The 115,343-nt window shown below is 69.9% G+C and carries 93 protein-coding genes and 2 pseudogenes (1 of these 95 running past the window's edge); 53 read left to right on the top strand and 42 right to left on the bottom strand.

The annotated features are described in order from the left end of the window. Positions 1-839, top strand: the 3' end of a protein-coding gene (locus ACTWQA_RS00475; RefSeq protein ID WP_443157322.1) for an amino acid transporter. The gene continues 1,138 nt to the left of window position 1, outside the view; 839 of the gene's 1,977 nt are visible here — the last part of the coding sequence; its start codon lies beyond the left edge, outside the window; it ends in the stop codon at positions 837-839. A gap of 60 nt (positions 840-899) precedes the next feature. Here the strand turns inward: ACTWQA_RS00475 and ACTWQA_RS00470 are convergent, their stop codons facing one another. Continuing rightward, positions 900-1,790 (bottom strand): intradiol ring-cleavage dioxygenase, encoded by an 891-nt coding sequence (locus tag ACTWQA_RS00470; protein WP_443157321.1) that lies wholly within the window; start codon positions 1,788-1,790, stop codon positions 900-902. 325 nt (positions 1,791-2,115) lie between these two features. On the opposite strand from ACTWQA_RS00470, the gene ACTWQA_RS00465 reads away from it, so the two are divergent. Both ACTWQA_RS00465 and ACTWQA_RS00460 read left to right on the top strand, forming a co-directional pair. Beyond that, complete coding sequence (locus ACTWQA_RS00465) at positions 2,116-3,504, top strand: glycoside hydrolase family 43 protein (RefSeq protein ID WP_443157320.1); 1,389 nt, start codon at positions 2,116-2,118, stop codon at positions 3,502-3,504. Next, positions 3,501-6,740, top strand: a complete 3,240-nt coding sequence (locus tag ACTWQA_RS00460; RefSeq protein WP_443157319.1) for a discoidin domain-containing protein — start codon at positions 3,501-3,503, stop codon at positions 6,738-6,740. The genes ACTWQA_RS00465 and ACTWQA_RS00460 overlap by 4 nt, the downstream gene beginning before the upstream one ends. Before the next feature lie 105 nt (positions 6,741-6,845). Here the strand turns inward: ACTWQA_RS00460 and ACTWQA_RS00455 are convergent, their stop codons facing one another. Beyond that, positions 6,846-7,232: a RidA family protein gene (locus ACTWQA_RS00455; protein WP_443157318.1), complete on the bottom strand. Its 387-nt coding sequence runs from the start codon at positions 7,230-7,232 to the stop codon at positions 6,846-6,848. Positions 7,233-7,293: 61 nt separating this feature from the next. After that, entirely contained in the window at positions 7,294-9,549 is a 2,256-nt protein-coding gene (locus ACTWQA_RS00450) for a pectinesterase family protein (RefSeq protein ID WP_443157317.1), read from the bottom strand. Between the two features lie 221 nt (positions 9,550-9,770). Here ACTWQA_RS00450 and ACTWQA_RS00445 point away from each other — a divergent pair, with 221 nt between their 5' ends. Next, positions 9,771-12,686 (top strand): endo-1,4-beta-xylanase, encoded by a 2,916-nt coding sequence (locus ACTWQA_RS00445; protein ID WP_443157316.1) that lies wholly within the window; start codon positions 9,771-9,773, stop codon positions 12,684-12,686. A gap of 7 nt (positions 12,687-12,693) precedes the next feature. Here ACTWQA_RS00445 and ACTWQA_RS00440 read toward each other — a convergent pair whose 3' ends face one another. After that, on the bottom strand, positions 12,694-13,263 hold the full coding sequence (locus tag ACTWQA_RS00440; RefSeq protein WP_443157315.1) for a TetR/AcrR family transcriptional regulator: 570 nt from the start codon (positions 13,261-13,263) through the stop codon (positions 12,694-12,696). 86 nt (positions 13,264-13,349) lie between these two features. Here ACTWQA_RS00440 and ACTWQA_RS00435 point away from each other — a divergent pair, with 86 nt between their 5' ends. The 4 genes from ACTWQA_RS00435 (at position 13,350) to ACTWQA_RS00420 (ending at position 15,431) form a co-directional block, all read left to right on the top strand. After that, complete coding sequence (locus tag ACTWQA_RS00435) at positions 13,350-13,508, top strand: hypothetical protein (protein ID WP_443157314.1); 159 nt, start codon at positions 13,350-13,352, stop codon at positions 13,506-13,508. Continuing rightward, entirely contained in the window at positions 13,501-14,505 is a 1,005-nt protein-coding gene (locus tag ACTWQA_RS00430; protein ID WP_443157313.1) for a zinc-dependent alcohol dehydrogenase family protein, read from the top strand. Before ACTWQA_RS00435 ends, ACTWQA_RS00430 begins: the two co-directional genes overlap by 8 nt. An 87-nt stretch (positions 14,506-14,592) precedes the next feature. After that, positions 14,593-15,009, top strand: coding sequence for a prevent-host-death protein (locus ACTWQA_RS00425; protein WP_443157312.1), 417 nt, complete (start codon positions 14,593-14,595; stop codon positions 15,007-15,009). Beyond that, positions 15,006-15,431 carry a cytotoxic translational repressor of toxin-antitoxin stability system gene (locus ACTWQA_RS00420; RefSeq protein WP_443157311.1) on the top strand — a complete coding sequence of 142 codons (426 nt, stop codon included), beginning with the start codon at positions 15,006-15,008 and terminating at the stop codon, positions 15,429-15,431. The genes ACTWQA_RS00425 and ACTWQA_RS00420 overlap by 4 nt, the downstream gene beginning before the upstream one ends. 50 nt (positions 15,432-15,481) lie before the next feature. On the opposite strand, the gene ACTWQA_RS00415 is transcribed toward ACTWQA_RS00420, so the two are convergent. Further along, the gene (locus tag ACTWQA_RS00415; RefSeq protein WP_443157310.1) at positions 15,482-16,555 is read right to left on the bottom strand and encodes a LacI family DNA-binding transcriptional regulator; all 1,074 of its coding nucleotides are present in this window, start codon (positions 16,553-16,555) and stop codon (positions 15,482-15,484) included. Between the two features lie 415 nt (positions 16,556-16,970). Here ACTWQA_RS00415 and ACTWQA_RS00410 point away from each other — a divergent pair, with 415 nt between their 5' ends. After that, positions 16,971-18,479, top strand: a complete 1,509-nt coding sequence (locus ACTWQA_RS00410) for a glycoside hydrolase family 43 protein (protein WP_443157309.1) — start codon at positions 16,971-16,973, stop codon at positions 18,477-18,479. Between the two features lie 11 nt (positions 18,480-18,490). On the opposite strand, the gene ACTWQA_RS00405 is transcribed toward ACTWQA_RS00410, so the two are convergent. Beyond that, positions 18,491-22,939, bottom strand: coding sequence for a caspase, EACC1-associated type (locus tag ACTWQA_RS00405; protein ID WP_443157308.1), 4,449 nt, complete (start codon positions 22,937-22,939; stop codon positions 18,491-18,493). Between the two features lie 155 nt (positions 22,940-23,094). Beyond that, positions 23,095-24,342: a C39 family peptidase gene (locus tag ACTWQA_RS00400; RefSeq protein ID WP_443157307.1), complete on the bottom strand. Its 1,248-nt coding sequence runs from the start codon at positions 24,340-24,342 to the stop codon at positions 23,095-23,097. A gap of 187 nt (positions 24,343-24,529) precedes the next feature. On the opposite strand from ACTWQA_RS00400, the gene ACTWQA_RS00395 reads away from it, so the two are divergent. After that, entirely contained in the window at positions 24,530-25,210 is a 681-nt protein-coding gene (locus tag ACTWQA_RS00395) for an adenylate kinase family protein (protein ID WP_443157306.1), read from the top strand. A gap of 253 nt (positions 25,211-25,463) precedes the next feature. Here the strand turns inward: ACTWQA_RS00395 and ACTWQA_RS00390 are convergent, their stop codons facing one another. Beyond that, positions 25,464-26,603, bottom strand: coding sequence for an acyl-CoA dehydrogenase family protein (locus ACTWQA_RS00390; protein ID WP_443157305.1), 1,140 nt, complete (start codon positions 26,601-26,603; stop codon positions 25,464-25,466). After that, the gene (locus ACTWQA_RS00385; RefSeq protein WP_443157304.1) at positions 26,600-29,989 is read right to left on the bottom strand and encodes an indolepyruvate ferredoxin oxidoreductase family protein; all 3,390 of its coding nucleotides are present in this window, start codon (positions 29,987-29,989) and stop codon (positions 26,600-26,602) included. The genes ACTWQA_RS00390 and ACTWQA_RS00385 overlap by 4 nt, the downstream gene beginning before the upstream one ends. A gap of 159 nt (positions 29,990-30,148) precedes the next feature. Between ACTWQA_RS00385 and ACTWQA_RS00380 the strand changes: the two genes are divergently transcribed. Then, positions 30,149-30,607, top strand: a complete 459-nt coding sequence (locus ACTWQA_RS00380) for an Lrp/AsnC family transcriptional regulator (protein ID WP_443157303.1) — start codon at positions 30,149-30,151, stop codon at positions 30,605-30,607. Here ACTWQA_RS00380 and ACTWQA_RS00375 read toward each other — a convergent pair whose 3' ends face one another. Continuing rightward, complete coding sequence (locus ACTWQA_RS00375) at positions 30,608-31,726, bottom strand: hypothetical protein (protein ID WP_443157302.1); 1,119 nt, start codon at positions 31,724-31,726, stop codon at positions 30,608-30,610. Positions 31,727-31,902: 176 nt separating this feature from the next. On the opposite strand from ACTWQA_RS00375, the gene ACTWQA_RS00370 reads away from it, so the two are divergent. After that, entirely contained in the window at positions 31,903-32,667 is a 765-nt protein-coding gene (locus tag ACTWQA_RS00370; protein WP_443157301.1) for a class I SAM-dependent methyltransferase, read from the top strand. Here the strand turns inward: ACTWQA_RS00370 and ACTWQA_RS00365 are convergent. Then, complete coding sequence (locus ACTWQA_RS00365; RefSeq protein ID WP_443157300.1) at positions 32,607-32,834, bottom strand: hypothetical protein; 228 nt, start codon at positions 32,832-32,834, stop codon at positions 32,607-32,609. The two genes, ACTWQA_RS00370 and ACTWQA_RS00365, sit on opposite strands and share 61 nt — an antisense overlap. Before the next feature lie 286 nt (positions 32,835-33,120). On the opposite strand from ACTWQA_RS00365, the gene ACTWQA_RS00360 reads away from it, so the two are divergent. The 5 genes from ACTWQA_RS00360 to ACTWQA_RS00340 all read left to right on the top strand — a co-directional run bounded on the left by ACTWQA_RS00360 (position 33,121) and on the right by ACTWQA_RS00340 (position 40,497). Continuing rightward, positions 33,121-33,993: a helix-turn-helix domain-containing protein gene (locus ACTWQA_RS00360; protein WP_443157299.1), complete on the top strand. Its 873-nt coding sequence runs from the start codon at positions 33,121-33,123 to the stop codon at positions 33,991-33,993. A gap of 33 nt (positions 33,994-34,026) precedes the next feature. Then, positions 34,027-34,230 (top strand): DUF397 domain-containing protein, encoded by a 204-nt coding sequence (locus ACTWQA_RS00355; protein ID WP_443157298.1) that lies wholly within the window; start codon positions 34,027-34,029, stop codon positions 34,228-34,230. Between the two features lie 261 nt (positions 34,231-34,491). Then, positions 34,492-35,124 carry an MBL fold metallo-hydrolase gene (locus tag ACTWQA_RS00350; RefSeq protein ID WP_443157297.1) on the top strand — a complete coding sequence of 211 codons (633 nt, stop codon included), beginning with the start codon at positions 34,492-34,494 and terminating at the stop codon, positions 35,122-35,124. 88 nt (positions 35,125-35,212) lie between these two features. Then, positions 35,213-36,100: a universal stress protein gene (locus ACTWQA_RS00345; RefSeq protein WP_443157296.1), complete on the top strand. Its 888-nt coding sequence runs from the start codon at positions 35,213-35,215 to the stop codon at positions 36,098-36,100. A gap of 131 nt (positions 36,101-36,231) precedes the next feature. Beyond that, positions 36,232-40,497 (top strand): HAD-IC family P-type ATPase, encoded by a 4,266-nt coding sequence (locus ACTWQA_RS00340; protein ID WP_443157295.1) that lies wholly within the window; start codon positions 36,232-36,234, stop codon positions 40,495-40,497. 3 nt (positions 40,498-40,500) lie between these two features. Here ACTWQA_RS00340 and ACTWQA_RS00335 read toward each other — a convergent pair whose 3' ends face one another. The 5 genes from ACTWQA_RS00335 to ACTWQA_RS00315 are packed head-to-tail and all read right to left on the bottom strand — an operon-like array spanning position 40,501 to position 44,966. Beyond that, positions 40,501-41,478, bottom strand: coding sequence for a branched-chain amino acid ABC transporter permease (locus ACTWQA_RS00335; RefSeq protein WP_443157294.1), 978 nt, complete (start codon positions 41,476-41,478; stop codon positions 40,501-40,503). Further along, positions 41,475-42,335 carry a branched-chain amino acid ABC transporter permease gene (locus ACTWQA_RS00330; protein ID WP_443157293.1) on the bottom strand — a complete coding sequence of 287 codons (861 nt, stop codon included), beginning with the start codon at positions 42,333-42,335 and terminating at the stop codon, positions 41,475-41,477. Before ACTWQA_RS00330 ends, ACTWQA_RS00335 begins: the two co-directional genes overlap by 4 nt. Further along, positions 42,332-42,991, bottom strand: a complete 660-nt coding sequence (locus ACTWQA_RS00325; RefSeq protein WP_305920753.1) for an ABC transporter ATP-binding protein — start codon at positions 42,989-42,991, stop codon at positions 42,332-42,334. The genes ACTWQA_RS00330 and ACTWQA_RS00325 overlap by 4 nt, the downstream gene beginning before the upstream one ends. A gap of 28 nt (positions 42,992-43,019) precedes the next feature. Next, positions 43,020-43,775, bottom strand: coding sequence for an ABC transporter ATP-binding protein (locus ACTWQA_RS00320; RefSeq protein WP_443157292.1), 756 nt, complete (start codon positions 43,773-43,775; stop codon positions 43,020-43,022). 3 nt (positions 43,776-43,778) lie between these two features. After that, on the bottom strand, positions 43,779-44,966 hold the full coding sequence (locus ACTWQA_RS00315; protein ID WP_443157291.1) for an ABC transporter substrate-binding protein: 1,188 nt from the start codon (positions 44,964-44,966) through the stop codon (positions 43,779-43,781). Positions 44,967-45,070: 104 nt separating this feature from the next. On the opposite strand from ACTWQA_RS00315, the gene ACTWQA_RS00310 reads away from it, so the two are divergent. From ACTWQA_RS00310 to ACTWQA_RS00300, 3 genes are read left to right on the top strand one after another with little or no spacing between them, the layout of a single operon-like run. Further along, complete coding sequence (locus tag ACTWQA_RS00310) at positions 45,071-45,853, top strand: PaaX family transcriptional regulator (protein ID WP_443157290.1); 783 nt, start codon at positions 45,071-45,073, stop codon at positions 45,851-45,853. Positions 45,854-45,896: 43 nt separating this feature from the next. Further along, a complete protein-coding gene (locus ACTWQA_RS00305; protein ID WP_443157289.1) occupies positions 45,897-47,366 on the top strand; it encodes an acyl-CoA synthetase in 1,470 nt (489 codons plus the stop codon). A 6-nt stretch (positions 47,367-47,372) separates the two neighbouring features. Beyond that, positions 47,373-48,473, top strand: coding sequence for a 5-methyltetrahydropteroyltriglutamate--homocysteine S-methyltransferase (locus ACTWQA_RS00300; protein WP_327584212.1), 1,101 nt, complete (start codon positions 47,373-47,375; stop codon positions 48,471-48,473). Positions 48,474-48,526: 53 nt separating this feature from the next. Here ACTWQA_RS00300 and ACTWQA_RS00295 read toward each other — a convergent pair whose 3' ends face one another. The 12 genes and pseudogenes from ACTWQA_RS00295 to ACTWQA_RS00240 form a co-directional block, all read right to left on the bottom strand. Next, positions 48,527-49,861, bottom strand: coding sequence for a glycoside hydrolase family 30 protein (locus tag ACTWQA_RS00295; protein ID WP_443157288.1), 1,335 nt, complete (start codon positions 49,859-49,861; stop codon positions 48,527-48,529). 136 nt (positions 49,862-49,997) lie between these two features. Beyond that, entirely contained in the window at positions 49,998-50,561 is a 564-nt protein-coding gene (locus ACTWQA_RS00290) for a hypothetical protein (protein WP_443157287.1), read from the bottom strand. Positions 50,562-50,640: 79 nt separating this feature from the next. Beyond that, complete coding sequence (locus tag ACTWQA_RS00285; protein WP_443157286.1) at positions 50,641-51,900, bottom strand: lamin tail domain-containing protein; 1,260 nt, start codon at positions 51,898-51,900, stop codon at positions 50,641-50,643. A gap of 70 nt (positions 51,901-51,970) precedes the next feature. Next, the gene (locus ACTWQA_RS00280) at positions 51,971-52,606 is read right to left on the bottom strand and encodes a GOLPH3/VPS74 family protein (protein ID WP_443157285.1); all 636 of its coding nucleotides are present in this window, start codon (positions 52,604-52,606) and stop codon (positions 51,971-51,973) included. A gap of 22 nt (positions 52,607-52,628) precedes the next feature. Then, on the bottom strand, positions 52,629-54,014 hold the full coding sequence (locus ACTWQA_RS00275; RefSeq protein ID WP_443157284.1) for an APC family permease: 1,386 nt from the start codon (positions 54,012-54,014) through the stop codon (positions 52,629-52,631). 204 nt (positions 54,015-54,218) lie between these two features. Next, positions 54,219-54,956: a TetR/AcrR family transcriptional regulator gene (locus ACTWQA_RS00270; RefSeq protein WP_443157638.1), complete on the bottom strand. Its 738-nt coding sequence runs from the start codon at positions 54,954-54,956 to the stop codon at positions 54,219-54,221. Positions 54,957-55,374: 418 nt separating this feature from the next. Beyond that, positions 55,375-55,788: pseudogene (locus ACTWQA_RS00265) on the bottom strand (multicopper oxidase domain-containing protein); the annotation flags it as partial. Between the two features lie 132 nt (positions 55,789-55,920). Next, a complete protein-coding gene (locus tag ACTWQA_RS00260; protein WP_443157283.1) occupies positions 55,921-57,123 on the bottom strand; it encodes a cytochrome P450 in 1,203 nt (400 codons plus the stop codon). Positions 57,124-57,143: 20 nt separating this feature from the next. Next, complete coding sequence (locus ACTWQA_RS00255) at positions 57,144-57,605, bottom strand: GbsR/MarR family transcriptional regulator (RefSeq protein WP_327584202.1); 462 nt, start codon at positions 57,603-57,605, stop codon at positions 57,144-57,146. A gap of 65 nt (positions 57,606-57,670) precedes the next feature. Next, positions 57,671-59,227, bottom strand: coding sequence for a hypothetical protein (locus ACTWQA_RS00250; protein WP_443157282.1), 1,557 nt, complete (start codon positions 59,225-59,227; stop codon positions 57,671-57,673). A gap of 22 nt (positions 59,228-59,249) precedes the next feature. Next, complete coding sequence (locus ACTWQA_RS00245) at positions 59,250-60,878, bottom strand: hypothetical protein (RefSeq protein WP_443157281.1); 1,629 nt, start codon at positions 60,876-60,878, stop codon at positions 59,250-59,252. 5 nt (positions 60,879-60,883) lie between these two features. Further along, positions 60,884-63,253 (bottom strand): glycosyl hydrolase 2 galactose-binding domain-containing protein, encoded by a 2,370-nt coding sequence (locus tag ACTWQA_RS00240; RefSeq protein ID WP_443157280.1) that lies wholly within the window; start codon positions 63,251-63,253, stop codon positions 60,884-60,886. A 200-nt stretch (positions 63,254-63,453) separates the two neighbouring features. Here ACTWQA_RS00240 and ACTWQA_RS00235 point away from each other — a divergent pair, with 200 nt between their 5' ends. The 4 genes from ACTWQA_RS00235 to ACTWQA_RS00220 are packed head-to-tail and all read left to right on the top strand — an operon-like array spanning position 63,454 to position 67,667. Next, the gene (locus ACTWQA_RS00235; protein WP_443157279.1) at positions 63,454-64,818 is read left to right on the top strand and encodes an ABC transporter substrate-binding protein; all 1,365 of its coding nucleotides are present in this window, start codon (positions 63,454-63,456) and stop codon (positions 64,816-64,818) included. After that, the gene (locus ACTWQA_RS00230; RefSeq protein WP_443157278.1) at positions 64,815-65,744 is read left to right on the top strand and encodes a carbohydrate ABC transporter permease; all 930 of its coding nucleotides are present in this window, start codon (positions 64,815-64,817) and stop codon (positions 65,742-65,744) included. Before ACTWQA_RS00235 ends, ACTWQA_RS00230 begins: the two co-directional genes overlap by 4 nt. Continuing rightward, positions 65,741-66,610: a carbohydrate ABC transporter permease gene (locus ACTWQA_RS00225; RefSeq protein ID WP_305920732.1), complete on the top strand. Its 870-nt coding sequence runs from the start codon at positions 65,741-65,743 to the stop codon at positions 66,608-66,610. Before ACTWQA_RS00230 ends, ACTWQA_RS00225 begins: the two co-directional genes overlap by 4 nt. A 43-nt stretch (positions 66,611-66,653) precedes the next feature. After that, positions 66,654-67,667, top strand: a complete 1,014-nt coding sequence (locus tag ACTWQA_RS00220; protein WP_443157277.1) for a LacI family DNA-binding transcriptional regulator — start codon at positions 66,654-66,656, stop codon at positions 67,665-67,667. On the opposite strand, the gene ACTWQA_RS00215 is transcribed toward ACTWQA_RS00220, so the two are convergent. From ACTWQA_RS00215 to ACTWQA_RS00205, 3 genes are read right to left on the bottom strand one after another with little or no spacing between them, the layout of a single operon-like run. Continuing rightward, positions 67,660-68,457, bottom strand: a complete 798-nt coding sequence (locus ACTWQA_RS00215; protein WP_443157276.1) for an SDR family NAD(P)-dependent oxidoreductase — start codon at positions 68,455-68,457, stop codon at positions 67,660-67,662. The two genes, ACTWQA_RS00220 and ACTWQA_RS00215, sit on opposite strands and share 8 nt — an antisense overlap. Positions 68,458-68,462: 5 nt before the next feature. Next, positions 68,463-69,332 (bottom strand): dihydrodipicolinate synthase family protein, encoded by an 870-nt coding sequence (locus ACTWQA_RS00210; RefSeq protein ID WP_443157275.1) that lies wholly within the window; start codon positions 69,330-69,332, stop codon positions 68,463-68,465. Continuing rightward, positions 69,333-70,430 carry a mandelate racemase/muconate lactonizing enzyme family protein gene (locus ACTWQA_RS00205; protein WP_443157274.1) on the bottom strand — a complete coding sequence of 366 codons (1,098 nt, stop codon included), beginning with the start codon at positions 70,428-70,430 and terminating at the stop codon, positions 69,333-69,335. 113 nt (positions 70,431-70,543) lie between these two features. On the opposite strand from ACTWQA_RS00205, the gene ACTWQA_RS00200 reads away from it, so the two are divergent. The 14 genes from ACTWQA_RS00200 (at position 70,544) to ACTWQA_RS00135 (ending at position 84,320) form a co-directional block, all read left to right on the top strand. Further along, on the top strand, positions 70,544-71,335 hold the full coding sequence (locus ACTWQA_RS00200) for an IclR family transcriptional regulator (RefSeq protein ID WP_443157273.1): 792 nt from the start codon (positions 70,544-70,546) through the stop codon (positions 71,333-71,335). Continuing rightward, positions 71,332-72,186: a carbohydrate ABC transporter permease gene (locus ACTWQA_RS00195; RefSeq protein ID WP_443157272.1), complete on the top strand. Its 855-nt coding sequence runs from the start codon at positions 71,332-71,334 to the stop codon at positions 72,184-72,186. The genes ACTWQA_RS00200 and ACTWQA_RS00195 overlap by 4 nt, the downstream gene beginning before the upstream one ends. Next, complete coding sequence (locus ACTWQA_RS00190) at positions 72,183-73,076, top strand: carbohydrate ABC transporter permease (RefSeq protein WP_443157271.1); 894 nt, start codon at positions 72,183-72,185, stop codon at positions 73,074-73,076. Before ACTWQA_RS00195 ends, ACTWQA_RS00190 begins: the two co-directional genes overlap by 4 nt. 21 nt (positions 73,077-73,097) lie before the next feature. Further along, on the top strand, positions 73,098-74,387 hold the full coding sequence (locus tag ACTWQA_RS00185) for an ABC transporter substrate-binding protein (RefSeq protein ID WP_443157270.1): 1,290 nt from the start codon (positions 73,098-73,100) through the stop codon (positions 74,385-74,387). Between the two features lie 91 nt (positions 74,388-74,478). Further along, on the top strand, positions 74,479-75,645 hold the full coding sequence (locus ACTWQA_RS00180) for a family 16 glycosylhydrolase (RefSeq protein WP_443157269.1): 1,167 nt from the start codon (positions 74,479-74,481) through the stop codon (positions 75,643-75,645). A gap of 284 nt (positions 75,646-75,929) precedes the next feature. Beyond that, complete coding sequence (locus ACTWQA_RS00175; RefSeq protein ID WP_443157268.1) at positions 75,930-76,451, top strand: GNAT family N-acetyltransferase; 522 nt, start codon at positions 75,930-75,932, stop codon at positions 76,449-76,451. Positions 76,452-76,631: 180 nt separating this feature from the next. Continuing rightward, positions 76,632-77,270, top strand: coding sequence for a hypothetical protein (locus tag ACTWQA_RS00170; protein WP_443157267.1), 639 nt, complete (start codon positions 76,632-76,634; stop codon positions 77,268-77,270). A 192-nt stretch (positions 77,271-77,462) separates the two neighbouring features. After that, positions 77,463-78,323, top strand: a complete 861-nt coding sequence (locus tag ACTWQA_RS00165; protein WP_443157266.1) for a hypothetical protein — start codon at positions 77,463-77,465, stop codon at positions 78,321-78,323. 284 nt (positions 78,324-78,607) lie between these two features. After that, complete coding sequence (locus ACTWQA_RS00160) at positions 78,608-78,808, top strand: 2-oxo acid dehydrogenase subunit E2 (protein ID WP_443157265.1); 201 nt, start codon at positions 78,608-78,610, stop codon at positions 78,806-78,808. Between the two features lie 198 nt (positions 78,809-79,006). Next, entirely contained in the window at positions 79,007-79,987 is a 981-nt protein-coding gene (locus tag ACTWQA_RS00155; protein ID WP_443157264.1) for a LacI family DNA-binding transcriptional regulator, read from the top strand. Positions 79,988-80,001: 14 nt separating this feature from the next. Further along, positions 80,002-81,270, top strand: a complete 1,269-nt coding sequence (locus tag ACTWQA_RS00150; protein WP_443157263.1) for a sugar ABC transporter substrate-binding protein — start codon at positions 80,002-80,004, stop codon at positions 81,268-81,270. Beyond that, positions 81,267-82,139, top strand: coding sequence for a carbohydrate ABC transporter permease (locus ACTWQA_RS00145; RefSeq protein WP_305920712.1), 873 nt, complete (start codon positions 81,267-81,269; stop codon positions 82,137-82,139). The genes ACTWQA_RS00150 and ACTWQA_RS00145 overlap by 4 nt, the downstream gene beginning before the upstream one ends. Then, positions 82,139-82,945, top strand: coding sequence for a carbohydrate ABC transporter permease (locus tag ACTWQA_RS00140; protein WP_443157262.1), 807 nt, complete (start codon positions 82,139-82,141; stop codon positions 82,943-82,945). Before ACTWQA_RS00145 ends, ACTWQA_RS00140 begins: the two co-directional genes overlap by 1 nt. A 16-nt stretch (positions 82,946-82,961) precedes the next feature. Then, a complete protein-coding gene (locus tag ACTWQA_RS00135) occupies positions 82,962-84,320 on the top strand; it encodes a sulfatase-like hydrolase/transferase (protein WP_443157261.1) in 1,359 nt (452 codons plus the stop codon). A 73-nt stretch (positions 84,321-84,393) separates the two neighbouring features. On the opposite strand, the gene ACTWQA_RS00130 is transcribed toward ACTWQA_RS00135, so the two are convergent. Next, entirely contained in the window at positions 84,394-85,023 is a 630-nt protein-coding gene (locus ACTWQA_RS00130) for a Uma2 family endonuclease (protein WP_443157260.1), read from the bottom strand. A 364-nt stretch (positions 85,024-85,387) separates the two neighbouring features. Here ACTWQA_RS00130 and ACTWQA_RS00125 point away from each other — a divergent pair, with 364 nt between their 5' ends. Beyond that, on the top strand, positions 85,388-86,236 hold the full coding sequence (locus ACTWQA_RS00125) for an aldo/keto reductase (protein ID WP_443157259.1): 849 nt from the start codon (positions 85,388-85,390) through the stop codon (positions 86,234-86,236). Between the two features lie 52 nt (positions 86,237-86,288). Here ACTWQA_RS00125 and ACTWQA_RS00120 read toward each other — a convergent pair whose 3' ends face one another. From ACTWQA_RS00120 to ACTWQA_RS00110, 3 genes are all read right to left on the bottom strand, one after another. Next, the gene (locus tag ACTWQA_RS00120; protein ID WP_443157258.1) at positions 86,289-87,944 is read right to left on the bottom strand and encodes a glycosyl hydrolase family 18 protein; all 1,656 of its coding nucleotides are present in this window, start codon (positions 87,942-87,944) and stop codon (positions 86,289-86,291) included. Between the two features lie 123 nt (positions 87,945-88,067). Then, a complete protein-coding gene (locus ACTWQA_RS00115) occupies positions 88,068-88,796 on the bottom strand; it encodes an aspartate/glutamate racemase family protein (protein WP_443157257.1) in 729 nt (242 codons plus the stop codon). After that, entirely contained in the window at positions 88,793-90,280 is a 1,488-nt protein-coding gene (locus ACTWQA_RS00110; protein ID WP_443157256.1) for an NCS1 family nucleobase:cation symporter-1, read from the bottom strand. Before ACTWQA_RS00110 ends, ACTWQA_RS00115 begins: the two co-directional genes overlap by 4 nt. A 133-nt stretch (positions 90,281-90,413) precedes the next feature. Here ACTWQA_RS00110 and ACTWQA_RS00105 point away from each other — a divergent pair, with 133 nt between their 5' ends. The 7 genes from ACTWQA_RS00105 to ACTWQA_RS00075 all read left to right on the top strand — a co-directional run bounded on the left by ACTWQA_RS00105 (position 90,414) and on the right by ACTWQA_RS00075 (position 98,862). Beyond that, positions 90,414-91,013, top strand: coding sequence for a helix-turn-helix domain-containing protein (locus ACTWQA_RS00105; RefSeq protein WP_443157255.1), 600 nt, complete (start codon positions 90,414-90,416; stop codon positions 91,011-91,013). A gap of 111 nt (positions 91,014-91,124) precedes the next feature. Further along, positions 91,125-91,421 carry a luciferase domain-containing protein gene (locus ACTWQA_RS00100; protein WP_443157254.1) on the top strand — a complete coding sequence of 99 codons (297 nt, stop codon included), beginning with the start codon at positions 91,125-91,127 and terminating at the stop codon, positions 91,419-91,421. Between the two features lie 293 nt (positions 91,422-91,714). Beyond that, positions 91,715-92,206 carry a hypothetical protein gene (locus tag ACTWQA_RS00095; RefSeq protein ID WP_443157253.1) on the top strand — a complete coding sequence of 164 codons (492 nt, stop codon included), beginning with the start codon at positions 91,715-91,717 and terminating at the stop codon, positions 92,204-92,206. 40 nt (positions 92,207-92,246) lie between these two features. Beyond that, positions 92,247-93,635: a hypothetical protein gene (locus ACTWQA_RS00090; RefSeq protein WP_443157252.1), complete on the top strand. Its 1,389-nt coding sequence runs from the start codon at positions 92,247-92,249 to the stop codon at positions 93,633-93,635. A gap of 80 nt (positions 93,636-93,715) precedes the next feature. Beyond that, positions 93,716-94,990 (top strand): VWA domain-containing protein, encoded by a 1,275-nt coding sequence (locus tag ACTWQA_RS00085; RefSeq protein WP_443157637.1) that lies wholly within the window; start codon positions 93,716-93,718, stop codon positions 94,988-94,990. A 12-nt stretch (positions 94,991-95,002) separates the two neighbouring features. Then, a complete protein-coding gene (locus ACTWQA_RS00080) occupies positions 95,003-96,118 on the top strand; it encodes an ATP-binding protein (protein ID WP_443157251.1) in 1,116 nt (371 codons plus the stop codon). Continuing rightward, positions 96,115-98,862, top strand: a complete 2,748-nt coding sequence (locus ACTWQA_RS00075; RefSeq protein ID WP_443157250.1) for a hypothetical protein — start codon at positions 96,115-96,117, stop codon at positions 98,860-98,862. The genes ACTWQA_RS00080 and ACTWQA_RS00075 overlap by 4 nt, the downstream gene beginning before the upstream one ends. 100 nt (positions 98,863-98,962) lie before the next feature. On the opposite strand, the gene ACTWQA_RS00070 is transcribed toward ACTWQA_RS00075, so the two are convergent. Further along, the gene (locus ACTWQA_RS00070; RefSeq protein ID WP_443157249.1) at positions 98,963-99,358 is read right to left on the bottom strand and encodes a RidA family protein; all 396 of its coding nucleotides are present in this window, start codon (positions 99,356-99,358) and stop codon (positions 98,963-98,965) included. 207 nt (positions 99,359-99,565) lie between these two features. Here ACTWQA_RS00070 and ACTWQA_RS00065 point away from each other — a divergent pair, with 207 nt between their 5' ends. Genes ACTWQA_RS00065 through ACTWQA_RS00055 form a run of 3 tightly spaced genes read left to right on the top strand, consistent with a single transcriptional unit; the run spans position 99,566 to position 103,145 of the window. Further along, the gene (locus ACTWQA_RS00065; protein ID WP_443157248.1) at positions 99,566-101,389 is read left to right on the top strand and encodes a serine/threonine-protein kinase; all 1,824 of its coding nucleotides are present in this window, start codon (positions 99,566-99,568) and stop codon (positions 101,387-101,389) included. 44 nt (positions 101,390-101,433) lie between these two features. Further along, a complete protein-coding gene (locus ACTWQA_RS00060) occupies positions 101,434-102,114 on the top strand; it encodes a histidine phosphatase family protein (protein ID WP_443157247.1) in 681 nt (226 codons plus the stop codon). 2 nt (positions 102,115-102,116) lie between these two features. After that, entirely contained in the window at positions 102,117-103,145 is a 1,029-nt protein-coding gene (locus ACTWQA_RS00055) for a Vgb family protein (protein ID WP_443157246.1), read from the top strand. A gap of 8 nt (positions 103,146-103,153) precedes the next feature. On the opposite strand, the gene ACTWQA_RS00050 is transcribed toward ACTWQA_RS00055, so the two are convergent. Then, a complete protein-coding gene (locus ACTWQA_RS00050) occupies positions 103,154-103,978 on the bottom strand; it encodes a polysaccharide deacetylase family protein (RefSeq protein ID WP_443157245.1) in 825 nt (274 codons plus the stop codon). Positions 103,979-104,382: 404 nt separating this feature from the next. Between ACTWQA_RS00050 and ACTWQA_RS00045 the strand changes: the two genes are divergently transcribed. Further along, the gene (locus ACTWQA_RS00045) at positions 104,383-104,979 is read left to right on the top strand and encodes a hypothetical protein (protein WP_443157244.1); all 597 of its coding nucleotides are present in this window, start codon (positions 104,383-104,385) and stop codon (positions 104,977-104,979) included. A 54-nt stretch (positions 104,980-105,033) separates the two neighbouring features. Here the strand turns inward: ACTWQA_RS00045 and iscB are convergent, their stop codons facing one another. Continuing rightward, positions 105,034-106,335, bottom strand: a complete 1,302-nt coding sequence (gene iscB, locus ACTWQA_RS00040; protein ID WP_443157243.1) for an RNA-guided endonuclease IscB — start codon at positions 106,333-106,335, stop codon at positions 105,034-105,036. Positions 106,336-107,071: 736 nt separating this feature from the next. On the opposite strand from iscB, the gene ACTWQA_RS00035 reads away from it, so the two are divergent. Then, positions 107,072-107,311 (top strand): hypothetical protein, encoded by a 240-nt coding sequence (locus tag ACTWQA_RS00035; protein ID WP_443157242.1) that lies wholly within the window; start codon positions 107,072-107,074, stop codon positions 107,309-107,311. 68 nt (positions 107,312-107,379) lie between these two features. Then, positions 107,380-108,870, top strand: a complete 1,491-nt coding sequence (gene qcrB / locus ACTWQA_RS00030) for a cytochrome bc1 complex cytochrome b subunit (protein ID WP_443157241.1) — start codon at positions 107,380-107,382, stop codon at positions 108,868-108,870. 70 nt (positions 108,871-108,940) lie between these two features. Here qcrB and ACTWQA_RS00025 read toward each other — a convergent pair whose 3' ends face one another. Beyond that, complete coding sequence (locus ACTWQA_RS00025) at positions 108,941-110,746, bottom strand: glucodextranase DOMON-like domain-containing protein (protein ID WP_443157636.1); 1,806 nt, start codon at positions 110,744-110,746, stop codon at positions 108,941-108,943. Next, the gene (locus tag ACTWQA_RS00020) at positions 110,730-112,205 is read right to left on the bottom strand and encodes a hypothetical protein (protein WP_443157240.1); all 1,476 of its coding nucleotides are present in this window, start codon (positions 112,203-112,205) and stop codon (positions 110,730-110,732) included. Before ACTWQA_RS00020 ends, ACTWQA_RS00025 begins: the two co-directional genes overlap by 17 nt. 126 nt (positions 112,206-112,331) lie before the next feature. Between ACTWQA_RS00020 and ACTWQA_RS00015 the strand changes: the two genes are divergently transcribed. Next, the gene (locus ACTWQA_RS00015; RefSeq protein ID WP_443157239.1) at positions 112,332-113,507 is read left to right on the top strand and encodes an Ig-like domain-containing protein; all 1,176 of its coding nucleotides are present in this window, start codon (positions 112,332-112,334) and stop codon (positions 113,505-113,507) included. A 35-nt stretch (positions 113,508-113,542) separates the two neighbouring features. On the opposite strand, the pseudogene ACTWQA_RS00010 reads toward ACTWQA_RS00015, so the two are convergent. Then, positions 113,543-113,917, bottom strand: a pseudogene (locus tag ACTWQA_RS00010) (response regulator transcription factor); the annotation flags it as partial. 108 nt (positions 113,918-114,025) lie between these two features. After that, positions 114,026-115,165 carry an RNA-guided endonuclease InsQ/TnpB family protein gene (locus ACTWQA_RS00005; RefSeq protein WP_443157635.1) on the bottom strand — a complete coding sequence of 380 codons (1,140 nt, stop codon included), beginning with the start codon at positions 115,163-115,165 and terminating at the stop codon, positions 114,026-114,028. Positions 115,166-115,343: the final 178 nt, after the last annotated feature.

The following is a 115,343-nucleotide window of genomic DNA, read 5'->3' as shown; positions in this document are numbered from 1 at the left end:
AGTGGGGGCGTGCGGTGCGGCCCGTGGTGCTGGTCTACACCGTGATCTGCATCGTGCTCACCATCGCGTTCGACGCGGACGTGGACGCGCAGGCGGGCGCGTACGCCACGGGCATCCTGGCCATGATGGTGTCCGGCGCGGTGGCGGTGACGATCTCCGCCATCCGCAAACGGCAGCGGGCCGCCATCGCCGGCTTCACCGTGCTCACCCTGGTGTTGCTGTACGCCCTGGCGGAGAACATCAGGGAGAAGCCCGACGGCATCGCCATCTCCGGGATGTTCATCCTCGGCATCGTCGTGATCTCGCTGATCTCACGCGTGTCGCGCACGACGGAGCTGCGGGCCGACCGCATCGAGTTCGATGAGGCCGCCCGGCGGTTCATCACCGACTCCCTCTCCTACGACGGGGCGCTCAACCTCATCGCCAACCGCCGCCAGAGCGGTGACAAGGCCGAGTACGACGCCAAGGAGGCGGAGCAGCGCGGGCTCAACCCGGTGCCCGGGCGGGCCGACGTGCTCTTCCTGGAGATCGGCGTCATCGACCCGTCCGACTTCAGCGACGTGCTGCGCGTGCGCGGAGCCCAGGTGGACGGGCACCGCGTGCTGCGCGCGGAGAGCCCGGCCGTGCCCAATGCCATCGCGGCGATCCTGCTCACCCTCAGGGACGCCACCGGTGTGCGGCCGCACTGCTACTTCGAGTGGTCCGAGGGCTCGCCGGTGATGCACCTGCTGCGCTACCTGATTCTGGGACGCGGGGACACGCCTCCGGTCGTACGCGAGATCATCCGCCAGCGCGAGCCTGACCCCACCCGCCGCCCAGGCATCCACGTGGGCGGTTAGCCGGCCGCCAGTCTTACGGGCTCAGCGGGGTGAGCGCCGGCCAGACTTACGGGATAGCTCTTAGGAGCCGTCCTTGTCGGAGTCGGCGGCGAAGACGATGGCGCCGAGGTAGCCGTCGTCCTCCTTGGTGACCTTCATGAGCATGCTGTCGTCGTAGATGTTGTCGTTGTCGTTGAACGTGTCGCGCCCCGTGTGCTCCGAGTACGGCGACATCGCCATGACGGCGCTGTTGAGGTTCTCGTCGAACATCATCTGCGTGGTCAGCACCCGCTCGCTGCTGAAGTGCACCATGGCGTGGATGTGGATCGTCCGCCCCCGGTACCAGCCCGGCCAGATGGTCGTGAACTCCACGATGCCGTCGCTGTTGGTGACCTGCGCGCCGCGCAGGTATCGCTTGTCGTCGGTGGGCGTCAGGTCGGCCGTGTCGCCCTCGCCGCCCCCACCGGCCGCCGGGCCGCCGCTGGGCGGGGCGCCGGTGGGCGCGCCGCTCGGGGGAGTGCCGTTCGGCTGGTTCCCGCCGCCCCCACCGGTGGACTGCGCCTCCGCGCCGGAGTAGAGACCGGCCGCGTCACAGTGCCAGATCTCCACCACCGCGTTCGGCAGCGGCTTGCAGGTCTCGCTGTCCTGCACCTTGATGGCGACCCGCAGCCGCACGCCCTGCTTGTCCTCGCGGATGTCGCTGCGGATCTTGTCCGCGTCGAAGTAGTAGGGGCCCTGCGTCGTGGTCTGGGTCAGCTTGCAGGTGCTCGCCTCGCTGAAAAGTGAGGTCAGGTCGTTGGTGGTGGTGGCCTCCGGCGTCACGATTGCCCCCGTGGAGGTGGTGACGGCCGTCGCCGTTCCCGTGCCGGCGTCGCTGCCGCACGCGGCGAGCAGGCCGCCCAGCCCGAGCGAGCTGATGCCGGTGATCAGCCGCCGTCTGCTGACCCGCTGACCTTCGTGATCGTGTCCCACTGTCGTCCCTCTCCGCTGATCCGATGGTGCGGACCTCAAGGTAGAAGGCGTGCCCTTGATGACTTCTGTGGGAAAGATGAAGCTTTGATGAGTTCGGGTCCACTCATCGAAACCCTTTTCGGTGATATGAAACTGTGACCAAGCGCTCGTTAGCTGATCAGCGGCCATGAGCCGGAAAAAGACCAGCTCAGCACGGATGCACACAGTTGCAGTCGCCGATTGACAGCCCCTATCGACCCGTTCTACGTTCCCGAAAACCTTTTAGGTTCGCTACGTCGTTCCGGGTCAGTGATGTTAGCGCTAACACACTAAGGGGCACACTCTCATGACACGACGATGGGCGGCGGTCCTCGCCGCGGCACTCCTGGTCATCCTCGGCATCCCGCATCCCGCGCTCGCCGGCGCGCCGATCACCACCGCGATCTACACGGCCGACCCGGCCGCGCTGGTCGTCGGCGACACCCTGTACGTCTACACCGGCCACGACGAGGCCCCGAGCGGCGGCACGAACTTCGTCATGCGCGACTGGCACGTCTTCAGCTCCACCGACGCCACCACCTTCACCGACCAGGGCGCCAAGCTGTCGATCTCCAGCTTCCCGTGGGCGGGCGCCGACGCCTGGGCGGGCGAGGTCGAGCGCGGTGCCGACGGCAAGTACTACTGGTACGTCTCCATCAACGGCAACGGCCCCGGCTGGATGAACATCGGCGTGGCCGTCGGCGACACTCCGACCGGCCCGTTCCGTGACGCCATCGGCGGCCCGCTGGTCAGCGACAGCACCCCCAACTCCTCGCCGCTCAATATCGACCCGACCGTCTTCAGAGACGATGACGGCCAGGTCTACATGTACTGGGGCTCCTACTACGGCCTGCGCGCCGCCCGACTCAACGCCAACATGACATCGATCAACGGCTCTGTGGTCACCCCGAGCGGCGTGTCGAACTTCTGGGAGGCGCCCTGGATGTTCAAGCGCAACGGCGTCTACTACCTCGCCTACGCGGCCAACGACTCCGGCTGCTCACAGCCGAACTACGCCTGCATCCGCTACGCCACCGCCGGCAACCCGATGGGCCCGTGGACCCACCGCGGCGTCGTGCTCGACCAGGTCAGCTCGACCACGAACCACCCGGCGATCATCGAGTACAAGGGCCAGTGGTACATGGTCTACCACAACGCCGCCGCCCCGGGCGGGGGCAACTTCCGCCGCTCGGTGACGATCGACAAGCTCTTCTTCAACGCCGACGGCACCATGCAGAAGGTCGTCCAGACCGGCGGTCCCACCACACCGGGCAACCTGGCGGCGAGCGCCACCCCGTCCACCTCCTACGTCTCGCCGTGGGAGACGCTCGGCGCGATCAACGACGGCTACACCCCCGCCAACTCGGCCGACCACAGCCACGGCGCCTACGGCAACTGGAACCACCAGGGCACCGAGTGGATCGAGTACACCTGGCCCACCCCGCAGACGATCTCCAGATCCGAGGTGTACTGGTTCGACGACAACCTCGGCATCGACCTGCCCGCCTCGTGCCAGGTGCAGTACTGGAACGGCAGCGCCTACGTCAACGTGCCCGGCGCGTCCGGCTGCGGTGTAGCGGCCAACACCTTCAACGCCACGACCTTCACCCCGGTCAGCACGACGCGGCTGCGGTTGAACATCACCTCGAGGTCCGGTTACTCCACCGGCGTGCTCGAATGGAGGGCTTTCTCATGAGGCGCGCCCTGTTAGCCCTGCTGCTGATCGCCGGGTTGGTCGTCGCCGGTCCGCCGGCCGTGGCCGACCAGACCATCGGCTTCCCCACCTTCGGCGGCCCGGCCGTCCCCGCCCCGCCCGGCTCGTACACGACCGGCAACATGATGCAGGCCATCTACGACGCCGAGAGCTCCGGCACCGACTTCTGGATGGACCGGCTGCTGGCCCGTCCCGGCAACGACCCGGCCGGCACCTGGCTCATGACGCGCGGGCGGGCGCTGTTCATGAAGACCCACACGCCCGGCACGCTCGGCTTCGCCGGGCAGGCGGCGTACTGGGAGAGCATCAACAACAACAACGCCTTCACCGTCGCCGTCACCCCCGGCACCTTCACCGAGCAGGTGAGCTCGCGCTGGCAGGCGCCCAGCCACTGGAAGAGCCGGCACACCAGCGGCTCGATCACGATCAACCAGACCAAGTTCATCACCGACAACAACGTGGCCGTCGCCAACCTGGCCATCACGAACGGCGGCTCCGCCTCGACGACGCTGCAGGTCAGGGCCACCTCGCCGTACGCCACGTCCGGCAGTGGCAGTGAGCTGACCGGCCAGGTCAACGCCTACAACAACCTCACCACGATCTTCCCCAGGCTCACCGGCGACGGGTTCACCGTCTCCAGCGGCGGGCTGAACAGGTCCGTCACCGTCGCCGCCGGCGCCACCGTGACCGTCAAGGTCGTCATGGGCTTCGTCACCAATGAGATCGCGGCCTCCCGCACCGAGTACGACGCCTACGCCGGCTACACGCCCGCCACGGCGTTCGCCACCCACGTGCGCGCGTACAACCGGTGGTGGGCCGAGAACGTGCCCTACATCGACGTGCCCGAGCCCGGGATCAAGAAGAACATCTACTACCGCTGGTGGCTGATGCGCTACAACCACCTCGACGCGGACATCCCCGGCCAGACCTTCCAGTTCCCCACGTCGATGGAGGGTGTGCTGGGCTACAACAACGCGATCGCGCTGACCCAGCCCATGCACATCGACGACCTCAAATACCTGCGCAACCCGATCTACTCCTATGGTGACTGGCTGAGCGTCGGCCAGACCTCCAAGAACGGCCGCTTCCTGGACAACCCCGGCGACCCGGAGAACTGGTCCAACAGCTACACGCAGTACATCGGCGAAGCCGCCTGGAAGAGCTACCAGATCCACGGTGGCCAGCCCGCCATCGCCGCCAACCTGGCCCGCTACGCCGAGCAGGACGTCAAGGGCCAGCTGTCGTTCTACGACACCGACAACAACAAGCTCATCGAGTACGACTGGGGCGCCCTGACCGGCAACGACGCCGACGCCGTGTCCTTCCACTGGAAGCCGGGCCGCATGGACCGCGCCGAGGCCGCCTACCAGTACAGCGGTGCGCTGGCCGCGGCGCAGGCGTACGAGGCGATCGGCAACACCGCCAAGGCGACCGAGATGCGCACGCTCGCCACCCAGATCCAGAACGCCATCGTCAACGTGCTCTGGAACCCGAGCAGGCAGCTGTTCGAGCACCGGCTGAAGTCCACCAACGAGTACGTGCCGTGGAAGGAGATCAACAACTACTACCCGTTCGCCGTCGGCGCGATCCCCAACACCGCCACCTACAAGCAGGCCCTGCGCCTCTTCGACGATCCGGCGCAGTATCCGATCTTCCCCTTCTACACCGCCAACCAGGCCGACAAGGCGGCCTCGGGCACCGGCAGCAACAACTTCTCCACGATCAACTCCACCGTGCAGTTCCGCCTGCTCTCCTCGGTGCTGCGGAACTACTCCAACGAGTGGATCGACACGACCTGGTACAAGAAGCTGCTCTACTGGAACGCCTGGGCCCAATACGTCAACGGCAACACCCAGTGGCCGGACGCCAACGAGTTCTGGGCCGACTGGAACGGCTCCTCGATCACCTACCGCTCCTGGATCCACCACAACATCCTGGGCAGCAGCAACTGGACGGTCATCGAGGACGTCGCCGGGCTGCGGCCGCGTAACGACGCCAAGGTCGAGCTCTCGCCGATCAACATCGGCTGGACCCACTTCACCGTCAACAACCTGCGTTACCGCAACGCCGACCTGACCATCGTCTGGGACGACCCGGCCGACGGCGTCGTGCGCTACCCCGGCGTGCCCGAGGGTTACTCGATCTACATCAACGGCAGCCGGGCGGCCACGGTGTCGTCGCTGGTGCCGTTCACGTGGGATCCGGCCACCGGCGCCGTCACCACCAGCGGCACCGTCACGCACAACGTCGCCGTTCCGAGCCTCCAGCCGCCCGCGCAGGTGAACCACACCGGCGCCCGCATGGTCGACCTGCTCGCCAAGGCCGGCGTCGACCTGACCGCCAACCTCACCAACCTGGCCGCCGACGCCACCCCCACCGCCTCCACCACCGCCTCGGGCAGCTCCGCGGCGGGGGCGAAGGACGGGTTCCCGATCAACGAGCCGTTCTGGGGCGGCACCACCGCCGGGCAGGACTGGTACGAGCTGAACTTCGGCGCGGCCCGCACGTTCAACGAGGTCCGGCTCTACTTCAAGGACAGCCGCCCGGCCAGCACCACCTACCGGGCCCCGGCCTCCTACACCGTTCAGTACCACAACGGCAGCACCTGGGTGGACGTGCCCAGCCAGGCCAAGACCCCGGCCACGCCGCGGGCCAACTACAACGTGGTGCAGTTCTCCGCCGTCACCGCCCAGCGGGTGCGGGTGCTGGCCACGGCCGCCTCAGGAGCCAGGACCGGGCTCACCGAGATCAAGGTCCACAACCGGGGCGGGGTCCAGCCGGAACCCAACCCCAACCTGGCGCTGCAGGCCACGCCGTCGGCGTCGTACACCTCCTCGTGGGAGAGCGTCGCAGCCGTCAACGACGGGATCGACCCGCCGTCGTCCAACGACACCGTGAACCCGCGCTGGGGCTGCTGGCCGCAGACCGGGCAGCAGTGGGTGGACCTCACGTGGTCCTCGGCACGCACGCTCAACCGGGCCGAGGTGTACTTCTTCGACGACGACCAGGGCATCGACATGCCGGCGTCGTGGAAGCTGCAGTATTGGAACGGCAGCGCGTACGTGGACGTGCCCGGTGCTTCGGCGTACACGCTGGCCAAGAACGCCTATAACAACGTCACCTTCACCGCCACGAGCACGACCCGGCTGCGGGTGCTGCTCACCGGCAACGGCAGCAGCTCCGTGGGACTTCTGGAGGTCAAGGCCTACGGGACGTGATGCATCGAGCCGGAAGGGCCACCCCCCGCCCTTCCGGCTCGCTGTAGCCACTCTTTCACTTTCCGTGACGGAGCGCAGGAGAATCGGGCAATCGACGGGAACCTTCTAAAGGGCGGCGATCGCCTCGATCTCCAGCAACCACTGACTGTCATAGATATCAGCGATGATCACGGTCAAGGCGGGGCGGTGGTCGCCCAGGATCTCCCTGCGCACCGCCCCGTTGACGTCCGCGTAGCGGCGGTCCGACAGGTATGTCGTCACCTTGACGAGGTGGGACACGTCCAGGTCCGCCGCCCGCAGGGCCGCCAGGATGTGGGCCCAGACCAGGCGGCACTGATCCTCGAAACCGCCGGGCACCTTGCCCTCCCGCGTCTCGGGGATCTGGCCGCTCACGAACAGCAGCTTCGACGCGCCCTCGACCGCCAGGGCCTGCGTGTAGCCGCCCTGCGGCTCGGGCGCGTCAGGGGAATCGATGCGGGTGTAGGTCGTCACGCGACGGTTCTAGCATGTGCCGGGGCCACTCGGGGTGGCCCCGGCACACCTGCCGTCGTCCTCAGAGGTGGCGGCGGCCGGCGCCCGCTCCCGCCGGGACCAGGGCCTTGAGGGCCTGGGCCGGATCGATGCGGGTGACCAGCGTCGGGGTCCAGCCGGCGTCCGTGCCGAGTGCCGTGCCGTTGGCGGCGTTGTAGGCGGCGACCAGGTCGGCCGGGGCGCCGTCCACCAGGTTGTCCTTGGCGGTGACCGCGGTGCCGCCGAACACCGACAGCACCTTCGCCGCCGCGATGCCGTCGAAGGCGTTGCTTTCGGCGTAGACCTTCGAGGCGAAGCCCACGCCGATGCTGTATCCGTGCGTGGGGCCGCCCGTGTAGTAGTTGTTGTAGACGTGCACCTGGCCGAAGCGCACCCGGGGCGTGCGCTGCCCGAGACCCTCGAAGTGGTTGTGGTGCAGCGTGACCTTCAGCTTGTCGGCTTCGCCGTACCTGGTCGGGTTGTCGGTGTTGCCGATCAGCGTCACCTTGTCGTGGCCGCTGAGGTGGTTCCAGGAGAGCGTCACGTAGTTCGAGCCGCGCACCACGTCCAGCAGCCCGTCGTGGACCTGGTACGGGCGCCCGAAGTGGAGCGGCTGGCCGGAGTCCGGGTTGTCGCCGTCGTTGAGCGTGTTGTGGTCCAGCCAGACGTGGGTGGAGCCGGACACCTCGACGTTGTCGAACGAGGCGTTCCAGTTGCCGTCCGCGCCGTCGGTCGGGTCCCACTGCGGGAAGCAGTCCGAGGTGTCAGTGATGGTCAGGTTGCGGACGATGACGTTGTCCGCGTTGCTGATCCGCAGGCCGAAGCTCTTCAGCGCCGCGTCCCCGCCCGCACCGACCAGGGTGACGTTGGAGCCGATCGTCACCGTGACGTGCGCGGCCATTTTGTTGTACGAGGCCCGGCGCGCGTCCTCGAGCGGTCCTGACGGGACGCTGGTCCTGCCCCACACGGCCGGGTCGTACGCGGCCAGGTAGGCGGGCAGGCTGTAGCCGTTCACCGCATAGTCCGCGCACGTCAGCGGAGCGCCGGAGTCGTCGGTGTCGGCGTCGATCGCGCCCCTCACATAGATGATCTTGGGCGTGTTGTCGGCCGGGTCGCCGAGCGCGGCCCGAAGCTGCGCCCGGGTCGAGACGACGTGCACGTTCTCCGGCCGCGCCGCCGAGCCGCCCGTGGTGCCGGTGGTGGCCGCCGCCCAGCCGTCGTCGCGGGGGAGAGCCTCCCGGCCCATCCCGTACCCGGGGTGCGGGTGGTGGCCGTGCACGGGGTTCCAGCCGTCCGTGCCCGCCAGGTAGCGCTGCGGCGTGAACGTGGCGGCCTGCTCCGCGGTGAGCTGCGGCCGGTCGTTGGTGACCGTCGCGCCCGGGCCGTGGTTGCGGTATTCGGACAGCCGGGCGTCCCGCCAGTTCAAGCCCGACATGTCGGTCCAGGGCACGTCCTTGAACTGCTGCCCCAGCCACGATTCCCGCACCAGCACCTGCCCGCGCGCCGTCGCCGACCCGCCGGCCGGCCACGGGCGGCCCAGATGGAACGTGCGCGCCGGGGCGTTGCTGGTCAGGTGGCTGCGGTAGATCAGGAAGCCGTACGGGTTGCTCAGCTCCGTGCTCGCCGCGGTGACGTAGCCGTTGTTGTCCGTACTGCCGCGGTTGAGCGCCTTGATGACGCAGTTGTCGAAGACGGCGGTGGCGCGGCCGAAGATGAAGTCGACGTCGCCCTCGACGTAGCAGTCGCGGAAATACTGCCGGGCGGTCGTGGCGGCGGACGGGGTGTTGGCGTAGAGGGTGTCCTGGTTGCCGAGGAACCTGACGTTCTCGTACACCTGCCGGTCGCCCGTCGTCCGCACCGCCACGGCCTGGCTGTTGCCCTTGGCGGCCTCGTCGTAGGAGTTCTCGAAGGTGAGGTTGCGGGCGGTGAAGTCGGGGGCGCTGATCACGTACGAGGCGCTGCCCGAGGTGCCGTAGGTGCCCGAGCCGTCCGGTTTGGGGGTGGAGGCCGAGGCGTCGAACGTGAGCACCACCCCGCGCGGGTCCCGGGTGTCGCCCACCAGCGAGATGTGCGGCTTGTCAGCGGGGATAACCACTTGCTGCTTGTACGTGCCCTTGCGGACCAGGATGGTGACCGGCCGGGCGTTGCCGGACGGCACCGCGTCGACGGCCGCCTGCACGGTCGTGTGGTCGCCGGTTCCGTCGGCCGCGACCACGATCGTGGTGCGGGACTGGGCGGTCGCGGGCGGCGTCATGGCCAGCGCCAGCCCTGCCAACGGGATGAGTAACAGAAGTCGCATGCGCAACCTCGCAGAGTGCGGCAATCGGTTGCACGAAACGTTCGCGTAATGCCGTGTACACGTCAATAGGTGCAGTAAAACTGCACCTTTGCTGCAACAAGCGGTTGCAGGACCGATCGCGTCTGTGACACATCTTGACCGCATCCGCGCGCCGCATCTACAGTCCGCCTGACATTTATCGGAACATCCCTGAAACTTTCATCCCACCCCGCAGGAGCACTGTGCGCACCCTCCGAGCCCTGATGGCCGCCGCCCTCTTATGCCTCGTGCCGGTGCTTCCCGCGCACGCGGCGGACCTCACGTACGACTTCGAAGACGGCACGACGCAGGGCTGGGGCCCGCGCGGCGGCGACGTCTCCGTCGCGGTCACCACGGACGCGGCGCACGCGGGCACGAGCAGCCTGCTCACCACGGGACGGACCGCCACCTGGCATGGGGCCTCGATCGCCGCGCCGTTCGTCAAGGGCGTCACCTACCGCGTGACCGCGTACGCGCGGCTCGTCACGGGGCAGCCCGCCAGCACGATCGCGCTGACCGTGCAGCGCACCCCCACCGGCGGCGAGACCACCTACGAGCGCGTCGCGGCGGCCACCGTGACCGACGGCGAGTGGGTGCGGCTGGCCGGCACCTACCTCTACACCGCCGACTCCACCGACCTCCAGCTCTATGCCGAGAGCTCCGACGCCACTTCCCAGTACTACCTGGACGACATCGTCTTCAGCCCCCAGGGCGACCCCACCCGCGAGCCGATCAGCACCGACTTCGAGGACGGCACCGCGCAGGACTGGTCGCCGCGCGCCGCCGCCACCCTGGAGTCCAGCACGGCCGCCGCCCACGGCGGCGCCCACAGCCTCGCGGTCACCGGCCGGTCGGCCACCTGGGACGGGCCCGCCATGAACGTGCTCGGCCGGATGGGCAAGGGCGACAAGTACGCCCTGTCGGTGTGGGTGCGGCTCGGCCCCGACACCGCGGCCGGCCGGCTCGGCCTGTCGATCGAGCGACGCACCGGCGGCACGCCCAGCTACGAGCGCATCGTGCCGCCCACGGACGTGCCCGCAGGGCAGTGGGTGGAGCTCGCCGGAACGTACACGCTCGCGTACGACGTGGACTTCCTCAGCGTGTACCTCGAGTCCGACAGCGGCACCTTCCCCTTCTACCTGGACGACTTCGCGATGACCTACATCGCGCCGAAGCCCATCCAGACCGACATCCCCGCACTGAAGGACAAGGTGCCCTTCACCATGGGCTCGGCGCTCACCAGGCCCGACACGCTCGGCGTGCACGGCGAGCTGCTGGCCAGGCACTTCAACGGCATCACCCCCGGCAACGAGCTGAAGTGGGACGCCACCGAGCCCCGCGAGGGCGAGTTCGCCTTCGCCGACGGCGACCATCTGGTGGACTTCGGCGTCGAGCACGGCATGACGGTCCGAGGCCACACGCTCGTCTGGCACAGCCAGACCCCGGCCTGGGTGTTCGAGGGCGCGGACAAGGAGACCCTGCTGCGCCGCGTCGAGAACCACGTGCGCACGCTCGTGACCCGCTACAAGGACAAGATCGCGGTCTGGGACGTGGTCAACGAGGTGATCGACGAGAACCAGCCGGACGGGCTGCGCCGCTCCAAGTGGTACGAGATCGCCGGCCTCGACTACATCCGCACCGCCTTCCGCGCCGCTCACGAGGCCGACCCGGACGCCAAGCTCTTCATCAACGACTACAACACGGAGTTCCCGCGCAAGCGCGAAGCCCTCTACGCGCTGGTCAAGCAGCTCAAGGACGAGGGCGTGCCGATCGACGGCGTCGGCCACCAGCTGCATCTCAACATCGAGCAGCCGCCCGCCTCCTACGTCGAGGCCACCATCGAGCGCTTCGCCACGCTCGGCGTGGACCAGCAGGTCACCGAGCTGGACGTGAGCATCTACACCGACTTCGTCTCCTCCTACCCGTCGATCTCGCCGGAGCTGCTGGCCGAGCAGGGCCACCGGTACAAGGCGCTGTTCGACGTCTTCCGGCGGCAGGCCTCCAAGCTCAGCTCGGTCACCGTGTGGGGCGAGTCCGACGACGTCAGCTGGCTGAACACCTGGCCGATTCCGCGGCTCAACGCGCCGCTGCTCTTCGACCACGACCTGCAGGCCAAGCCCGCGTACTGGGCCGTCGCGGACCCGTCCAAGCTGCCGCCGCTGGTGCGCAAGCTGGAGGCGCCCGCGGGGACGGTGTCGGTGGACGGCAAGCGGGACCTGCAGTGGGACCTGCTGCCCGACGCCCCGCTCGACCGGGTGGGGAACGTGTCCGCGGGCTTCCAGGCGCGCTCCGCCGCCACAGGCATGTACGTCCTCGCCGAGGTCAACGACACGACCGTCGGCGCGGGCGACAAGGTGACCTTCACCGTGGACGGCACCGCGCACACCGTGACCCGGGCCGGTGGGCCGAAGGCGGCGGTGAAGCGGACCGCGACCGGCTATCGCGTCGAGGCGCTGGTCAAGAAGGGCGTCGACGTGGACGTGACCGTGCGCGACGGGAGCACCGCCACCTCCTGGACGGGCAAGGTGACCCCCGTGCCCGCCGTCAAGCTCACCTCCGCCGCCCACCGCACGCCCGTCGTGGACGGTGTCGCGGAGCCGGTCTGGCGGGCTGCGCAGGACATCCGCACCGCCACCTGGATCCAGGGCACGTCCGGCGCCACTGCTCGCGTCAGATCGTTGTGGAGCGGGTCGACGCTGTACGTCCTGGCCCACGTCACGGACCCGACCCTGAGCGAGGAGTCCCCGAACCCCTGGGAACAGGACTCCGTCGAGATCTTCGTCGACCCCGGCAACGGCAAGACGAAGGGCTACACGGACGACGACGGCCAGTACCGGGTCAGCTTCACCGGCCGCGTCACGGTCGGCGGCACGTTCGACGCCGCCGGCGTCAAGGACAACGTGACGGCGGTGGCCAAGACAGTGCCTGGTGGATATGTCGTGGAAGCGGCCATCAAACTGCCCACGATCACGCTGGCGGAAGGGACACTGCTGGGCTTCGACGTCCAGGTGAACGACGCGACGGGCGCGGCCCGTACCGGTGCGGTGACCTGGAACGACGCCACGGGCCGCACCTACCTGGACACCAGCCACTGGGGCGTGCTGCGCCTGGCCGGCTAGGGCGCAGCTAACGCCGGGTGTCGAGGATCTGCTCGGCGAGTTCGCGGGCGGAGGCGGCAGGGTCGGTGCCGGGCCGGGTGGCTCCGGCCGCGAGTGTGCCGTCGATGAGCAGGAGGAGTTGGCCGGCCGCGTGCGCGGGCCTCGGGTGCCCTAGCTTGATGAGCTCGTCCTCGAGGAGTTGGTGCACGCGCCGCCGGTAGTCGCGCGTGATGGCGTGCCCGGGGTGCTCCGGGTCGGCCAGGGCGAGGTCGGCGGCCAGATAGCGGCAGCCGCGGAAGTCCGGCTTGGCGATGATCCCGGCGAGCCTGTCGAAGATCGCCAGGAGGCGGCCGCGCGGGTTGTCGCCCGCCGCCTGCATGGTCTCCTGGTAGCGGGCTTCGTCCTCGGCGGTGCTGCGCTTGAGCACTTCGGCGATCAGTCCGTCCTTGCCGCCGAAGTGCTCGTACAGGGAGCGCCGCGCCACGTTTGCCGTTTTGAGCAGGGTGTCGACGCCGATGCCCACGCCGTGGCTGTAGGTCAGCTTCTGGGCGGCCTCCAGGAGGCGTTCCCGGGGGCCGGGCGTGGCGCGCGTGCTCATGGTTCACAGCCTGCCATCCGTTGACGAGTAGATCAACCGGTCGATATGGTCTCGATAGACCGAACGTTCTATCTCGCGGAGCGTGTATGCGTACCACTGCCGATGTCATCGACCGCTTCAATCGCGCCTTCGTTGAGCACGACCCCGCCGCACTCAACGGGCTGATCGTCGAAGCCCTTGGTTACAGCAAGACCGCAGGCGAGGTCCCGCCGGCCGCCGCTGATGGGGAGGAATCCCGTGCGTAGTTATCACGTCGACAGCGGCGCCGGGATCGATGGTCTGTCCATCAGGAAGCACGAAGACCCCGTACCGGGGGCCGGGCAGGTCGTGGTGGCCGTGCACGCCACCTCGCTGAGCTACCGAGAGCTGATGGTGCTGCGCGGCGACTACGTGCTGCCGGTGAAACCCGACGTCGTCCCGGTGTCCGACGGGGCGGGCGAAGTCGTCGCGGTTGGACCGGGCGTCGCCGGGTTCCGCATCGGTGACCGGGTCGCCGCCACGCTTTTCCCCAGTTGGCAGGACGGACCGTTCGGCGTCCAGCACCTGCCGCAGCGCGGCGGTTCGCTGGACGGCATGCTCACCGAGCTCGCGGTGGTCGAGGAGAGCGGGCTTGTGCCGATCCCCGATCACTTGTCGTACGAGGAGGCCGCGACGCTTCCCTGCGCCGCCGCCACCGCCTGGAACGCGCTCACCGGCGACGGCATCGGCCTGCGACCAGGCCAAACCCTGGTGACACAGGGATCGGGCGGGGTGTCGCTGTTCGCGCTCCAATTCGCCAAGGCCCTCGGCGCGCGGGTGATCGCCACCACGAGCAGCCCGGCGAAAGCGCAACGCCTGGCCGAACTGGGCGCCGACGAGGTCATCGACTACCGGGCGACGCCGGACTGGCCCGCCGAGGTCCGGGAGCTGACCGGCGGCCGGGGGGCCGACCGCGTCGTGGACGTCGCCGGCTTGCTGGAGCAGTCGCTCAAGGCGGTGACGATCGAGGGTCATGTCGCTTGCGTGGGCTTCGTCTCCAACGCCGCACCGCCCATCGACCCGCGGGTGCTGTTCGCCTCCGGCGCCACCATACGTCCCGTCGCCGTCGGCAGCCGCGCACAGTTCGTCGCGATGAACCGCGCCATCGAGGTCAACCGCATCCGTCCCGTCATCGACCGCGTGTTCGCCTTCGACGAGGCGCCCGATGCCTACCGCTACTACGCCTCCGGCAAGGCGCTGGGAAAGATCGTCATCCGGCTCTGAGATGCTATTCGTCAGTACGTGGCGTACTTGACGTACTTAGTTGGCCAGGAGGCATCCTGGAGGCACGCTTCAGTGGAGGTGTCCAGCATGACCGCCGTTCATTTTGACAGCTATACAGATGCCCGTGCGCATCTCAAAGCACTCTTGGACGCGGCTGAACGCGGCCGTGTGGCCACGGTTCGTCGAGAGTCCTCCACGACCGCCCTCGTGGACGTCGACAGACTGCGCCGCTATCTTGCCGCGGTCACTCCATCTCGCGCCCAGGCGGTTCCCGAGGCTGACGGTTGGTCGATCTTCATTCCTGGATTGCCGATCGCGGCCGACGGCCGGACCTTCAATGAGGCTGTTACGGAAATGGTTGACGCGCTCCGCGAATACGCGGAGGACTGGCAAGACCACTTGCTTGATGCCCCTAACCACCACGAGAACTGGGGTCTGGTGCAGTTGATCAGCTTCAGCGATGACGATCAGCTACGCGAATGGCTGGTGGGGAAGGCTCGATGACCTGGCCCCAGCCCACGCGCGACGACCACGATCGGTTCTGTCAGATCGAAGGCTGGCGTCCGGTACGGAACGCTCGCGGGCGAACGGGGACCCACTATCTCACCTATGAGGTGAACCTTCCCGATGGCCGGATTTTGAGAACGCGGATCTCCCATCCGGTCGATCGAAGCACCTGCGGCCCGAGCATATGGGGTCACATACTGCGCGATCAGCTGCAGGTGGACGAGGCAACGTTCTGGGCGTGCGTCAAGGACGGTGCCTTGCCCGATCGCGGAGCGCCCACGCCGCCGTCAAACGCCTTGCCCGCCGATCTTGTTCATTTGCTGATCTCTAGAGTGGGTCTGGATGAGGCCGAGGTCGCAGCGATGAGCAAGGAGGACGCCGTTGCGAGGATGCAGAAGTACTGGGCTGAAGACGTCTGATCTACAACACCTTCGATAACGGCTTGCTGATCGGCTCACGAGGTCTATACCTACCGGCGGGCCGGGGGGCGGACCGAATCGCGGACGACGATGTGGGTGCCGAGGACGACGTGCTGGCGGTCCTGGCGGTTCAGGGCCAGGCGCACCGCCGTCCGGCCCAGCTCCTCGGTGGGAATGTGCACGGTGGTCAGGCCGGGGGTCAGGTCGGCGGCGAAGGGGATGTCGTCGTAGCCGGCCAGGGAGACGTCCTCCGGCACGCGCAGCCCCGCCTCGCGGAGGGCGGCCAGGACGCCGATGGCCACCATGTCGGTGGCGGCGAAGACGGCGGTGAACTCGGCGCCCAGCGCGATCAGGCGGCGGGCGGCGTCGTAGCCGTCGGTGCGGTCGAAGCCCGCCGGGACGACCAGGTCCGGGTCGTGGGGCACGCCGAAGGACTCGTGGGCGCGCATGAAGCCGCGCACCCGGTCGAGCCTCGTGGTGCTGAGGTCGTCGGCGGTGGCGCCTACCAGCGCGATGCGCCGGTGTCCCTGCGACAGCAGATGGCTGGCCATGGCGTACGCGCCGCCCTCGTTGTCGTACTCCACCACCGTGGTGGGCACGTCCTCGCCGAGGGGCGGGCGGCCGCACAGCACGAGGCGGGAGCCTGCCTTGTCGAGGGCGTGGGCGAAGTGCGACATGCGCTCGCGGTAAGTGTCGTCCATCGTGCCGCCGCCGACCAGGATGACCGCGTCGGCCCGCTGCTCGCGCATGGCCTCGACGATGGCCAGCTCGCGGGCCGGGTCGCCGTGGGTGGTGCACACCATGCAGAGCCGGCCCTCGGCGGTGGCCTGCTGTTCGACGCCCTTGGCGACGTGGGCGAAGGAGGGGCCGGTGACGTCGTCGAGGATGAACGCCACCATCTTCGTGCTGGCCCCCGACAGGGCTCGGGCGTGCACGTTGAGCACGTAGTCGAGGTCGCGCATGGCCCGCAGCACTCGTGCCCTGGTGGCCTGGGCGACCGGGTAGTCGCCCTTGATCACGCGGGAGACCGTGGTGGCCGACACCCCGGCCCGCGCGGCCACGTCACGGACGGTGACGCGCTCGTCCGTCGCGCCCACTTCCTTGGGGCTTACTTTTCGCGACAAGGCCGGCCCTTCATGGTCGTTGACGACAGGCTGAGCATCGGAGGTCCGCGACCTCAACGCAGTCTATGGCGGGAGTGATCCGCTCGGCATCCCCCCGAGAGTACGCTCGATCCGCGAGACCGCCCGTCTCAAGAGCTGTGGCGTAGAGAGCATCGCGAGCTGTTCCGGGCGCGATGGACGACGCCTTCGGGCGGGGGCGCACAGGGACGTGCCTCCATTCCGGAGATAGAAACCGATACCTACGGTAGGGGGCGAGAGGGGTTGCGGTCAACGGGAGGTTTGGCAAGAGGTGTCCTGGCAGGCGAAGCCCGGAGTCAGGTGCTTCAAAAGTAACGTGTCTGTAACGCGTTCTTGTGGTCCGTAACCCATCGCCGTAGCGTTCACGGCGACCGGTTTCTATCCAATGGAGGCAGCCATGACACGGACGGCCATCCGCAACCCCGTCCTGCCCGGCTTCCACCCGGACCCGTCCATCCTGCGGGTCGGCGCCGACTACTACCTGGCCACGTCAACGTTCGAGTGGTACCCGGGCGTACGCGTCCACTACTCCCGCGACCTGGTCAACTGGCGGCCGCTGGGCGGCATCCTCACCGACCACCGGCTGCTCGACCTGACGGGCGTGCCGGACTCCGGCGGCATCTGGGCGCCCGACCTCACGTATGCCAACGGCCTGTTCCACCTGGTCTACGGCGTCATGGACAACTACGCCCACGGCTACAAGGACATCGCGAACTACCTGATCACCGCCCCCTCCATCGAGGGCCCGTGGTCGGACCCGGTGAGGCTGCCCGGACGCGGGTTCGACGCCGCGCTCTTCCACGATGACGACGGCGCCACCTACCTGCTCAACATGGTCTTCGACTCGCGCCCGGGACACGGCTTCGCCGGCATCGAGCTCCAGGAACTCAACGGCGGCGCGGGAGCAGGCAAGCCGCGGATCATTCTCGAGAACCGGAGCGTCACCGAGGGACCGCACATCTACAAGATCGACGGCTGGTACTACCTGATGGTGGCCGAGGGCGGCACCGGCTACGAGCACGGCGCGAGCGTGCTGAGGTCCCGCACGCTGGACGGGCCGTACGAGCCGGACCCGGCGGGACCGATGTTCACCTCCCGCCACGATCCCACCCTGGAGCTGCAGAAGGCCGGGCACGGCTGCCTGGTGCGGACCCAGGACGGCGAGTGGTACGTCGCGCACCTCGCCGCCCGCCCCCACACGCAGCGGGGCCGCTGCGTGCTGGGCAGGGAATCCGCGATCCAGCGGGTCGCGTGGGTGGACGGCTGGCCGCGCGTGGCCGGAGCGGTGCCCGCCGTCGAGGTGCCCGCGCCCGCGCTGCCGCCGCATCCGTGGCAGCGCGTGGACCTCGAGCCGGCCGAGCACCACTGGAGCACCCTGCGCCGTCCCGCCTCGCCCGACTGGGTGAGCTTCGACGGCGACCGGGTGACGATCACGGGGGGGCAGTCCCCGTACGGGCTGCGTGCCCCCAGCCTCCTCGCCCGCCGGGTCACCAGCGCGACATGCACGTTCCAGACGAGCCTGACGTTCGAGCCCGACAGCGTGCACCAGTCCGCCGGCATCACCGCCTACTACAACTCCCGCAACTGGTACCACCTCGCGCTCACCACCGACGGCCTGATCCTGACCGGCAGCGATCGGGGCACGCGGACCGTGCACTTCACCGGGGAGCCCGCGACCCGGCTCGGCGTCGAGTTCGACGGCCCGGTGCTGCGCTTCTCCGCCGACGGCCGGCCCATCTCCGTGGAGCTGGACGCCACGACCCTGTCCGACGAGAACGCCGACGAGATCATCGACGGCCAGATCCGGTCCTTCGGGTTCACCGGCGCGTTCGTCGGCCTGTGGGTGCAGGACCTGGCGGGCGAAGGGTGCCGAGCCACCTTCTCCGACGTGACCTACCAGGCCTGATCAGTGCCTGATCAGTTCTGGGCCTGGCAGGGGAGGGTGTAGGGCCGGCCGGGGAGGTGTTGCGCCCACTCCTCCCGGGTGATCGACATGCCCGACGACTGGCAGACGCTCTCGCTCGCCTGCTCCACGCTCAGCCCCCACAGCTGAGTGGCCAGGTCGGACGTGCCGGCCAGGACGGTGCCGTCCGGGCCGAACTCCACGTCGTCGACCGCGCTCGCGCCCCCGAGCACCGCCCACAGTGCCGGCCGGGCGCGGTCGGCGACGTTCCACACCCGGATCGTGCGGTCACGGGAGGCCGAGGCGAGCATGCGGCCGTCCGCGCTGAAGGCCACCGCGGACACGTCCGCGACGTGCCCCGGCAGGGTGGCCACCCGCTTGGGCTGCTCGGGGCGGGTGACGTCCCACAACCGCGTTGTCCCGTCCGACGCCGCCGCGGCCAGGGTCTTGCCGTCCCGGCTGAACTGAAGGTCGAGCACGCCACCCGGGGCGGCGGCGAAGTCGGCCAGCCGGCGCGGCTGGGCCGGCTTGGACAGGTCCCACAACCGCACGGCGGCGGTGCCCGAGCCGGTCGCGAGGACGCTTCCGCTGGGCCGGAACGCGGCCACGTCGAGCCGGTCGTCGGCGGCGCCCGGCGTCGCCACCCGCTTGGGGGTGGCGGGCGTGGACACGTCCCACACGATCGTCCGGCCGTCCCGCCCGGTCGTCACCACGACCTTGCCGTCCGGACTGTACGCCGCCGACCGCAACCCTGCCGTATGCCCCTGGAGCGTCGCCACGAACTTCGGGTTGGCGGGCCGCTCGACCTGCCACAGCCGGGCCGTGCGATCGAGGGACGCCGACACCACGTAGCGGCCGTCCGGGCTGAAGGCCACCGCCACGACGGCGTCGGTGTGCCCGCGCAGCGTGGACACGGGAGTGGCCGACGCCGGGTCGGAGACGTCCCACAGCTTGACGGTCTTGTCGTCAGAGACGCTGGCCAGCGTACGGCCGCCCTTGGCGATCGCCACCCCGTTGACCGGCGCGGTGTGCCGGGCCAGCCGGGCGCGGGCGGCGACCCGGGCGGGGTCGGCGACGTTCCACACGCGGGCGGTCCCGTCGGCGGACGAGGTGGCGAGGTTTTGGCCGTTCGGGCTGAACGCCACCCCCGTCACAGTGCCGGCGAAACCGGTCAGCGTGGCCGCCGGCTGCGGGTCGGTCGGAGTCGAGACGTCCCAGAGGCGGGCGGTGCCGTCGGCGGAGGAGCTGGCCAGGACGTTTCCGTCGGCGCTGAAGGCCACGTCGCCGGCCGCCTGCGTGTGCCCGGTCGCGGTGCCGGCGAGCTTGGCCGTGGTGATGTTCCACAGGTGCAGCGTGCCGGTGCTGGAGGCGGTGGCGAGGTGCTGGCCGTTCGGGCTGAACGCCACGCTCCTGACGCCGCCGCCGTCCGGCGCCGTCAGCGCGGCCAGGCTGCTCGGCTTGGCGGGGGTGAGCACGTCCAGGAGCGTGACGCCGGTGGACGAGGTGACCGCGATCATGCGTCCGTCGGGGCTGAAGGCCACCTCGGTGGGGTCGGTGGTCTGCTTGAGCACGGAGACCGCTTGCGGCTTGGCGGGGTCGGCGATGTTCCACAGCCGTACGGACTTGTCGGCGCCCGCGGTGGCCAGCAGGTCGCCCTTCGGATTGAGCGCCACCGAGACCACCGGCTCGCCGTGGCCCGTGATCGTGGCCAGGGCGCGCGGGCGGGCGGTGTCGGAGACCTCCCACAGGCGGGCGGTCTCGTCCGCCGAGCCGGTCGCGAGGATCTTGCCGTTCGCGCTGAACGCCGCCGCCGTCAGCCCCCTCGTGTGGCCCTTCACGATGCCCGCGCTCTTGGGGCGGAGGGGGTCGGCGACGTTCCACAGCCGGGCGGTGTAGTCGCCGGAGACGGTGGCGAGCACGCGCCCGTCGGGGCGGTATGCCACCCGCTCGACGGGGGCGGTGTGGCCGATCATGCGGGCCGGGAGCGGGCGGGACAGCGTGCCGAGCAGCGCCCCGCGGGCCTCGGGGGTGGCCGAGACGCGGTAGGCGCTCAGAGCCAGCTGGGCGGCGAGCGAAGTGTCGGGCAGGCTGTTGGCGGTGGCGGCGAGCTGACGGGAGAGTGCCTGGTCGCGCTGGCCGGTCGCCTGCTCGGCCTGGGTCGAGGCCTGGCTGGACTGGAGCAAGGCCAGCACGCTGCCGGTCGCGGCCAGGAGGAGGAGCACGGAGAGCGCGGCGATGACGGCCCGGCCGATCAGCGCCCGGCGGCTGTGCCGCCGCACCGACGCCTGGAGGAACGCCTGTTCATGGGGCGTCAGCGGCCCGCCCCCCGCCGCCGGGCCGCCCGCCGCCGGACCCGGCGTCGTGGCGGCCAGGGCCTGGGCGGCCGGCAGGCGGTTGTCGGTGTAGAGGTAGGCCGGGTCCTGGCCTTCCCGGTGCCACGTCGCCGCGTCCTCCGACAGGCGGCGGCGTACGAGCAAGGTGGCGCGTTCGGCGTCGATCCAGCCGCCGAGCCGGGGCCAAGCGCGGATGAGCGCCTCATGGGCGAGCTCCGCCTCGCCCCCGGCCACCGTGACCAGCCGCGCTCTCGCCAGCTCGGCCAGCACCTGCCCGCCGACCGAAGGCGCGTCGGGAGCCAGCTCGGCCAGCGGGACCCGCCGCGTCGTGCCGCCGACCTGGTCGTCCACGCGTACGAGCCGGACCAGCAGGTCGCGGGCCACCGGCTCGAACTCCGCGCCGAGCCCCCGCAGCGTGTCCTCCGCGCTCATGGCCGCCGCCCCGGTGACGCCGCCGGCCGATCGGTAGCCCGCCATGGTCAGCACGCCGCCGGACCGCCGCTGCCACGTGGCCAGCAGGGCGTGGGAGAGCAGGGGCAGCGGCCCGCCCGACCGCTCCAGCGCCGCCTCGTTGGCCCGCAGGTCCTCCAGGATCAGGTCGGCGAGGCCGGCCTCCACACTGAGGCCGGACCGGACGGCCGGCTGCTCGATCACGGCGCGCAACTCGGCCGCGGTCATGGGCGTGACCACCTCCGGCCGCCGCATCGACTCCACCAGCCCGGGGTATGCCGCGCAGCGCCCGAAGAACTCGGCGCGTACCGCGATCACCACGGCCGCCGCACGGGACAGCTCGGCGAGCGCCTCGACGAACCGCGCCCTCACCGCGCCGTCGGGACAGGCCGTGAACACCTCCTCGAACTGGTCCACCACCAGCAGTAACCGCCCGGGAAGGCCGCGCCGCGCCCCGCTCGGATCGGACTCGATGATCGCACGCAGCCGCGCGGGGTCGCCGCCGCCGAGCTCGGCCAGCTCGCGGGCCAGCGCGCCCAGCGGATCGGCGCCGGGCGCCAGCATGACGCAGGACACGTCGTCGTCCTGCCGCAGGGCGGGAATGAGCCCGGCCCGCAGCACCGACGACTTCCCACCGCCCGACGGGCCGGTGAGGATGAGCGGTCCGCCGGCCGCGAACGCCTGCGAGCCGATGACGACGGGCTTGCCGTCCGCCCTGAGCGCCTGGCGTACCCGCGTGGTCAGCGACCTGGTCAGCTCCTCGCGCCCGAAGAACAGCTCGGCGTGCTCGGGACCGTAGGCGGCCAGTCCGCGATAGGGGCTGGACAGGTCGCCGGGCGAGCCCATCGGCGGGCCCGAGCGGTTGGGCTGCCCCGCATGGGCGGGGTTGGCGGCCAGCGGCGCCCGGTCGCCCACGTCCGTGGCCTGCCGCCGCGGCCGGGGGAATCCGGCGCCGGGCAGGGTGTGGGTCAGCCGGTGGTAGACGTGGTCCAGCGTGAACGCCGGCGGCCCGTCCGCCTCGCCCTCGTTGAGCAGCCTGAGCAGCGCCCCGCTGAGCGCGGTGTGCCGGACGCCGGGCAGCGCCCAGGCGTTGTCGTCCCTGCTGGCGGAGGCCAGCACATAAGCGCTGCGCCCCATGCCCTCGAAGATGCGGTCCGCGGCTTTGGCCGGCGCGGGCCGCCCGCCGCCGGTGAAGCAGCAGTCCAGCACCACGACGACCAGCTCGGCCGGCGAGGACGACAGGATGGTGCGCACCATGCCGTAGGGGAGCGCCTGGTAGCCGGGCATGCCCTGGCCGAGGTCCACGGTGGCGCGGGTGGCCAGGTGCAGCTCGCCGTCAGGGGTGAAGACGCCGTGACCCACGTAGTAGAACACCAGGACCGACGTGGCCTCCCGCGCGGCCCGCTCCAGCGCCTCGCCCAGGTTGGCCGGGGTCGCCGGGTCCAGCAGCACGGTGAGGTTGGCCGGGGCCAGGCCCGTCCGCTCGACCAGGGCCTGGGACACGTCGTTGACGGTCGCCGGGACGGCGGGGGCCTGCGGCAGCCGCGACTCCGGGCGATGCACGCCCGTGCCCGCCACCAGGACGCGGACACCATCGGACGACAACAGCAACGGTGGACCGTTCCACCTGGGCCGAACCAGCCGGGTCGTCTCCAGTGACGCAGACTCGTCCTCGGTCATCCAGCGCTCCACAGCGTGGTCGGCCCACAGTTATCGGGAGTTGTTAGGGTACGGAACTCCCCGTCCCCCGTCGAGTCGGGCAAACCGCCGACGACGGGCACGCATGGGTCACCCGGCCGGCGCCCCGTTCTCGGGGAGCGCCGGCCGCGAGAGCCTCACCAGTTGGCCGGCAGCCCCGGGGTCGTGGCAGGCAGGGCGTGGCCCGGCGGATGGATGACGTACGCGATGCCGCCGCTGCTGGAGCTGCGCAGCCAGACGTTCTCGAAGTCGGCCCGCGGATAGACGTGCCGCACGGCGTCGTTGTCCGGGGACGCGGGATCGTTGGCGATCACGTCGCCCGTCGCGGTGAAGCCGATGATCGCCATGAGGTGCCCATTGGTGCCGTACCCGGCGCCCGGCAGCTCGCCTTTCTTGAAGGACTGCGAGGTGATGACCGGGATGCCTGCCTTGATCAGCAGCTCCAGCTCGGTCAGCGACCGCAGCCGGGTGACGAACCCGTCCAAGCCGTACCGGCCCGCGTAGGCGGTGTTGAACGGCCAGTTGCCCGCCCCCTGGTAGGCGTGGTCGTAGGTGTAGCGGGCCGCGTAGTCGACCTCCGGGTTCGGGTCGGACGCATCGACCCAGGCCGTGTCCTGCGCGCTCGGCCACTTGCCCCAGTAGCCCAGCACCATCGTGGTCGAGGTCGGGCTGCACCACGCCTCGCCGCCGCCGTCCCATTCGGGGTAGTGGCCCTCGTGGACGTTCTGGGAGCGGCGCGGCACGTTCAGCTCCGTCCCCCAGGCGCCGCCGCCCGGGCTGGCCGGCACGGTCTTGCGCTCGGGCACGTTGGAGGCCATGGCGCCGGACGTACGCACCCGCGGCGTCACCGACGAGCCCGGCGTCCGATAGAGCGTGAGGCGCAGCTGGTAGGCGCTGATCTGCTTGCCCGCCGCCGCGACCAGCGTGTCCACGGCGACCGAGGCGTCCGCGTCGCCCTGCCCCGGCACCGACGTGCGCCGGATGTCGCCCTCGCCGTACGCCCAGCGGCCCAGCGAATACCACTTCGTCAGGCCCTCGGCGTTCCTGGCGCGGGTCTCGACCTGCAGCCAGCTGCCCGGCGGCAGATCCGCGGTCCAGGAGGCGACCAGCTCGGTCGCGGGGAACCCGATGGCCCGCTCGGGCCCTGTCCAGCGCGCGTACTCCCAGGTCTTGGTGCCGAGCGCGTCAGTGTAGGAAGTGGTGCCGGCGGCCGAGCCGAACGACAGGCCGTCGCCGGTCGTCGTGCCCTCCGACGTGCCGGCCGAGAAGTCGGCCCGCTGGAAGACCACGTCCGCCGGCGTGGCGGGCGCCGGTTTCGCGCTCGCGGACGGGGAGGTGGTCGTGAACACGATGAGGAACGAGAGGAACGCGGTCAGCGCACGCATGTACCCACCTTCTCGCAGGGCGCTCGATGGGCCTGAGAGTAAGCACCGAAGGCATGCCAGGCATCGGCAAATCTACGTATCGCCGTTCGAGGGGTGCCGTGCCACCCCGCGCGGCTTCTCAGGCGTGCAGGGCAGATGGGAAGGTGACGATGCCCGGAGAATGACCTGACCGCGAAGGCGAAGAGATATGCGCAAATATGTGATCATGGGCGTGCAGGGGAGTGGCAAGGGCACCCAGAGCAAGTTGCTCGCCGCCGACCTCGATCTGGTGCACATCAGCGTCGGCGACATCTTCCGCTGGCATGTCAAGAACCACACCAAGCTCGGCGCCCAGGTACGCCGCGTGGTCGCGGCGGGAGAACTGGTGGGGGACGACCTGGTGGAGGACGTCGTCAAGGACCGCCTCCACCAGCACGACTGGAACTACGGATTCGTCATCGACGGTTTCCCGCGCAACCGCCGGCAGGCGGAGTTCTTCCTGGAGAGCTACGACATCGACGGCGTGATCCACCTCGATCTGCCCGACGAGGAGGTGCGCCGGCGCGTCCTGGCCCGGCGGCTGTGCTCGCAGTGCGGCATGGACTACAACCTGATCGCGCACCGGCCTGAGGTCGAGGGGCGGTGCGACGTGTGCGGCGGGGAGCTGGTGAGCCGGGCGGACGACAGCCCGGACGCGCTGGCCAGGCGGCTGCGCGACTATCACAGCAAGATCGATCCGGTGATCGAGCTGTTCCGGGGCAAGGAATATGTGATGTCTGTCGACGCGCGGGCCGACAAGTTCACCGTCCAGCAGACCATTCGCGACCGATTCAACCTGCCGCCGTTCGACCGGTCGCGGGTCGGCGACCCGCTGGGAGCACGCAGCTGACCTGCTCTGACGCTGTCCCGTGCGGGTCTCGACGAGTTCGAGATCCACTCGCGATGTTGCCGTCCCCCGGCTCGGCTCGCAACCGCTCGATCTCCTCCGCCAGGCCACCGGAGGTCAGGCGGGCATTGCCCTGCACCGCCGACAGCGTGGTGGAGAACACTCGTACAGCCGCCGTCCGGCCCGACGATGTAGTCGTCAAGTGAGACGCTCATCGAATAGGTCACGCTGCGCATCAGAGGTCCTCCCCCGGAGGTTACTTGGCCAGGTGCCTGCTGATGACCAGGCGCTGGATCTGGTTGGTGCCCTCGAAGATCTGCATGATCTTGGCCTCGCGCATGTACCGCTCGACCCGGAACTCCCGCGTGTACCCGTACCCCCCGAACACCTGCACCGCGTCCGTCGTCACCTTCATCGCCGCGTCCGTCGCCACGAGCTTCGCCACGCTGGCCTGGCGGCTGTAGGGCAGGCCGGCGTCGCGGCGGCGGGCGGCGTCCAGGTACGTCGCCCGCGCGCTGTCCACCCCGGCGGCCATGTCCGCCAGCAGGAACCCGAGCCCCTGATGGTCGATGATCCGCTTGCCGAACGTCTCCCGCTGCTTGGCGTAGGCCACCGCCTCGTCGAGCGCGGCCTGGGCGAGGCCCGTCGCGCAGGCGGCGATGCCGAGCCGGCCGGAGTCCAGCGCGCTGAAGGCGATCTGGAGACCCTGGCCCTCCGTACCGATCAGGCGGTCGGACTCCAGGACGGCGCCGTCCCAGTGGGCGCTGGTCGTGGGCACGGCGTGCAGGCCCATCTTCTCCTCGGGCCGCCCGAAGGTCAGCCCGTCGGCCGCCCCTGGCGCGAGGAAGCAGGAGATGCCCCGCGTCCCTTCCCCGGTACGGGCGAAGAGGGCGTAGAAGTCGGCGATGCCGCCGTGCGTGATCCACGCCTTGTTGCCGCTGATCCGGTAGCCGTCAGGGACCCGCTCGGCCCTGCAGGTCAGGGCGCCGGCGTCGGAGCCGGCCTGCGGCTCGGACAGGCTGTAGCCGCCGATCAGGCGCCCGGCCAGCATGTCGGGCAGCCACAGCGCCCGCTGCTCCTCCGACCCGTAGGCGAAAACGGGGAAACAGGCGAGCGTGTGCACGCTGGTGGCGACCGCGACGGCCGCCCACCGCATCGCCAGCTCCTCGATGACCTGCAGATACACCTCGTACGGCTGCCCGCCGCCCCCATACTCTTCGGGATAGGGCAGCCCCAGCAGCCCGGCCTCGCCCAGCGTCGCGAACAGCCCTTCCGGGTACGTCTCGGCGCGCTCGTGCTCGTCGACCCGCCGCGCGAGCTCCTTGTCGGCGATCTCGCGGGTCAGGTCGATCAGGTCCTTGGCGTCCTGGCCGGGCAGCAGGCGGTCGACGGTCACGATCCCTCCACGCTCGAAACGGGCTCTTCCAGCCGCGCGAGCACGGTCTTGGCGCGCTCGCGGAACTCGGCCACGCGGGCGAGCTTGATGTCCTCGTACCCCCGGATCAGCTCGGGCAGGCCCGCGATCTCGGTGACGGTGCCGGCGGTCGCGGGGGTGAGCCGGGCCAGGGCGGCACGCACGAGCTCGCGATACTCGCCGACCAGCTCCCGCTCGACCCGCCGCACGCGCGCCCGGCCGAACACGTCGAACGCCGTCCCGCGCAGCACCCGGGCGGCCCGCAACCCGCGGAACAGCACGGGCGCCGAGCGGCGCAGCTTGATCTTGCGCTTCATGCCCATCGCGCGCAACACCGGCGGGTGCAGCAGCACCGTGACGACCGCGTCCGCGCCGAACTCGCGTTCCCTCCTGGCCTGCTCGGCGGGGTCGAGGTGGAGGCGGGCCACCTCGTACTCGTCCTTGTAGGCCATGAGCTTGTGCAGGCCGCGGGCGTAGGCGAGGGCGATCTCGGTGCCGGCCTCCTCGCCGGCCCGCTCGAGCGCGAGGTCGCTCACACTGCGCACGTCCTCGGCGTACGTGGCGGCGTAGGCGGCGTTCTGGTAGCCGGTCAGGTCGGCCACGCGCAGCGCCACGACCTCGTCCAGCTTCTCGGCCGGCTCGTCGGCGGCCGGCAGGACGGCCTGGCGCACGGCCTCGGGGTCGGCCACCGCCGCGCGGCCCCAGCGGAAGGCGGCGAGGTTCTGCTCGACGGCGGCCCTGTTCAGGGTGATGGCCTGCTCGATGGCCGCGGCGGACACCGGCAGCAGGCCGTGCTGGTACGCGGCGCCGACGAGCAGCAGGTTGGCCGGCATGTGATCGCCGAACAGCGCCTCGGCCAGCTCATGGGCGTCCAGGCACACGACGCTCCTGGTGGCGGACTCCACGCGGGCGACCGCGGAGGCGTGCCCCGGCACGGGCATCCGGCCGGTCACCATGGCGGCGGTGGGCACGACGGCGGTGTTCAGCACGGCGGCGGTGTGCTCCGGCGAGGCCACGGCCAGGTTGGTGTCGGAGGCCGCGCCCAGCAGGTCGAACCCGATCACCACATCGGCACGGCCGTGCGAGGCGCGTACCGAGCCCGCGAGCGGGCGCGGCGAGATCCGCACGTCGCTGACCACCGGCCCGCCCTTCTGCGCCAGGCCCGTCTGCTCGAGCCCGGCCGCGTGCAGCCCGTCGAGGTGGGCGGCCATCTGCAGGATCTGCGAGACGGTCACGACGCCGGTGCCGCCGATGCCGGGCATCCTGATCAGCACCTCGCCCGGCTTGCCTGCGGGCTCGTCCACGGGCGGAGGCGGCGGCGATGCCTGGCGAGCGGCAGGAGTGCCCGGCTCGACCAGCAGGAACGACGGGCAGTCGCCCTTGAGACAGCTCAGGTCGGAGTTGCAGGAGGCCTGGTGGATGCGGGTCTTGCGGCCGTACTCGGTCTCGACCGGCTGCACGGACAGGCACGTCGAGACGTCGCCGCAGTCGCCGCAACCCTCGCAGACCCGCTCGTTCACCACGACCTTCTCGACCGGGGTGGGTAGCTTGCCGCGCTTGCGCAGCCGCCGTTCCTCGGCCGCGCACCGGTCGTCGTGGATGAGCACGGTGACACCGTCGAGCGCGGCCAGCTCCTGCTCGGCCGCGGCAAGGTCGTCGCGGTGCCGTACGGAGGCGATCGGCGCCAGCCGCACGCCCCGGTACGTCTCCGGCTCCGGCGTCGTGATCACGATGCGGCGTACGCCCTCGACCGCCAGCTCCCGCGTGAGCGCGGGCACGTCGAGCCGGCCCTCGGCCCGCTGGCCGCCCGTCATGGCGACGGCGTCGTTGTAGAGCAGCTTGTACGTCATCGACACCCCGGCGGCCACGGCCGCCCTGATGGCCAGGGAACCGGAGTGGTGGAAGGTGCCGTCGCCGAGGTTCTGCACGAAATGCCGGTCCTCGGTGAACGGCGCCAGCCCGATCCACTGGGCGCCCTCGCCGCCCATCTGGGTGATGCCGACCTGGGTGCCGCGCCCGTGCCCGTCCAGCGCGATCATCGCGTGGCAGCCGATGCCGACGCCGACCAGCGTGCCGTCGGCGGTGCGGGTGGAGGCGTTGTGCGGGCAGCCGGAGCAGAAATAGGGGGTACGCGCCGCCACGAGCGGCAGCGACCTGCGCTTGGTCACCGTGACCGCCGGCCGCGGGAGCCGGTCGGCGCCCACGCAGGCGGCGATGGCCTTGGCCACGTCCTCGGCGCCGAGCGTGCCGCGCGCGGTCAGCAGCTCCCTGCCGACGACGGCCGGCACCCGCTCGCCGCCGTACAGCGCCTGCTTGACCTGCCCCTCCAGGAACGGGACCTTGTCCTCGACCACCAGCACCCGGTCGAGGCCGGCCGTCATGGCGGCCAGATCCTCGAAGTCCACGGGGAACGGCATGGCCAGCCTGATCAGCCGCACCCCCAGGTCGTCCATGGCCGCCGCGTCCAGGCCGAGGTCGGCCAGCGCCCGCAGGACCACCGCGTAGGTGGTGCCCGAGGCCAGGATGCCGAGCGCGGTGTTCCCCGCTCCGGCCATCACCCGGTTGAGCCCGTGGGCGCGGGCGTACTCGCGGGCCAGGTCGAGCCGGCGAGTGAGCATGTCGTGCTCGGCGTCGAGCGCGGCCGGGCCGAGCAGGATCGGCGTCGCCTTGCCCGCGGTACGGGCGGGGACCGGGATCGCGGCCCGCAGCGGGCCGAGGTCCACGGTGGCGGAGGCGTCGGCGATGTCCGCGACGATCTTCAGTCCCGTCCACAGGCCGGTGGCGCGGGACATCGCCACCGCGTGCAGCCCGAACTCGATGATCTCCGCGACCGAGCCGGGCGCCAGCAGTGGCATGGACAGGCTCTGGCACATGGGCTCGCACGAGCTGGGCAGCGTGGAGGACTTGCAACCCGGGTCGTCGCCGATCCAGGCCACGGCGCCGCCGAGCGGTGCGGTGCCGGCCGCGTTGGCGTGCCTGATGGCGTCGGCGGCCCGGTCGAGGCCGGGGTTCTTACCGTACCAGAAGCCGGTCACGCCCTCGTGGCGGCGGCCCGGCACCTGGGCGAGCATCTGGGTTCCGGCCACCGACGTGGCCGCGAGCTCCTCGTTCAGCCCGGGCTGGAACACCACGCCCGCCTCGTCCAGGAACCGGGCCGCCCGCCCCATCTCCAGGTCCACACCCCCCAGCGGCGACCCCTGGTAACCGGTGACGAAAACCCGTGTGTCCAGCCCGCGCTCGCGGTCCAGGCGGCGCTGCTCCAGCGTCAGGCGGACCAGGGCCTGTATGCCGGAGATGAGCACCCTGCCGTCGGGGGCTGTGTACTTGTCGTCGAGCGACACGGGGGCGGGAGTCGCGCTCGCGCTCACGCGTACCTCCTCCTGGCTTCGTACGTGGTGATTCCCAGCACAGCAACGTGGGCAGGACATCCGCAAGTATTAGATGAGAAGGTGCCCCAAATACGCAAACAATATGAAGCTTCCGGCTGTCTGGCTGATGTTCTTTGCGCCTGAGGAAGGGGTTCTGGCATGGCTGTCGTGGACGAGATCGATCACCACGTGCTGAGGCTGCTGCGGGAGGACGGGCGCAGGACGTTCTCGGAGATGGCGGACCTGGTCGGGCTGTCGGTGGCCGCGGTCAAGCGGCGGGTGGACCGGCTGCGCGAGCTCGGTGTGATCAAGGGGTTCACCGTGCAGATCGACTACGCCAAGCTCGGGTGGGGTATCGAGGCGTTCACCGAGCTGCGCTATCCCGGCACGACGCCGGTCAGCGAGATCGTCCGCACCGCCACGGAGGTGCCGGAGGTGCAGGCGGTGTTCACGATCGCGGGGGATCCGGACGCGCTGATCCACGTACGGGTGCGCGACCTCGGCCATCTGCAGCAGGTCATCGACCGGCTGCGCCGGGCCGGGGACGTGACAGGGACGAAGACGTTGCTGGTGCTCGGGTCGTGGACCCGGGAGGCGTTGTCCAGGAGCCCTTCCTGATCACTCCCGGCTCGAGAGGCAGCGGACGAGCAGGCCGATCGCGAGCAGCACCGGCACGCCGAGACCGATCAGCCACAGCGACACGCCGGTCATCGGCAGGGGCTCGTGGTCGCGTGCCGCCGGCTGTCCGGAGGGGACCGGGCTGGGCTCGTACGGGTCCACGCCCGGACGCGAGCCGGTGACCGTGGCGCGTGGCTCCTTGCGCGGACCGTCTCCACCGGGCCTGGGCTCGGCGCGGTCGGCCACCGCAGGGGCCCGCCTTTCCGGTGGGGCGCGGGTGAGCGTGCGGGCAGGCGACGGGCTGGGGCTGTGGACCGCCTCGACGGCGATCGACGTGCAGGAGCGGTTGTTCCCGGTGTTCTGCTCGTGGCTCACGGTGGAGACGGCGGCGCAGTTGTCGATCACGCCGGTGACGTCAGGGGCGGCGGCGGTGAAGACGAGCGTCCTGCTCTCGCGCGGAGCCAGCGTGCCGAGCCGGCAGTTCCCCGCGGGGCATTCGGACGGGCGACCCGTGGGCGTGGTCAGGTCGCCGTCGATGGGGTCCTCCACGGTGACGCCCACCGCCGGAGAGGGGCCGTTGTTGCCGACCTTCACTCTGTAGGTGATGCCGGCGCCCGCCTTCACGCTGGACGGGCCGGTCGTGGCGATCTCCACGTCGGCCATCGTCCGGGCGCGGCTGATCAGCCGCGTGGCGTCGCCCGTCGCGTTCGAGGCGGTGACGTGAACCCGGGCGACGACGTCCGTGTCGTCGGGGAGCGACGGGTCGGTCGTGACGGGGATGTCGTAGGTCACGCTCTGTCCCGGGGGGATGGTCAGGCCGGGTCCGCCGCAGGTGATGGCCTGGCCGGCGAGGGAGCAACCGTCCGGGAGGCGGCCTGGGGACGTGCCGCGGTCGAGGGCGTCGATGATCGTCACGTCCTCGGCATCATCGCCCCCCGTGTTGGTGACGGTCACCGCGTAGACGGACACCCCACCGGTGGTCATCGGGTCCGGGCTGACTGTTGCGGTGATCCGGAGCTCGGGTCCGGCACCGGGCAGGGAGACGGCCGCCGCGGACTGGCCGCTCCAGCCACCTCCGCCCAACGCCGCGAGCGCGACGATCGCCGCAATTCCGGGCACGCCCATTTCGTCCCCCGTACCTGGTCCACCCGGGAGCGATCCTGCTATCACACGGACGCTACGGAGAGTCGATCGCACCTGAACCATGCACGGTCATAACGAATCTTTTGCTGGCGCTTTGCGCGCTGGACGAACAATGCCGGGCACGACGGGCTCGGCCGCGTAGTGTCGAGGGCATGCCAGGTGCCGCGCGCTACGACGACGTCGCCGACTTCTACGCAGCCGGCTGGACGGACACCGTCGACGACCCCGCAGCCGTCCGCTTGCTCGCCCTGCTGGAGCCGATCGCCGGCCGCCGGGTCCTGGAGATCGCCTGCGGCCACGGCCGGATCAGCCGCGCGCTCGCCCGCAGGGGAGCCGACGTCGTGGGCGTCGACCTCTCGTCAGCCCTGATCGAGAAGGCACGTGCTGCCGAACAGGCCGCCCCGCTCGGCATCCGCTACCTCCACGCCGACGCGGCCGCATCCGACATCCCCGGCGTTTCCGGCCTGTTCGACGCCGTGGTCTGCAGCTTCGGCCTCTCCGACATCGACGACCTCGAAGGCGCGATCGCAGGAGCCGCCCGCGTGCTCCGGCCCGGGGGCGTCTTCGCGTGCTCGATCCTGCACCCGTGCTTCCCGGGCGGCCGGGGTGTCTCGGGCTCGTGGTCCGGGGACGCGAGCTATTACGCCGAGGGCCGGTGGCGGGCCGACGGCGAGCTGTCGTCCCTGCGCCGCCAGGTCGGCGCCAACCACCGCACGCTCTCGACCTACGTCAACACCTTCCGCCGGCACGGCCTCTGGCTGGAGGAGATGGCCGAGCCCGAGCCCGCCCCTGACTGGGCGGCGCAGCGCGCCGACGCCGCCAGGTTTCCCGTGTTCCTCGTCATGAGATGCATTAATCAGGCGTCACCCGCAGCCGGTGGATCCGGCGGTCTTACGGCTCCCGTCGCGGCGAGGTAGGCGGCGAAGCCCATCATGACGGCCATGAAGGCACCTGCCGCAGCGCCGAGGGCGGCGAGCGGCTCCGCCCCGAGTTCTCTGGTGACAGAGAAGATGAGCAGCCCGGCGATCAGGGCAGTCTCGATCGCATGGGCGAGCCAGTGCAGGATGCGCCTACCGTGGGTCATGATCAAGAGGTTCCTCTCACGTTGACCATGTGATGCGTGCAGGTGGAGAACCCCTGGAGGGGCAGGCGGCGAGGCGGGCGGCCAGGCGGAAGACCCTCATCTCGGCGTTTCTCCCTTGATCCAGCGTCTCGGCGGGCTACCCTGAGGATATGCCGGAGGGAATCCGAGCGAAATTCCCGCTGGGAATAGTTCAGGGAAGCCAGCCGGTACAACGACCGAACATCCCGGCAAGGATTGTGCAAGACCTTAGCTGGGTACACGTGATCAACTAGAGGGGAGGCACCGAATGGCCGACGGCAGCCCCACCGTCTACCGACGCCGACTCGTAGCGGAGCTGCGCCGGAGGCGCGAGGCTGTCGGTCTCAGCGGACCCCAGGTGGCGACTGAGCTCAAGTGGTCCACATCGAAGATCTCAAGGCTGGAGAACGGGCAGATCTTACCGAACGCCAAGGACGTAGAAGCACTGCTGGATCTCTACGAGATGCCGGAACCGGATCGGTCACGGCTTCTCGATCTGGTGCCGCTGTCTTCGGCTCCGGAATGGTGGGAGAAATACTCGGAATCCATCCCGGATGGCTACATACGCTTCCTTGGTTTCGAAAGCGCGGCGGCAGAGCGATGGGAGTGGCAGTCTCTGGTGATCCCAGGCCAGCTGCAAACGGAGGCCTATGCGAGTGCCGTAATAGGCGCCGCGCTGGGCGAACTGACTCCTCGTCAGATCAGGCGCCGTATCGAGCTTCGCATGGCGCGCAGGGAAAGATACATGCAGGATCCTTCCTTGACGTCGAAGGTCGTCCTCGACGAATCCGTCCTGAGGCGGAAGTTCGGGAACGAATCAATCATGTCGGAGCAGCTGCATCACTTGCGGGAAGTAGCCGAAAGGCCCAATATCGAGCTTCAGGTTCTCTTGAACAGCCAAGGCCCTCCGGTGCTGGCTCAAAGCTTTATTCTGCTGAGATTTCCCACGTTTGAGAATCTGGGAGAACTTCATCCTGATGTTCTCTATGTAGAGACGGAGCAGGGCGGCGGAGTCGATGAGGACGAGATGCGAACCCATCGGCACCTTGTGGCATTCAAGAAGATCTCTGAGGCGGCCTTGAGTCCTCAGGACACCATGAGCTTCATTGAGAACCAGGGGAAGAGATGGACGACGGTCTAGGTGCTTCTGCCTCACCTGGAACGAGGTAGAGAAATGAACGAGGTCATCGACCCCAGCTGGGGCGGGTGGCGTAAGAGCCGTCACAGCATGTCCAATGGAGATTGCGTCGAAGTCGCCCTCTTCACGGACGGCCGCGTCGGGCTGCGCGACTCCAAGAATCCGTCGGGCGGCACGATCGTCCTGGCCGCCGACGAGTTCCGGGATCTCCTGACGGATATCAAGCAAGGGAAGATATAGCGATTCCGGTGGCCTGCTCACCCGTGGCAGGCCACCGATCATCCGTCACGCGGCCCGCTTGCGCGATCACCCGCCCATCGACGCGCCGAAACCTCCGAGGGACACGGATTGCTGTCGCGGGGCGGGATGGCTCAAGGACGCCTCCCGGCTCCTCGGCTCGCTCGACGGCGAAGCTGAGCGGGCTCCAGTTGTTCCCTTGTCTGTAGGTCGGCGGACTGCTCGTGGGCATACTGATCCCAGGGGGAGGGACATGCTGACGGCATGCGGGGACGTGATCTGGACCGTCGGATGACGGCCGTGCGGCTCAGCCTGGTGGGGGTGGGGGCGATGAACTCCCCGCGCTACCGCCCCGCCGGGCTCCTGGCCAGCTGGCAGGACAACCGGGTCCTGCTCGATGGGGGCGGCGACGCGGCGGGCGGGGAGCGGCTCGACGGCTGGCTGGTCTGCGATGAACGCGCCGAGCTGATGCCCCAGATCCGCCACGCGGCGCGGGGGCTCCGGATGACCGCCGGGGTGGCGGTCTACGAGGCCGCGGGGGTGGAGATCGTGCCGCTGCCGGTCAGCCACACCTCCCACCCCACCTACGGCTACCTGATCAGCACGGATCGGGCGCAGGCCGCCTGGGCGCCGGAGTTCTGGGCCTTTCCCGCTTGGGCGGCCGGTGTGGACCTGATGTTCGCCGACGCCGCGGGGTGGGACAGGCCGATCCGCTTCGCCGGCGGTGTGGGCGGGCACGCGAGCGTGCTCCAGGTCGCGCGGCAGGCGCGCGATCTCCAGGTGGGGCGGCTGGTCTTCGCCCATATCGGCCGCCCCTCCATCCGGGCGATCGACCGCGGCGAGCGGCCGCCGTTCGGCGAGTGGGGCGTCGAGGGCCGAACCTACCCCCTTGGCTAGCCCCGGCCATTCGCTGATAGGAGCGCGTGCGCGGGCGCTCCGCAGGCCGGATCGTGCGAGGCTGGAGGGAGAACGGGGGAGGTGCGTGATGGCCAGACACATCGTGATCGGCGTGGACGGGTCCGCACCGGCGACGGCGGCTGTGGAGTGGGCGGCCGCCGATGCGCAGCGCAGAGAGCTGAGCCTGCGGATCTTGCACGTGTGCGAGCAATGGCCCTACCGCGTGGACACGACACGATACTGTGCAGGAACGCTGGCCGCGGCGGCCGACCACGCTCGCGACCTGACCCGCGGCGTGGAGGTGACCACGCAGTTGCTGTCCGGCAACGTGGTCGACACGCTGATCGGCGAGTCCCGCTCGGCCGACAGCGTGGTGATCGGCAGCCGGGGGCTCGGCGGGTTCGCCGGCATGATGGTCGGCTCGGTCAGCATGGGCGTCGCCGGGCACGCCGCCGGTCCGGTGGTGGTCGTACGCGAGACTTCGGTGGTGGTGCACGGACGGGTTGTCGTCGGATACGACGGCTCGGAGCATTCCGAGGCCGCGATGCGCTACGCCGTCGAGCAGGCGCGTGCTCGCGAGGTTCCATTGCACGTCATCTATGCCTGGCAGGCCCCGGTGGTCTCGACGTATGCCGCCGCGTACGGCAGCTTCCTGGAGGACGCCTACGAGCAGGAGACCGAGACGGCGCAGGAGCGGGTGGCCCGCTGGCGCGACGGGAATCCGGATGTCGCGATCACCGATGAGACGGTGGTCGGCCATCCGGTCAACTTCCTGATCGAGGCGGGCGGCACAGCCGACCTGGTCGTCGTGGGCTCGCGTGGGCTGGGTGGCTTCGCCTCGGCGGTGCTCGGCTCGGTCAGCCATGCGGTGCTGCACCACCTGAGGTGCCCGGTCGCCGTGGTGCGGCCGGGAATTACGGCCCGCAAAGACAGTCAAATCTCTACCGCCCGGAATAAGGGGTCAGGCGATGGATAAGGAACCTGAATAGCTTTCATCGGCGCCGGCACGATCATCGTGACCACGACGACGAGACGCAAGAACGAGTAGCGCGGACGGGAGGTCACACGGCGTTGTCCGGTCTGCTCTCCGTTGACACGATCCTGAACATGCTCCCCGAACCCGTGCGAAGCGTCCTGCCACGCGCTCGCCGGGTCCGAGCCTGTGCGGGCGGGGTCCGGATCGAACTGCGGAACATCGGCGGGCCGCGTACCGAGCGGCCGGCTCGCGCTCTCGAAGAGCGGCTGCGCTCGGCGGGAGCGCCGCGCGCCGAGGTGAACGGGGCGCTCGGCTGCGTGTTCGTGGCCTGCGACGAGACGGCCGACGTGGACAAGTTCGTGGCCGTCGTGGAGGAGCTCGACGAGGGCGGCGAGCCGCTGGGGGACGGTCGTGTGCTCGACGGCGTGGAGCAGCAGGCCCGCGCCGCGGTCGGCCTCTGCCTGCACCTCGCCGGCGCCGGGATCGCCATGGCCGGCGCGCTGACCCGCGCACCACGGCTCCCCGTGGCGGTGCCGAGCGTCCTCGCGCTGATCGAGCACACCCCGTGGGTCCGCGGCGCGCTGGAGCAGCGCGCCGGCAAGCCGGTCGTGGACACGATGCTGGCGACGGGCCGGGTCGTCTCCGCCACGCTGGCCGTGCGACCGCTGTCGCTGCTGATCGACTCCGTTGCCGCAGCCGGCCGGTACGTCGACACGCGCGCCGGTCGCCGGGCGTGGGAGCGGCGAGAGGAGGAGTTCGCCGCCGAGGAGGGGGCGTACCGGCATACCAGGGCCGCCGCCGCGACGCGTCCGGCGCCGCTGCCGCTCGGCCCCGTGGAGCGCTACGCCGACGCGGCCGGCGCCGCGACGGTGGCCGCCCACGGCCTGACCACGATCGTCAGCCACAGCTACCAGCGGGGTGTGTCCATGCTGGTCTCAGGCATCCCCAAGGCGGCCAGTCTCGGCAGGGAGGCCTTCGTCAGCGCCGTGGCGCGCTGTCTGGCCGGACGTGGCACGATCGTGCTCGACCGCGACGCCCTGCGCCGCATGGACCGGATCGACACCGTCGTGCTGGACGCCACCGTGCTCACCACGGGAGCGTGGACGATTGACAGCGTCGTGCCGCTCGCCCCCGATGTGGACCTCGACGACCTGCATGCCCGGCTCTACGCGCTGCTCGACCTCGCCGACCCCGTGGCCCGGCGGCGGCGCGACGGGTGGAGCGCGGCGCCCGCGCCGCCGGAGGACGTGCCCGAGCGATGGCTTGAACAGGGGCTCCGGCGGGTCGCGGTGGCCAGGGACGGTGTGCCGATCGCCGTGGTCGGCCTGGCCCGCGAGCTGCATCCCCTTGCCGAGGCCGTGGTCGCGGCGCCCCAACAGACGTGCCGGATGGTGCTGGCCGATGCCGATCCGGGACTGGCCGGGCGGCTGCGGGTGGAGGAGGTCGTGCCCGGCGGGTCGCGGCTGGCCGCGTCGGTGCGGGCGTTGCAGGCCGAGGGGCACGGCGTGGCCGTGGTGTCGCGGCGCGGGCGGCGCGCGTTGCGGCAGGCCGACCTGGGCGTCGGCGTGCTCGACGGGGTACGGCGGGTTCCGTGGGACGCCGACGTCATGGGCGGGCTCGACGGCGTGCACCTGCTGCTCCAATGCCTGCCGGCGGCCAGGAGGGCGAGTGTGCGCGGCGTGTGGACGGCGGCCGCCGGGTCGATCGCCGGCACCGGGGTGACGTTGCTCGGTCCGGCCGCGACCGCGGTTCGACGCGCCCAGCTCGTCCACAACCTGACCGTGCTGGCCGCCCTCGCGACCGGCGAGTGGGCGGGCCGGCGCATGGGGCGGGCGGAGCCGCCGGTCCAGGCCGACCACACGCCCTGGCACGCCATGGCCGTCCGCGACGTCCTGGCCCGGCTCGGGTCCTCGCCGGACGGCCTGAGCGAGGCCGAGGCGGAGCGCCGCAGGACCGTCTCGATCCGCCCTGTGAAGATCGGCCCGGAGTCCCTGGTCGGCGAGACCGCGAGAGAGCTCGCCAACCCGCTGACCCCGGTGCTGGCCACGGGAGCGGGCGTGTCGGCCGCGTTCGGCTCGGTGCTCGACGCTGTGCTGATCGCCGGCGTGATCGTGGTGGACGCCCTGCTCGGCGGCGCCCAGCGGCGGGGTGTGGGGCGCGCGCTGCGGCGCCTGACGGAGACCACCGCCGTCCGGGTCCGGCTGCGCCGCGCCGCAGGTGAGGTGGCCGCATACGCCGACGATCTGGTGCCGGGCGACGTGATCGAGCTCAGGGCGGGCGATGCCGTGCCGGCCGACGGGAGGCTGATCCAGGCGGCCGGGCTCGAGGTCGACGAGTCGCCGCTCACTGGCGAGTCGCAGCTCGTGCCCAAGACCGCGGCACCCGTCGCGGCGCCCGCCGTCGCGGACCGCGCCTCGATGGTGTACGAGGGCACGACCGTCGCGGCCGGGCACGGGCTCGCCGTGATCGTGGCCACCGGCGAGGCGACCGAAGCGGGCAGGACCGCCAGACTGGCCCGGCAGGAGCCGCCGCCGAGCGGCGTGGAGCTGCGGCTGCGTGCGCTGAGCCGGCGGATACTCCCGGCCGCGGTCGGCTCCGGTGTGGTCCTCATGCTGGTCGAGCTGCTGCGTGGCTCGCCGCTGACCCAAGCCCTCGCCCCGGCGGTGAGCATGGCGGTCGCGGCGGTTCCCGAAGGGCTGCCGTTCGTCGCCACCGTGGCCGAGCTGGCCTCCGCCAAGCGGTTGTCGACCCGCAACACGCTGGTCCGCAACCCGTCCACGATCGAGGCGCTGGGCCGGGTGGACGTGCTCTGCTTCGACAAGACGGGCACGCTCACCGAGGGCCACATCAGCCTGCGCCTGGTGTCGGACGGCCAGATCGAGCAGGAGGTGGAGGAGGCCGCGCCCGAGCTGCGGGCGATCGTGGGCGCGGCGCTGCGCGCGGGGCCGCGCTTCGGAGGCGGGCGGGCCATCCCACACCCCACGGACCGCGCGATCGTGGACGGCGCCGAGAGGCTGGGCATCACCCCTCAGGAGGGGCTGCGCACCTGGCACCGCGTGGCCGAGCTGCCCTTCGAGCCGGCCCGGGGCTACCACGCCGTCCTCGGCCGCGGCGAGTCGGGGCAACTGCTGAGCGTCAAGGGCGCTCCAGAAGTGGTGCTCGGCCAGTCCACGAACGTCGTGGTGAACGGGCGGGTCGTGCCGCTGGACCTCGCGATCAGGCAGCGGTTGGAGCAGGAGGTGGACCGGCTCGCCCTGCGCGGTTATCGGGTGCTCGCCGTGGCGGAGCGGCCCGCCTCCAGCCGCGCCGATCTCGACGAGTCCCGCATCGAGAGCCTGTGCTTCCTCGGGTTCCTCGGGCTGGCCGATCCGGTGCGCCCGACGGCCAAGCGCAGCGTGGAGCGGCTCGTCCGCGCCGGTGTGCAGGTCGTCATGATCACCGGGGATCATCCCAGTACGGCGGAGGCCATCGCGGCGGAGATCGGCGCGCTGGACGGCCGGCGCGTGATGACCGGCCCCGAGCTGGAGGAGCTGGACGACGAGGTCCTGGCCAAGGCGCTGCCGGATGTGGCGGTCTTCGCCCGGGTCACGCCCGAGCACAAGGCGCGGATCGTCACCAGGCTGCGCGCGGCGGGCAGGGTGGTGGCCGTCACCGGCGACGGCGCCAACGACGTGCCCGCGATCCGGCTCGCCGACGTGGGCGTGTCTCTGGGCTCGCACGCCGCTCCCGCGACCAAGGCCGCCGCCGACATCGTCATGCTCAACGACCGCATCGAGACGATCATCGAGGCGATCGTCGAGGGACGGGGTATGTGGGCCTCCGTCCGCGACGCGCTGGGCATCCTGCTCGGCGGCAATGTCGGGGAGATCGCTTTCACGCTCGGATCGAGCCTGCTCACCGGCCGCACCGCGTTGAACGCCCGCCAGCTCCTGCTGGTCAACCTGCTCACCGACATGCTGCCCGCCATGGCGGTGGCCATCCGGCCGCCCAGCGCCGCCAGCCCCGAGCGGCTGCTCGCCGAGGGACCCGAGGTCTCCCTCGGCGCCGCTCTGACCAGGGACATTTACCTGCGGGCGGTGGCCACGGGCGTCGCGGCGGGGGCGGCGTGGCTGCTCGCGCGGATGAGCGGGACGCGGGGCCGGGCCGACACGGTCGGGCTCATCGGCCTGGTGGCGGCCCAGCTGCTCCAGACCCTCGCGCTGGGCGGGCGGGACCGGGTGGTGGTGCTGGCCGCGCTGTTGTCCCTGGCCACGCTGGTGCTGATCGTCTCCACGCCCGGTCTCAGCCAGGTCTTCGGCTGCCGCCCCGTCGGCCCGCTCGGCTGGGGGATCGGCCTGGGCTGCGCGGCCACCGCGGCGCTGCTCGCCGCGTTGATCGAACGGTCTCCCGCGGAGTAGTCATCAGCGGGTCTCCACGGGAGGTTCTTCCCGGCTGCGCGACAGGCGGCCGGTGATGGCCGGCACCAGGCCGTGGGGCAGGAACAGCACGACCACGATCAGCACGAGCGCGTACACCGCGTACGACAACACGCTCGGCGCGTACGACGGCATCCCGGGCAGACTGGCCAGGCCGTCGAGCCCTTGCACGAGCAGCGTGATCGCCCCAGCCCCGGCCACGGCTCCCCAGATGGTGCCCAGCCCGCCGACCACGGCCATGACGATGTACTGGATCGAGATCAGCACGGGGAACGAGCCCGGCGCCACGTAGCCCGTGTAGAAGCAGTAGATGCCGCCGGCGAGGCCGGCGAACGCCGCCGACAGGGCGAAGACCACCAGCTTGTAGCGCCCGACCGGGATGCCGGACGACGCGGCGGCGGTCTCGCTCGTGGCCAGCGCCCGCAGGGCGCGGCCCGGCCGCGAGGTGATGACGTTGTGCGTCACCAGCATCACCAGCGCCAGCCCTCCCCAGGTCAGGTACGCGTACGCGGCCGCACTGCCCGCCTCGAACCCGCCGAGCGAGAACTGCGGGATGGCCTGCAGACCGATGTCCCCGCCGGTGAACTCCAGCTGCCCGGCGAGCGAGAGCAGGATGAGCTGCATGGCCAGGGTCGCGAACGCCAGGTGATGGCCGCGCAACCGCAGCAGCGGCATGCCGATCACGAGGGCGAACAGGGCCGCGGCCACGGGGGCGGCGATCAGCCCGGCCAGCGGTGGCACGCCGCTCAGGGCGAGGAGGGCGGCCGTGTAGGCGCCGACGCCGTAGAAGGCGCCCTGGCCCAGCGACACCTGCCCGGCGTACCCCATGAGCAGCGATACCCCGACCGTGACCATGGCGGCCAGGCCGAGCAGGATGTACACGGCCAGCGCGCTGTCGTCCAGCAGCGCGGGCAACGCCAGCGTCACGACGGCCACCACCGCGCCGGCCACGAGCCTGATCATGTGGACTCCTGGGAGATGGCCGTGCGGCAGCCGGCCTGGACGATCATGACGATGATCATGAGACCCAGCGCTATCTCCAGTTGGTGCGACCCGTAGCCGTAGCCGGCGGCCATGGTCTCGGCCACGCCCAGCAGCAGTGCCCCGAGCAGGGTGATCACCGGCCGGGCGAGGGCGCCGAAGACGGCCGCGGCGAAGCCGTTGACGATGAGCGTGACGTCGGTGTCGAACGAGATCGGTCGCAACGGCGTCACCAGCACCCCCGCGAGGCCGCCGAGCAGCCCGCCCAGCGCGAACGCCACCAGCCCCATGCGGCGGGTGTCGATGCCGACGACGCGGGCGGCATAGGGATTCGACGCGCACGCGGTCAGTGCCTTGCCCAGGTAGGTGCGTCCGAAGAAGAGCGCGAGCGCGACGAACGTCAGGGCCGTCACCACGATCACCAGCAGGTGCTGCGTCTGGATCCGCGCCCCTGCCACCGTCACCGAGCCGGCCAGGCCGGGCGCCGAGCGCGGCTGGTCGCCCCACAACACGATGTCGACCGCGTAGGCGAGCACGCCGACGCCGAGCGTGACGATCAGCGACGACAACGGGGTCACACCGGGCTTGCCGATGGCGGCCAGCCCGGTCAGCAGTCCCGCCACCGCCGCGACCAGGATGGCCGTCACCTCGCTCAGCCCGTGCGGGAAGCCCAGCCCGAGCAGCGACGACGTGCACAGCCCGGCCATCACGGCGAAGGTGCCCTGGGCGAAGTTCACCACGCCGGTGACCCGGTGGATGACGACCAGGCCGCTGGCGATGAGCGCGATCGCGCACCCGACCGCCAGCCCATTGAGCAGGTACGTGAGGAACGCGCTCATGTGATCGCACCCCCCAGATAGGCGCCGGCCACCTTCGGATCGCCGGCCAGGTCGGCGGAGTCCCCCTCGGCCACCACCCGCCCTGACTCCAGCACGTAAGCCCGCCGGCACAGGTCGAAGGCCAGCCGCGCGTTCTGCTCGATGAGCAGCACCGTCAGGCCCTGCGATCGGTTCAGCTCCGCCAGGTGTCCGGCCAGGTCGGCGGTGACATTGGGGGCGAGCCCCAGGGACAGCTCGTCCACCACGAGCACCGACGGGCGCGACATCATGGCCCGGCCGAACGCGACCATCTGCTGCTCGCCGCCCGACAGCACACCCGCCTGCCGCCTGGCCAGCGAAGCCAGCTGGGGCAGCAGGTCGTAGACGGAGGACGGGTCGCGCTCGCCGGAGCGCCAGCCGCCCAGCGCCAGATTGTCCGCGACCGACAAATCCGGAAATAGCTGGCGGCCCTCCGGGATCAACGCCAGCCTGCCGCCGATCTCCACCGTCCCGGAAGCGGGTTTCAGCAGGCCCGCGAGCGTGTTGGCCAGCGTCGACTTGCCGGCGCCGTTCGGACCGAGCAACGCGACCATCTCGCCCTTGCCGACGTTCAGCGTGACGTGCTCCAGCGCGGTCGCGGTGCCGTACGAGACGACCAGGTCCCTGACGTCGATCATGACGCCTGCCCGAGGCTGAGGGCGGGGGTCATGACGCCTGTCCGAGGTAGGCGGCGAGCACCAGCGGGTCGGCCCGCACCTCGGCGGGCGGGCCGTCGGCGATGACCTGGCCGAGGTCGAGCACCACGAGCCGGTCGGCGAGCCGGGTCACGAAGGCGACGTCGTGCTCGATGAGCAGGATCGTCAGTCCGCCCGCGCGCAGCTCCTCCACCAGCGCCGCGAGCCGCTCGCGTTCCTGGCCCCGCAGTCCGGAGGCGGGCTCGTCGAGCAGCAGCAGCCGCGGCTGCGCGCACAGGGCGCGGGCCAGCTGCAACGCGCGCTGCTGGCCGATGGGGAGCTGGTCGGCGGGCCGGTCCGCCCACTCGGCCAGGCCCACGCGCTCCAGAGCGGCGTCCGACTCGGTCGCGATGAGCCGCTCGTCGCGCCGGTGCCGGGGCAGCCGCAGCGCCGCCGACACGAACCCCGCGCCGGTACGCCCGTGCATCCCCACCATGACGTTCTCCCTGACGGTCATGCCGCGGAACACGCGGGCCGCCTGGAAGACGATCGACATGCCGAGCCTGGCCCGCCGGTGCGGCGCGAGCCGGTCCACCCGGTGCCCGAGGAAGGAGATCTCGCCCCGGTCGGCCGCCAGATGCCCGATGATCAGGTTGAACAACGTGGACTTGCCGGCCCCGTTCGGCCCGATGATGCCGCAGACCTCGCCGTCCGGGACGCTCAGGGAGACGTCGCGGACGGCGTAGACGCCCCCGAAGGAGCGGGATATCCCGGTGACCGCCAGCACGCGCTACCCCGCCGCGTTGACGGTCTTGGTGAGCTGCTCCTTGGCCCAGTCGGTCGGCACGAACTGGCCGTTCTTCACCGTGTTGACCGAGATGAACTCGGGGGAGAGCCCGGAATGGTCGGTGGGGGAGTAGCGGAAGCGGCCGTTCGGCGTGATCAGGTCCATGCTCTCCAGCGCCTGCTGGATCTTGGTCTTGTCGGTGCTGCCGGCCTTCCTGATCGCCTCGAACAGCAGCAGGCTCGCGCTGTAGCCGTCCTGCGCGAACTGCGGCGGCGGGTAGCCGTGCTTCTGCTGGTACGGCTTGGCCATCTGGTCGATGATCTGCTTCTGCTTGCCGGCCGGCAGGTGGTCCCCGACGACGCCGATGGCGCTCTGCACGGTCATGCCCTCGGCGTCGCGGCCCATCGGCTCCAGCCACAACTTGCTGGCCTGGGACGCGGTCAGGAACAGCGGCGTCTTGAGCCCCGAGGCGACGTACTGCTTGGCGGCCGTCACGCCGGGCGCGCCCGAGCCCCAGAACACCAGCGCCTCGGCGGCGGAGTCGCGCACGTGCTGGAACACCGCGCTGAAGTCGGAGTTCGTGGTCTCGTACGGCTCGTCCACGGCGATCGTCACGTTGTACTTCGGCGCGAGCGCCACCATGGACTTGTGGCCGGAGACCGAGTACGCGCTCTTGGAGTCCCAGGCCACCGCGATCGTCTTGATGCCCTGGGCCTGGATGTACTGCAGGTAGCGCTCGGCGTACATGCTGGACAGGGCGGGAGTGACGAAGATGTACGACTTGATCGGCTCGACCTGCTCCTGCGCGGGCGCCAGCGACAGGTACGGCATCTTGTCCCGCTGCGCGAGCGGCTCCACCGCGAGCGCCGAGTTGGAGAACACCGGCCCGATCAGCGCGTCGATCTCGCCCTTGATCTGGTTGTAGGCCACGATGCCTTGGTCAGGAGCGGTCTTGTCGTCCCGGGTGACCAGCTCGACCGTGCGGCCCAGTAAGCCGCCCTGCGCGTTGACCTGCTCGACCGCCAGCTCCACGGCCTTCTTGTCCTCGCTGCCGAGCGGCGTGTAGTTGCCGGTCAGGGAGACGATGAGGCCGACCTTGATGGGGCCGTCACCACCTGACCCGCCGGGACTACCGCCGCACGCGGCCACGGCCAGCACGAGACACACCAGAGACGGTAGAAGCCTGCGCATCAGGACCTCCTGGGCCGGATGTCGCCCTGAATGTAGGCAGGTACATTACGGCTGTCAAGACAATGCCCAACATCCGTGGGGGTGGCGGTGTGCGGCCTCAATCGGTGATTCTCACCTTTCTCGGAGATCACGTTTACGGTCGCGGAATCTGCGTCTTCTCGGGCAGCTTCCTCGAGGCGTTCGCCAAGGTCGGCGTCTCCGAGGAGGCGACGCGCTCGACGCTGACCCGGATGGTCCGCCGCGGGTTGTTGCGCCGGCAGCGCTCGGGGCGGCGTATGTACTTCGGCCTCACCCCGACCAGCACCGAGGTGCTCAGGGACGGCGAGCGGCGCATCTGGCACAGCGGCGTCGTCAACGACGCCGCCGAGGACCGGTGGACGCTCATCGGCTTCTCGTTGCCGGCCTCATGGCAGCGGCAGCGGCACGAGCTGCGCTCGCAGCTCATCTGGGCCGGGTTCGGGCCGCTGCAGAACGGGTTGTGGATCGCTCCCGGCGAGGTGGAGGCGCCCGAGGTGCCCGGGGTGGAGGTGAAGGTGTTCGCCGCCGAGCCGCGGCGGCCCACCGACATGCAGGCGCTGGTGCGGGACGCGTACGACCTGGCCGGGCTGGGTGAGCGTTACCGGGCGTTCCTGCGCCGCTGGGACCAGGCCGATCCCGCGCCCGACGCGCCCGACGACCTGGCCCGCTCGCTGACGCTGCTCACCGGCTGGCTGCAGATCATCAGGACCGACCCCCGGCTCCCGCTGCGTTACCTGCCGCACGACTGGCCCGCGGAGAAGGCCCAGCGGGTCTGCCACGCGCTGCACGAGCGGTTCAGGCCGGAGGCCGCGGCGATCGCCGAGCGGCTCCTCGACACGGTCCCCGACGAAAGTTGGGCAGAACGGTGACAGCGATCGTCTAGTGGCCTAACTTGAGCCTGGAGGAGCACTGATGCGGAACCAGGGGCTTGGATCGTGGCCGGCACGCAGGGCCCGCATGACGCCCGACCGCGTGGCGCTGACCTGCGGCGGGCGCGATCACACCTACCGTGACCTGCGGGAACGTACGTATCGGCTGGCTTCCGCGCTGGGCGTGGGGCGCGGCGACCGGGTGGCCTACCTCGGGCCCAACCATTGCGCGCTGGTCGAGACGTTCTTCGGGGCCGGGCTACTGGGGGCGGTGTTCGTCCCGCTCAACACCCGGCTGACCACGCCCGAGTTGCGCTTCATCCTCCAGGACGCGGACGCGTCGGTGGTGCTGCTCGGCGAAGGGCGGGACGGCGAAGGGCTGCCCGGCCGCCACATCCCGGCCGCGGACTACGAGGACCTGATGGCGACGGGCTCGCCCGAGCCGATCGACGAGCCGGTCGGCCAGGACGACGTGTGCCTGATCATGTACACCTCGGGCACCACGGGACGGCCCAAGGGCGCGATGCTCACGCATGCCAACCTCACGTGGAACGCCGTCAACCTGCTGGTGGACGTGCCGCTCGCACACGACGAGGTGACGCTGATCAGCGCACCCCTGTTCCACATCGCGGCGCTGGCGCAGACGCTGATCCCGAGCGTGCTCAAGGGCGGCCGGGCCATCCTGGAGCCGTCCTTCGACGTGGAGCGCACGTTCGACCTGATCGAGACCGAGCGGGTGACGGTGATGTTCGGGGTGCCGTCGATGTTCGCCTTCCTCGCCCAGTCGCCGCGCTGGCCCAAGGCCGACCTGTCGAGCCTGCGCCACCTGCTGTGCGGGGGCGCGCCGGTGCCCCTGCCGCTCATCACGACCTACCAGGAACGGGGGCTGACGTTCCTGCAGGGCTACGGCATGACGGAGACCGCGCCGGGCGCGCTCTTCCTCGGCGCCGAGCACTCCATCGACAAGGCGGGGACGGCCGGCGTGCCGTGTTTCTTCTCCGACGTGCGCCTGGTCACGATTGAGGGCTCGGAGGCGGCCCCCGGCGAGCCCGGCGAGGTCTACGTCCAGGGACCCAACGTCATGCCCGGCTACTGGCGCCGGCCCGAGGAGAGCGCAAAGGTGCTCTCGCCGGACGGCTGGTTCCGCTCGGGCGACGTCGGCGTCGCCGACGAGGACGGTTACGTGCGCATCTCCGACCGGATCAACGACGTGATCATCTCCGGCGGCGAGAACATCTACCCCGCCGAGGTCGAGAGCGTCCTGTACAGCCATCCCGCGGTCGCCGAGTGCGCGGTGATCGGCGTGCCCGACGACCGGTGGGATGAAGTGGGCAAGGCCCTGGTCGTGTTGCGGCCAGGCGCGACGGCCGAGCCCGAGGAGCTGCTGAAGCATCTGGACGGCCGGCTGGCCCGCTTCAAGATCCCGAAATATCTGGAATTCGTCCCTGAACTGCCCAAGAACGCGGCGGGCAAGCTGCTCAAGGCCCCGCTCAGAAAGCTCTACGGGAGTTGATCCGCAATGCGTACCTCACCGCCTTTCCGCGCCGACCACGTCGGCAGCCTCCTGCGCCCGCAGTCCCTGCTCCGCGCCCGCGAGAGCCTCGCGGGTGACGAACTGCGGGAAGCGGAGGACGCGGCCATCCGAGAGGTGGTGCGCAGGCAGGAGGAGATCGGCCTGCAGAGCGCGACCGACGGCGAGTTCCGGCGAGCCTCCTGGCACATGGACTTCATCTACCGGCTCGGCGGCATCGGCCAGGCCACCGACGAGCACATCACGGTCCGCTTCCACAACGAGCAGGGCGACATCGAGTTCACCCCGGCGGCGCTGCGCGTGCACGACCGGATCAAGCTGCGCGAGCCGATCTTCGCCGACGACTTCATGTTCCTGCGGGACACCGTGAGCACGGTCGTGCCGAAGCTGACCATCCCGTCGCCCAGCATGGTGCACTACCGCGGCGGGCCGGCCGCCATCGACCCGAAGGTCTACCCGGACGTCGAGGAGTTCTGGCGTGACCTGAGCGCCGCCTACGCCGAGCAGGTGCGCAGGATCGGCGCGCTGGGGTGCACCTACCTGCAGTTCGACGACACCAGCCTGGCCTACCTGAACGACCCGGCCCAGCGGGCGGAGCTGGAGTCGCGGGGCGACGACGCCGAGCACATGCACCTGCGCTACATCAAGCAGATCAACGCCGCGCTGGCGGCCAAGCCGGCCGGGATGACGATCACGACGCACATGTGCCGCGGCAACTTCCGCTCGTCCTGGGCCGCCTCGGGCAGCTACGACTTCGTCGCGGAGGCGTTGTTCGGGGAGCTGAAGGTGGACGGGTTCTTCCTGGAGTACGACGACGAGCGGTCCGGGGGATTCGAGCCGCTGCGATTCGTGCCCAAGGGCAAGATGGTCGTGCTGGGGCTGGTCACGACCAAGCACGGGGAGCTGGAGTCGAAGGACACGCTGAAGCGGCGCATCGATGAGGCCGCCAAGTTCATCGACCTCGACCAGCTCTGCCTGTCGCCGCAGTGCGGCTTCTCCTCCACGGTCGAAGGCAACGAGCTGACGGCCGACCAGCAGTTCGCCAAGCTCCGCCTGATCGTCGAGACCGCCCAGGAGGTCTGGGGCTGACGGCAGGGATGCGGCGAGAGCCCGGGGAAACCGCTCCGGGCTCTCGCCGCCGATCAGCGGACCACGATGGTGGTCAGCGACCGCGGTTGGAGGGTCACCGTGCGGCCGGTCACGGCCGACGGGGTGAGCGAGTTGTCGTTGTTCGTCACGTACGCGGTCGCCCTGCCGCGCACGCCGTCCCACGTGACGGCCTCGGTGCCCGTGTTGAGGGCCACGATCACCTTCGACCCGTCCGTGTTGCGGAACGCCGAGACCTTCAGCGCCGGATTCGCCGCCGAGGCGTCCACCCGGACCGCGCCCGGCCGGATGAACCGGCTGTAGGCCGCCATCGCCCACAACCGCTTCGACACCTTGTAGGTCTTCGCCGTGTCGTCGACCTGCATGAACGCCCTGGTCGTGCCGCGCGAGGCACCCAGCCAGTAAATGTAGGCGCTGACGTCGCCCAGCGTGAGCGCGTCGTGGATGGCCTGCGCGATCGTGAAGCCGTCGTAGCCGCTGCCGTCGTCCCAGGCCTCGTTCCAGGTCGAGCCGTTGGGGTTCCACTCCGACATCCAGGTCTTCCTGCTGGTCGGCAGCGGGGCGTCCACGGGGCTGGCGTAGGTGTGGCCGGCGTGCGTCTTGACCCAGCGGCGGGCCTCGGGATCGGCCTCGATCGCCGCCGTGTACGCCTTGGCCTGGTTCCAGCCGAAGGAGTCGCAGCACACCAGGTTCACGTTGCCCTTGGCGATCGGGCCGAGCACCTTGACGAACTGGGCGGCCTGTTCCGGGGTGAAGCGCATGGAGGCGTACGTGGCCGTCCAGTCGGGCTCGTTCGTGAACCCGAGGTCAGTGATCTTGATGCCTTCCCGCTCGTAGAACTTCGTGTACGCCAGGAGGTAGTTGGCGTACGCCTTCTCCCACTCCGGCAGCAGATTGCCGCCGTTCTTGTCGTCACCGTTGGTCTTCATGTAGCCGGGCGCGCTCCAGGCGTCGGCGAAGAAGCGCTTCACGCCGTACGCCTTGGCCTCCTTGGCCACCCAGACCTGGCTGTTGTCGTCGCCGTCCCACACGTACTTGGGCGGGGCGTCCGGGCCGCCGGGGTTCTCCGGCTGGATCGACACCATGTGGTCGTACGGGCTGCCCGCGGGGGAGGAGCCGATGCCGAGCCGCAGGATGCTGAGGCCGGCCCCCTTCTCCCGGTCGAACCACAGGTCGAGGATCTCCCGCTGCTGCGCCGGCGACAGTGCCTCGAGCAACTCGTTGCGGCGGAACGCCTGAGAGACGCCGAAGCCGTCCATCTGCTGGTGCGTGACGCGCTCGTTCACGGTGATGGCCGGTGCTTGCGCCGCGTGCGCCGGGTTCACCACCAGAAGACCGAGCACGGTGATGGCGACAAGTCCTCGTAACATGGTGCCTCCGAAAGTTTCGGAAAAGTGGCGAATATTTCACCAATCGTGCCGGAACCGTAATCGGAGTCAAGGTCTGCCGTCAACACCAAGCGGCGCCGTCCCCGAGGAAGGGGACGGCGCCGCTGGGCTCCCGCGCTCAGCGCGCGGACTCGGCGCGGGACTTGATGGTCTGCATCTGCCTCCGCACGGTCAGGAAGTCGGCCAGGTCCATCCTGGCGAGATAGAGGGTGCCGCTGAGGCCCGGCTCGGCCTTGATCCGGACGCGGAACACCATCCTGGTCCTGCCGTCGTCGATCTCGCGGAGCGAGACGGACGACGTGGTGATGGCGTCTTCGCCCCGATGAACCAGGACGAGCGTGTGCGGCGGATCGGTCTGCTCCACGACGAACCCGGCGCCATCAGGCCCGGAGCGCAGCGTGTCGCCGACCTTGAGCCCCTGCTGCTCCGCTTCCTCCGCAGGAGGACCGCCCAGCTGGACCAGCCAGGGCCAGACGGCCGCAGGGGAGGCCTCGACGGTGATGGCGCGGGTCGCCTGGTACTGCGGCGTGCGGACGATGTCGTCACCCGCCATCTCGCCGTAGACCTCGCCGTCGTCGGCGCCCCAGCGCAGGTGCCACGGGCGCACCGCGAGCATGTACCCCGCCGCCGCCCCCACCGCGAACCTGAGCATCGAACGTGTCATGTACCGCGCCATGAACATCGCGAACTCCTTCGTATCGCCGGTCGGAACGCCCAGTCTCCGACGTGAGGCCGCCCTTGGCCAGCGGAACCGCCGTGCTTCAGCGGCCGAAGCAAATGGTGCGGCCCGCGCGTACCCGCTCGCCCTTGTAGCTCACCTGATCGATCGTGTTCCCCCGTGGATCGACGAGGACAAGGCCGTCGCCCTGGTTGCCGAGCTGCAGCGCCCCGTCGAGCGGCACTCGCAGCGTGGTGCCGCCCGCCACGGCACCGCTCAGGTCCTTGCGGGCGTTGGCGGCATCCGACAACCACCAGCCCGACAGGTCGACCGGGCCTGGCGTGACGTTGAGCAGCGTGACCGACTCCGCGCCGCGGTCGGCGCCGACGGGGTCGGGCAGGGCGGCCACGATCAGCACGTCGCCCACGGCGATGAGCGGCGGGTTGACGGTCGAGCCCGGCGGCGCGGGATCCGGGTTGATGATGAACGCCTCCGGCCACACCGTCAGCTGGATCTGGTGGCCGGAGGCCCAGACGACGTCGTGCAGGTTGCCCCGTTCGAGCTTGTCGAGCAGGAACAGCTCGTCGTCGCGGTGCACCGGGTCGGCCCGCAGCCACGCGTCGAAGCCGTCGAAGTCGGGGAATCCCGCCGCGAGGTACGGCACGATGCGGCGGAACAGCTTGGGCCACATCACCAGTTGCTCGGCCGCGGCCAGGTCGGGGATGACGGCCACGCCGTCGGGGTCGGCGGTGGAGCGCGGCCAGATGCCGGTGGCGAGCGCCTTCTGCCTGGCCGCCGCCGACACGTCCGCCAGGTGCGTACGCAGCTCGGCGGGCAGGGTCGCGTAGAACGCCGGATAGACCAGCCCGGCGGCGAGCAGCGCGGCGTTGACGGAGGCGTCGGCCAGCGGCCCGTCCAGGAACACCCGGGAGCCGTCCGCCCCCGGGTGGTCGCCCGCGAACACGAACGCGATCAGCCGGCCGTTGGCGTCGATGCCGTTGGTGAGCACGTGGCCGCGGATCGCGTCCTGGTCGGCGGAGCGGACCTTGTTCGGCAGGTCGTCCCAGAAGACCACGTTGGTGAAGCCGAGCAGCCGAAGCAGCTCGTCCCTTGCCGCCTCGGCGCCCGTCAGCTCCTGGTGGGTTTCGCCGAAGTGGGTTTCCAGCGCGTCGATGGCCTCCAGACGTGCGGAGATGCCGCGGCGCGTGATGTCCGGCGGCGAGCCGGAGTGCCGGGGCAGCGCCTCGACCAGCGCGGGGTTGTCGGGCAGGAACTTGACCGTGTCACCGTCCGGTTCCGGCCCTTGTCGCGGGAGGTCCGGATATCGGATGACAAAATTGCCGCGTAATAGCGTGTAACTCATGAATTCCCCCCATATCTCGGCGAGCGGAGCGTAACTCGCGTTTGGGGCATCGTCCATGTATCACGACAAATCAGCGATATACCGCTATTGCTGCCTCCGCGACCAGCGTGTCCACCACGGCGACCAACTCGCCGACCACCCGCGGACCGTCGCGGACGATCTCGCGCATCCTGCCGACGAGCTCGCTCGACGGCAGGTCGAGGTAGAGCTCCGCCTCCAGCCGCAGCACGGACACCAGCCCGCACAGCGCCGCGCCCCGGGCGTCCGGTTTCTTCCAGCCCTCGACCGCGGAACGCGCCCCCGAAGAGGCGCGTACGACCGAGGCGACGTCGGCGAGCTGATAGCGCGTGGTCGGCAGCACGCCCATCACCCTCTTGGTCACCCGCAGCAACACGCCGGCCGCGACCAGATCCTCCCGGGTGCGGTCGTAGGCCCGCTCGGCCACCTTCTTGATCGGTGACCGCACGTCCCCTGGCTCCCCGGCGACGAGCGCGAGCAGGTCGTCGGTGAGCGGGTCGCCGGTGGGGACGACGGGGTCGGAGATCGCGACCCGGCCCCTCGCGACCGCGACGCGGCCGTCCAGGGCCAGGTCGAGCAGCGCCGCGCCGGCCAGCCCGAGCGCCATCGAGGACTGATGGATCAAGGGCTTGCCGGACTGATCGTGTGCGATGAGGTAGAGGTCCTGATGAAGCGGCAGCCGGTTCATGGCGGCATGAATCCTTTGTCCGCTACCGGCGGGTCGACTTGACGCCCATGCCGGGCAGGGCGGGACGGAGGCCGAGGCCGTACAGTACGCCCAGCACCACGACGCCGATGCCGAACCAGGCGAGGCCGAGCACCTGCGCCCACACGTTGGCGTTGATCACGACGAACACGAGGATCGCCATTCCGATCAGCGGTGAGATCAGGTGTGACCACATGTTCTCGGACCGCATGCGGAACTCGTAGTGGACGATCACCGACAGGTGCAGGACCACGAAGGCGACCATAGCGCCCATGTTGATGAGGCTGGAGAGCAGCACGACGCCGTCGTCGCGGGTGGTCATCCAGATCCCGAGCCCGATGGACAACACGGAGATGAGGATGATGGCGTTGGACGGCACCGAGTGCCGGACCGACACCTTGGCCAGGAACGACGGCAGCTGCCTGTCGCGCGCCATCGCGTAGAGCAGGCGCGACACGGCGACCTGAGCCACCAGCGTGTTGGCCAGGCCCCAGGAGAGCGCGGTGGCGGTCGAGGTGACGTGCCTGAGCCACTCGCCGCCGGCGAGCGCCGCCGCGTCGTAGAACGCGGTTTCGCTGCCCTCACTCAGCAGCCCCGCGGGGTCGGGCACCAGCAGCGCGGCCACCCACACCTGCGCGATGAACAACACCCCGGCCAGGGCCAGCGCAACCCGCATGGCCCGGCCCACCTGGACGGAGCCGCCGGTGGACTCCTCGACCAGCATGCTGATGCCGTCGAAGCCGAGGAACGACAGGACCGCGACCGAGACCGCGGCGAACATCACCGGCCAGGAGAACGTCTCGGGATTGAACAGCGGCGCGAGGCTGAAGCCCTGGCCCTTGCCCTGCAGCAGCGCCCAGACGCCGATCAGCAGGAACAACGCCAGCACGACGAGCTCGAACGCGATCATCACGCGGGTGAGCTTGACCGTCATCCGGATGCCGCGCAGGTTGATCACCATGTTGACGACCACGAAGATGACCAGCCACGCCCACACGGGCACCTGCGGCACGCTGGAGTTCATGGCGATGGACGCCACGAGGTAGAGCAGGCACGGGACGAGGATGTAGTCGAGCAGCACCATCCACCCGGTCAGGAACCCGACCGGCGGCGCGATGCCGCGGCCCGCGTAGTTGTAGACCGACCCCGACAGCGGGAACGCCTTGACCATCTGCGCATACGACGCGGCCGTGAACAGCAGCGCGATCATCCCGACCAGGTACGCCAGCGCCGGCATGCCGCCCGACTGCGAGTAGACGAGGCCGAAAATCGCGAAAGGCGCGATCGGCACCATGAACACCAGGCCGTAGAACACGAGGTCTGGCAGCCCGACTCCGCGTCGTAACTCTTGCTCGTAACCGAACTGCTCGATGCTCTCCTGTGTGCGCACGACAGCCTCTCCATGTCGTCATGCGGCCACTGAGCGAGGGGGGTGCTCGCCGGGGCGCGGGGGGTGTGTCGACCCGGTGATCCTTCCGTAGCTCGGGGTCACGTCGCAAGATCCGGCCACGATGTGCCTCGTGAATCACATCGTGAGCCAGGCTCGGAACACCCCTGCTCGGGGCGGCCATGCTGCCCGCCGTGGTGAGGCGGGTCAGCCGGCGGTGGTGCGGAGGCGGGCTTCCAGGCCGTCGAGGAGGCGCTGGAGGCCGTACTCGAAGTTGTCCTCGTTCTCCGCGGACGGCTTGGCCTCGCGCTGCTCGGCATACAGGGCGCGCAGCCGGGGGAAGTCCCGGACGGCCTGCTCGGCGGCCGGCCACAGCTGCTCGGCCCACGCCTGCTCGCTCTGCCCGCTGCGGGCGACCATGGAGATCCACGCGGCCTCGCTGGTGGAGACGCCCAGCACGTAGGCAATGACGGCGTTCATCGCCCGATCGGCCTCCTTCAGCGAGAAGCCGGCGCCCTCGAACACGGCGAGCAGGTGCTCGGAGCGGCGCAGCACGTTGGGCCCGAGGTAGGACAGCCCTGCCTCGCCGAGCTTGGCGGCCACCCACGGGTGGCGCAGGATCGTCGCGCGCAGTCCGCCGGCGACCTCGGTCACCGTGGCCCGCCAGGCGGCCGGATCGCCCGGCGCGCTCAGCGCCAGCTCGCCATAGACCTCGTCCACGGCCAGCTCGAACAACTCGTCCTTGTTGGCCACGTGCCGGTAGAGCGAGGTGGCGCCCGCGCCCAGCCTGCTGCCCAGGCGGCGCATGCTCAGGGCGTCCATGCCCTCCTCGTCGAGGAGCCGCACGGCCTCGGCCACGATGTGCTCTCTGCTCAGGACCGGCTGCTCCCGCTCCTTGCGCGGGCGGGCCCACACCGACGGAAGCGGTTGCTTGTCTGCTGCCATGGGACCACACCCTAGCGCGTCGCGCACGCCGTACGCAAATGGGCACGCCGTGCGCGGACGCCTAGTGGCCGTGGGTGCCGCCGCGAGGCGGCGGACCGTGTCCTTGCGCGGCCCCCGCACGCCGTACGCGTTGAGCTGGAACGTGTGCCCGTGCAGGTGCATCGGATGCCACATGGGCGACTGGTTGTCCAGGACGACGCGGACGGTCTCCCCTGATCCACCCGCAGCCGCATCGGGTCGGCGGCCGGCCGGTCGTTGAGCGTCCACTCGTTGCCGGACGGTCGCATCGCCAGCCGCACGGTGACGGTCCTGGACGGGGAGGGCAACTGGTCGGCACGCGGCGCTTGCCCTCCGCGACCGCGACGAGGGGAAACGCTCCCGAGCCCAGCCGTACGAGGACGTCGTAGCGCTCGCCCATCCCGATCAGGACCGAGTCCACGGTGACCGGGTCACATGGGAACCCGTCGGTGTGGGTGACGGTCAGCTCGTGGCCGCCGAGCGCGCCACTGCGCAGGGTGTCGTCGTGCTGGGTGCCGACGTGCGAATGGTAGAAGTACGTCCCGGGGTCCGGCACCCGGAAGACGTAGTCGAACCCCTCCCCGGGCCACGTCGGCTCCTGGGAGAACCCCGGCGCGCCGTCCATGCGAGGGTCGATCCTGATGCCGTGCCAGTGCACCGTGGTGTCCGCCGGCAGCGCGTTGATCAGCGGCACTCTGACGATGTCCCCGGCCGTGGCCTCGATCGGCGGACCCGGCACGACGCCGTTGTACGTCCAGGTGGATACCGTACGCCGCCCCAGGGAGGCCTTCGCGGGCCGGGCCACCAGCGCCATCCCGCGCGGGCGCGCCGCCGTCGCCGATCCCGGGACCGCGCCCATGGCCGCGAACGCGCCGGTGACCAGCAACCGTCTGCGGGTCACGTACGCGCCGGACCGCGACGCCTACGTGAAGCACCCCTTGTGACGTCACACCAGCAGCGGAAGGCGGCGCACTCCCGCCATCGTCGGCGTGGGGATGAAGTCCACGGGGTCGTCGGGGTCGGTGCGCAGAGTGGGGAACCGGTCGAGCAGGATGTCCAGCGCGACCCGCCCCTCCAGCCGGGCCAAGGGGGCGCCCAGGCAGAAGTGGATGCCGCGGCCGAAGCCGAGATGCGGGTTGGGGTCGCGGCCCGGGTCGAAGACGTCCGGGTCGGGGAACTGGCGGGCGTCCCTGTTGGCGGTCGCCAGCCAGCACATGACCAGGGTGTCGGCCGGAATCGTCACCCCGCCGAGCTCGGCTTCGCGCATGGTGGCGCGGGCGAGGGCGGCGAACGGGGTGAGATAGCGGAGCGACTCCTCGATGACGGCCGGGATCGTCGTGCGGTCGGCGCGTACCCTTTCCTGCTGCTCGGGGAAGGCGTCCAGACACAGCACCGTGTTGCCGAGCAGCATCGTCGTGGTGATGTGCCCGGCCAGCAGCAGGACCATCGCGAAGTTGACGACCTGATCGTCGGGCAGGTGCTCGCCGTCCACCTCGGCCTCGACCAGCTTGGTGAGCAGGTCGGCGCGCGGCTGCCGCCGGCGCTCCGCGGCGTGGCCGGCGAGGTAGGCGAACATGTCCCGCCACGCCGTCATCGTGGCCTGCACGTCCACGCCCCGTTCTTCGGGGGTCTCCTTGAGCGAGAGCTTGGCGTCACGCTGGAACAGCGCGTCGGCCCAGTCCTTGAACAGGGCGCGATCGCTGGTGGGCACGCCCAGCAGCTCCGCGATGACGATGACGGGAAGCGGGTAGGCCAGATCGGTCACGAGCTCGAACCGGTCGCGATCGCGGGCCGCGTCGAGCAGCTCGCGGGTGAGGGCGGCGATCCTCGGCTCGAGATCCGCGATGACCTTGCGGGTGAAGGCGCTGCTGACCAGCTTGCGCAGTTTGCCATGCTCGGGCGGGTCGATCTGGGTGATGAAGCCCGCCAAGGAGATCTCCTCGCCCTCGGGCAGCTGGTCCTTGGGCACGATGCGCATGGTGTCGGAGGAGAAGGTCGCGGGGTCACCGAGGACCTCCAGCAGCTCCGGGTAGCCGTAGACGCTCCACAGACCGGTGTCGGAGTCGTACTCGACCGGCTGGCCGGTTCGCGGTCCGTGCAGCCAGAAGTGTTGCTTGGGAACGTTGTACCGCTCGACGATGGTGGCCATCGCCTCTCCCTCCCTTGCTCTCAGTCCGACTTGTCGCGATATTTTTCCCAGCGCTGGAGCATCTCGTCCGCGTCCTGCACGGTGAAGGCGAAGAACTTCCGGGTCTCCTCCAGCCGTCCCCGCTGCTCGGGGCGGTCTCCATCGATGATCGACAGTCCGAAGTCGAGGACGTCCAGTGTCTGCCGCACGGCGGCCAGCTGGACCTGCAGGACGTGCGTCCATCCGCCGCCGACCACCCGGTAGCGGTGCTCCCGTTTCGCCGTGGGCGCGCGCTCGATCATCCCGGTCAGCTCCAGCTGCCGGGCCACCGTGCTGGTCGCCGTCTTGCTCACGCCCAGCTCCGCCGCCAGATCGGTGAGGGACTGATCAGGCGGGTCGCAGATGAGCAGCCACGCATATAGCCGGCCCATCGTCCGCGTCCCGCCGAGACGCTCCATGATCAGCCCCATCCGGTCGACGAACTCGCTCTCCCGCGGATTCATCGGCGCCAACCTCATGAGGTTCGTCAAGTACGTACTTTACGTACGCTACGTCGGCCCTCTGCCTTTTACAAGCCGTCGGCGCCGCGCAGATGGACCGTTTCGAGGTCCCTGTTGGTCAGGCGCATGATGTCGGTCATCTCGTGGTACGGCTGATCCTGCTGGTTCACCAGGCCCATGTTGAACGACTCGGTGGCGCCCGGCTTCGCCGTCACCGCCTGGTCGTAGTGGACGAACCAGGCGTACCCCACGAACACCGGGCTCTTCGCCTGCGCCTCGACGAACGCCCGGAACAGCTCGCCGCGGTTCGCGATGCCGGTCGCGGTGATCCCCGCGTTGTGCGAGGTGAGGCCCCTGCTCGGATAGCAGAAGGAGAACTCGATGTTGACGATCGGCTTGTCGTAGGTCTCGTACTGCCGCAGGTAGTCGGCGCTCCTGGAATACCAGTCGAAGGAGATCGCGTCGAGGTGCTCGATCCCGCCGACGTTCCACTCGGGGCTGGTCCGCCACGTCGGCACCAGGGACGAGCCGATGAACAGATGGTGCGGGTCCTGCCGCCTGATCGCGGCACGCACCTTCTTGAAGTAGGTCTTCGAGGCCAGGGTGATGAAGGCCCGCACGTCCTGTGCGGGCACCCTGGCGATGTCGATCGCGAGGTCGGTGAGCTCGCGGAACGAGCCCGCGTCCGTACCCAGGAGGTCGTTGACCCGAGCGAGGTCCGCGTACGTCTCCTCCAGGTAGGCGACGAACGACCGCTTCGCCGGCAGGCCCGAGCCCTGCCGCACCACCTCGGCCACGACGTCACGGTTCCAGCCGCGCTCGTTCTCGAAGAAGTAGCCGATCAGCCAGGGATCGTCGCGGAAGCGCGCCAGGCCGAAGTCGTCGAAGGCGCGATCGAGCTTGGCGGAGAAGTCGTGGTCGAACGGGTCGATGCCCCATCGCACCCTGATGACGTCGACGGGGGTGGGGGCCCTTTCGATGTACGGCATGACCACAGCCGGATCCCGATGCCACTTGCCCTGCGCGTTGAACCCCCAATCGATCATCCGGCGCTTGCTGATGTCGCGCCACCCGTCCCGGTAGTCGTCGCCGTACTTCCGCATCAGGTTGGCCTTGAGGAAGCTCACCGTGTGCAACCCCTGCTCGACGACGGCGTACGCCGCGGCGAACCGGCCGGGGTCGGGCAGTTCCTGGAAGAGCTGCCTGGGGCTGCCGTCGGCGTTCTTGTACAGGGTGCCGTAGCCCCACTCGTCAGCGGAGAAGGCGTCCACTGCTTTGAGGAAGAACAGGTGGCCGTCGGGTGTGACGAACCACCAGCGTCCGTCCACCTTCTCCAGCCGGAAGTATCCGGTGGCCGCACGGCGGCCCAGCCTCTTCAGGCCGCCGTACCGGTCGTAGGTGGTGGTGTCGAAGGTGATCCCGGACAGTCTCGCCCGTTCCTGCGCGTACTCGCGCTTCAACTGCTCGTCCGAGGTGACCTTGCCCGGCCAGTCCTCGTAGAGGTACTGGCCGTACCGGTCGACCAGCAGCGCGCCGGCCGCGGCCGGGCGCTGCCCGGCGAGCACGCCGGCCATCGCCAGGGCGGGTACGCCGAATACCAGGTTGCGTCGCGAAATCGGGGACATGTGAACTCCTTTGCCGCGGGTCTTACCGGTCGAAGGGCGTCGGGTCGATCGGGGTGGACACGGTCAGTCCGTCCCAGCCCCAGCGGATGGTGCCGGCCGCCTCCCGCGAGGCGGTCAGGGTGGCGGTGCTGTGGTGCCGTCCCACCCGGATCAGCTCCAGGGCGAAGGCGGCGTGCAGTCTGGCCTGGTGGAAGTCGACGGGCGCGGAGGGGCCTGCGTACAGCACGACTTCCGCGCCTGCCGCCCCGCCCCCTTCCCTGGCCCGCCACGTGCTCGCGGTGCCGAGGAACTCCGCGGGCCCGGTGTGCACGACGGCCTGGCGCGCTCCGGCCGTCAGCGCGAACACGCCGTCGCGCAGCTCGCGCACCGTGGCTCCACGGCCCTGCAACGAGACGCGCAGCCGCAGGTCGCTGACGTGGAAGACGCTGCCGGGCGGGCGGTCGAGCTCGGGGTGGACGTCGCCGGAGTCGTAGCTGAGCCACCAGGCCGACAGCACGCGCGCGCCGTCCTGATACTGGCGGCACCAGGCGGCGCTCAGGTCGTGGCCGTTGAGCAGCATCCTGGCGCGCAGGACCACCGCGGGATCCTCGGGCGTCCGCCAGTATCCGAGCAGCGGACGCCGCTGAACCCATGCGCACTCCTCGTCGGCGGAGCCCAGGCAGGCGTCCTCGGCGAGCCAGGTAGTGCCGGTGGTGGTGGCGGTGAAGCGGGTGCGCAGCTGGACCGGCGCCTCCTTGAGGGCTCCGAACCGCTCGGCGAGCTCCGGCGGGCAGGGCAGGGGCGGCACGAGGAGCGGGGCACCCACCCCTTCCTCCCTGGCTTTGATCGGCGACCCGGTCTGTGCGGCGAGGTAGGCGGCGAGGTCCGGCTGGAGCCGGTCGTGGTACGCGCGGCTCATCGGCCCGGCGAGCTGGCCGGTGCCCGGATGGAAGCGCTCGGCCAGGGCTGCCCACGTGCGTCGCCTCAGCTCCTCGGCGGTGGCGCGGAAGCCGTCGTCGGCCACGATCAGCGCGGCCCTCTCCAGCTCTTCCAGCACGACCCGCCCGTAGGCGGGGGAGTTGTACTCGGTGAACCCTCCGCTCCGGTCGTGGAGGGCGAGTACGGCGCGCAGGCGTCGCCGGCCGAAGTCGAGCAGGAAGGGCAGGCCGAGGATCTCGGCCGCCGCGGCGGTGGTCACCGCGCCCATCACCGCGATGTTGGTGTAGCCGGGGTCGGCGTTCCGCCGGAAGATCGCCAGCGCGGCGTGGCGCAGCGCGGCGCTCACTCGTTCGCGCACGCCGCGGTCGAGTAACTCGTCGTGGACGGCCAGGACCTGCGCCAGCCGTACTCCGATGAAGTCCGCCCAGTTCCAGTCGGCCGGTGCCATCTGCCCGGGTGGCTCCTCCAGGAACCATCCCCAGATCCCGTAGTGCTCGGACAGGGGATCGGTCACCTGCAGGCCGGCCAGCGCGTCCAGCACGTCGGCCGCACGGTCGGCCCTGCCGAGTCGCAGCAGCGCGAGGGCGTAGTCGGCGGCCTCCTTGGTCTGGTGGACGCGGGTCCCTCTGCGCAGGCGCGTGTGGTAGTCGTTCCCCGTGTGAAGAGACCAGGGCATGTGGACGTTCGCCTCATAACGGGCGTCCAGCTCTGCCACGTACGCGTCGAGTCCCATTCGTCCTACCTCAGGTCGTTCACGCAACGCAGTACGGGAGCCGAGGTCAGCGCGGCGGGGTCGAGATCCCGGGAACCGCGCACGTGGAAGACGGCCCGCTCCCCGGGCAGCAACGTGATCAGCAGATCGTCCACGGTCGCGTCCGGATCGAGCCGGTCGGGAAAGAGCGCCAGGTCGCGCAGGATCGTCCGGGCCGTGACCGTGACGAGGTGGCCGTCCGTCACCGGCCGCACCTCCGCCTCGAACGCGGCCGGCGGGAACGCGATCGCCGTGTCCTCGGCGAAGAAGTGCACGTTCCGCGCCTCCCCGAGAACGGCCACCAGCACCTCGGACTCCGGCTCGGCCGGGACGGGCAGCGGGATCCGCGCCAGGCCGCGCGGCGGCACCCGGACCGGGACGAACTCCTTGGCCAGCGGCTCGCCGGACAGACTGTGGCGGACCAGCTCCAGCTCGCCCGACCACGGGCCGGGACTGTCGTTGATCACGACGACGTCGCCGTCCTGGACGGTCAGCAGGCGGTCGGCGTACGCACGGCGCAGGGCGTACCACGCGGGCTTGCGGCGGCCCTCGCCGTCGACGACGGACCAGGAGGTGACCGGCCAGCAGTCGTTGAGCTGCCAGACGATCGCCCCCATGCAGGACGGCATGAGCGCGCGGAACCGCTCGATCCCGAAGGCCACCGCACGGGCCTGGTTGAGCTGGGTGAGGTAGTGCCAGTCGTCGAAGGAGCGCGGCCGAGGCAGGTGATCTCCCAGTCCGCGCAGCAGCTTGGCGTCACCGTCCGCCGCCTTCTGGTGGGAGACCGGCGGATCCTGGGAGCTGCCGCGGCGCAGGGTCGCGTGGGTGGGCGGGCCCTGGAAGCCGAACTCGGCCACGAAGCGGGGCCGCCAGCCGGCGTAGTGGAGGTAGTCCCGCTCGTTCCACACGTCCCAGATGTGCACGGTCCCGTGCTCGGGCGCGTTGGGATGGCGGCCCGGGTCGCCGGAGTACGGCGTGCCGGGCCAGTAGGGGCGGGTCGGGTCCAGCTCGGCGACGATGCCCGGCAGCACGTCCAGGTAGTAGGCCGCGCCCCAGGTGCGGCCCTCGAGCCGCTCCTCCCAGCCCCAGTCGGCGTAGCCCAGGAAGTTCTCGTTGTTGCCGATCCACAACGCCAGGCTCGGGTGCGGGGCCAGGCGCACCACCTGCTCGCATGCCTCGGCCGCCACCTCCGAGGAGAGCGGCTCCTCCTCCGGGTAGGCGGCGCAGGCGAACGGGAAATCCTGGAAGACCAGGAGGCCGAGCTCGTCGGCCAGGTCGTAGAAGTCGTCGCTCTCGTAGAGGCCGCCGCCCCACACCCGTAATAGGTTCACGTTGGCCTCGCACGCCTGGGCGAACCGCTCGGCCAGCTGATCGTGGGTGGTCCTCGTGGGGAAGCAGTCGTCGGGTATCCAGTTGGCGCCGCGTACGAAGACCGGCTCGTCGTTGACGACGAGGGTGAAGGCCGATCCCTCCGCGTCCGGTGAGGTGTCCAGCCGGATCGAGCGGAAGCCCACCTGGCGCGTCCAGGTCTCCCCGGTCTGCTCCAGCGTCACGGTGAGCGGATACCGGGCCTGTGCGCCGTAGCCGCGCGGCCACCACAGGCCCGGTTCCCGTACCCGCAGTTCCAGCACGGCTTCGTGCTCACCCGCCGCCAGCGACGCGGCCGCGACCGTACCGGCCACCGCGGCGGTCACCGTGAGGGGGACGTCGGCGGCCCGCTCCACCGCCACGTGGACCCGGACCAGCCCGTCGCGCCCGTCAAGGGTGATCTCGGGGCGGACCTCGGCGAGCCTCGCGATCCTCCACGTGTGCAGGCCGACAGGCCGCCAGATGCCGGCGGTGACGAGGGCGGGACCCCAATCCCAGCCGAAGTTGCAGGCCATCTTGCGGATGAACTGGTAGGGCGCCGGATAGGGCCCAGGGCGGTCGCCGACCGTGGCGCGCTGCCGCTCGGCGTGGTCATAGGGCGACTCGAAGTCGACGGCCAGCGTGTTGCCGCCCGTGCGCAGCAGATCGCGCACGGGGAAGCGGTAGGTCCTGTGCATGTTGGCGGTGGAGCCGAGCTCGACGCCGTTGAGCGACACGGTGGCGATCGTGTCGAGCCCCTCGAACACCAGGTCGACCTGGTCGTCGCCGGGCCCGCCGAAGGCGAACTCGGTCTCATACCGCCAGCTCGTGCGGCCGATCCAGGCCTGCCGGTCCTCGTTGTGGTCCAGGTAGGGGTCCTCGATGAGACCGGCGGCGAGCAGGTCGGTGTGCACGCAGCCGGGAACGGTGGCGGGCACGCGCTCGACAGGCGGCTCGGCCGCGACGGCGGTCACAGCCCAGCCGCGGTCCAGCGGGCGGTACACGCTCACATGATCTCCACAGGTCGAAGGATGTAACTTAAGCGCATAAGTAGTCGGACCATATGATCGGGGTGGGATCGCGTCAACCCCCAGTTCAGATGGGCGTCTGCGTTTATGAGGCGCTTCATATCTCTCTATTGACAGCCCTATGCTTGTTAATGCACAGTGACGGCCATGTAAAGAAGGCCCACCCCCTGAACGGAGCTCTCATGCGAGAACGACTGCCGGGCCTGTTCGCCGCCGTGCTCGCCGTTGCCGCGGTCGCCGGCTGCTCGTCCGGCTCCTCATCCGAGCCCACCGCCGGCAAGACGCTGATCACCGTCGCGGATATGCCGCCCACGACCCAACAGAACGTGCGCCAGCAGTTCCTCGACCAGGTGGCGGCGTTCGAGAAGCAGAACCCCGACATCGACATCGAGCCGCGCGAGTCCAAATGGGAGGCCAAGACCTTCGCCGCCCGCCTGGCCGGCGGGCAGCTCGAGACGGTCTTCCAGGTCCCGCTCACCGAGCCGGTCGGCATGGTGAAGCGGCGTCAGGTCGCCGACATCACCGGCGAGGTCGAGAAGCTGCCACACGCGAGCGAGTTCGACAAGCGGGCGCTTGCGCCGGCCACCGACCAGGCCGGACGCATCTACGGCCTGCCCACCAGCGAGTTCGCCCTCGGCCTTGTCTACAACAGGGAGCTGTTCGGCAAGGCGGGGCTGGACGTCGACAAGCCGCCGGCGACGTGGGACGAGGTGCGCGCCGCGGCCAAAGCGATCACGAAGAAGACCGGGGTGCCCGGCTTCGCCGTACCGGCCACCAACAACACCGGAGGCTGGATCTTCACCGCGATGACCTACACCTTCGGCGGCCGCCTCCAGCAGGAGACCGGCGGCAAGGCGGTGGCCACCTTCGACACCGAGCCGGCTCGCGGCGTGCTCGGCCTGCTCAAGGCGATGCGCTGGGAGGACGACTCCATGGGCACCCAGCACCTGCGCAACGCCGCCGACCTCGCCAAGGACTTCGCCGCAGGCAAGGTCGCCATGATGATCGCCACGCCGAGCTCGTACACCGAGTTCGCCACCCAGTTCGGTGGCACGCCCGAGGTGTTCGGCATGGCCGCCCTGCCCTCCGGAGGCACACCCGCCACCCTGCTCGGCGGGAAGGTGGCCGTCGTCAGCCCCAAGGCCACGGCCACCGAGCGTGCCGCGGCGGTGAAGTGGATCGACTTCTTCCACCTCAAGCCGAAGTACGACCCGCAGTTCGCGGGGAGCGTGGCCGCCGCCAAGAGTGCCGACAAGGTGCCCATCGGCTTCCCCTACGTCTCCCTGTACGGCGCGACCGTGGCGAAGCCGGTCATCGAGGCCGAGCGCAAGCACGCCAACGTGCCGGTCGCCAACTTCGAGCCCTACGAGACCGGCGTGGCCGCACAGGAGTTCGTCACCGAGCCGGCCGTCGCGGGCCAGGACACCTACGCCGCGCTGGACACCGCCGTGCAGGCGATCCTGACGCGGCGGGACGCCGACCCGGCCGGTGAGCTGGGCAAGGCGGAGGAGAAGGCCGCCGCCGCGCTCGACAGGGCCCAGCGGTGACGACGCTGCAAACAGCGAGGACGCGGGACCGGACCGCCCCGAGGGCGACCGGTCCCGCGCGCCGTCGTCCCTTCCGGCCGGCGGGCTGGCTGTTCATGCTGCCCATGGTCGCCGTGTTCTTCCTCTTCGCCTGGTGGCCGATCCTGCGCAGCGTGCTGCTCGGCTTCCAGCACACCAATCTGGTCGATCCGCCGGAATGGGCAGGCCTGGACAACTTCGCGGCGCTGCTGGCCGACCCGCTGCTGTGGATCACGGTGCGTAACACGGTCTGGTTCGTGCTGCTGGCGTTGCTCTTCGGCTTCCCGGTGCCGATCGTCCTAGCCGTAGTGATGTCCGAACTGCGCAAGCTCGGCGGTCTGTTCCGGGTGCTGGTGTACCTGCCGGTCGCGGTGCCGCCCGTGGTGGCGGTGCTGATGTGGAAGTGGTTCTACGATCCTGATCACGGCCTGTTCAACCAGGCGCTCGGCGTGCTCGGGCTGGGGCCGTACCCCTGGCTGCAGGACACCGCGACCGCCATGCCGAGCCTGGTGCTCGAAGCCACGTGGGCGGCCGCGGGCTCCACGGTGCTGATCTATCTGGCGGCGCTGTCCTCCGTGCCGGGCGAGCTGTACGAGGCGGCGGAGATCGACGGCGCCTCCATCTGGCGGCGGGTCTGGCATGTCACGCTGCCGCACCTGCGCGGCGTGTTGCTGATCATGTTGCTGCTGCAGATCATCGGCACGTTCCGGATCTTCACCGAGCCGTTCGTGCTGACCGACGGCGGCCCGGAGGACTCCACCGTGACGATCCTGCTGCTGATCTACCGGTACGCGTTCATCTACGGCGACTACGGCACCGCGGCCGCGCTCGGCGTGCTGCTGGCGGTCGCCCTCGGCGTCATCTCCGCCGCCTACCTGCGCCTGACGAGGAAATGGAGCAGCGTATGAGCGACGCCCGCGCCAGAGGCATCGTCTCGGACGTCGACCGACGACGGACGGGAGTGCGCTGGTGGCTGCGGCTGACCCAGGGATTCCTGCTGCTGGCCACGCTGGCGGTCGGCCTGGGTCCGATCCTGTGGACGGCCAAGGGCGCCCTGTCCCCGACTCAGGACCTGCTCCGCGAGCCCCTGCGGCTGTGGCCCTCCTCGCTGCAGCCGGAGAACCTCACGGCGGCGTGGACGGAGCTGCGGGTCGGCCACTACCTGTTCAACACCGTCGTGCTGGTCGGCGGATCCTGGCTGGTGCAGCTGCTGGTGGCCGCCACCGGCGCGTTCGCGCTCTCGGTGCTCAAGCCCCGCTTCGGCCGCCTGGTCTACGGCGCGGTGCTGGCCACGCTGTTCGTTCCCGGGACGGTGTCCCTGGTCGCCCTCTACCTGACCGTTCTCGACCTGTCGCTGGTGGACACCCCATGGGCGGTGTGGCTGCCCGCGGGGGCGCACGCCTTCAACGTGCTGATCATGAAACAGTTCTTCGACGCGCTGCCCAGCGAGCTGTATCAGGCCGCCCAGGTCGACGGGGCGGGCCCGATCCGGCTGTTCTGGCAGATCGTCATGCCGATGTCACGGCCCATCCTGGCCGTGGTGTCGCTGCTCGCCGTGATGGACGCATGGAAGGATTTCTTGTGGCCGATGGTCGCCATCTCCGACGCCGAGAGCCAGCCGCTGGCGGTCGCGCTGCCCCGCCTGGCCGAGACCGCCGAGCAGAACCAGGTGATCGCCGGCATGCTCGTCGCGATCGTCCCGCCGCTCCTGCTGTTCCTGACCTTCCAGCGCCACATCGTCCGCGGCATCGGCTTCACCGGGATCAAGGGGTGAGAGACATGAGCTGTCCCGTACGGCGGACGGGTAGGGTTTGCCCGTGAAGCGGCCCACCATCGCGGACATCGCCCAGCGGGCGGGGGTCTCCCAGGGCGCCGTGTCCTACGCGCTCAACGGGCGGCCCGGCGTGTCGGAGAGCACGCGGGCGCGGGTGCTGAAGGTCGCCAACGAGATGGGATGGCGTCCCAGCGTCGCCGCCCGAGCGCTGACCGGCGCCCGCGCAGGCGTGGTCGGCCTCGTCCTGGCCAGGCCGCCGAGCATTCTCGGCGCCGAGCCGTTCTTCATGGAGCTGTTCAGCGGGATCGAGACGGCGCTGAAGCCGCACGCGTGCGCGCTGATGCTGCAGATGGCCGACGACCAGGACGCCGAGATCGAGGTCTACCGCCGCTGGTGGGCGGAGGGCCGGATCGATGGCGCGATCCTGGTGGAGGTGCACGTCTCCGATCGGCGCCTGCCCGTGCTCGAGCAGCTCGGCATGCCGGCTGTGGTGATCGGCGGGCAACCCGGCGTCGGCTCGCTGCCGTCGGTGCACTCCGACGAGAGCGGGCCCGTACACGAGACCGTCGAATACCTCGCCGCGCTGGGCCACCGCAGGATCGGCCGCGTCGCCGGGCTGCCGCATCTGGTGCACACCACCGTGCGGGACGAGGCGTTCACCGCCGCCTGCGCCCGCCTCGGCCTGCCCGAATGCGTCACCCAGTACACCGACTACACCGGTGAGGAGGGCGGGCGCGCCACCCGCCGCCTGCTCAGCTCTCCCGACCGGCCGACCGCGATCGTCTTCGACAACGACATCATGGCCGTCGCCGGGCTGTCCGTCGCTCAGGAGATGGGCCTGCGCGTGCCCGGCGACCTGTCCCTCGTCGCGTGGGACGACTCGCAGCTGGCGCAGGTCGTGCGCCCGGCGCTCACCGCGGTGCGGCGCGACGTCCCCGCGCTGGGGTCGGCCGCCGCCCGCCACCTGCTGTCCCTCCTCCACGGTGATCCCGTGCCCGACGTCGAGACGGAACCGGCGAGGCTCACCGCACGGGGAAGCACCGGTCCGCTCACCTGACATCCCCGCCCAGTGGATGGAACCTCGCTCGCAGATCGGGCCGCAGGAAGGCGGCGGGGGAGGCGATGGACAGGCCGCCGTCCACCGGGAGGGTCGCTCCGGTGATGAAGGAGGCCGCAGGTGAAGCCAGGAACGCCACCGCGGCCGCCACCTCCTCCGGCGTTCCTGTACGGCACAGCGGATATCCCTCGGCAGCCCTGTCCAGGTCCTCACCGCCGATGAGCCCCGGTGAGACGATGTTGGCCCTGATCCCGCCCGGACCGTACTCCACGGCGATCTGCCTGATCAGCGCGTCGAGCCCGCCCTTCGCCGCGGAGTAAGCCGGAAGCCCGGGTGCGTGCAGGAACGAGTTCACCGACCCCACCGCGACGATCGCGCCGCCGTCCGTCATGTACGGCACAGCCGCGCGGCACAGGTGAAACGCCGCGTCCAGCGTCGAGCCGATCGCCTTGCGCCACTGCTCGTCGGATGTCGCCGCCACGGAGGCCACCGGCATCGCCGCCGTCGCCGCCACCAGCACATCCAGCCTGCCCAGCACCTCCATGGCGGCCGTGACCAGCGTGTCGACCTGGCCGGGATCCGAGCAGTCGGCCGTCAGGAAGCCGGTGAAGGCGGCGTCGTCACAGGGCTGGAGCCCGACGCCGAAGACCTGATCGCCCTCGTCCGCGAAGGCACGCGCGATGGCCAGGCCGATGGGCGAGTTGCCCCCGGCGACCAGCACCCCGCGGCCTCGCCTGGGCCCCGGCGTCAGCCGAGCACCCGCACCCGGCTGATCGTCGGCATGGGGCATGCCGCTCACCATCCCAGCACGCCCAGGATGCGGTCGAGCGCCTCGCGGCTGTCCGCATCCAGCGGCTTGGCGGGCAGGCGGACGGTGGCGGCGTCGATGAGGCCGCGGCGGACCAGCACCTCCTTGTGCACCGCCCAGGCGATGCCCGGCTGCATGCCGAAGCGGATCAGCGGGAGCAGCCGGGTGAAGGACACCGCGGCGTCGTGGGAGCGCCAGTCCTGGAGGATGGGGGCGAGAAGATCGGTGAACTCGCAGGCCGGCATGGTGCCGATCGCGCCGCGCGCGTACTCCTCCAAACAGAACAGCGCGTTCTGGCCGCCGAATACCGCGAAGGCCGAGGCGACCTTGGCCGCCACGGCGCCCACCTTGGGGGCCGTCGGCGGGGCTTCCACCTTGACCGAGGTGACCCCGTCCAGCTTGCTCAGCTCCACGATCAGCGACTCCGGCATGCTCACGCCGGTGGCGCCAGGAGCGTCCTGGACCATGATGTCCACCTGGCACCGGGCGGCGAGCTCCCCGTAGAAGTCGATGAGCTGCCCGCCGGACGGCTTGACCAGGTAGGGCGGCAGCACCATCAAGGCGTCGGCCCCGCCGTCCACCGCGGCCAGGGCCTGCTCCAGTGCCGTGGCCGTGCTGGTGGAGCCGACGCCGGCCACCACTGGAGCGTCCCGCACCGCCGCGCGCACCTCGCGGAGGATGCGCGCCCGTTCCGCGGCGGTCAGGGCGAAGCCCTCGCTGGCCATGCCGAACACGGCGACGCCGTCGGCGCCCGCCGAGAGCTGCCATTCGGCCAGCCGCCGCAGGCTCGGCACATCGAGCTCACCCTCCTGGGTGAACGGCGTGGCCAAGATCGGTATAAGTCCAGACAAGGTCACTTATGACTCCTTCGCGAGAGCGGTAACGACGTCACGATCGACCTCCACGCCGAGACCCGGTCCAGCCGGAAACGGGAATCCAGTTGCATCACCTGCAAGTGGGTTCCGCAGAATCTGGGACGCCACCTCACAGGTGGTCGGCTGGTATTCGAAGAACGCCAGATTCGGCAGCGCCGCGCTGACCTGCAGGCCCGCGGCCAGCGCCACTCCCAGCCCGGTGGAGTGGTGTGGCGCGACCGGCACATGGTGCGCGGCGGCCAGCTCGCCGATCGCCATGAGCTCGGTGATGCCGGTCCTGCCGACATCCGGCTGTGCCAGCTGCAGCGCCCGCCGCCCCAGCCAGCCGGCGAACTCGTATCGGTTGCGCAGGCTCTCGCCCACCGCGACGGGCAGCTCGGCACGCGCGCACAGGTCACGATGCCCTTCGACGTCCTCCGGCACCAGCGGGGCCTCCAGGAACAGGGCGCGCCGCTCGGCCAGGCCACGCGCCAGTCGCACGGCCTCGGGCAGCGAATAGGCCCAGTGCGCATCGACGGCGACGTCGAGGCCCGTGGAAAGCACGGCCTCCACAGTGGCCAGGTCCTTGTCCACGCCGTAGCCGAGGTGCAGTTTCACCCTCGTCGCGCCTTTCGCCGCCCACTCCTGGGCGAGCTGGACGCGCTCGGCATCGCTCGGCCGCGGCAGGCCGCTGACGTAGACGGGAACCACCTCACGGAACGCCCCGCCCAGCAACTGCGCCACGGACAGGCCGGTCAGCCGGCCGCACAGATCCCACAGGGCGATGTCGACAGCGGCCAGGGCGTCGGCCTGATGCCCCGTGAGGTGCCCGCGCTCGCGCATCAGCCCGGTCAGCCGCTGCCACAGCGGCCGCACCCGCGTGGGATCCTCGCCGATCAGGACCGGCGCCAGCAGCCGCTCCACGACGGCGGCGGGGATCTCGGGGCCCACCGGGGCCAGCGCCTCGCCCCACCCCGTGGTGCCGTCGGCGCAGGTCACGGCCACCAGCAGGGTCTCGAAGCGGGCCGAATAGAGCGACTTCCACGGCGGCCGCACGAAGTAGCGGTCTTCGACGGCGGGGGTGCCCAGGTACGCGTCCACATGGCGGATCTTTATCGGAAAGCAACGCACTTCCGTGATGGACGGGGGTTGACTCCCTTGCAACATGTGCGTAACCATCCCACATATCGCAAATCAATTGCAATGGAGCTAGGTTGGCTTCCGAACAGAGCAGCAATCAGAGCGTTGAGCGGGCCGCCGCGGTCCTGCGAGCGTTCCTGTCCGGCCGGCCCGAGCTGCGGGTGTCGGACGTCGCCAAGGCGACCGGGCTCGGCACCTCCACCGCCTCTCGGCTGCTGGCCACGCTCGAGTCGCTGGAGTTCGTCGAGCGCGACGAGCTCAGCGGGCTCTACCGGCTCGGCACCGCGCCCATCACCCTCGGCGGCGTCGCGCTGAACCAGCACCCGGTCCACCGTGAAGCGCGCCAGGTGGCGCAGGACCTGGCCGCCACGCTCGGCCTGGGGGTGAACGTGGCGATCCGCCGCGGCGACTCGATGTTCTATCTGCTGAACTTCGAGGGGCGGCTGGCGCCGCGGTCGTTCGTGCTGACCGGGCAGCGCAAGCCGCTGTACGCCACCGGCATCGGCAAGTGCCTGCTGCTGGCGTTGACGCCTGAGGAGCGCAGGACGCTGCTGCCGTCGATGTACGGCTTCACCTCCCACACGATCACCACGCATCACAGGCTGGACGAGGAGCTGGCCGCGTGCGCGGCGCGGGGCTACGCGACCGAGGTGGAGGAGCTCGCCTTCGGGCGGGCCTGCGTGGCGGCGCCGATCAGGGACCAGACGGGGGAGATCGCCGCGGCCATCTCCATCTCGGGCCCGCTGTCCGCCATAGACCTGCCGGCTCGGGAGGCGGAACTCGCCCGGACGGTGATCGAGACGGCCGACTCGGTCAGCATCGCGCTGGGATACGTGGGGCCGATGCACCTGGCGGGCACGCGATGAGACGGTTATCCGATGCCCAGTTCGCCTGGCTGCTCATGCTGCCCGGGCTGGCGCTGTTCGGCGCGATCATCGCGTATCCGCTGGTGTCGGCGCTGGTGACGGGACTCTTCGAGCAGAGCCTGGTGCGTCCGGGCCGGCTGTTCGTGGGCCTGGCCAACTTCGCCGACGTGCTGGGCGGGGACTTCTGGCCGGTGTTCAGAAACACCATGATCTTCACGTTGGGGGCCACCGTCGCTCCCTTCGTGCTGGGTTACGCGCTGGCCCTGGCGTTGAACGCGGGCATTCGCGGGAGCGGCTTCCTGCGCGGGCTCTTCCTCTTCCCCTGGGTCATCCCCGGTGTGGTGGTGTCGTTCCTCTGGCTCTGGATCTTCAATGCGAACTATGGGGTGCTGAACGGCATCCTCGGCACGCGCTTCAGCTGGCTCGGGGATCCGGACACGGCCATGCTGGCCGTCATCGTCACCAAGACCTGGGCCAGCTTCCCCTGGATGATGATCATGCTGCTGGCCGGGCTGCAGACCATGCCGAAGGAACTGCACGAGGCGGCCTCCGTGGACGGCGCCGGCACGATCCGCCGCTTCTGGTCGGTGACCGTGCCCCATATGAAGGGCATCGCCGGAATCGTGTTCCTGCTGGAGTTCATCTGGAACTTCCAGCACTTCGACACCATCTATGTGCTGACCGGCGGCGGCCCGGCGGGCGCCACCAAGACCTTCGCGGTGGCCGTCTACGACACCGCCTTCAAGGGCTTCGACCTCGGCCACGCCAGCGCCCTGGGCGGGCTCTGGATGCTCCTGCTCCTCATCCTCGTGGCCATCTACCTGCGCCGTGAGAAGGAGGACGCCCGATGACCGTCACCGCCACCCGGTCCCGTACGACGACCCTCGCCCGGCCCGTCCGGGCCCGGCGGCGGCCTGACGTGGTCAGATCAAGGGCGGCGGCCTGGGTCGCCGTGGGGCTCATCGGGCTCTTCGGGCTGGCGCCGATCTACTGGCTGGTCGTCACGGCCCTCACGCCCGACGAGACGGCGTTCAGCTTCCCGCCGTCCTTGATCCCGACCGAGGTCACACTCGAGCATTTCGTGAACCTGGCGAAGAACGAGCAGCTGTTCGGCTACCTGATCAACAGCGTCATCGTCTCGATGATCACCGCGGTCCTGAGCGTGATCGTCTCCGCCTACATGGCCTACGCGTTCTCCAAGTTCCGATACCGGGGACGCACCTCGCTGATGCACCTGGTGCTGGCCTCACAGATGTTCCCGCAGGCGTTGCTGCTGATCACGCTCTACGCGGTGTTCAGCGCCACCGGCCTGCTGGGCTCCTACGCCGCGCTGGTCCTCAGCTTCACCACGTTCACGCTCCCGCTGTGCGTGTGGATGCTCAAGGGCATCTTCGACACCGTCCCCAGCTCCCTCATGGAGGCGGCCGCCATCGACGGCGCCTCACGCTGGAGAACCCTGCACCAGGTCGCACTCCCCTTGGCCGCCCCCGGTCTCGTCGCCGCCGGCCTGTTCGCCTTCGTCAGGGCCTGGAACGACTTCATCTTCGCCCTCACCCTCGCCGACCCCGAGCGGCAGACCTTGCCGCCCGGGCTGGTGCACACCTATCTCGGGGAGTTCCAAACCGCCTGGCCAGACCTGATGGCCGCGTCTTTCGTCGTCTCGCTCCCGGTCATCGCCGCGTTCATGTTCCTGCAGCGATACCTGGTCGGCGGGCTGACGGCCGGCGCCGTCAAGGGCTGACCCTCTTCAGAGGAGAAACCGATGCCCCCCATGAACCGCAGGGACGCCCTGCGCCTCCTCGGCCTGTCCACGCTGGGCGTCACGGCCCTGTCCGCCTGCGCCCCCGACGCCACCGGAGGCGGCGCGGCGCGGTCTTCGGGTGACGCCGCCGCCAAGACCTTCGGCTTCACCTCCTGGTCGCTGAACGAGGAAGCGCAGAAGGCGGCCGTGCAGGCGATCGTGGACGCCTACGCCTCAGCCGGCAAAGTCACGATCAACACGGCCTCGTTCCCGTACAACGAGTATCTGAACCAGGTCACCCTGAAGATCAGGGGTGGCCAGCTCAGCGGCGCCGTACAGCTCGACGTCGCCTGGCTGGCGGCGATGGCCTCGCTGGGCAAGCTGCGCGACCTGTCGCCGCAGGCCGCGCAGGGCGGCTACACCGAGGTGGCCCTGTCCAGCGGGCAGTACGGCGGCAAGCAACTGGGCCTGCCGTGGACCACCGGCTCCATCGGCCTGATCGCCAACACCGAGATCCTGCAGAAGGCCGGCGTGTCCGAGCTGCCTGCCACGACCGAGGAGTTCGAGGCGGCGCTGACCAAGGTGGCCAAGCTCGGCGACGGCATCGTGCCCTATGCGGCGGCCACCAAGGCGGCGCAGCTGAAGGACATCCTGCCGTGGATGAAGACCTTCGGCAGCCCTCTGCTGGACGGCGAACAGATCACCGTCGGCGACGACGCGTCGGTGGCGGCCGTCGAGTGGTACAAGCAGCTGTACGACGCCAAGCTCATCGCACCCGACGTGGACCGCTTCGACGCCCGCGCGCTGTTCGCCCAGGGCAAGGCCGCCTTCTACGACGATGCGATCATCGCCCGGGGTGTGGTGGCCGGCCAGTCGCCGGACAAGTCGCTGACCGAGAAGATGAAGCCGCTCCCACGCCCGGTGCTCGACGCCGGCGGCACACCGCAGGCGCTGCTGTGGGGCCACGTGATCGTGGTCGTGGAGGGTGAGGGCGCCGAGGCCGCGGCCGACTTCGCGAAGTTCGCCACGTCCGACACCGCCACCGTCGCCGGCTTCTTCGAGAAGGTGAAGCTGCCGCCGACCACCACCGCCGGCCTGGCCGACCCCAAGGTGGCCGGCGACGCCTTCACCGCCGAGTGGACCGAGAAGATCACCAAGACCGCCACGCCGAACCCGTTCTGGCGCTACGCCGGATATGGCCAGATCGAAACGGCCATCGCTGAGCAGGTGCAGGCCGTGCTCGTGGGCCAGGCATCGGCCAAGGACGCGCTGGCCAAGGCGGCCGAGACCGCCAAGGGCCTGCAGAAATAAGAGAGCCGCCCGGCAGCGGACACGCGCGGAACCGCCATTCCCGCGTCTCCACCGGGCGGACTCCCGTACACCATGTGAGAGGTGTGTTCTTATGTTCGCACGCATACTGCTCGTTCTCGGATTAACGCTGCTCGCCGTACAGATCCCGGCGGCCGCACAGGCAGCCGCGCCGGCCGGCTACACGCTGGTGTGGTCGGATGAGTTCAACGGCACGTCCGTCGACACCAGCAAGTGGAACTACCGCACCGACGTGAAGGGCTGGAGCGCCCAGCGGCCCGAAAACGTCACCCTCGGCAACGGACTCATGACCATCCACCTCAAGGAAGAGCCTGTGCCCTATAACGGCATGGCCTACTCGGGTGGCGGTCTCGTCAGCAAGAAGGCCTTCCGCTACGGCTACTACGAGACCCGGGCCAAGACCAATGTCGGTTCCGGCTGGCACACGTCGTTCTGGGCCATGGCCGGTGACGGGAGCAATACCTTCCACTCCGGGCGGCGTACCGAGATCGACGGGTTCGAGATGGACTCCCACCTGCCGGGACGCCTGACCCACAACGTGCACGGCTGGAAGCCGGACGGCACCAAGACGACCGTCAGCAGCGGGCACTACACCACCGGGTTCGACACCTCGGCCGCGTTCCACACCTACGGCTTCGAGTGGGCCGAGACCCAGGTGAAGTTCTACGTCGACGGGGTGCTGAAGTACACCGGGAACTACTCACCGACCTGCTGCACCCAGCATGACTTCATCAACGTCTGGCTGACCACCATCGCGATCAACCTGCAGAACAGCCCAGGTGTCGACACGTCGGCGCTGCCAGGCCAGGTGCAGTTCGACTACTTCCGCTACTACCAGCGCGATGGCTACACCGACAACGAGGGCCCCACGGCCTACCGCTACGCCGAGACCGGCACCTGGACGACCAGCAGCATCCGCGGCCACACGCTGGAGAACACCTCGCGCTACAGCAACGAGCCGGCCGCGTCCGCCACCTGGGGCGCGTGGCTGCCTGCCGCCGGCACCTACGACGTCTACATCTACAAGATCGTGTATCCCGGCAGCGACACCGGCTCCAGGATCGACGTCACCCACAGCGGCGGCACCTCGACACAGTCCCTGGACTACACGGCCGGAAGCACAGGCTGGGTCAAGCTCGGCACCTGGTCGTTCGGGGCGGGGGAGAGCGGCTCGGTCAAGCTCACCCGGAGCAACGGCAACGCCCGAGCGGACGCTGTGAAGTTCGTGCGCGTGTCCTGACCCGTTAGTGCCGTGCGCCTCCACGGAGGAAGACGGCCGCCTGGCCGAGGACGTCGAACAACAACCGGCGTCCGGGTGGTGACCCTCAACGGGGCCGGCCTGGACGCCGGGGGGCGGCCGCCGTGGCACGACCTGTCCGACTCTGGCGGGTGCCCGGCAGTAATGGTCCAGGCCATCCTCGTCCTGCAGTCTGTCGAAGACGGCTGCTACTCAGGATCAAGAGGGCTCCCTGAATCGCCTGTGCGAAGATCTACCACGACGAGGCCGGGAGGGAGACTGCGACCATGCCGGAAAAACCAAGTGACGGCGAGGCTGCGAGCAAGAGGACGGGCGTGCTGGTCAGGGCCGCACGGGCGGACGAGGCGGAGCTCCTGAGCAAGCTGACGTTCCGATCCAAGGCTTACTGGGGCTATGACAAGACGTTCATGGCGGCCTGCCGGGAAGAGCTCACCGTCTTGGCGTCGCAGGTCGAGGCCCGGCGGGCAATGGTGGCCGACCAGGACGGCCGGGTCCTGGGGTTCGTCACCGTGGAAGGGGATCCGCCGGAAGGAGAGCTGGGCATGCTCTTCGTCGAACCGGACGCCATCGGGCAAGGCATCGGCCGCCTGCTGTTCGAGCACGCGGTTGCCGGCGCGCGTGGGCTCGGGTTCGCGCGCCTGGTAATCGAGGCGGATCCGCATGCCGAGCCGTTCTACCTGGCGATGGGTGCCACTCGGATCGGCATGACCCCGTCCGGTTCTATCCCCGGGCGGAGCCTCCCACTGCTGGCGGTCGCCGTATCAGAGCACGCGATCCCCGTCCGCTGAGTTCTTCCTGGTCAAGCGTCAACGGCGACGGTCGCCGTTCTCGCGGGCCAGCGGGCGGTCAACCGCTCGCACGCTTGCAGACGCTCCTGCGGCGAACGCGCCATCATCGTGCTTCAAGCCCTCGAAGAAGGCCGCTTTTCAGGATGAAAAAGGCTCAGTCGTGCGCGAGATAGGGGCGTCTTGAACGAGGATTTGATCGCAAGGCTAATGTCGGACTTCGGTATGAGATTCCTTGGTCTTAGGCGTGAGACGGGAATTCCTGCCTTTATTGCCGGAATGGTGACTTCATGTGGCCGAGATGAGGGACGATGCGATCGGACTGTTAAACTTAGTGACCCTGATCGCATCGCGAAGTTCAATGTCGACTGGTACGAAATGGCTACTGAGCTCGGCCTCCTCACTGAGGATCGCCGGTTTCTAGTCTCGCTTAGCCCTGCTATTGATCCGGTCTTCGACCAAGCTCGCGAACAAGCCACCAATTGGGAGGATCCCATGTGGTGGGAATCCGTATGGGGTTTGGTGGAGCTGCTAGGTGACTGGGACTTTGCAGGAGCTGGGGCGGCAGCTGGTATTCTCGGATCTGGATACGGTCATCCGGGATTTGTTATGTCTGCCATAGATGGATCAGTTTTCGTTGTGGGAACAGTATGGCAGGACAGCATTGGAATAGCAGCCATGCCCGAGCCTTACTGCTCACCGACGCTTCGAGAGCTCGCCCGCAGGAATATGGGCTCACGGACAGTAGCTGAGAACAACGACATGGCGGCATTTCTTGTTCGAGGAGAGGACTGCATCTCGCCGCTCGACCATCAGAATTGAGCGCTATAACTCTTTCGGGCTGTTTATCGGTGGGAAGTGAACGAAGCGATGGCCCACCAATCTCGATTCTTCACCTGGCTGGGTTGTGTGAGTGGCTCCGTGGTCTGCCCGTAATCTCCTCCACGGATTGGGGCGGGCCATTGCGTGACGCTGCAGGGGCGCCGGGGTTCACAGTCTCGGATGGGGTTCCAAATGGATAGAGAAGTAACGGAAGAACTGATTGTAGGCCCAGCAGATGATGCTGTTGCGGAGCATCTTGCCGATGCGCCCGGCTGGGAGGAGTACTCCGCGAGGCTGCGTGACACGCTATGGAAGGTTGTGAAGACAACCGGCGTGGAGTCGCTGGAGGTTGGAAATCTGCTAGTTCCTGAGCCATTGCCGACTAGACACTCAACGCTTCGAAATGGGGTGGAGCTGGGTCCGGCTGAGGCGATAAGCATGGTTGTTGATATGCTGGCAGGAGCGTCGCCGTATTGTAGGTTCACCGCGCCCGGCCTTCAAATTTCTGTAGGTTTCAACGGGTATGTAAGTATTTATATAACCCGTGACAGTGCTGACAAACTGGCCGACCTAGGCAGAGAAGTGCTGCGCCTGCAATGGTGCAATCGGATGCCGGATTTCCCGGACGCTGGTCGACTCGTTGAAGCCTCCGCAGACGACATTTTCTGGACGTCGATCAGATCGGTTGTGGAGACGGCTGTGGTATTGCTATGCGAGCGTTGGGCGCACGGCGATTACGGGTGCAATTGGTTCCTGCTAAACCCGGATAATATTAACGAAATCCGCCAGTCGGTTCAACCTCGATCCCTGCTGTGCGTAGCAATTGATCCGGACCCGCATCTCAATCCGGCTCTTATGGAAGAAGACTTCACCGCCTTCAGGGCTCCGCTTACCTCGGGCCGGTTGACGTACGCTGCCTATCATTGGGGAGCCGATGATCTTAAGGAGTTGGCTGACCAAGGCATGAATTTCATGATAGCTACCTCCGATTTGCGAGAGTCCGCCGTTGTTCCTGACGCAGACGGGGTCGTTCGAGGAGTCTGGATCGCCTGAAATTAGGGCGGGATTCACAATCTACTCAGCGTGTACGCCTCGACAGGCGAGCGCAATCATTGACCACTTTCCGTAGTGTCAGGGTTGGGCGACCATTCCGCTGTTTCCCGAGGCCGTGGACGTGACCAAGGTCGGACCCGGCAGCGCCGCAGTCGTTCCGGCTAGGTGGGATGATTACCCGCGCGCCACCCGCTGGCTCTCAGTACGCGCACGGTCGAACGCCTTCCCCCTGGATAAGGCACAAGCTCAAACTGCATGCCCTATGGAGCGAGGAAGTACACCCAGTGCTGTCCTCGCTCGGCCCTTTGCCGGCCGTCGGCGCCGTTCGCGAGGAACCCATCGTCAAGAACGGCAAGCTCAGACCCGGCCACGTGATGCGCGTGACGCTATCGGCCGACCACCGCCCGATCGACGGCACGGTCGCCGCCGCCTGGATGCGAACGTTTCTCGACCTGCTCCCCAACCCTGTGCGGATCCTCAAATGACGGGTTGATCCGTAGTGAGGAGAAGGAGTACGGTCGTGGTACTTCGGCGATGTTAATCGTTTAACAGCACAGCGATGCTGATCGGCCGACCCGCGAGCCGCCCCGATCACTCCAGCGAGATGAGGAGAAGAGAATTACCTTGTATTCCAGTCGGAAATGCTATGTTATTCGACTAGCATGAGACCTACAGCACGACAAGTGGCCGAGCTCGCGAACGTGTCCGTCGCGACCGTCTCCTACGTGCTCAGCGGCCGGGACCGCCCCGTAGCCGCCGAGACGAGGCAGCGGGTGCTGGATGCCGCCAGGCAACTCGGCTACACCCCCAACCAGGCGGCGAGGAGCCTGCGCAAGCGCCGCACCCAGCGGGTCTGCCTGGTGCTGAGCTCCATCGGCGGCGTGCCCTCCGACGAGCGGCTGGCCAGGGACCTGCACGAGATGGCCGACGCCCGTGGCTACTCCGTGATCACCCTGGCCGTCTACTCCGAGGCCCGGGCGAACGCGGCGATCGACGTGCTGCGCGGCGGGATCGCCGACGGTGCGCTGATCAACGTGGTCGGCGACCACCTCACGCACGACCTGCTCAGCGGGCTTGCCGCCACCGGCCTGCCGATGGTCGTCCTGAGCAACGAGAGCGGCCTCGAGGGCTGCGACGTCGTCCGCACGCCGGAGACGGAGGCCTGCGTGCAGGCCGTCGAACATCTGCTGGCGCAGGGCAGGCGGCGCATCGCATACCTGGCGCACCGCCACGAGCTCTACCGGGACCGGCCGGTCGGCAGGCTGCTCGGCTACACCACGGCGCTCGACCGGCACGGCGTGACGGAACGCATCATCACCTCGGGCGCGGACGACCGCGTGGCGGCGTACCAGACCGCCACCGAGCTCCTGCGCTCTCCCGACCGCCCCGACGCGATCTTCGCCGCCTCCGACCGCGCCGCGATCAGCGCGATCTCGGCCGCGCGGGACGCCGGGCTGAGCGTGCCCGGCGACGTCGCGATCGTCGGCGCCGGCAACATCGACGAGGGTCTCATCACCAACCCGCAGCTCAGCACCGTCGGCCCGCTCAGGCACGACTACACCGACGTCGTGCGACTGCTGTTCGACCGCCTCCAGGCCGAGGAGGCTCCGCCCGCCCGCGAGATCGTCCGCTCCTGGACCTTCCTGCGGCGGGGCTCTTCCTAGAAGGGAAACACGAGATGTCCCCCACTCTCTCCCGCCGTGACATGCTCCGCCTGGCCGGGGCGGCCGCCGCCGTGCCCGTCCTGTCGTCCTGCGCGGGCGCCCCCACCGCGCAGAACACCGCCGCGCCCGGCACGTTCACCGTCTACTGGAACGCCGGCCACGACTACCAGGCCTACCGCAAGGTGATCGCCGAGTTCGAGCAGGCCAACAAGGTCAAGGTCAACCTGCAGAAATACCAGTGGCCGGACCTGCGCACCAGGCTCCTCGCCGACTTCGCCTCGGGGACCGTGCCGGACCTGGTGGAGGAGCCCGGCGGGTGGGTGCAGGAGTTCGCCATCTCCGGCAACGCCCGCTCGCTGCAGGACTTCGTGGACCGTGACGGCCAGGCGATGGGCTTCCCCTCCGACTGGCAGCCGGTGACGGTCGAGCGCAACTCGTACCAGGGCAAGGTGTACGGGGTGCAGCTGCACTTCACCTGCAACACGCTCCTGTACAACAAGGCCATGCTGCGGGACGCCGGAGTGGAGGTGCCGACCACCTGGGAGGAGTTCCTGGCCGCCGCCCAGAAGCTGACCAAGGACGGCGTGTACGGCGTCGCGCTCAACCAGGACTACACCTACGTGTGGCCGTGGCTGAACCAGGCCGGCGTCACCCCCTACGACCCGCAGACCGGCAAGGTCATGACGCCGATGGAAGACGCGGTCGCCGCCCTGCAGTTTCAGGCCGACCTCGTCCACAAGCACAAGGTGGCGCCCGTCCCGGTGTCGAGCACGGACTACTCGGGGCCGCAGAAGCTGTTCTCGGCCAAGCGCGCCGCGATGATCCTCACCGGACCGTGGGACCTCGACCCCATCAGGAAGACCAGTCCCGACATCGAGCTGGGCGTCGCCCCGCCGCTGAAGAACAAGGTCCAGGCCACCCAGGCGGCCGGCGTCAGCATGTTCGTGCCGGCCAAGGCCACCCGGCCCGAGCTGTCGTGGGACTTCATCAAGCGCATCACCGCCATCGAGGTCGAGCAGGCCGCCACCAAGGAGACCGGCATGCTCATGCCGCGCGTCTCCTGGACGGAACTGCCCGAAGTGCAGTCGAACGAGGTCATCAAGGTCTTCGCCGACGCACTGCCCACCGCCAAGGACAACGGCCAGAAGGTGCGGCTCACCGGGCAGCTGGGCAAGTGGGAGGAGCAGCTCAAGGTCATGTACCAGCAGGTGCTCATCCAGAACAAGCCGGCCACCGAGGTCCTGGCCACATTCGCCCAGACCGCGGAGGGCTTCCTCAAGTGAGACCCCGCACCCTGGCGGGCCGCTACGCCAGGACCGCCTACCTGTTCCTCCTCCCGGCGATCCTGTTCTTCGCGGCCTTCTTCTACCTGCCGATCGGGAACGTGGTGGCCACCAGCTTCCGCACCGGTCCGCAGGCCGACCAGTGGACCGGGCTCGGCAACTACACCCAGGCGCTGGCCGACCCTGCGGTGCGGCACTCGTTCCTGATCACGGTGGCGTTCTCGGTGCTGGTGGTGATCGGGTCGATCGTGCTCGGGCTGGCCCTGGCCCTCGCGCTGGACCAGCCGCTCAAGGGGCGGGTGGTCTTCCGGGTGCTGCTGCTGGTGCCGTACCTGACGTCGGTGGCGATCGTCGGGCTGCTGTGGCGCAACATCCTGGACCCCGAGCTGGGCGTGCTCAACCGGATGCTGGGCGCGGCCGGGCTGCCCGAGCAGCAGTGGCTCAACACCGCGCCGCTGCTCACGATCGCCGCCGTCACGTTGTGGCAGAACGTCGGCTACACGATGGTGTTGTTCCTGGCCGGGCTGCAGGGCATCCCCGAGACCTACCACGAGGCCGCCAAGATCGACGGGGCGGACGCCTGGCATCGCTTCTGGCGGATCACGCTGCCGCTGCTGGCGCCGACGACGTTGTTCGTGTCGGTGATGGCGGTGATCTCGGGGCTGCAGGCGTTCGGGCAGGCGTACATCATCACCAACGGCGGACCCGGCGACGCCACCGACCTGTCCGTCTTCCACATCTTCAACGTCGCCTTCCGCGCCAGGGACTTCGGCTACTCCTCGGCGCAGTCTGTGTTGCTGCTGATCGTGATCGTCGCGTTCACACTGGTGCAGCTGCGTGCCGGGCGGCGCGGGGAGGTCACATACTGATGCGCAAAGCCCTGCTCTACACCCTGCTCGTGCTGGCCTCCGTCATCACGATCGTGCCGCTGCTCTACATGCTCTCGCTGTCGCTGCAGACCGAGGCCGAGACGCTGTCGGCGGACGCGGTGCTGGTGCCGGACTCGCCCCAATGGGGCAACTACGCGGAGTTGTTCACCCGCGCGCCGTTCGGCAACTTCGTCGTCAACAGCCTCGTCGTGGCGGGCGCCATCACCCTCGCCCACCTGGTGTTCGACCCGCTCGTCGGGTACGTGTTCGCCAAGTTCCGCTTCCCGCTGCGCAACACCCTGTTCGTGGCGTTGCTGGCCACGCTGATGGTGCCGTTCTTCGTGCGGATGATCCCGCTGTACGTGCTGATGGCCAACATGGGATGGCTGAACACGTACCAGGGGCTGATCACGCCGTTCCTCATGGACGCGTTCGGGATCTTCCTCATGCGGCAGTTCATCCAGCCCATCCCCGACGACCTGATCAGCGCGGCCCGCATCGACGGCGCCTCGGAGCTGCGCATCTACCGGAGCGTCATCCTGCCGCAGACGCGGCCCGCCCTGGCGGTGCTCGGGTTGTTCACCTTCGTCTTCCAGTGGAACGAGTTCCTCTGGCCGCTGGTCGCCACCACGACGCCCGAGATGCGCACCATCCCGGTCGGGCTCACCCTGTTCAACCAGGAGTACTTCACGCTGTGGCACCTGACGGCGGCCGGCTCGGTGATCCTCTTCGTCCCCACGGCCGTCCTGTTCATCTTCACCCAGCGATACTTCGTGCGTGGCATCGCACTGACCGGCCTTCGATAGTTAAGGAGTCGTCTTCTTGCGTCCGAACGTGATCGTCGTCTTCACCGACCAGCAGCGGTGGGACACCGTCGGCCCGCTCACCCCCAACCTTGACAGGATGGCCAGGCACGGCACGCAGGCCACGGTCGCGCTCACCCCTCAGCCGGTGTGCGCGCCCGCCCGCGCCGCCCTGCAGACGGGCCGCTACCCGACCACGACCGGCGTCCACCGCAACGGCCGCGTCCTGCCTCCTGAGGAGCGCACGCTGGCGCACCACTTCGGCGGGGCCGGCTACGCCACCGGCTACATCGGCAAGTGGCACCTGGCCGGCAGCGAGCCCGTGCCGGCGGACCAGCGGGGAGGCTACCAGTCGTGGCTGGCGGCGAACGCGCTCGAGCACACCTCCGACGCCTACCGCACGGTCGTGTTCGACGAGGCGAACGACCCCGTCATGCTGCCCGGCTACCGCTCCGACGCGCTCGTGGACGCGGCCATCAGGTTCGTCGCCGACCACCACGACGAGCCGTTCTACCTGTTCGTGTCGTTCCTGGAGCCGCACCACCAGAACGAGGTGGACAACTACCCGGCGCCCGACGGCTACGAGGAGCGTTACCAGGGCACCTGGATGCCGCCGGACCTGGCCGCCCTCGGCGGCACCGCACACCAGCACATGGGCGGCTACCTGGGGCAGGTCAAACGCCTGGACGAGGGGCTCGGGCGGCTGCTGGACGCGCTGCGCAGCATGGACCTGCTGGACGACACGATCGTGGCGTACACCTCCGACCACGGCAACCACTTCAAGACCCGCAACGGCGAGTACAAACGCTCTTGCCACGACGCGTCGCTGCGCGTGCCGCTGGCGCTACGCGGCCCGGGCTTCGACGGGGGCGGCGCGATCTCGCGGCCGGTCAGCACGCTCGACCTGCCGCCGACGCTGCTGGAGGCCGCCGGACTGCCCGTACCTGCTGAGATGCAGGGACGGTCGTTCCTGCCGCTGGTGCGCGACCCTCGGGCCTCCTGGCCAGACGAGGTCTTCTTCCAGGTCAGCGAGTCGGAGGTGGGGCGTGGCATCCGTACGTCCCGCTGGAAGTACTACGCGGTCGCCGAACACGCCCACCCGTGGGACGACCCGTCCGCCGATCGCTACCGCGAGCAGGCCCTGTACGACCTGGAGAACGACCCGCACGAGCTCGTCAACCGGGCGGGGCTCCCGTCACACACCGGGGTGGCGGCCGAGCTTCGGGAGCGGCTCGTCCGCAGGATCGCGGAGGCCGAAGGGACCGAGCCGGTGATCGAGCCGGCCGCCGAGCTCCCGGCCCGGCCCCAGGCGATGACCGATCCGGAGGTCCGGCTCCGCGGTCCGAAGCCGGTCAGGTTCGGGCACCAGCGTCCATAGGCGTCATGTCCCGGGTGCCGTCACGAGCAGTGGAATGCGTCGCCCGCACGGAAGGAGCATCGCTGTTCGCACCTCAGGCCAGGATCTCGGCGGGATCGAAGGACACAGGAATGGGCTCGGTCAGCGTGAGCATTTCTCCTGCCTTGGCCTGGCTGACCACTTCATATCCCTCCGGTCCAAGGTGGAGCACCTCAACGCGCGGAATGTCGGCTCCTTCGAGCTCAATCCTGATGAACACCTCGATGCCGGCCTTCGCGTACTTGGGCGGCTTGATCTCATAGTCACGCAGACGATTGCCCGGCCCGGGACTGACGACCTCGACCACCGCCAGGACTTCCGACGCCGGGAAGACGACCATGCGTGACATGACGAGGTCACGGGGCAGCACGGCCACATCGGGAATGAGGCCGTCCTGATCCCCCACTCTCACATTGACCGTCTCCACCACCACGAGATCCGGCCTGACCGCCTTGGCCGCCGCTTGCAGAATCGTCCGCAAACCGCCGGCGCAGAGTGCATGCAGTCCCATTGGCACAGGACTCACCACGAAACTCCCGTCGACCAACTCGATGCGCTCCCCGGACTCGGGCAGCTTGAGCCAGTCATCGACGGTGTAACCGGTGACCCGACCGAGGGGAAACAGAGCGGTGCGCATGGGCGGCGGATGCGCGGCCAGCCAACCTTCGCTCGGCAGAGCACTCATGTCGTCGCCACCTTCCATAAAGCCGAGTCTCGCATGCCGTACGCTGTCACGGCCATACGCGTTCACGCGATCACACCGGGTGACGCGCGGAGATTACCTGACCTTGACCCACCGTGCGTCCTCATCGTGAGATCTCATGCACGTTCCGTCACCTACGGCCCCTCTTACGTGGTCAAATAAGCGATCGGCTCGACCCCAGCGGTCCTCTGTGGTGTGTCCTGATCGCCCCGATTCCCGGTGACGAGTGGCATGATCACGGCGATCCGCGTGTCCCCCAAGGGAAGTCGCCGGGCTGCTCCAGACCATGGGAGTCCATGATGTTGGTGGGAAAGTCAGCCTTGACGTTCAGATGGAGTGTCCCCGTATGTCCATAGAGCTCCAGTCCACTGGCACGTTCACCATTGGCGGCAAGACCGTGCACCGGCTCGGCTTCGGTGCCATGAGTCTCACCGGGCCCGGTGTCTGGGGGCCGCCACGCGACCATGGCGAGGCCATCCGGGTGCTGCGCCGGGTCGTCGAGCTCGGTGTGGACTTCATCGACACCGCCGACTCCTACGGGCCCTACGTCAACGAGGAGCTCATCCGGGAGGCGTTGCATCCGTACCCGGAGGAACTGCTCATCGCGACCAAGGCCGGATTCGTCCGGACAGGACCGGGCGAGTGGCATGCCGTGGGCCGACCCGCGTACCTGCGGCAGGAGGTCGAGATGAGCCTGCGCCGGCTCGGGGTGGACCGGATCGACCTGCTGCAGTTGCACCGCATCGACCCGCTGGTGCCGCTGGAGGACCAGGTCGGCGAGCTCAAGGCACTCCAGGAGGAAGGCAAGATCGCCAATGTCGGTCTGTCGGAGGTGAGCGTCGAGGAGCTGGAACAGGCGCGAGGCATCGTCGAGATCTGCACCGTGCAGAACAGGTACAACCTCACCAACCGGTTCTCCGAAGACGTGCTGCGGCACTGTGAGGAGCAGGGGATCGGGTTCATCGCCTACAGCCCCATCGCCAAGGGCGCCCTGGCGGCGCCGGGCGGTCCCGTCGAACACGTCGCCAAGGCCGTCGGCGCCACGCCCGCCCAGGTCAGCCTGGCCTGGCTGCTGGCACACTCCCCGGTGCTGCTCACGATCCCCGGCACCTCAACGATCGCCCACCTGGAGGAGAACTTGGCCGCATCGACGGTGTCTCTGACGCCCGAACAGCTGGGCGAGCTGGGGCGTTGACAACAGAAAAAGGGCCGACTCGTCGTGGAGTCGGCCCTTTTCGTGATGAAGGTCAGCCCAGGCCGTTCCTCATGGCCGTGAGCAGTTCGGCGTTGGCGGTGTCACCGCTGAGCTCCCAGAAGAAGGCGCCGCCGAGGCCCTGGTTCTTCGAGTAGCTCATCTTGCCGCCGATGGTGGCCGGGGTGTCGTACGCCCACCACTGACCACCGCAGTACGCGTACGCGGTGCCCGCGACGGTGCCGGTGGCCGGGCAGCGGGTCTTGAGGACCTTGTAGTCCTCGATGCCCTGCTCGTACGTGCCCGGCGCCGGTCCCGAGGCCGTGCCGCCGGGCGCGGCCTGGGTGACCCCGGTCCAGCCGCGGCCGTAGAAGCCGATGCCGAGCAGCAGCTTGCTCGCCGGCACGCCCTTGCTCTTGAGCTTCTGGATCGCGTTGTCGGAGTAGAAGCCGGCGATCGGGATGCCGGAGTAGGAGGTGAGCGGCGAGTGCGGGGCCGTCGGGCCCTGCGCCGCCCAGGCGCCGAAGTAGTCGTAGGTCATGACGTTGTACCAGTCGACGTACTGGGCGGCACCCGCGTAGTCGGCGGCGTCGATCTTGCCGCCGTTGGTGCCGTCGGCGGTGATGGCGGCGGTGACCAGGTTGCCGGAGCCGAAGCGGGAGCGCAGCGCCGACATGAGGTTTCTGAACGCGGCCGGGCCGCTACTGTCGCAGGTGAGGCCGCAGGCGTTCGGGTACTCCCAGTCGATGTCGATGCCGTCGAAGACGTCGGCCCAGCGCGGGTCCTCGACGAGGCGGTAGCAGGACTCGGCGAACGCGGCCGGGTTCTGCGCGGCCTGCGTGAAGCCGCCCGACCAGGTCCAGCCGCCGAAGGAGAACAGCACCTTCAGGTTCGGATACTTCTTCTTCAGCTTGCGCAGCTGGTTGAAGCTGCCGCGCAGCGCGCCGGCGTCCCAGGTGTCGGCGACGCCGTCCACGCTCTCGCCTGCCTGGTAGAACCGGTCGTAGTCGGCGTACGAGTCACCGATCGTGCACTGGCCGTTCTGTACGTTGCCGAAGGCGTAGTTGATGTGCGTCAGCTTGGCGGCCGAGCCGCTGGTGTCGATGTTCTTGACGTGGTAGCCGCGCTGGTAGACGCCCCACTGCACGAAGTAGCCGAGCACCTTGTTACCGCCGCCTCCGCCGCCCGTCGTGGTCGCGGTGACGGAGTTGCTCTCGGCGGAGCGGTTGCCGGCGGCGTCGCGGGCGCGGACGGTGTAGGTGTACGGCGTGCCGGCGCTCAGGCCCGTGTTGGTGTACGTCGTTCCCGTCACCGTGGTGATGAGGGTGCCGCCGCGGTAGATCTCGTAGCCGGTGACGGCGACGTTGTCGGTGGAGGCGTTCCAGGCGAGCGTGACGCTGGTGCTGGTGACGCCCGTCGAGCGGAGGTTACCGGGCACCGACGGCGCCGTGGTGTCGCCTCCGCCGCCGGTCGTCTGCTTCCACAGGGCCGGCACGTTAGGCGGCTCCCAGCCGGGCTGGGACGTGTGCGACTGGATGCATTCGTACTCGACGCCGTTGTGCGTGACGCGCGTGCCCGCCGAGTACGCCGTCCACGGCGCCCAGTCGGCGAACATGACCGTGGCCGAGCCCATGGCGGCAGGCGGGGCGACGACCGCGGCGGTGAGGGGCAGCGCTAAGGCCGCCAGGCAGGCGAGGATCTTGTGTCTCATCGATGCTCCGACATCCGTTGGGGGGTGAATGGGGAGTGGGATGCCAAGAAACTATTAGGAAAGTTTCCTTTTAGTTATGAGACGACGGTAGCCTTAACCTGCGCAGGCGTCAATACATTTCGGTCAGATCGTGAAGTCGCGCAGTAAACCGGAGTAACGCTTCGGCCGGGGCAGGGCGTACTCGCCGCGTTTGCCCGTCCGCAGGCCGAGCGTGACGAGCGACTCGACGAGCTTGGTCGCCGCCGTCACCCCGTCGATCACCGGGACGCCCGTCTCCTCCGACACCTCGGCCGCGAAATCCGCCATGCCCGCGCAGCCCAGCACGACCGCGTCGCTCCCGTCACGCTCGACGGCCGCGACGCACAGCTCGGTCACGGTCTTGCGCGCGGCCGGGTCCTCGAGGTCCAGCACCGGGATGTCACAGGCGTGCACCCCGCGGCAGGCGGCGGCGAAGCCGTAGCGGTGGGCGAGGTCCCATGCCCGGCCGACGGTCCTGGACAGCGTCGTCACCACGCTGAAGCCCCGCCCGAGCAGCGTGGCGGCGTGCATGGCGGCCTCCGCGATCCCGACGACGGGGCCGGCGGCCAGCTCGCGGGCCGCGTCCAGGCCGGGGTCGCCGAAACACGCGATGACGTACCCGTCCACCCCCTCGCGCTCGCCCGCCGCGATCTCGGCCAGCACCCCCGGCACGGCCAGCGCCTCGTCGTAGTGGCTCTCGATGGACTCCGGCCCCATGCTCGGGCTGACGGCCGTGACGACCGTCGTGGGGCACGCCACCGCCCTGGCGCAGCGACCGATGGACGCGGTCATGGCCAGGGCGGTGTTCGGGTTGATCACTTTGAGGTGGGTCATGCGGCGGCGGTGATCCGGGGCCGGAGCTGTTCCAGGGCGACCAGGGCCACGAAGCCGAGGCCGCAGCCGATGAACCAGCTGTAGTCGGCGATCCACGTCGCGTCCGTCGTCGTGACGCCCAGGTCGAGCAGCATCTTCGGGACGAGCACGGAGGCGATGGCGGGCACTCCGGCGGCGACGGTGGCCCAGATCGCGTTGGGGTTGTAGCCCTTGCTGAACCAGTAGCGCCCTGCCTGGTCCATCGTGAACAGCTCGTCCACCGACACCCGCTGCCGCGCACACACGTAGTAGCCGGCGATCAGGATGCCGAACAGCGGCCCGATGAGCGCGCCGAGCAGGCCGAGCGTGTAGTGGATGGCGTCGGGGTTGCTGTACCAGTTCCACGGCGTCAGCAGCACGGAGCCGACCGCCGCGATCATCCCCCCGGTACGCCAGCTGATGCGCTGCGGGCTGACGTTCGAGAAGTCGAAGGCCGGCGAGATGAAGTTGGCCACGATGTTGATGCCCACGGTCGCGATCACGAAGGTGAGGCCGCCGAGCAGGATCGCGAACGGCGTGTCGATGCGCTGCACCGTGTGGATGGGGTCGGTGATGAGCTCGCCGAACACGGGCACGGTGGCCGACGCCGTGATCACGGTGAGGATGGAGAAGAAGAGGAAGTTGACCGGCAGGCCGAGGAGGTTGCCCTGCTTGACGACCTGGAATGACCGTCCATACCGCGAGAAATCACCGAAGTTCAGCATCGGCCCGGAGAAGTACGACACGACCAGGGCGATCGCGCTGAGCATGACCGGGATCGACTCGGCGAAGCCGAGGCTTTCGCCCGACAGGTCCAGGCTGATGTTCTCCCAGCCCGCCTGGCTCACCAGGTAGATGGCCAGCACCACCATGACCACGTAGACGGCCGGCCCCGCCCAGTCCACGAATCGCTTGATCGCGTCCATGCCGCGCCAGAACACCGCCGCCTGGGCGACCCACAGGATCGCGTAGCAGATGTAGCCGAGCACGGACAGGCCGAGGAAGGCCGGCTCGTTCAGCGCGGCCGTGGCCGGCCAGAACTTGAGGAAGATGATGATGAGCGCCTGCGAGGCCAGGTACGTCTGCACGCCGTACCAGGCGATCGCGATCGAGCCGCGCACGATGGCGGGGATGTTCGCGCCCAGCACGCCGAAGACGGCCCGGTTGATCACCGGGTACGGCACGCCGGTGACCTGGCTCGGCTTGGCCACCAGGTTGCAGAAGATCTGCACGATGACGATGCCGGCCAGCAGCGCGAACAGCACCTGCCAGCTGGCCAGGCCGAGCGCGAACAGGCTCCCCGCGGTCACGTAGCCGCCGACGCTGTGCACGTCGGACATCCAGAAGGCGAAGATGTTGTACGACGACCAGGTCTGCTTCCGCAGCGGCGCCAGGTCCTCGTTGGTGAGCCGGGGGTCGTAGGCGGGGGGTGGCGCTTGGGTGATCGATGCGGCGGGTTCGGACATTGGGGCATCCTTGGGGGGTAGGTCTCCGGCGTAGTGTTAAGTGATCACTGAACACTTGCCGTTAACCTATGACTGCACGCGCTGCTGTCAATTGCGCGTATGTAAATCCCTTGTGACAAATGGTGTGGAGGCCATGGAGAGCCGTACCGGGCTGGAAGCGGTCAGCAACGAGCGACTCGGTCAGCGGCTCCGCGACCTGCGCACCGAGTCCGGCAAATCGCTCCGCGCCGTGGCGCGGGAGCTGGGCATCTCGCCCAGCGCCGTGTCGCAGATCGAACGCGGCACGATGCGGCCCTCGGTGAGCCGGCTCATCGCCTACGTCTCCGCCATCGGGGTGCCGCTGGCGGCGGTGTTCGACGTGCCGGAGGATCCGAAGCCCGACCCCGCCGTGCCCGGTCTGGCCATCCGGCGGTCGTGGGAGGTCGCGCCGATCGAGCTCAGCGGGGGAGTGACGTTTCGCAGGTTATCGCCGGTGCCGGCGCCGGACGTGGAGTTCTTCGAGTCGACCTACCCGCCGAACGCGATCTCCACCGCCCACGGGCAGTTCCTCAAACACGAGGGGTACGAGGTGGGCACGGTCACGGCCGGGGAGCTGACGATCGAGTTCGAGACCGAGATCGTCACGCTGGCCAAGGGTGATTCGATCACCTTCCCGTGCAACCGGCCGCACATCATCGGCAACCGCTCCGACACCGTGACCGCCGTCGCGACCTGGCTGATCGTGCACCGCTGAGCGTTGATAACGGTTGCGGAACGGTCGGTGACGCGAAGGTCCGCCGTCCCTCAGCATGGAGATGTGGGAATTACCGTCAGGCGACGGGCAGCTGAACGGCGGGGACCCTATGTGGCCCGCGCCGTGGCCGAGTTACGCTCGTGGCCGGCGCTGGTGCTCTGTGACACTCGGCGGGGTGTGACGTTCGCCGTGCGCGGCACGGAGATCCTGCGGCTGACCGGCGCCGACGAGGTCCAGGTCCGTCTGACCGCTCCGGCGATCGGCCGCCTGGAGCCCTACCTGCTGGACTGCGACCAGGTGCAGGCCTGCCGGGACCGGGCCTGGGTGGCCGTCCACGTGGACGCCGCCCCCGATCTGGAACTCCTCCTCGCGCTGGCCAGCGTCGCCATCAAGGAGCACGTGGCCTAGTCTTCGTCGCGCTTGCGGCGGTAAGGGCGGGCACTCCGATCGACAACAGTTTCATGGCCAATCCGCTCTCGGCGCACAGGTTTGTCGACAACAGCCGTGAGCATCGGTGTGATGCCGCGGGAGCGATGTCGGCCGTCGTGTCAGGTCCCGTCGAGCTGCCTGCAGGTTTGATCATTTCTCCCCGTTCTGTCGGTGGGGTCGGGTAGGTTCCCGGATCAATTGATCAGCCGTTCGCGAAGGCGCGGGCACTCCCGCCTGCCCTGCGAGCGGCTGGGGCGGGAGGTTCTGAGGTCGTGGACGCGGACAGAGCCGCGTGGGAGCAACGCAGCGTGGTACGGGTGGTGGCGCCCGTCGAGCCGCGCAAACTGGCGAAGGTGCCGTTCGTCGAGCTGGCCGACGGCCGTCTCCAGGGCGTCGTGTCGAGCGGATCCGACATCGAACGGGTCTACGTCTCGTCGATCACCGCCGGCACCCATGCGCTGAGCTGTAGCACGAACAACAACCGGCCGTGCGGTGCGCTGCACGGCTACGCGTGCAAGCACATACGCATGCTGGCCGGCGAGGCGGTCCTGCAGTACGGAATGGACCGGGTGGCCCGCTACCTGCGGGTCGAGGTGGCCGAGGACGGCGACCTGATAGACAGCCTCAACAGGCTGGTCGAGCGCACGCCGGCGGCCGTGGTGTTCAGCCGGTTCCTGCGCCACCTGGCCTACCTGGAGGTGCCCGACAGCACCGAGCCGCTGGCCGAGCTGCATTGGTTCCCGGCGATGGGGGCGGTGCGCTGATGGCCGGCACACGTTTCACGGGCGCGGAGGTGGAGTGCTGATGCTCGACGTACAGCTTGGCGAGCTGCTCAGTGGCGCGCCGGCCGGAGCCGATGAGGCGCTCGAGTTGGTGGCGGGGTTCGACGGCGCGCTCGTTCACGGGTTCGCGCGGATCGGAGAGGAGCCGGCCGCGGCGCTCGGCGCGCTGGCGGGTGCGCTGGCGGCCAGCCCGCTCGGCGACCGGATCGGCGAGTCCGTGGAGAAGGTGGTCGCGGGGTCGATCGGTGACGAGCATCTGGCGGCGCTGGCCGGTGGGCGGGCCGCGTTGACGGGGGCGGTGCACGATGCCCTGCTCGGCCGCCTCGATGCGGCGCTCGGACGCACGCGGGCCTCCTGGGAGGCGGCTCCCGCGACCGGCGGCCACCCGGACAATCTGCTCGCCGGATGCCGGGTGTGGCTGCGCGAGCTGGCCATCGTCGGCTGGCGTGGTGTCGACCACGACGTCGTCTCCTCGTCGGACCAGGCGATCGAGGCGCTGCTCGCCGTGCCGGAGCTGCGCGGGCTGGCGGTGCTGCTCGACGGCTTGGCGGCGGAGCTGCGGGCCTCGTGCCCGGTGAGCACGATGGAGCGGGTGCCCACGCGCAGATGGGCCGACCTGTGGATGCGTGCCCTGCTGCTGTCGCAGTCCGGCTCCTGGAACGGTGGCGCCGAGCAGGTGTCGGGGCGGCTGCTCATCCTGGGCGCCGACGTGCACGAGCACGCCACGGTCGTACGCGTCCAGGTCCACGCCATCCTCGAGCCGGCCGGAGGCGCGCCGGCCAGGCTCGTACGCACGAGCGTGGCGGCGGCGAAGGTCGACACGATCGTCGGCCCGGCCATGTGGCGGCTGATGGGCGGCCACCCGGTGCTGATGGGCGCGCTGGCCGAGCACCGCAGTCTGGAGATCACGGACCTGCCCCTGCTGGCCGGCGGCGACCTGGTGTGGCACGACGACCGGGCCCGCGCGGGCGAGGAGGCCGACCCGTTCGCGACCGCCCGCGTCCAGCTCGGCGCGGCCGTCGCCGCGCCGGTCCCGCCGCTCGACCGCCATCCCGTGCGCATCGCCGAGCCCGTGCTGATCGAGGGCTACACGGTCGAGGGAGAGACGCTGGAGCTCGGCGGAGGCAACACGATCACGCTCGACCTGGACCGGTTACCGTCGTCCACGCCGCTCACACCCGAGCTGGTGGCGGCGTCCTCCGCGTGCATCGGGCTGCTGCGCTGGGACGGCGGGCGGTGGCTGCTGCAGCCGCTCGCGGTGCAGGCCACGGTCAAGAAGAAGCCCGTCGCCGTGCACACCGGCAACTGGGCGATGGGCCCCACCGACCCCAAGGTGGTCAAGGCTGAGGCGAAGTCCGGCGACGCGGTCGCCGTGCTGCGCGAGCGGGCAGGGCGGCTGCTGCGCAAATGAGCGACCTCACAGACAACGAAGCCGCCTACGAAGCCGCCAACCAACCCGCTTACGAAGCCGACGCCGGGCAGAGCGCCGGCATGACGCGGCGGCAGGTGCTCTACTGGCGGCTGCTGTCGCGGCTGTTCGTCCCCGATGAGCAGGCCGCACTGGAGACCGCCAGCGTCGCCATCGTCGACGATCTCGGACTGCCGCCCGCCTTGCTCGACCCGGGCGTCTCCGTCGACACCCTCGTGCAGCGCTTCCCCGAGCTGGGCGTCGAGCTGCAGGACCTGATGGTGGAGAAGGAGCACGAGGCGGGCGACGAGGTGCGCCGCGCCGCCCTGGTCTCCAAGCTGCTGCTCAACGTCTTCTCGACGGGCGGCGGCAACGTCACCGCGGCCCAGCTGGAGCGCTGGAAGCAGGACGCGGCCTGGTTCGAGAAGGGCATGGGCTGCGAGCCGGGCGGGCTGCGGCACAGCCCGGGCGACGAAGAGGTGGCCGCGGTCCTCGCCAACATCGAGGGCGACCTGGTCAAACGCATGCACCTGCGCGAAGTGCTCGCCGACCCGGCGCTGGCCAGGCAGCTGACGCCCAGCATGTCGCTCATCGAGCAGCTCCTGCACGACAAGCACAACCTGTCGGGCGTCGCGCTGGCCAACGCCAAGGCGCTGATCCGCAAGTTCGTGGACGAGGTCGCCGAGGTCCTGCGTACCCAGGTGGAGAAGACCAGTGTGGGCGTCATCGACCGGTCGGTGCCGCCGAAGCGGGTCTTCCGCAACCTCGACATCGAGCGCACCATCTGGAAAAACCTCACCAACTGGAGCCCAGAAGACCAGCGGCTCTACGTGGACCGGCTCTACTACAAGCAGACCGCCCGCCGCACCACCCCGGCCCGGCTCATCGTCGTCGTCGACCAGTCGGGGTCGATGGTGGACGCCATGGTCAACTGCACCATCCTGGCATCGATCTTCGCGGGCCTGCCCAAGGTGGACGTGCACCTGATCGCGTACGACACCCGGGCGCTCGACCTGACCCCGTGGGTGCACGACCCCTTCGAGGTGCTACTGCGCACCACGCTCGGCGGCGGCACCGACGGCACGGCGGCGATGGCGCTGGCCAGGCCGAAGATCTCCGATCCGCGTAACACCGTGATGGTGTGGATCTCGGACTTCTACGACAACCGGTCGCTGATCAACGACTTCGAGGCCGTGCACCGCTCGGGCGTCAAGTTCATCCCCGTCGGCTCGGTCAACAGCTCCGGCTACCAGAGCGTCGACTCGTGGTACCGCCAGAAACTCAAGGACCTGGGCACCCCGGTGATCTCAGGCCACATCCGCAAGCTCGTCTTCGAGCTCAAAAACTTCCTCACCTAGGAGAAACCTCGCATGAGTGACGATATGCTGCGCGCCCCCGCAGAGGTGAAGTACGCGGAGGAGCTCGACTGGCTGGAGTCGATCGACGACGGCCCCAAGCCGTTCACATGGCGGCTGAGCCCCCGCATGATCCGGCTGTTCATCCTCGGTTCCGAGCGCTCCGACGGGCTCGACAGACAGATCCCGCAGAAGTGGTTCGGCGACCGCAGCTTCGTCGAGCGCGCCATCGTGACCCTGGCCTCCGACAGGGGCCTGCTGCTGATCGGCGACCCGGGCACCGGCAAGAGCTGGCTGGCCGAGCTGCTGTCCGCCGCCATCTGCCGCAACTCCACGCTCGTGGTGCAGGGCACCGCCGGCACCACCGAGGACCACATCAAATACTCGTGGAACGTGTCCATGGTCATCGCCAAGGGCCAGTCCCGCGAGTCGATGATCCCGTCGCCGATCATGACGGCGATGGAGGGCGGCGTGATCGGCCGCTTCGAGGAGCTGACCCGCTCCACCAGCGACGTGCAGGACGCGCTGATCTCGATCCTGTCCGAGAAATACGTCTCCATCCCCGAGCTCGACGACGACAACATCGTCTTCGCCCAGCCCGGCTTCTCCATCATCGCCACCGCCAACAGCCGCGACCGGGGCGTCAACGACCTGTCGTCGGCACTCAAGCGCCGCTTCAACTTCGTCCGCATCCCGGTGGTGACGAACAAGAAGAGCGAGGCGGAGATCGTCCGCTTCCGTACCGAAGAGCTGCTGCGCCGGCACCAGATCGAGCTGGACCTGCCGCCGACGCTGCTGGACATCCTGCTGCAGAGCTTCGCCGACCTGCGCTCCGCCGCCGCCTCGGCCACCAGCGACGACGAGAAGCTGGAGTCGGCGCTGTCCACGGCCGAGCAGATCGGCGTGCTCGAGGACGCGATCCTGCACAGCCACTTCTTCGGCGACCGCGTGCTGCGCGCGCAGACCCTCGCCGGCTCGCTGGTCGGGTCGCTGGCCCGGCGCAGCCCCGAGGACCTGGCGATCCTGAACAAGTACTGGCACGGCGTCGTCGAGCCCCGCAGCAAGAAGGGCGGCGGGCCGTGGCAGGAGTTCCTCGAGGGCGGCCGCGAGGCGATCGCCACTCTGTCATGAGCACGTTCGACCCGCTGCGGGAGCAGCTCGCTCAGGCGGCGCGGGAGTTCGGCGGCGACACCGTGTCCGGCATCCTGTCGGGGATGGTGAACGACGTCGACCGGGCGTTGCGCGAGGAGCTGGAGATCTTCCCGGTCTGCCACCACTCGCCGGCCTCGGCGCTGGCGATGGTGCGGCGGCTGCGTGAGAAGCAGCCGAAGGTCATCTACCTGGAGTTGTGCGAGGACCTGCGGCCGCTGCTGACCGAGCTGCGCAACTGCCGGCTGCCGGTGGCGGTGCAGGCGTTCGCGACCGACCTCGACGGCTTCCCGAAGGCGTGGGCGCCGCTCAGCGTGGTGGCGCCCATCACGGAGGCGTCCGCCGAATACCAGGCCATCTCGTACGCGCTCGAAACGCCGGGCGTGGAGCTGGTCCTGGTGGACCGCTCGACCGACCACGTCTTCCAGTGGGCGCCCAAGGAGGAGGCGCAGAAATCCCCCAAGGAGGAGGAAGCCGGCCTGCACGGCGACGCGGTCGGCGTCGAGATCGGCGACCTGCGCCCCCGCTTCGCCGAGCTGGAGGAGCACCTGCTGCACCACGGCAAGGTGCGGCACTGGTCGGAATGGTGGGACCAGTACGTCGAGCAGCCGCTGTCCGGCGCGGACTACGACACCTACCGCCAGGTGATGGTGCTGATCGGCAGCCTGTTTCGCCGCCTCAACCCCGACGGGCACCGGCTGAGCGTGGACGAGGACCGCGAGCGCTACATGTGGACCAGGATGCGCGAGCACCTGGCCGCATCCGGCGCCGACCCGGCCGACTGCCTGTACGTGTGCGGCGCCTTCCACGCCGCCAGTCACGTCGAGCAGTTCGGCCTGCGCTCCACCGCCCCCTTCGAGATCACCCCGCGCACGAACACCAAGTGGCTCTACGGCCTCATCCCGTCCAGCCACTCGGCCATCGAGGCCCAGTTCGGCCTGGCCTCGGGCTCGGTGTCGATCGCGGCGGCGACGTGGGCCAAGGCGGTGACCCGCAGCGGCCTGACCCCGTTCCAACTGACCGGGCAGAAGGGCACGCGCAAGCGCATCGCCAAGCTGCCCGCCCCCAAGCCGGCGATCGCGGCGGCCGACAAGCTGACCGGGTTCCTCTCACGGCCGCCCGCGCTCGACGAGCTGGACCAGTCCGAGCTGCTCGGCTGGTGCGTCGACATCGTCCGGCTGGCCCGCCGCAACGGCTACCTGGCCAGCACCGCCGACGCGATCGCCGTGTTCGAGACGTCGATCCTGCTCGCCGGCATCCGTAACCGGGCCAGGCCCACCCCGTACGACTTCCAGGACGCGGCCGTCACCTGCATCGAGAAGGACGTCGTGCCGGGCCGCAGGGACGTGCGCCGGCTCTGCGAGATCCTGCTCGGCGGCGACCGCGTCGGCGTGGTCGGCTACGACGCGTTGCCACCGCTGGCCAGAAACGTCTACGACCGGCTCGAACCGCTCGGCCTGGACCTGACGAAACGGACGATCCAGCGGGCCCTGCTCGACCTCAACGCCGACCCCGAGCTGGTGCCCTGCTCCGACCTGCTGTGGATGCTGCGTTACCTGCTGCCGCACGACGCGGTGCGGCCCATCATGGGGGAGCGGAGGCTGGGGGAGCGGTCGATCCAGGAGAGCTGGGACCTGTCCTTCGGCAAGCACCAGCGCTCCATCATCGAGCTCGGCTACGAGGGCGTCACCATCGAGCAGGTGATGGAGCAGCGGCTGCGGCGCAAGGTCTGGGACCCCAGGGCGACCGCGGCCGACGCGCTCGCCGCGGTCGAGGACGCCATGCTCTACCTGGGCAGCAGGCGCTTCGCCGACGAGCTCGGGGCGCGGGCCGTGGAGCTGCTGGCGACCGAGCGGAGCGTGGACGACGCGCCCGAGGTGCTGCGCAGGATCCGGCGGCTGATGGCCTACTACCGGGCGAACGAGCCGGAGCTGCCGGCCTGGTGCGAGGAGTTCGCCACCGCCGGCTACGCGCATTACTGCACCCTGTTGCCCACGGCCTTCGTGGACGACGACACCGGGGTGCGGCAGGTGGCCGCCATGCTCGGGTTCCTGTTCTCGATGGAGAGCCTGGCGCTGGCGCTCGGCTGCGACCGGGCGCAGCTGGAGCTTGCCGTGCAGCAGTCGCATCCCGAGGCGCCGGCCAAGGTGGCGGTGTTGTGGGCCGCGCGGACCCAGCTCGGACTGCTGACCCAGGCCGAGCTGCGCAGGCGGTGCGACGAGCTGCTGGCCAACCCGCTGGTGGTGCCGTCGTTCCCGCAGTACATCATGGGGTTCGTGCAGGCCATCGAGCCGGTGCCGGCGCTGTCGGGGTTCGTGGTCGAGGTGATCTCCAAGGCGTTCGGGCGGTTGCCCGACAACGTGTTGCTGCCGTGGTTGCCCCGGCTGATCACCACCTTGCGGGATCAGGCCGGTGAGCTGATGCCGGCGCTCGTCCGCGAGGCCGGGCGGACCTTCCCCGGCAGCCTGGCCGCCGTGGACGCCTGGACGCCGCCGTGGTCGGCGCGGCCCGCACCGCCCAAGGCGGCCTCCGCGCCGCTGGCGTCGGGGCCGGTGGCCGAGCTGCTCCTGGGGCATCCGGCGGCCTGCGACGCCGTGGCGGCGCTGCTGGGCTGTGAGGGCGAATGGCGGGCGCCCGCGGCCGCCGGGGCCGAGCACCGGGAGGCCCGCGCGCTGCTGGCTGAGCACCCGGAGCCCGCGCTGGCGGTGGCGGCCTTGCTGGCCTGACGCCGAACCGGCCGTCGCGGGCACCTCGCCGGATGCCCGTGACGGCCGGCCTTCGCGCCGGTCGGCGGCAGCCGGGCGATGCGCGACGTGAGTGCCAGGACTACTCCGGCGAGGTGATCAGCGCGACCGCCTCGACCTCGACCAGCTGGTCCGGGTAGCCGAGGACGGTGATGCCGAGCAGCGTGCTGGGCACGTCGTGGGCGCCCATGTGGTCGCGGTAGACCTTCCACGCCTCGACCAGGTCGTCCCGCCGGGACGAGGCCACGTACACGGTGGTCTTGACGACGTCGGTCAACGCGGCGCCGGCGCTGCCGAGCGCCGTGACGAGGTTGCGCATCACCTGGTGGGTCTGCCCGGCGACGTCCCCCACGGCGACGGTCGTGCCGTCGGCGTCCAGCGGGCAGGCGCCGGCCGCCCAGATGGCTCGCACCGGCACGTCGGCGACGGCCGCGTACGCGTACTCAACGGTCTGCGCGAGGTCGGGGCTGCGGATCAATCGAACACCAGGTGTCACGAAAACCTCTCAGAATACAAAGCTGGATGGATATCTGAATAATCGGCTAACGGGAAATGTCTTTCCGGTGATGCCCGGCGGAAAGCGAGGCCGGTGCCCGATTATGTCCCCTCTTCGGGTAATCCAGCCAACCCTTTTCGATCGTAGTATCCGGTGCTGAGGTCCCTGCTGACACGAAGAAGGTGGGCATTGTCGCGTCCACAGCCCGGCCTTGGGCAGATCTCCGGCTACCGGCTCACCGGGTCTCTCGGTGACGGCGGCCAGGGCACGGTGTATCGCGGCCTGAGCCCGGACGGCGACGAGGTCGCGATCAAGGTGCTGCACGCCCGGATGTCGGAGGACGCCGAGGAGCGCCGCCGATTCTTCCGGCAGGTGGAGCTCGCGCGCCGGGTGGCGCCGTTCTGCACCGCCAGGGTCCTCGACATGGGAATGCATGACGACCGGCCGTACATCGTGAGTGAATACGTGCGCGGCGAGTCCCTCGACCGCGTGGTCAGGCAGGAGGGCCCGCGCACCGGCGGCGGGCTGGATCGGCTGGCGGTCGCGACCGCGACCGCGCTGGCCGCGATCCACCGCGCCGGGGTCGTGCACCGCGACTTCAAGCCCGCCAACGTCATCCTCGGCCCCGAGGGCCCGGTGGTGATCGATTTCGGCATCTCACGGGCCCTCGAGCACGCGGTCACCCAGTCCGGGGCGTTCGGCACACCCGGATACATGGCGCCCGAGCAGGTCAGCTCCGACCAGATCGGGCCGGCCGCCGACGTCTTCAGCTGGGCCGCCACGATGGTGTACGCGGCCACGGGCCGCAGGCCGTTCGCGGGCGCGTCGGTTCCGGCCGTGCTGCACGCGCTGCTGTACGAGGAGCCGGACCTGACCGGCGTGCCGGAATCGTTGCTGCCGCTGGTGACCTCCTGCCTGAACAAGGACCCCGGACGCCGGCTCACGGCCGACGACCTGGTCCGCGCCCTGACCGGCGGCGACACCCTCCCGACCGCCGAGATCACCGAGTCGGTGACCCCGCCCTCGCCCGCGACGTCGCGGGCGCGGCGGGTGCCCAGGAGCGCGCTCGCGGCCGTCGCCGCGGCGCTCGCGGCCGTGGTGGTGGCGGTAGTGATGTGGCCGCAGCCGCGGGTCACCCGCGACCCCGGACCCGTACGCACGACCGCGCAGGGCGCCCCGTTCGGCAAGGAGCTCGGCAAGCCGCTGGCCGGCCACACCAACGATGTGCGGGCGGTGGCCGTCGGCACGCTCGGCGGCGTCCCCGTCGCGCTGACGGGCTCCGACGACGAGACCGCCCGCGTCTGGAACCTGCGTACCTCGCAGGAGGCCGGCCGGCCGCTCGCCGGGCACACGGAATGGGTCAGAGGAGCCACGCTCGACCAGCTCGATGCCGTGCCGGTCGCCGTCACCGCGAGCGACGACGACACCGCGCGCGTCTGGGACCTGCGGACGGGCAAGCAACTCGGCGCGCCGCTCGCCGGTCACAAGGGCGCGGTGTGGGCGGTGGCCGTCGGCCAGGTCGGCGGCGCGCCCATCGCGGTGACCGCCGGCGACGACGCGACCGTGCGGGTGTGGGACCTGAACTCCAGGAAGCAGCTCGGCGCGCCGATGACCGGGCATTCCGGGTGGGTGCGGTCGGTGGCGATCGGCAACCTGGCCGGCACGCCGGTCGCGGTCACCGGCGGCGAGGACATGACGGTGCGGGTGTGGGACCTGGGCGCCAGGAAGGAGCTCGGCGCGCCGATGACCGGGCACACCGGCTGGGTCTGGTCGGTCGCGATCAGCAACCTGGACGGCACGCCCGTGGCCGTGACCGGCGGCGAGGACGCGACCGTGCGCGTGTGGGACCTGGGCACCAGAAAGCCGCTCGGCACGCCGTTCACCGGGCACGCCGACAGCGTCTGGTCGGTGGCGGTCGGCCTGCTCGACGGCCGGCCGATCGCCGTCAGCGGCAGTAGGGACCAGACGGCCCGGGCCTGGAGCCTCGGCCCGCCGTACCCCGCGGGAGGCTGACACTTTTACGCGGCTTTGCGGTCGGCAGGCGTAGCGTCGTGGGCGTGAGGTCCAGCCTGGCGCTGCTTGCCGCCTGCGCCTGCCTCCTGGCCGGTTGCGGCGGGCCGGCCCCCCTGCCCGCCGCACCATCACCGGCACCCGCCGCGTCGTCATCCGTCCCCGCGACGTCGCCCGAGGCCGGCGCGACGGCGGACGGTGGGCCGGCCACGGCGGACGCCGGGCTGGTCGGGCGGTTGCGGCGCGGTGGCTATGTCCTCTACATCCGCCACACGGCGACCGAAGCCACCCAGGACGACCCCAACCCAGACCTTTCCGACCCCTCCACGCAGCGCAACCTCTCCGCGGAGGGCAGAGCGCAGGCACGGGAGATCGGCCAGGCCGTCAGGCGGCTGCGCATCCCCATCGGCGAGGTGCTCGCCAGCCCCTACCGGCGCACCCGTGAGACCGCCGAGCTCGCGTTCGGCAAGGCGCGGGAGAGCCGTGACCTCATCAACGAGATCCATCCGGGCACCGACGACGACGCGCTGGCCGCGGCCCTTCGCCGGCTGCTGTCCGGCCGCCCCGCCCAGGGCGTCAACACCGTGCTGGTCTCGCACGGCTTCAATCTGTCCCGCGCCACGGGCCTGTCCTCGGCTGAGGGTGAGACGTTCGTCTTCGCCCCCGGCGGTGGTACCGAGCCGGTGGCCAGGATCGGCGTCGACGATTGGCGATCACTGAAGGAGTAGCCGTGACCCGCTTGGCAAGCGTACTGACGCGAAGCGCACCGCTCGCGGTGTTGCTCGTGCTCGCCGCCTGCACCGCCGCACCCACCGCCCCTCCTGCTCAGACGGCCGGCCCCGCGCAGACCGGTGCGGCCGCCGGGCCGGCCGTGCAGCGGTTCGAGGTGCCGAGCGGAGCCGGGCCGCACGACGTGGCCCCCGCCGCCGACGGCGGTGTGTGGTTCACCGCGCAGAGCGCGGGCTACCTCGGCCACCTCGACCCCAAGACGGGCAAGGTGACGCAGGTGCCGCTGGGCGACGGCTCCCGACCGCACGGCGTGATCACCGGGCCGGGCGGGCACGCCTGGGTGACCGACAGCGGGCTCAACGCGATCGTCCGGGTGGACGCGGACAACCGCCAGGTACGCACCCACCCGCTGCCCGGAGACCGCGCGGGCGCCGACCTCAACACGGCGGCGTTCGACGCCGCGGGCGTGCTCTGGTTCACCGGCCAGAGCGGCGTCTACGGCCGGCTGGCGCCGGACACGGGAAAGATCGACGTGTACGACGCCCCGCGCGGTCCCGGACCGTACGGGATCACCGCCACGCCCGATGGCGCCGTCTACTACGCCTCGCTGGCCGGCAGCCACATCGCCAGGATCGCGCCGGACACCGGCCGCGCCACCGTGCTCGAACCTCCGACCGCCGGCCAGGGCGCCCGCCGCGTCTGGGCCGACAGCACCGGCCGCGTGTGGGTCAGCGAGTGGAACGGCGGCCGCCTCGGCCGCTACGACCCCGCCTCAGACGCGTGGAAGGAATGGCGGCTCCCCGGGGACGCCCCGCAGCCGTACGCCGTCTACGTCGACTCCGCCGACATCGTCTGGATCAGCGACTTCGGCAGCGACCGGCTGATCAGCTTCGACCCCGCCACCGAGCGCTTCACTCCCGCGAACGGCGAGGCCGCGGCGGTGCGCCAGATCCACGGCCGCCCCGGTGAGGTGTGGGGCGCGGCGTCCGGCCAGGACGCGCTGCTCCTCGTCCGGACGGCCTCCGGATGAGCGGGAGCTCAGAGCAGGCTGGAGGCGCCGCTGTAGGCCACGGGCGGTGGGTTGCCGCCGAATAACTGGCTGACGGTGACGAACGTGTAGCCGCGCGCGGACAGAGTCTTCAGAATCCCCGGCATGGCCCGCACCGTCGTGGGGTGGATGTCGTGGAAGAGCACGATGCTGCCGGGGCGCACCGCCTTGAGGGCCTTCTTGGTGACCTTGGCGCTGTCACGGTGCAGCCAGTCCAGGGTGTCCACGCTCCACATCACCATCGGTCGTGTGCTCTGCATGCGCACGGAGGCGTTGAGCGCCCCGTACGGCGGACGGATGAGGCGCGGCACGAGCCCCGTCACCGCCTTGATCGCCTGGTCGGTACGGGCGAACTCGGCGCGGACCGCGGCAGCAGGCAGCCGGGTCAGGTTGGCGTGCGACCAGGTGTGGCCGCCGATCTCGTGCCCCGCCGCGACGGTGCGGCGCAGGATGGCGGGGTAGGCGGTGACGTTCTGCCCCACGACGAAGAACGTGGCCCGCGCGCGGTGGGCCTTCAGCCGGCGCAGCAGCGCGTCCGTGTACAGGCCGGGCCCGTCGTCGAAGGTGAGCGCCACACACTTGACGCGGCGGCAGTCGACCGGGCGGCCCCGCACGTCGCGCGCCGCGGCGAGCAGCGGCCGCATCAGCGCCTGCGATGCCTTCGACCAGGTCCCGGCCAGATCCGTGCCCGTAGGTAACGCGGTGACGCCGCCGTCCTTGACGCCGGGCCGCACTGCCGCTTGGACCGTTCCAGTGTCGGCCGCCAGCTGGCCGGTGACGCAGGCCGCCGTGGTCAGGACGGCCGTGGCGAGCATCCTCGCCACCCCCCGTCTCGCCCCAGGCCGTGCCGCCCGGCGCGATCCAGCATCGATGTTCATTGATCCCCCTTGAGCACCGCCCCGGTGCGGTTGTGTCTGATGGTCGCGCTCGCACGGGGACTCCGCTGGTCACGTAAGCTGCCGCTCTCCGCCCCCAGGCTCGTCGCCCCGCGCATGCATGCGGTCCCGGCTCTCGCCGGGACCGCCCCATATGAGTTCGACAGCTGTCGTTCGTCCTTAGTTCGCGGGAGACCGCTTTCCGGATGAAACGAGTTGGCGGTCCGCCGGACCGGCGCGTTGCTTGATCCCCCGTTCCCAGGCCGAGGATCATGCGAAGAATGGGACTGGACTACTACCTAATCTCCACCTCCGTGAATGACCGGTCACCGGCAGGAGTCCTGGTGGAGGAATTCGTGCTCGGCGAGGACTTCACCGCGGCCGGCATCGACAGCGCCGAATGGGGATCGGAGACTGGCGCTTGGTTGGCGGCCCCGGAGGTGAGCCGGGCCATCCGGTCCGATGGCGCCCTGCGCAGGAGGGTGATGCCGGTGGACCGGCGGGACGCCCGCGACGCCTACGCGTACCTCGGCGGGGGCGAGCTGCCCCAGGAGGATCGGTTGCGCGACTTCTTCCGGCGCCGCCAGCCTCTTCCCGCCTCCGCGCCGCTCCATCTGGGCACCGCGCCGGCCAAGGCGCGCCGCTACCGCATCCTGTTCGCCGGCGAGCTCGGCGCCGACGGGCTGGCGAAGGCGCAGGCGGTGCTGCGGCTGGAGCCGACCGGCGACCCGCGCGTGGTCGGCAAGGCGTCGGGCAGTGCTGGTGGCCACGGCTTCACTTGGGAGCTGCGCCGCATCGGGGCCGGCATCGCCTGGTGTGTGGACGTGACCGTACGGTTGGGCGCCGGGCCGCTCGCCATGCTCGGCGCGCTCCTGCACCACCACCGGCAGGCCGTCCGCGGGCAGGGGCTGATCCCGGTGACGGTTGAGCGCTTCGCCTGATCTCATCAGATCACCGCGTGGAGGCCCTGCGTTCAGGCAGGAGAAGAAAGCGGCCTACAGCCGGGATGATTCCTCCTGAAACGTGTAGGCGTATCCATCCGCTCGTTGCAGCAGCCGGACGTGACGGTGGCTGATGCCTTGGACGGTTGCGTGGGCGGTGGTGATGTTGAACTTGCCGGTCGCGCGGACGGCGACGCGGCCGGTGTGGGTGCCTTGCCTCTTGCCGGTGGGTACGACGGCGGTCACTAGGTCGCCGGTGGCATAGCCGAAGAATCGTTTGTGCCGGGGCAGGCGAAGGCGAGGAAAGCCGTGCTTGTCGGTGCGGGTCCGGGCGTGAGTGCCGCGGCCGGTGCACCCGATGACAAGCACGGCAGACACGGTTGCGGTGATGGAGTCCAGCTTGCCAACGGCCAGGGCGTCTAAGGTGTGGGCCTTGGGCAGTCCCATTCGAGTGCGGTTCCACTTGGTGCGGCCCCCGGAGGCCACATGGGTCGGGAGACGGGCATTGAGCTCCCGCCACAGCGCCCAACCGGTAGTCTGCACGGCGGCGGCGTCTCGGAGTGGGGCCTTAGCTTGTGCGAGAATCTTCGCCAGCAGGTTCGGCTTGCGGGCGAGATAATCCTCGATGGGCTGGTTGCCTTTGGCCTGGTTGCATGACACGCAGGCCAGGGTCAGATTGTCGACCCGGTCGGTGCCGCCGCGGCTGCGGGGGTGGATATGGTCGATGTTCAACGGGACACCCGCACCGCCGCAGTAAGCGCACCGCCGCTTCCACTTGGCCAGCAGATACTCCCGGACCTCGTACCCAGCGAGGGTGCCCCGCTGGTGTTCCACCCCTTGCAAAGACCGACCAGCGGAGACGGCATGGGTGTCGAACGCGACCCGCTCCACGTGCACCGCCCGCACCGGTGCCCAGCGGGCCAGACGGTCCACCCATGATGCGGTCGTGACCACACGGTGGCGGAGAGATGGCGCCAGCCAGCCTGACGGCCGGGTTCGGTTGGAGAAGCGCGGCGCGCGGTAGCGCAGGTTCCGGCTGCGGCGGCCGCGCCGGTAGGCGGCCCGCTGCTGCATCTTCGTGCGGATCGAGGCGCCGCGATGATCGAGCTGGATCGCGAACCTGGCGCGACGCTCGCCGGCCTGGGCAGTGAACACCGAGATCCCGGTGTGCCGGGAGCCGGGGTCGACACCCAACTCCACCCCATCGATCTCGCTGTCGGCGGCGGTGCGGTCCTTGAGGCGGATGACGAACGGCGTATGCCGGTGAACAACGGCTCTTCCCATCTTGAGGAGCTTGCGGGCTCGTGCGGGGGCGCAGGGTTGCAGAGGATGTCCGTGCTTGTCGAGCACGAACACATACGGGTGGCACTCACGTGCCTGCTCCCGAACCGGGTGGTCCGGGGTGACGCCCTCGGCGGCAGGTGAACTGCCGAGGGTCTCCTCTCGCACATGTCCCGCGCCGGGTGCCGCTCGGCGGCGGCCCTCGGTCCCCGTTTCGTCCCTGATCCCGGGGTTGTCTGCTGGACCGAGTTCCAGAGCAGGCTGCTGAGGAGGCACAGCCTGGTGGGTCTTTTGTCCTGCGCGGAACGTAGCCAACGTTGGTCACCTCCTACCTTGGTGTTGGCTGGTGCTGGTAACACATGGGCCTCAGCTATCACACGCTGAAGGCCCCCGCGTTTACGCGCGGGGGATCCGGTTACGCCATGAATGGACTACTCGCAATCTCCACTTCGGCATAGGGCCGGTCGCATGCATGAGTCCTCCCCCTGCATGACCTGCACACCACCTCGCAATCTTTACGGTGAGTGACTGTTAGACTACCAAGACGCGCCTGTTCTGGGTAGAACGTTTGAGCGATGGGTCGCCGCCAGGTGCGATCAGTCTTTGAGAGCGAACCAGTTGAGCACCTTCCAAACGCTGCTCGGCCCGATGATGGCTGGCCGGATCCGGGCAAGCCGCCAGGACAACCGGATCAGGGGACGGGGAGGGCGGGCACGGCCGCCAACTGGGCACCGCGCCGACCAGGGCGTGCCGTTACCGCATCCTGTTCGCCGGCGAGCTGGGCGCGGACGGGCTGGCAAAGGCGCAGGCGGTGCTGCGGCTGGAGCCGACCGGCGATCCGCGCGTGGTCGGCAAGGCGTCGGGCAGCGCCGGCGGCCACGGGTTCAGCTGGGAGCTGCGCCGCATCGGGGCCGGCATCGCGTGGTGCGTGGACGTGACCGTACGGCTCGGCGCCGGGCCGCTCGCCATGCTCGGCGCGCTGCTCCACCACCATCGGGAGGCCATCCGCGAGCAGGGGCTGATCCCGGTCACGGTCGAACGTTTCGCCTGAGTGTCACATTTCGTCGCCCGGGAGCGTCATGGAGGTGAACGGATAAACCGACCTGACGTGGGGTGGCGATGAAGGGCAGCTCACTGGCCAAGGCGCTCGACGACCGGATCGGCGGGGCCGCCTTCATGAAGAAGGCGATGCGCAAGGTCTTCCCCGATCACTGGACGTACTTACTCGGGGAGATCGCGCTGTACTCCTTCGTGGTCGTCCTGCTCACCGGCGTGTACCTCACGTTCTTCTTCAAACCGGCGATGCATGAGGTGGTCTACAACGGCGCCTACGTGCCGCTGCGCGGGGTGCGGATGAGCGAGGCGTACGCCTCCACGCTGGAGATCAGCTTCGAGGTGCGCGGCGGCCTGCTGATGCGGCAGATGCATCACTGGGCCACGCTCGTCTTCCTCGCCGCCATCGTCGCCCACCTGCTGCGCAACTTCTTCACCGGCGCGTTCCGCAAGCCCCGGGACCTCAACTGGCTGATCGGCGTGCTGCTGTTCGTGCTGGTGATGTTCAACGGGCTGTTCGGGTATTCGCTGCCCGACGACCTGCTGTCCGGCGCGGGGCTGCGTATCCTGCACGGCGTCACGCTGTCGGTGCCGCTGGTGGGGACGTATCTGGCGGCGTTCCTGTTCGGCGGCGAGTTCCCCGGCGACGACATCATCGCCCGGCTCTACAGCATCCACGTGCTGTTGATCCCCGGGCTGCTGCTCCTGCTCATCCCGCTGCACGCGGTGGTGCTGACCTGGCGGCAGACGCACACCCAGTTCCGCGCCAAAGGGCTGAGCGACCGGGTGGTGCGGGGGGCGCCGTTCTTCCCGGCGTTCCTGGCCAAGACGACGGTGTACTTCCTGTGGGTGCTCGGGGTGGTCGCGCTGCTGGCCACCGTGTTCCAGGTCAACCCGGTCTGGCTGTACGGCCCGTACGTGCCGAGCACGGTCAGCGCGGGCTCGCAGCCGGACTGGTACATGGGCTTCCTGGAGGGGGCGCTGCGGATCATGCCGCCGTGGGAGTTCACCGTCTTCGGCTCCACGGTGACCATGAGCGTGCTGATCCCCGCGCTGGGCGCGCCGGGGCTGCTGTTCACCGCGCTGGCCGTGTACCCGTTCGCCGAGCGGTGGATCACCCGCGACCACGCCATCCACCACCTGCTGGACCGGCCGCGTGACGTGCCGAACCGGGTCGGCATCGGCATCGCCGGGGTCGTCTACTACGGCGTGTTGTGGATGGCCGGCGGCAACGACCTGATCGCCTCGACCTTCCACATCTCGCTCAACGCGACGACGTGGATCTTCCGTGTCGCGGTCGTAGCCGGGCCGGTGCTGGGCTTCATCGTCGCCCGGCGCATCGCCCTGGGGCTGCAGGCCCGCGACCGGCACACCGCCGCCCACGGCGTGGAGACCGGGGTGATCGTACGCGGTCCGGAGGGCGGGTTCGCCGAGGTCGAGCGGCCGGTCACCGAGGAGGAGACCGCGGTGCTCGTGCCGCCGGCGCCGAACGGCGACGTCCCCGCCCCCGTGGGGCGGCGCCTCCGCGACGCCGCTCAACGCTCGTGGACGCGGTGAGTCCAGGCGCCGGTGCCGGCACGTGGATGCGGTGAGCTCCGGCGGTGGGTCCGGCACGTGGATGCGGTGATCAGGGGACCGGGACGGCGGGCACGGCGACGGGGCCGGGCAGTGGGTTGAGCACGTCCGCCTGAGTCTGCCCGGCCGGCACGATCACGTCCATCGCCTTGGGCACGGTGCCCGGATCCGCCGCGCACAGCGGATCGGTCCCGCCCGCGGCGCACACGCCGAACCGGTACGGCTGCGGCGTCGCGGCGAAGCCCCTGGCCTGGTCGGCGCTGAACCCGTCCTGCCCGGTCAGCACGACCGCGAACCGCCACCCGGGCCCCGGCGTGCCGAACGTGCTCTTGGGCAGCGCGACGGTGATCGTCCGCGTCGTCCCAGAGGCCCGGACCGCCGCACCCGCCTGGGCCGCGCCGCCGGCCGTCACCCACACCGGTGCGGCGAACCCTTGCACCTCCACCCGCTGCGTCCACGCATCCTGCTCGGCGATGCGGTAGTTACGCTGCGGGAACGCCGCCTCGGTCGACCGCGCCGCCACGGCCGGGTCCTGGACGTACACGTCGAGCAGTTGCGCGCCCATCTGGTTGCCGAACGTGGGGGACAGGTCGCGGAGCTCCGCCCGCAGGTAGACGGTCGTCGCGTCCGTGATCACCTGGAATCTGCGCAGGTCGAAGGCGCCGTCGTGGAAGTCGGCGGCCGTGGGGTACGCGTAGGTGCCCGGCCCGTCGTCGTCCCCGTCAGGGTCGGTCACGTCGAGCACGGTCGTGGCGCCGACGATGTCGCCGATCACCGTGCGCCGGGCGTGCGCGGTGCGGCCGTCCGAGGAGGTGGCGGTCACCGTGAGCACGACCTCGCCGAACGACACCGGCGCCTGGGCCGTGAACGCGCCGTCCGCGCCCGCCCGCACCGAGACGATCCGGGTGGGGGCGCCGGTGTCGATGGGCGTCGCGGCGACGTCCACCCGCGCGCCGGGCGCCGTGCTGCCTTCGACCGTGACCGACGTGCCGGCCACCGCGGTCCCGTCGGCCGGGGCGGTCACGGTGAGCGGGGCGGCCTGTGGCATGCCGCGGTCGACGTAGCGCCGGCGGACGACATCGGGCTGCTCGACCGGGCGGGTGGAGCCGAGCGACAGGATCAGCCGCAACGCCTGGGCCTGCGCCCAGGTGAGCGGCGACGCCGACCCGGCGGGGCCGCCGTCGCGCATGCCGATCGAGGCGGTGGCCGGGTCCGCGCCGTAGGGCGAGGCGGCCAGGTCGGGGTTCTCCCACGCCTGCTCGGGGACCAGCCCGGTGCCCGACGACATGCCGCGCATGGCCTCGAGCAGCGCCGCCGCGGTCCCCCGGTCGCCCGTCTGCAGCGCCTGCTCGGCCCGCTCCCCGGCCAAGACCGGCCACACGTGTCCCGAGCCGGTGTTGCCGGTCAGCCACGGCTTGCCCGAGGGCGCGCAGGACGTCGGGTCGGGCTCGTAGCAGTCGCCGTACCCGTCCTCGGTGCCCTCGGTGTCGGAGCCGTAGCGGTACCAGCCGGGGCCGCTCGCCGTCGTGCGCTTGATCACCCGGTCCACGACCGGCAGGCCGGCCAGCACGTCCGGGTCGTCAGGCGGCAGGATGCCGAGCCTGGTCAGCTCCAGGAACCCGGCGTCCACGACCCGCCGCTGATCCTCGGTCGGCCCGCCGTTGCCCAGGTTGTACGACACCGCCGCGTCCGGATCGCCGTCGCGGGACAGGCGCAGGAAGTAGCGCGAGGCGTACGGCCCGGTCGTCGTGACGGTCCACCCCTTGACCGACCGCGCGAAATGATCGGCCGTGGCCCGGTACAGCCTGGCCCGCGCCTGGTCGCCGTGCCTGGCCGCGAGCTCACCGGCCGCGACCAGCCCGGCGATCTCGGCCGCGATCGTGGACGGGGAGTAGCCCGACTGCTCCTCCCCACCGCTCCACCCCGAACGCCGGACCGTGCGACACCAGGAAGTCGGCCGCCGCCCGCACGTCGTCCCACACGCCGGTCAGCCCGGACTGGTAGGCCATCAGGATCGGATAGGCGGTCTCGTCCAGCTGGTCGCCGCCCGAGTCGGGCGCCAGCGCGCCGTTCAGCAGCGAGTTCCGCGGCAGCCGCCCGTCCGGCAGCTGCTGGCGCTCCAGCAGGAACCGGGCCGTGTCCCTGGCCGTCGCCACGTCGCCGGCGGCCAGGAAACCGGTGAACGCCTCGTACAGGTCGCGCGAGAACACCTCGCGGTAGGAGCCGAAGTAGACCGCCTTGCCGCCGACCAGGTCGCCCGCCGACACCGCCTGCCCCCACGGGCTGGCGAGCGACGCCACGACCGCGCCGGGGAACGTCTTGTCCTCGCTGGCCTTCAGCACGTTGGCCGACAGCCGGTAGAAGTCCGCCTGAGCGGCCGGCGGCCGGCGCAGCCCGGCGTCGTAGGCCGCCCAGCCGCCCTCGTACCGGGCGCGGGTCGCCGGGAACGGCCGGGCGGCGGCCTCGCCCGCGACCCGCAGCGCGGCGGCCCTGCTGCGGCCGAACCCCAGCGCGAACGTCACCTCGCCGCCCGCGTCGAGCGGCAGCCGGGCGGTGGCGACCACGTTGCCGTCCGGTGCCTCGGCGTAGGGGGTGAGCGTGCGGGCGGCGTCCAGTTGGGCGGCGCCGTCGCTGGAGGTGCCCGCGTACCCGACGCTCGCCTGCGGCAGCCGCCGCTCGGCCCGCAGCGCCAGGTGGGTGGGCACCGCGTAGTCGCGGGCCGGGGCCGAGGTCTCGGTGTTCTCGTCCGCGATCACCGGCGCGCCGGTCGCCCCGTCGACGACGCCGCTGTCCGCGCCGCCGTTCGCCGGGCCGCCGCCGCCGCTGCCGTTCACGCTCGCGTCCAGGCGCACGTACAACCGCAGCCCGGGCGGTTGCAGCCGGGTCCGCACGACGACGGCGTTCCTGTCCGGGTCGGTGAGGTAGGTCGTGGTCAGCCGGTAACGGCCGTTCTTGCCGGCCGAGGTGATCGTGCACGTCATGCCGGAGCGGTCGGTGGCCACCTCGTACGTGGTGTCGCGCGACTGGAGCTCGGTGAACGTGCTGCCGTCGGTCACCACGAACTGCATCGTCTCGACGTTCGTGTTGTCGATCGTGGGCTCGTACACGTCGGACAGGACGCCGCCCGCGACCGTGTACCAGACCTTGGACGTCTTGTTCGCGGCCGTGCCCACGCAGTCCTTGCGCGCCAGCCCGAAGTGCGACAGTGCCCCGGGCCCGCCCGGGGCGGGGGTCGCGGCCAGCACCGGATCGACGGGGACGGCGACCAGCGCGGCGGAGCATACCAGGGCAAGGACGGACCGACGCAGCGCGAGCATGGCAGCTCCCCTTCCGATCATCCCCGTACCGTCGAGGGAAGACCGGCGCCGGCCTTGTGTCAACCCTGCCAACGCGGGAAGAAAGTCCAACGGTGACCTTTTTGTCGGGCACGGGAGGCATCCACGATGCGGAACGGCCGGACCATCGCGAGTATCCTCGCCGCGGCGGTGCTCCTGATCGCGGGATGCACCTCCGGCGGCGGCACCCCGGCGCCGGGCAGACCTGTGGAGCAAGGGCCGGTGGCCAAGGTGGCGATCACCCCTGCCGACGGCACGAAGAAGGTGCCCCCGGACACCGGGATCAGCGTCAAGGTCACCGACGGCAAGGTCACCAAGCTGACCGTCGCCGACGCCAAGGGCCGGGAGGTACGCGGCTCGGTGGCCGCCGACGGGACGTGGCGTCCCCGATGGGCATTACGGCCGTCCACGGCGTACACCGTCAGCGCGGAGGCGACGGGCACGGACGGCAAGCCGGTCGCGGCGCAGGCCAGGTTCACCACGCTGAAGCCGAAACGGGTGCTGGAGAGCGGCATGTCGCCCCTGGACGGTGAGAAGGTGGGCGTCGGGATGCCCGTGCAGCTCCTGCTGTCCCAGCCGATCACCGCCAAGCAGGACCGGGCCAGAATCGAGCGGGCGCTCGTCGTGCGCATGTCCAAGCCGGTCGAAGGGGCCTGGAGCTGGGTGAGCGACCGGGAGGTGCAGTTCAGGCCGCGCGAGTACTGGCCGGTCGGTGAGAAGGTCACGGTGGTGGCGCATCTGACCGGACTGCGCGCGGGCGCCGGCCTGTGGGGGACCAGGGACCGCAGCCTGACCTTCACGGTCGGGCCCTCGCACATCACCAAGGTCAGCGCCGAGACCCACCAGGCGGTGGTCCGGGAGAACGGGAAGGTCGTCAAGACCATCCCGGTCAGCCTCGGAAAACCGGGGGACGACAGCTACTCCGGCGTCATGATCGCCCAGGAGAAGGCCGGGGACCTCGTCATGGACTCCGCCACCATCGGCAAGCCGGGCGAATACCGCATCCGTACGCAATGGAACGTCCGGATGACCTACAGCGGCACCTTCTTCCACGCCGCCCCCTGGTCGGTCGGGGCGCAGGGCAGCCGCAACGTCAGCCATGGCTGCGTGAACGCCGGCCCGGCGAACGCCCGCTGGTTCTACGAGTTCACCCAGCGGGGCGACATCATCGAGGTGACGGGAACGTCCAGGAAGCTGCAGTTCGGCAACGGGCCCACGCCGTGGGCGAAGTCCTGGGAAGACTGGCTCGCGGGCAGCGCCTTGGGCAAGCCCGTCAACGGCTGACCCGGCCTGCGCGGCGGCGGGTTCCTGGTGGCCTTCTAACCCTGCCCGCCCGGAACCACCAGCCCGGACTCGTACGCGAACACGACCAGCTGCGCCCGGTCACGCACGCCCAGCTTGGTCATCGACCTGCTCACATGCGTCTTGGCGGTGGCCTCGCTGATCACCAGATGCGCGGCGATCTCCTCGTTCGACATGCCCCGCCCCACCAGGGACACGATCTCCCGCTCCCGCCCCGTCAGCCGCTCCGACCCCGGCACGGGCGCCGGACGTGGCGGCGTGCTCACGTACTCCTCGATCAGGCGGCGCGTCACCGACGGCGACAGCAGCGCCTCGCCCCGGGCGGCCACCCGCACCGACTGCAGCAGGTCGCCCGGTTCGATGTCCTTGAGCAGGAACCACCAGCCACCCGCTCAGCAGATTCATCCCGCTGGCGGCCGCCGGATCCTCCTCGGCCCTCGGCCAGCGCCATGAGCCCTTGACGTGCTCCTCCACATGAATGTGGAGGATTCCTGTGCTGCTTACGCAGCAGCTCGCGGCGCGGGTGCGGGCGAGGCTGTGGGACAGGATGCTTGACGCTTCACAGGCCCCGGTATCCCGGAGTCTCCACGTCCTGTGACCGCCCGTCCGGCGGCAGAGTTGTACCGATGAAGCTGGTTTCGGGCGGCGTTGGTATCGGCGTTGCCGATCCATCCGCATGCCAGGTTCTGGCACGCGAACCGCGACTGCGTTTCGCGTGATCCTGCAGTGGTGGTGTGGCAGCGGTGGCATTCTTGGCTGGTGCCGTGTGGGCGGACCGTGGCGACCACGCCGCCGCGGTCGGCGCTCTTGTAGGTCAGGAACTCCACCGTTCGACCCCACGCCTCGCCCGCGATCGAGCGATTCAGGCCCCGCTTTTGGGCGACGCCGGCCCCCGGCTCCTGCGCGGTCCCGGACGCCGAGGCCACCATGTCGGTGATTTTCAGGTCTTCGACCACGATCGCGCTGAACCGCCGCGCGAGGTCGGTCGTGCTCTGATGCTGCCAGTCGACGGCTCGGCGCTTGGCTGTCGCGCGGAGCCGGGCGATCTGGTCGTAGGTGCGGCGTTCCCGGTTGGAGACCGGGACGCCCTTCTCGCGGGTGGCACGCTGACAGGCGCTTTTGCGCTCCAGACGCAAGAGCCGCTCGCTCTGCCCGCTGGTAAGCCACGGGCCGTGCCGAAGGTGTTCCCCGTTGGACAGGGCGAGGGGGACCGTGATGCCCCGGTCCATGCCGGCCTTCGGCCCGGTATGCAGGACGGGGGCGGATACGAGCAGCTCGGTACGGAAGACGATGTTCCACCCGTGGGCTTGTTTCACCAGTCGAGCCCCGGTGACCCTGCCGGATGGTCCGCCCTTGGTGACACCGGGCAGATCTTTTGTCCAGCGGAACCTCACCCGCCCGAGTTTGGGCAGGTTCACCGCACCCCACCTGCGGTTGATCCGGGTGATCTGCAAGTCGCGGGCCTGGGGGACGTCCACGGCCATCCGGGAGGAGAACCGGCCCTTGAACGTCGGGCGCTTGGCCGGGTGGTCGGGGTTGAAGTAGTTCGCCCACGCCTGCCGGTAGGTCTTCAGTACGGCTTGCGCGGCCTGAGCGGGCAGTTGCCCCATCCACTCGAGTTCGTGGCGGGCCTGCCGAATCGCCGCATCGCACTCCTTCAGTGACGCGAACCGGCCCTGGCGGAAGGTCGTGAACTCGTGAAAGTCGGCCCGGAGCGCGGTTCTGGCCTCTCGGCCAGCCCGTTTCTCCGGACCGCTTCCCGCACCCGCCGTGCGCCTCTCAACGCAACGGGCGCTCCACAAGCCCCGCTTGTGTCCG

The sequence above is a fragment of the Nonomuraea sp. 10N515B genome, assembly GCF_052245915.1.
Classification (GTDB): domain Bacteria; phylum Actinomycetota; class Actinomycetes; order Streptosporangiales; family Streptosporangiaceae; genus Nonomuraea.
This window is presented reverse-complemented; position numbering and strand designations above follow the sequence as displayed.

What these genes read in the sequence shown, in the direction of transcription:
- ACTWQA_RS00465 (WP_443157320.1), top strand. Translation starts at nt 2,116, where the DNA reads ATGACACGACGATGGGCGGCGGTCCTCGCCGCGGCACTCCTGGTCATC.
- ACTWQA_RS00460 (WP_443157319.1), top strand. Translation starts at nt 3,501, where the DNA reads ATGAGGCGCGCCCTGTTAGCCCTGCTGCTGATCGCCGGGTTGGTCGTC.
- ACTWQA_RS00450 (WP_443157317.1), bottom strand. Translation starts at nt 9,549, where the DNA reads ATGCGACTTCTGTTACTCATCCCGTTGGCAGGGCTGGCGCTGGCCATG.
- ACTWQA_RS00440 (WP_443157315.1), bottom strand. Translation starts at nt 13,263, where the DNA reads ATGAGCACGCGCGCCACGCCCGGCCCCCGGGAACGCCTCCTGGAGGCC.
- ACTWQA_RS00435 (WP_443157314.1), top strand. Translation starts at nt 13,350, where the DNA reads ATGCGTACCACTGCCGATGTCATCGACCGCTTCAATCGCGCCTTCGTT.
- ACTWQA_RS00425 (WP_443157312.1), top strand. Translation starts at nt 14,593, where the DNA reads ATGACCGCCGTTCATTTTGACAGCTATACAGATGCCCGTGCGCATCTC.
- ACTWQA_RS00420 (WP_443157311.1), top strand. Translation starts at nt 15,006, where the DNA reads ATGACCTGGCCCCAGCCCACGCGCGACGACCACGATCGGTTCTGTCAG.
- ACTWQA_RS00410 (WP_443157309.1), top strand. Translation starts at nt 16,971, where the DNA reads ATGACACGGACGGCCATCCGCAACCCCGTCCTGCCCGGCTTCCACCCG.
- ACTWQA_RS00405 (WP_443157308.1), bottom strand. Translation starts at nt 22,939, where the DNA reads ATGACCGAGGACGAGTCTGCGTCACTGGAGACGACCCGGCTGGTTCGG.
- ACTWQA_RS00400 (WP_443157307.1), bottom strand. Translation starts at nt 24,342, where the DNA reads ATGCGTGCGCTGACCGCGTTCCTCTCGTTCCTCATCGTGTTCACGACC.
- ACTWQA_RS00395 (WP_443157306.1), top strand. Translation starts at nt 24,530, where the DNA reads ATGCGCAAATATGTGATCATGGGCGTGCAGGGGAGTGGCAAGGGCACC.
- ACTWQA_RS00380 (WP_443157303.1), top strand. Translation starts at nt 30,149, where the DNA reads ATGGCTGTCGTGGACGAGATCGATCACCACGTGCTGAGGCTGCTGCGG.
- ACTWQA_RS00370 (WP_443157301.1), top strand. Translation starts at nt 31,903, where the DNA reads ATGCCAGGTGCCGCGCGCTACGACGACGTCGCCGACTTCTACGCAGCC.
- ACTWQA_RS00365 (WP_443157300.1), bottom strand. Translation starts at nt 32,834, where the DNA reads ATGACCCACGGTAGGCGCATCCTGCACTGGCTCGCCCATGCGATCGAG.
- ACTWQA_RS00360 (WP_443157299.1), top strand. Translation starts at nt 33,121, where the DNA reads ATGGCCGACGGCAGCCCCACCGTCTACCGACGCCGACTCGTAGCGGAG.
- ACTWQA_RS00355 (WP_443157298.1), top strand. Translation starts at nt 34,027, where the DNA reads ATGAACGAGGTCATCGACCCCAGCTGGGGCGGGTGGCGTAAGAGCCGT.
- ACTWQA_RS00350 (WP_443157297.1), top strand. Translation starts at nt 34,492, where the DNA reads ATGCGGGGACGTGATCTGGACCGTCGGATGACGGCCGTGCGGCTCAGC.
- ACTWQA_RS00345 (WP_443157296.1), top strand. Translation starts at nt 35,213, where the DNA reads ATGGCCAGACACATCGTGATCGGCGTGGACGGGTCCGCACCGGCGACG.
- ACTWQA_RS00340 (WP_443157295.1), top strand. Translation starts at nt 36,232, where the DNA reads ATGCTCCCCGAACCCGTGCGAAGCGTCCTGCCACGCGCTCGCCGGGTC.
- ACTWQA_RS00335 (WP_443157294.1), bottom strand. Translation starts at nt 41,478, where the DNA reads ATGATCAGGCTCGTGGCCGGCGCGGTGGTGGCCGTCGTGACGCTGGCG.
- ACTWQA_RS00330 (WP_443157293.1), bottom strand. Translation starts at nt 42,335, where the DNA reads ATGAGCGCGTTCCTCACGTACCTGCTCAATGGGCTGGCGGTCGGGTGC.
- ACTWQA_RS00325 (WP_305920753.1), bottom strand. Translation starts at nt 42,991, where the DNA reads ATGATCGACGTCAGGGACCTGGTCGTCTCGTACGGCACCGCGACCGCG.
- ACTWQA_RS00315 (WP_443157291.1), bottom strand. Translation starts at nt 44,966, where the DNA reads ATGCGCAGGCTTCTACCGTCTCTGGTGTGTCTCGTGCTGGCCGTGGCC.
- ACTWQA_RS00305 (WP_443157289.1), top strand. Translation starts at nt 45,897, where the DNA reads ATGCGGAACCAGGGGCTTGGATCGTGGCCGGCACGCAGGGCCCGCATG.
- ACTWQA_RS00300 (WP_327584212.1), top strand. Translation starts at nt 47,373, where the DNA reads ATGCGTACCTCACCGCCTTTCCGCGCCGACCACGTCGGCAGCCTCCTG.
- ACTWQA_RS00295 (WP_443157288.1), bottom strand. Translation starts at nt 49,861, where the DNA reads ATGTTACGAGGACTTGTCGCCATCACCGTGCTCGGTCTTCTGGTGGTG.
- ACTWQA_RS00290 (WP_443157287.1), bottom strand. Translation starts at nt 50,561, where the DNA reads ATGTTCATGGCGCGGTACATGACACGTTCGATGCTCAGGTTCGCGGTG.
- ACTWQA_RS00285 (WP_443157286.1), bottom strand. Translation starts at nt 51,900, where the DNA reads ATGAGTTACACGCTATTACGCGGCAATTTTGTCATCCGATATCCGGAC.
- ACTWQA_RS00280 (WP_443157285.1), bottom strand. Translation starts at nt 52,606, where the DNA reads ATGAACCGGCTGCCGCTTCATCAGGACCTCTACCTCATCGCACACGAT.
- ACTWQA_RS00270 (WP_443157638.1), bottom strand. Translation starts at nt 54,956, where the DNA reads ATGGCAGCAGACAAGCAACCGCTTCCGTCGGTGTGGGCCCGCCCGCGC.
- ACTWQA_RS00260 (WP_443157283.1), bottom strand. Translation starts at nt 57,123, where the DNA reads ATGGCCACCATCGTCGAGCGGTACAACGTTCCCAAGCAACACTTCTGG.
- ACTWQA_RS00255 (WP_327584202.1), bottom strand. Translation starts at nt 57,605, where the DNA reads ATGAATCCGCGGGAGAGCGAGTTCGTCGACCGGATGGGGCTGATCATG.
- ACTWQA_RS00250 (WP_443157282.1), bottom strand. Translation starts at nt 59,227, where the DNA reads ATGTCCCCGATTTCGCGACGCAACCTGGTATTCGGCGTACCCGCCCTG.
- ACTWQA_RS00245 (WP_443157281.1), bottom strand. Translation starts at nt 60,878, where the DNA reads ATGGGACTCGACGCGTACGTGGCAGAGCTGGACGCCCGTTATGAGGCG.
- ACTWQA_RS00235 (WP_443157279.1), top strand. Translation starts at nt 63,454, where the DNA reads ATGCGAGAACGACTGCCGGGCCTGTTCGCCGCCGTGCTCGCCGTTGCC.
- ACTWQA_RS00225 (WP_305920732.1), top strand. Translation starts at nt 65,741, where the DNA reads ATGAGCGACGCCCGCGCCAGAGGCATCGTCTCGGACGTCGACCGACGA.
- ACTWQA_RS00215 (WP_443157276.1), bottom strand. Translation starts at nt 68,457, where the DNA reads ATGCCCCATGCCGACGATCAGCCGGGTGCGGGTGCTCGGCTGACGCCG.
- ACTWQA_RS00195 (WP_443157272.1), top strand. Translation starts at nt 71,332, where the DNA reads ATGAGACGGTTATCCGATGCCCAGTTCGCCTGGCTGCTCATGCTGCCC.
- ACTWQA_RS00190 (WP_443157271.1), top strand. Translation starts at nt 72,183, where the DNA reads ATGACCGTCACCGCCACCCGGTCCCGTACGACGACCCTCGCCCGGCCC.
- ACTWQA_RS00185 (WP_443157270.1), top strand. Translation starts at nt 73,098, where the DNA reads ATGCCCCCCATGAACCGCAGGGACGCCCTGCGCCTCCTCGGCCTGTCC.
- ACTWQA_RS00180 (WP_443157269.1), top strand. Translation starts at nt 74,479, where the DNA reads ATGTTCGCACGCATACTGCTCGTTCTCGGATTAACGCTGCTCGCCGTA.
- ACTWQA_RS00175 (WP_443157268.1), top strand. Translation starts at nt 75,930, where the DNA reads ATGCCGGAAAAACCAAGTGACGGCGAGGCTGCGAGCAAGAGGACGGGC.
- ACTWQA_RS00165 (WP_443157266.1), top strand. Translation starts at nt 77,463, where the DNA reads ATGGATAGAGAAGTAACGGAAGAACTGATTGTAGGCCCAGCAGATGAT.
- ACTWQA_RS00150 (WP_443157263.1), top strand. Translation starts at nt 80,002, where the DNA reads ATGTCCCCCACTCTCTCCCGCCGTGACATGCTCCGCCTGGCCGGGGCG.
- ACTWQA_RS00140 (WP_443157262.1), top strand. Translation starts at nt 82,139, where the DNA reads ATGCGCAAAGCCCTGCTCTACACCCTGCTCGTGCTGGCCTCCGTCATC.
- ACTWQA_RS00130 (WP_443157260.1), bottom strand. Translation starts at nt 85,023, where the DNA reads ATGAGTGCTCTGCCGAGCGAAGGTTGGCTGGCCGCGCATCCGCCGCCC.
- ACTWQA_RS00125 (WP_443157259.1), top strand. Translation starts at nt 85,388, where the DNA reads ATGTCCATAGAGCTCCAGTCCACTGGCACGTTCACCATTGGCGGCAAG.
- ACTWQA_RS00120 (WP_443157258.1), bottom strand. Translation starts at nt 87,944, where the DNA reads ATGAGACACAAGATCCTCGCCTGCCTGGCGGCCTTAGCGCTGCCCCTC.
- ACTWQA_RS00115 (WP_443157257.1), bottom strand. Translation starts at nt 88,796, where the DNA reads ATGACCCACCTCAAAGTGATCAACCCGAACACCGCCCTGGCCATGACC.
- ACTWQA_RS00110 (WP_443157256.1), bottom strand. Translation starts at nt 90,280, where the DNA reads ATGTCCGAACCCGCCGCATCGATCACCCAAGCGCCACCCCCCGCCTAC.
- ACTWQA_RS00105 (WP_443157255.1), top strand. Translation starts at nt 90,414, where the DNA reads ATGGAGAGCCGTACCGGGCTGGAAGCGGTCAGCAACGAGCGACTCGGT.
- ACTWQA_RS00090 (WP_443157252.1), top strand. Translation starts at nt 92,247, where the DNA reads ATGCTCGACGTACAGCTTGGCGAGCTGCTCAGTGGCGCGCCGGCCGGA.
- ACTWQA_RS00085 (WP_443157637.1), top strand. Translation starts at nt 93,716, where the DNA reads ATGACGCGGCGGCAGGTGCTCTACTGGCGGCTGCTGTCGCGGCTGTTC.
- ACTWQA_RS00080 (WP_443157251.1), top strand. Translation starts at nt 95,003, where the DNA reads ATGAGTGACGATATGCTGCGCGCCCCCGCAGAGGTGAAGTACGCGGAG.
- ACTWQA_RS00075 (WP_443157250.1), top strand. Translation starts at nt 96,115, where the DNA reads ATGAGCACGTTCGACCCGCTGCGGGAGCAGCTCGCTCAGGCGGCGCGG.
- ACTWQA_RS00050 (WP_443157245.1), bottom strand. Translation starts at nt 103,978, where the DNA reads ATGCTCGCCACGGCCGTCCTGACCACGGCGGCCTGCGTCACCGGCCAG.
- qcrB (WP_443157241.1), top strand. Translation starts at nt 107,380, where the DNA reads ATGAAGGGCAGCTCACTGGCCAAGGCGCTCGACGACCGGATCGGCGGG.
- ACTWQA_RS00020 (WP_443157240.1), bottom strand. Translation starts at nt 112,205, where the DNA reads ATGCTCGCGCTGCGTCGGTCCGTCCTTGCCCTGGTATGCTCCGCCGCG.
- ACTWQA_RS00015 (WP_443157239.1), top strand. Translation starts at nt 112,332, where the DNA reads ATGCGGAACGGCCGGACCATCGCGAGTATCCTCGCCGCGGCGGTGCTC.